This window comes from Paenibacillus sp. LjRoot56, from assembly GCF_964253335.1.
GTDB lineage: Bacteria > Bacillota > Bacilli > Paenibacillales > NBRC-103111 > Paenibacillus_E > Paenibacillus_E allorhizoplanae.
Window position 1 is genome coordinate 57,672 of the sequence record NZ_CAXURV020000006.1, and the last position, 115,343, is coordinate 173,014.

The 115,343-nt window shown below is 43.4% G+C and carries 86 protein-coding genes and 5 pseudogenes (2 of these 91 cut by a window edge); 13 read left to right on the plus strand and 78 right to left on the minus strand.

What is annotated here, in order from left to right:
- From ACSQ8O_RS33700 to ACSQ8O_RS33810, 23 genes are all read right to left on the minus strand, one after another.
- On the minus strand, window positions 1–195 hold the 5' end (the start) of the coding sequence (locus ACSQ8O_RS33700; protein WP_436245255.1) for a sulfatase-like hydrolase/transferase. The gene continues 684 nt to the left of window position 1, outside the view; the window shows 195 of its 879 coding nt (coding positions 1–195); the start codon lies at window positions 193–195; the stop codon falls past the left edge of the window.
- A complete protein-coding gene (locus tag ACSQ8O_RS33705) occupies window positions 170–556 on the minus strand; it encodes a hypothetical protein (protein ID WP_436245256.1) in 387 nt (128 codons plus the stop codon). The genes ACSQ8O_RS33700 and ACSQ8O_RS33705 overlap by 26 nt, the downstream gene beginning before the upstream one ends.
- 55 nt (window positions 557–611) lie before the next feature.
- The gene (locus tag ACSQ8O_RS33710; protein WP_436245257.1) at window positions 612–998 is read right to left on the minus strand and encodes a sulfatase-like hydrolase/transferase; all 387 of its coding nucleotides are present in this window, start codon (window positions 996–998) and stop codon (window positions 612–614) included.
- 79 nt (window positions 999–1,077) lie between these two features.
- The gene (locus ACSQ8O_RS33715; RefSeq protein ID WP_436245258.1) at window positions 1,078–2,595 is read right to left on the minus strand and encodes an extracellular solute-binding protein; all 1,518 of its coding nucleotides are present in this window, start codon (window positions 2,593–2,595) and stop codon (window positions 1,078–1,080) included.
- Between the two features lie 193 nt (window positions 2,596–2,788).
- Window positions 2,789–3,763 (minus strand): formylglycine-generating enzyme family protein, encoded by a 975-nt coding sequence (locus ACSQ8O_RS33720; protein ID WP_436245259.1) that lies wholly within the window; start codon window positions 3,761–3,763, stop codon window positions 2,789–2,791.
- Window positions 3,764–4,040: 277 nt separating this feature from the next.
- Complete coding sequence (locus tag ACSQ8O_RS33725) at window positions 4,041–5,480, minus strand: sulfatase-like hydrolase/transferase (protein WP_436245260.1); 1,440 nt, start codon at window positions 5,478–5,480, stop codon at window positions 4,041–4,043.
- A gap of 19 nt (window positions 5,481–5,499) precedes the next feature.
- The gene (locus tag ACSQ8O_RS33730) at window positions 5,500–6,369 is read right to left on the minus strand and encodes a carbohydrate ABC transporter permease (RefSeq protein WP_436245261.1); all 870 of its coding nucleotides are present in this window, start codon (window positions 6,367–6,369) and stop codon (window positions 5,500–5,502) included.
- A gap of 1 nt (window position 6,370) precedes the next feature.
- Window positions 6,371–7,327: an ABC transporter permease gene (locus ACSQ8O_RS33735; RefSeq protein WP_436245262.1), complete on the minus strand. Its 957-nt coding sequence runs from the start codon at window positions 7,325–7,327 to the stop codon at window positions 6,371–6,373.
- 202 nt (window positions 7,328–7,529) lie between these two features.
- Complete coding sequence (locus ACSQ8O_RS33740) at window positions 7,530–9,365, minus strand: cache domain-containing sensor histidine kinase (protein ID WP_436245263.1); 1,836 nt, start codon at window positions 9,363–9,365, stop codon at window positions 7,530–7,532.
- Window positions 9,366–9,547: 182 nt separating this feature from the next.
- Window positions 9,548–11,038, minus strand: coding sequence for a sulfatase family protein (locus ACSQ8O_RS33745; protein WP_436245422.1), 1,491 nt, complete (start codon window positions 11,036–11,038; stop codon window positions 9,548–9,550).
- The gene (locus tag ACSQ8O_RS33750) at window positions 11,038–12,558 is read right to left on the minus strand and encodes an extracellular solute-binding protein (RefSeq protein ID WP_436245264.1); all 1,521 of its coding nucleotides are present in this window, start codon (window positions 12,556–12,558) and stop codon (window positions 11,038–11,040) included. Before ACSQ8O_RS33750 ends, ACSQ8O_RS33745 begins: the two co-directional genes overlap by 1 nt.
- A gap of 5 nt (window positions 12,559–12,563) precedes the next feature.
- Entirely contained in the window at window positions 12,564–13,583 is a 1,020-nt protein-coding gene (locus ACSQ8O_RS33755) for a response regulator transcription factor (protein WP_436245265.1), read from the minus strand.
- A 398-nt stretch (window positions 13,584–13,981) separates the two neighbouring features.
- Window positions 13,982–14,704, minus strand: coding sequence for an alpha/beta hydrolase (locus tag ACSQ8O_RS33760; RefSeq protein ID WP_436245266.1), 723 nt, complete (start codon window positions 14,702–14,704; stop codon window positions 13,982–13,984).
- 27 nt (window positions 14,705–14,731) lie between these two features.
- Window positions 14,732–14,923, minus strand: coding sequence for a hypothetical protein (locus ACSQ8O_RS33765; protein ID WP_436245267.1), 192 nt, complete (start codon window positions 14,921–14,923; stop codon window positions 14,732–14,734).
- A 150-nt stretch (window positions 14,924–15,073) separates the two neighbouring features.
- Complete coding sequence (locus ACSQ8O_RS33770; protein WP_436245268.1) at window positions 15,074–17,338, minus strand: glycoside hydrolase family 3 C-terminal domain-containing protein; 2,265 nt, start codon at window positions 17,336–17,338, stop codon at window positions 15,074–15,076.
- Between the two features lie 59 nt (window positions 17,339–17,397).
- Complete coding sequence (locus tag ACSQ8O_RS33775; protein ID WP_436245269.1) at window positions 17,398–18,942, minus strand: sulfatase family protein; 1,545 nt, start codon at window positions 18,940–18,942, stop codon at window positions 17,398–17,400.
- Window positions 18,943–18,975: 33 nt separating this feature from the next.
- Window positions 18,976–20,448, minus strand: a complete 1,473-nt coding sequence (locus tag ACSQ8O_RS33780; protein ID WP_436245270.1) for a sulfatase — start codon at window positions 20,446–20,448, stop codon at window positions 18,976–18,978.
- Between the two features lie 190 nt (window positions 20,449–20,638).
- Window positions 20,639–22,009: an aldehyde dehydrogenase gene (locus tag ACSQ8O_RS33785; RefSeq protein ID WP_436245271.1), complete on the minus strand. Its 1,371-nt coding sequence runs from the start codon at window positions 22,007–22,009 to the stop codon at window positions 20,639–20,641.
- 50 nt (window positions 22,010–22,059) lie between these two features.
- Window positions 22,060–23,259 (minus strand): iron-containing alcohol dehydrogenase, encoded by a 1,200-nt coding sequence (locus ACSQ8O_RS33790; RefSeq protein ID WP_436245423.1) that lies wholly within the window; start codon window positions 23,257–23,259, stop codon window positions 22,060–22,062.
- Between the two features lie 141 nt (window positions 23,260–23,400).
- Window positions 23,401–23,538 (minus strand): hypothetical protein, encoded by a 138-nt coding sequence (locus tag ACSQ8O_RS33795; RefSeq protein WP_436245272.1) that lies wholly within the window; start codon window positions 23,536–23,538, stop codon window positions 23,401–23,403.
- 184 nt (window positions 23,539–23,722) lie between these two features.
- A complete protein-coding gene (locus ACSQ8O_RS33800; protein ID WP_436245273.1) occupies window positions 23,723–24,904 on the minus strand; it encodes an iron-containing alcohol dehydrogenase in 1,182 nt (393 codons plus the stop codon).
- Window positions 24,905–24,958: 54 nt separating this feature from the next.
- Entirely contained in the window at window positions 24,959–26,389 is a 1,431-nt protein-coding gene (locus tag ACSQ8O_RS33805; protein WP_436245274.1) for an aldehyde dehydrogenase family protein, read from the minus strand.
- A 113-nt stretch (window positions 26,390–26,502) separates the two neighbouring features.
- Window positions 26,503–27,510, minus strand: a complete 1,008-nt coding sequence (locus ACSQ8O_RS33810; RefSeq protein WP_436245275.1) for a LacI family DNA-binding transcriptional regulator — start codon at window positions 27,508–27,510, stop codon at window positions 26,503–26,505.
- A gap of 166 nt (window positions 27,511–27,676) precedes the next feature.
- Here ACSQ8O_RS33810 and ACSQ8O_RS33815 point away from each other — a divergent pair, with 166 nt between their 5' ends.
- Window positions 27,677–28,000, plus strand: coding sequence for an NIPSNAP family protein (locus ACSQ8O_RS33815; protein WP_436235136.1), 324 nt, complete (start codon window positions 27,677–27,679; stop codon window positions 27,998–28,000).
- A gap of 528 nt (window positions 28,001–28,528) precedes the next feature.
- Here ACSQ8O_RS33815 and ACSQ8O_RS33820 read toward each other — a convergent pair.
- From ACSQ8O_RS33820 to ACSQ8O_RS33885, 14 genes and pseudogenes are all read right to left on the minus strand, one after another.
- Window positions 28,529–28,822 (minus strand): annotated as a pseudogene (locus ACSQ8O_RS33820) (ATP-binding cassette domain-containing protein); the annotation flags it as partial.
- A 452-nt stretch (window positions 28,823–29,274) separates the two neighbouring features.
- Window positions 29,275–29,947 (minus strand): annotated as a pseudogene (locus tag ACSQ8O_RS33825) (ABC transporter ATP-binding protein).
- 63 nt (window positions 29,948–30,010) lie between these two features.
- Window positions 30,011–30,151: pseudogene (locus ACSQ8O_RS33830) on the minus strand (sigma factor-like helix-turn-helix DNA-binding protein); the annotation flags it as partial.
- 881 nt (window positions 30,152–31,032) lie between these two features.
- Entirely contained in the window at window positions 31,033–31,722 is a 690-nt protein-coding gene (locus ACSQ8O_RS33835; RefSeq protein WP_436245276.1) for a DUF1361 domain-containing protein, read from the minus strand.
- 433 nt (window positions 31,723–32,155) lie between these two features.
- The gene (locus ACSQ8O_RS33840) at window positions 32,156–32,755 is read right to left on the minus strand and encodes an SMI1/KNR4 family protein (protein WP_436245277.1); all 600 of its coding nucleotides are present in this window, start codon (window positions 32,753–32,755) and stop codon (window positions 32,156–32,158) included.
- A 490-nt stretch (window positions 32,756–33,245) separates the two neighbouring features.
- On the minus strand, window positions 33,246–34,532 hold the full coding sequence (locus tag ACSQ8O_RS33845) for an IS110 family transposase (RefSeq protein WP_436245278.1): 1,287 nt from the start codon (window positions 34,530–34,532) through the stop codon (window positions 33,246–33,248).
- Between the two features lie 88 nt (window positions 34,533–34,620).
- On the minus strand, window positions 34,621–35,025 hold the full coding sequence (locus ACSQ8O_RS33850; RefSeq protein ID WP_436245279.1) for an SMI1/KNR4 family protein: 405 nt from the start codon (window positions 35,023–35,025) through the stop codon (window positions 34,621–34,623).
- Between the two features lie 246 nt (window positions 35,026–35,271).
- The gene (locus ACSQ8O_RS33855) at window positions 35,272–37,182 is read right to left on the minus strand and encodes an endonuclease MutS2 (RefSeq protein ID WP_436245280.1); all 1,911 of its coding nucleotides are present in this window, start codon (window positions 37,180–37,182) and stop codon (window positions 35,272–35,274) included.
- A gap of 877 nt (window positions 37,183–38,059) precedes the next feature.
- Window positions 38,060–38,482 (minus strand): metallothiol transferase FosB, encoded by a 423-nt coding sequence (gene fosB, locus ACSQ8O_RS33860; RefSeq protein ID WP_436245281.1) that lies wholly within the window; start codon window positions 38,480–38,482, stop codon window positions 38,060–38,062.
- Window positions 38,483–38,620: 138 nt separating this feature from the next.
- Entirely contained in the window at window positions 38,621–39,370 is a 750-nt protein-coding gene (locus ACSQ8O_RS33865; protein WP_436245282.1) for a tetratricopeptide repeat protein, read from the minus strand.
- Window positions 39,371–39,551: 181 nt separating this feature from the next.
- Window positions 39,552–40,064 (minus strand): hypothetical protein, encoded by a 513-nt coding sequence (locus ACSQ8O_RS33870; RefSeq protein ID WP_436245283.1) that lies wholly within the window; start codon window positions 40,062–40,064, stop codon window positions 39,552–39,554.
- 1,589 nt (window positions 40,065–41,653) lie between these two features.
- Window positions 41,654–49,993: a GH36-type glycosyl hydrolase domain-containing protein gene (locus tag ACSQ8O_RS33875; protein WP_436245284.1), complete on the minus strand. Its 8,340-nt coding sequence runs from the start codon at window positions 49,991–49,993 to the stop codon at window positions 41,654–41,656.
- A gap of 156 nt (window positions 49,994–50,149) precedes the next feature.
- A complete protein-coding gene (locus tag ACSQ8O_RS33880; protein ID WP_436245285.1) occupies window positions 50,150–50,560 on the minus strand; it encodes a hypothetical protein in 411 nt (136 codons plus the stop codon).
- Between the two features lie 120 nt (window positions 50,561–50,680).
- Complete coding sequence (locus ACSQ8O_RS33885; RefSeq protein WP_436245286.1) at window positions 50,681–51,016, minus strand: hypothetical protein; 336 nt, start codon at window positions 51,014–51,016, stop codon at window positions 50,681–50,683.
- 118 nt (window positions 51,017–51,134) lie between these two features.
- Here ACSQ8O_RS33885 and ACSQ8O_RS33890 point away from each other — a divergent pair, with 118 nt between their 5' ends.
- On the plus strand, window positions 51,135–51,905 hold the full coding sequence (locus ACSQ8O_RS33890) for a class I SAM-dependent methyltransferase (protein WP_436245287.1): 771 nt from the start codon (window positions 51,135–51,137) through the stop codon (window positions 51,903–51,905).
- 575 nt (window positions 51,906–52,480) lie between these two features.
- On the opposite strand, the gene ACSQ8O_RS33895 is transcribed toward ACSQ8O_RS33890, so the two are convergent.
- The 3 genes from ACSQ8O_RS33895 to ACSQ8O_RS33905 form a co-directional block, all read right to left on the minus strand.
- On the minus strand, window positions 52,481–53,482 hold the full coding sequence (locus ACSQ8O_RS33895) for a type I glyceraldehyde-3-phosphate dehydrogenase (RefSeq protein WP_436245288.1): 1,002 nt from the start codon (window positions 53,480–53,482) through the stop codon (window positions 52,481–52,483).
- A 38-nt stretch (window positions 53,483–53,520) separates the two neighbouring features.
- On the minus strand, window positions 53,521–54,084 hold the full coding sequence (locus ACSQ8O_RS33900) for an NADPH-dependent FMN reductase (protein WP_436245289.1): 564 nt from the start codon (window positions 54,082–54,084) through the stop codon (window positions 53,521–53,523).
- Window positions 54,085–54,246: 162 nt separating this feature from the next.
- On the minus strand, window positions 54,247–54,471 hold the full coding sequence (locus ACSQ8O_RS33905; protein WP_436245290.1) for a DUF896 domain-containing protein: 225 nt from the start codon (window positions 54,469–54,471) through the stop codon (window positions 54,247–54,249).
- Window positions 54,472–54,933: 462 nt separating this feature from the next.
- Here ACSQ8O_RS33905 and ACSQ8O_RS33910 point away from each other — a divergent pair, with 462 nt between their 5' ends.
- Window positions 54,934–55,206 carry a hypothetical protein gene (locus ACSQ8O_RS33910; protein ID WP_436245291.1) on the plus strand — a complete coding sequence of 91 codons (273 nt, stop codon included), beginning with the start codon at window positions 54,934–54,936 and terminating at the stop codon, window positions 55,204–55,206.
- A 501-nt stretch (window positions 55,207–55,707) separates the two neighbouring features.
- Here the strand turns inward: ACSQ8O_RS33910 and ACSQ8O_RS33915 are convergent.
- Window positions 55,708–56,802, minus strand: coding sequence for an L-dopachrome tautomerase-related protein (locus ACSQ8O_RS33915; protein ID WP_436245424.1), 1,095 nt, complete (start codon window positions 56,800–56,802; stop codon window positions 55,708–55,710).
- A gap of 225 nt (window positions 56,803–57,027) precedes the next feature.
- On the opposite strand from ACSQ8O_RS33915, the gene ACSQ8O_RS33920 reads away from it, so the two are divergent.
- Both ACSQ8O_RS33920 and ACSQ8O_RS33925 read left to right on the plus strand, forming a co-directional pair.
- Window positions 57,028–57,204 carry a hypothetical protein gene (locus tag ACSQ8O_RS33920; protein ID WP_436245292.1) on the plus strand — a complete coding sequence of 59 codons (177 nt, stop codon included), beginning with the start codon at window positions 57,028–57,030 and terminating at the stop codon, window positions 57,202–57,204.
- A gap of 364 nt (window positions 57,205–57,568) precedes the next feature.
- On the plus strand, window positions 57,569–57,754 hold the full coding sequence (locus ACSQ8O_RS33925) for a hypothetical protein (RefSeq protein ID WP_436245293.1): 186 nt from the start codon (window positions 57,569–57,571) through the stop codon (window positions 57,752–57,754).
- 54 nt (window positions 57,755–57,808) lie between these two features.
- Here ACSQ8O_RS33925 and ACSQ8O_RS33930 read toward each other — a convergent pair whose 3' ends face one another.
- From ACSQ8O_RS33930 to ACSQ8O_RS33965, 8 genes are all read right to left on the minus strand, one after another.
- Entirely contained in the window at window positions 57,809–58,288 is a 480-nt protein-coding gene (locus ACSQ8O_RS33930) for a hypothetical protein (protein ID WP_436245294.1), read from the minus strand.
- 121 nt (window positions 58,289–58,409) lie between these two features.
- On the minus strand, window positions 58,410–58,853 hold the full coding sequence (locus ACSQ8O_RS33935) for a helix-hairpin-helix domain-containing protein (RefSeq protein WP_436245295.1): 444 nt from the start codon (window positions 58,851–58,853) through the stop codon (window positions 58,410–58,412).
- 632 nt (window positions 58,854–59,485) lie between these two features.
- On the minus strand, window positions 59,486–60,154 hold the full coding sequence (locus tag ACSQ8O_RS33940) for a Type 1 glutamine amidotransferase-like domain-containing protein (RefSeq protein ID WP_436245296.1): 669 nt from the start codon (window positions 60,152–60,154) through the stop codon (window positions 59,486–59,488).
- Between the two features lie 340 nt (window positions 60,155–60,494).
- On the minus strand, window positions 60,495–61,616 hold the full coding sequence (locus tag ACSQ8O_RS33945; protein WP_436245297.1) for a Ger(x)C family spore germination protein: 1,122 nt from the start codon (window positions 61,614–61,616) through the stop codon (window positions 60,495–60,497).
- A complete protein-coding gene (locus ACSQ8O_RS33950) occupies window positions 61,613–63,091 on the minus strand; it encodes a spore germination protein (RefSeq protein ID WP_436245298.1) in 1,479 nt (492 codons plus the stop codon). Before ACSQ8O_RS33950 ends, ACSQ8O_RS33945 begins: the two co-directional genes overlap by 4 nt.
- A gap of 20 nt (window positions 63,092–63,111) precedes the next feature.
- Window positions 63,112–64,194: an endospore germination permease gene (locus ACSQ8O_RS33955; RefSeq protein ID WP_436245299.1), complete on the minus strand. Its 1,083-nt coding sequence runs from the start codon at window positions 64,192–64,194 to the stop codon at window positions 63,112–63,114.
- Between the two features lie 897 nt (window positions 64,195–65,091).
- The gene (locus ACSQ8O_RS33960; RefSeq protein WP_436245300.1) at window positions 65,092–65,337 is read right to left on the minus strand and encodes a hypothetical protein; all 246 of its coding nucleotides are present in this window, start codon (window positions 65,335–65,337) and stop codon (window positions 65,092–65,094) included.
- A gap of 173 nt (window positions 65,338–65,510) precedes the next feature.
- The gene (locus ACSQ8O_RS33965; protein WP_436245301.1) at window positions 65,511–65,723 is read right to left on the minus strand and encodes a hypothetical protein; all 213 of its coding nucleotides are present in this window, start codon (window positions 65,721–65,723) and stop codon (window positions 65,511–65,513) included.
- A 644-nt stretch (window positions 65,724–66,367) separates the two neighbouring features.
- On the opposite strand from ACSQ8O_RS33965, the pseudogene ACSQ8O_RS33970 reads away from it, so the two are divergent.
- The 4 genes and pseudogenes from ACSQ8O_RS33970 to ACSQ8O_RS33985 form a co-directional block, all read left to right on the plus strand.
- Window positions 66,368–66,730 (plus strand): annotated as a pseudogene (locus ACSQ8O_RS33970) (IS110 family transposase); the annotation flags it as partial.
- 842 nt (window positions 66,731–67,572) lie between these two features.
- A complete protein-coding gene (locus tag ACSQ8O_RS33975) occupies window positions 67,573–67,857 on the plus strand; it encodes a WGxxGxxG family protein (protein WP_436245302.1) in 285 nt (94 codons plus the stop codon).
- 83 nt (window positions 67,858–67,940) lie between these two features.
- Window positions 67,941–68,364, plus strand: a pseudogene (locus ACSQ8O_RS33980) (manganese catalase family protein).
- 355 nt (window positions 68,365–68,719) lie between these two features.
- The gene (locus ACSQ8O_RS33985) at window positions 68,720–69,238 is read left to right on the plus strand and encodes a DUF3231 family protein (protein ID WP_315953462.1); all 519 of its coding nucleotides are present in this window, start codon (window positions 68,720–68,722) and stop codon (window positions 69,236–69,238) included.
- Window positions 69,239–70,062: 824 nt separating this feature from the next.
- Here ACSQ8O_RS33985 and ACSQ8O_RS33990 read toward each other — a convergent pair.
- The 16 genes from ACSQ8O_RS33990 to ACSQ8O_RS34065 form a co-directional block, all read right to left on the minus strand.
- A complete protein-coding gene (locus ACSQ8O_RS33990) occupies window positions 70,063–70,470 on the minus strand; it encodes a GNAT family N-acetyltransferase (RefSeq protein ID WP_436245303.1) in 408 nt (135 codons plus the stop codon).
- A gap of 178 nt (window positions 70,471–70,648) precedes the next feature.
- A complete protein-coding gene (locus ACSQ8O_RS33995) occupies window positions 70,649–70,789 on the minus strand; it encodes a hypothetical protein (protein ID WP_436245304.1) in 141 nt (46 codons plus the stop codon).
- Between the two features lie 157 nt (window positions 70,790–70,946).
- A complete protein-coding gene (locus ACSQ8O_RS34000) occupies window positions 70,947–71,426 on the minus strand; it encodes an MgtC/SapB family protein (protein ID WP_436245305.1) in 480 nt (159 codons plus the stop codon).
- A 33-nt stretch (window positions 71,427–71,459) separates the two neighbouring features.
- Entirely contained in the window at window positions 71,460–72,410 is a 951-nt protein-coding gene (locus ACSQ8O_RS34005) for a metallophosphoesterase family protein (RefSeq protein ID WP_436245306.1), read from the minus strand.
- A gap of 115 nt (window positions 72,411–72,525) precedes the next feature.
- Window positions 72,526–73,320 (minus strand): inositol monophosphatase family protein, encoded by a 795-nt coding sequence (locus ACSQ8O_RS34010; protein WP_436245307.1) that lies wholly within the window; start codon window positions 73,318–73,320, stop codon window positions 72,526–72,528.
- Window positions 73,265–74,128: an HAD family hydrolase gene (locus tag ACSQ8O_RS34015; protein ID WP_436245308.1), complete on the minus strand. Its 864-nt coding sequence runs from the start codon at window positions 74,126–74,128 to the stop codon at window positions 73,265–73,267. The genes ACSQ8O_RS34010 and ACSQ8O_RS34015 overlap by 56 nt, the downstream gene beginning before the upstream one ends.
- Before the next feature lie 33 nt (window positions 74,129–74,161).
- A complete protein-coding gene (locus ACSQ8O_RS34020; protein ID WP_436245309.1) occupies window positions 74,162–74,935 on the minus strand; it encodes an MgtC/SapB family protein in 774 nt (257 codons plus the stop codon).
- 64 nt (window positions 74,936–74,999) lie between these two features.
- Complete coding sequence (locus ACSQ8O_RS34025; protein ID WP_436245310.1) at window positions 75,000–76,097, minus strand: ABC transporter ATP-binding protein; 1,098 nt, start codon at window positions 76,095–76,097, stop codon at window positions 75,000–75,002.
- Window positions 76,098–76,103: 6 nt separating this feature from the next.
- Window positions 76,104–77,942: an ABC transporter permease gene (locus ACSQ8O_RS34030; protein ID WP_436245311.1), complete on the minus strand. Its 1,839-nt coding sequence runs from the start codon at window positions 77,940–77,942 to the stop codon at window positions 76,104–76,106.
- Window positions 77,943–77,986: 44 nt separating this feature from the next.
- The gene (locus ACSQ8O_RS34035) at window positions 77,987–78,871 is read right to left on the minus strand and encodes a sugar phosphate isomerase/epimerase family protein (protein ID WP_436245312.1); all 885 of its coding nucleotides are present in this window, start codon (window positions 78,869–78,871) and stop codon (window positions 77,987–77,989) included.
- A gap of 24 nt (window positions 78,872–78,895) precedes the next feature.
- A complete protein-coding gene (locus ACSQ8O_RS34040) occupies window positions 78,896–80,092 on the minus strand; it encodes an ABC transporter substrate-binding protein (RefSeq protein WP_436245313.1) in 1,197 nt (398 codons plus the stop codon).
- Between the two features lie 131 nt (window positions 80,093–80,223).
- The gene (locus ACSQ8O_RS34045) at window positions 80,224–81,432 is read right to left on the minus strand and encodes an ABC transporter substrate-binding protein (protein ID WP_436245314.1); all 1,209 of its coding nucleotides are present in this window, start codon (window positions 81,430–81,432) and stop codon (window positions 80,224–80,226) included.
- Window positions 81,420–82,277 (minus strand): phosphatase domain-containing putative toxin, encoded by an 858-nt coding sequence (locus ACSQ8O_RS34050; RefSeq protein ID WP_436245315.1) that lies wholly within the window; start codon window positions 82,275–82,277, stop codon window positions 81,420–81,422. Before ACSQ8O_RS34050 ends, ACSQ8O_RS34045 begins: the two co-directional genes overlap by 13 nt.
- Window positions 82,278–82,416: 139 nt before the next feature.
- Complete coding sequence (locus ACSQ8O_RS34055) at window positions 82,417–83,427, minus strand: LacI family DNA-binding transcriptional regulator (protein WP_436245316.1); 1,011 nt, start codon at window positions 83,425–83,427, stop codon at window positions 82,417–82,419.
- A 94-nt stretch (window positions 83,428–83,521) separates the two neighbouring features.
- Window positions 83,522–85,732: a methyl-accepting chemotaxis protein gene (locus tag ACSQ8O_RS34060; RefSeq protein WP_436245317.1), complete on the minus strand. Its 2,211-nt coding sequence runs from the start codon at window positions 85,730–85,732 to the stop codon at window positions 83,522–83,524.
- The gene (locus tag ACSQ8O_RS34065) at window positions 85,677–86,567 is read right to left on the minus strand and encodes a phosphatase domain-containing putative toxin (RefSeq protein WP_436245318.1); all 891 of its coding nucleotides are present in this window, start codon (window positions 86,565–86,567) and stop codon (window positions 85,677–85,679) included. Before ACSQ8O_RS34065 ends, ACSQ8O_RS34060 begins: the two co-directional genes overlap by 56 nt.
- A gap of 446 nt (window positions 86,568–87,013) precedes the next feature.
- Between ACSQ8O_RS34065 and ACSQ8O_RS34070 the strand changes: the two genes are divergently transcribed.
- The gene (locus ACSQ8O_RS34070) at window positions 87,014–88,870 is read left to right on the plus strand and encodes a metallophosphoesterase family protein (RefSeq protein WP_436245319.1); all 1,857 of its coding nucleotides are present in this window, start codon (window positions 87,014–87,016) and stop codon (window positions 88,868–88,870) included.
- A gap of 4 nt (window positions 88,871–88,874) precedes the next feature.
- On the plus strand, window positions 88,875–90,236 hold the full coding sequence (locus ACSQ8O_RS34075) for an MATE family efflux transporter (protein WP_436245320.1): 1,362 nt from the start codon (window positions 88,875–88,877) through the stop codon (window positions 90,234–90,236).
- 90 nt (window positions 90,237–90,326) lie between these two features.
- Here the strand turns inward: ACSQ8O_RS34075 and ACSQ8O_RS34080 are convergent, their stop codons facing one another.
- On the minus strand, window positions 90,327–91,337 hold the full coding sequence (locus ACSQ8O_RS34080) for a LacI family DNA-binding transcriptional regulator (RefSeq protein ID WP_436245321.1): 1,011 nt from the start codon (window positions 91,335–91,337) through the stop codon (window positions 90,327–90,329).
- 94 nt (window positions 91,338–91,431) lie between these two features.
- Window positions 91,432–92,298 (minus strand): class II fructose-1,6-bisphosphate aldolase, encoded by an 867-nt coding sequence (gene fba / locus ACSQ8O_RS34085; protein WP_436245322.1) that lies wholly within the window; start codon window positions 92,296–92,298, stop codon window positions 91,432–91,434.
- A 578-nt stretch (window positions 92,299–92,876) separates the two neighbouring features.
- On the opposite strand from fba, the gene ACSQ8O_RS34090 reads away from it, so the two are divergent.
- Both ACSQ8O_RS34090 and nagA read left to right on the plus strand, forming a co-directional pair.
- A complete protein-coding gene (locus ACSQ8O_RS34090; RefSeq protein ID WP_436245323.1) occupies window positions 92,877–93,677 on the plus strand; it encodes a DeoR/GlpR family DNA-binding transcription regulator in 801 nt (266 codons plus the stop codon).
- Window positions 93,667–94,812, plus strand: coding sequence for an N-acetylglucosamine-6-phosphate deacetylase (gene nagA / locus ACSQ8O_RS34095; RefSeq protein WP_436245324.1), 1,146 nt, complete (start codon window positions 93,667–93,669; stop codon window positions 94,810–94,812). The genes ACSQ8O_RS34090 and nagA overlap by 11 nt, the downstream gene beginning before the upstream one ends.
- 561 nt (window positions 94,813–95,373) lie before the next feature.
- On the opposite strand, the gene ACSQ8O_RS34100 is transcribed toward nagA, so the two are convergent.
- The 11 genes from ACSQ8O_RS34100 to ACSQ8O_RS34150 all read right to left on the minus strand — a co-directional run.
- Window positions 95,374–95,637, minus strand: a complete 264-nt coding sequence (locus tag ACSQ8O_RS34100) for a hypothetical protein (protein WP_436245325.1) — start codon at window positions 95,635–95,637, stop codon at window positions 95,374–95,376.
- A 247-nt stretch (window positions 95,638–95,884) separates the two neighbouring features.
- On the minus strand, window positions 95,885–97,027 hold the full coding sequence (locus ACSQ8O_RS34105; protein ID WP_436245326.1) for a zinc-dependent alcohol dehydrogenase: 1,143 nt from the start codon (window positions 97,025–97,027) through the stop codon (window positions 95,885–95,887).
- Window positions 97,028–97,607: 580 nt separating this feature from the next.
- The gene (locus tag ACSQ8O_RS34110) at window positions 97,608–98,387 is read right to left on the minus strand and encodes a stalk domain-containing protein (protein WP_436245327.1); all 780 of its coding nucleotides are present in this window, start codon (window positions 98,385–98,387) and stop codon (window positions 97,608–97,610) included.
- A 187-nt stretch (window positions 98,388–98,574) separates the two neighbouring features.
- Complete coding sequence (locus ACSQ8O_RS34115; RefSeq protein WP_436245328.1) at window positions 98,575–102,270, minus strand: OmpL47-type beta-barrel domain-containing protein; 3,696 nt, start codon at window positions 102,268–102,270, stop codon at window positions 98,575–98,577.
- A 323-nt stretch (window positions 102,271–102,593) separates the two neighbouring features.
- Window positions 102,594–107,195, minus strand: a complete 4,602-nt coding sequence (locus tag ACSQ8O_RS34120) for a pectinesterase family protein (RefSeq protein ID WP_436245329.1) — start codon at window positions 107,193–107,195, stop codon at window positions 102,594–102,596.
- 674 nt (window positions 107,196–107,869) lie between these two features.
- Window positions 107,870–108,658: a DUF2785 domain-containing protein gene (locus tag ACSQ8O_RS34125; protein ID WP_436245330.1), complete on the minus strand. Its 789-nt coding sequence runs from the start codon at window positions 108,656–108,658 to the stop codon at window positions 107,870–107,872.
- 563 nt (window positions 108,659–109,221) lie between these two features.
- Entirely contained in the window at window positions 109,222–109,521 is a 300-nt protein-coding gene (locus ACSQ8O_RS34130; RefSeq protein WP_436245331.1) for a hypothetical protein, read from the minus strand.
- A 240-nt stretch (window positions 109,522–109,761) separates the two neighbouring features.
- Window positions 109,762–110,304, minus strand: coding sequence for a hypothetical protein (locus tag ACSQ8O_RS34135; RefSeq protein ID WP_436245332.1), 543 nt, complete (start codon window positions 110,302–110,304; stop codon window positions 109,762–109,764).
- 790 nt (window positions 110,305–111,094) lie between these two features.
- Window positions 111,095–112,243 carry a response regulator gene (locus ACSQ8O_RS34140; protein WP_436245333.1) on the minus strand — a complete coding sequence of 383 codons (1,149 nt, stop codon included), beginning with the start codon at window positions 112,241–112,243 and terminating at the stop codon, window positions 111,095–111,097.
- 16 nt (window positions 112,244–112,259) lie between these two features.
- Window positions 112,260–114,041 carry a histidine kinase N-terminal 7TM domain-containing protein gene (locus ACSQ8O_RS34145; protein WP_436245334.1) on the minus strand — a complete coding sequence of 594 codons (1,782 nt, stop codon included), beginning with the start codon at window positions 114,039–114,041 and terminating at the stop codon, window positions 112,260–112,262.
- Window positions 114,042–114,152: 111 nt separating this feature from the next.
- Window positions 114,153–115,343, minus strand: partial view of a peptidase domain-containing ABC transporter gene (locus tag ACSQ8O_RS34150; protein ID WP_436245335.1) — the 3' end only. Its footprint extends 1,851 nt past the window's final position; only the last 1,191 of its 3,042 coding nucleotides appear in the window; its start codon lies beyond the right edge, outside the window — the gene reads right to left on this strand; the stop codon is at window positions 114,153–114,155.

The window sequence follows — 115,343 nt, forward strand, 5'->3', positions numbered from 1 at the left end:
AATGATGGATGAACGACTGGGGGAGCATACACCTGCCGTTGCAAATCCGTTAGAGTACAAAGTTCCCGCTGCCGCCAGTTTGTCGATGTTTGGGGTGCGAGCCAGCGGATCCCCATAGCAGCCGAATCGGGGACTCGTATCCTCTAAAGAAATCCATAGAATATTAGGCCTATTGGTAGATGTAGTTGTCGTCATTGCTATTGCTCCCTTCCTTCCAGCTTCTATTTCCATGACATTCTCTCGCCACTTGGATGCCCGCTAAGACATAACTCGGCTCTTGCGGAATCTCGCCGGGATGTCTCGGAAAATGAGGCTGGGCTTCGTTATTGTAAGTTTTATTGTGATAATCTATGTTCAGCTCATGAACACAGTGCGAACCGACCATTTCCTTATGTCTGTCCAGCTCTTCATCTGTCAACCAATCAGCCAGCGGATCCGATGCAAAGGGGTTCCCAAATTCCTGTGGCGCACTGTAAGGCGTATGAGGATCCCAATAATTAACATAAAGGAACCAATTATCCTTGCTCGCGTTGCGCTGAACCCAATCCCATGCCACTGGCGTGACATGCTCGGCCGACCAATTTTCATATTTTACCTTATTTAGGTTTTCATTAAATCCGGCATAGAAGTGGAAGGTCGAATGTCTTTGTGCGAACGGAGTGATCAATACCGTGTTTAAATCGGCAGCTAAACCTAAGTAGGAAGATAGGAAGAGAGCCACCTCGTGTCAACTTGCCCACCAGCTCGCGTTCGGTCCCTTCCAGCTTCATGTCACCGGCGGTACCGCCATGCCTGACAAGACCGTTGACGAATTCGAATTTGCCGCTCACCAGCGCTGTCCGGGAAGGTGCGCAAGGGGCATCGGAGGTGTAATAATTCGTAAATCGAACGCCCTCTGCCGCAATGCGATCAATATTTGGTGAAGTATTTCGCTGATAACCATAACATCCCAAGTGATCCGAGCTCGTCGAATACAAATCCAAAAACAATATCCTCATACTTTGTCAGCTCCATACAAAAATCCCCCGAGAGAACCACATGCATTGCATGTGATTCCTCAGGGATATTACCACAGCCTTATTCCGTATAAGACTTGTTTATTTCTTCAATGATTTTATTGCCTCCGCCTGCCAGCCAATCTGCGGATGCTTTCTCAATGGCGGATACCGGCTCGCGGCCCATGATGATTTTCGAGACCGTTTCCATGAACTTAATGTTCAGGTTGGCGCCGACCTTCGCCCCCGTTTCAGATTCCAATCCCGCTCCATTATTTTTCCACGAGTGTTTTTCGTTTTGTGTGAACATGTCTCTGATCATCTTATGATAAGACGGGTCCTCCCATTTGTACATCTGAATACCCGGGTCGAATGGGCGGAATACCCAGTTGTTCAACAGGTTTTGACGGTCTTTGTCCGCTGCTTCTAACTTTTCAAACTTACCGTCGGACACCTTCTTGTAATGAACTCCTTCGATGCCGTTCTTAATGAAATCCGAGCCTTCGGAGGAAAGGAAGTAATCCAGAATCTTCAGAATCCGCTGCTGCTTTTTCGGATCGATCTTCGCATTGATGACATTTTTATCGAGCATTTCAAGGTTTAGGGTACCTGTCAAGCCTGTAGGACCTTTTGGAGGCTCAATGGCTGTAACAACCGCGGTAGGGGCCAATTTTTTAACTGCGTTCAAGTGATTTCTCCAATCATTCGGATTCAAATAGGCAAAGCCTACCTTGTTCGCTTCGAACTTTTCTACCGTTGATCTAATTTTATTAACGGCGAAATCTTTATCCAGAACGCCTTCATTATAGGCTTTATTCATAAATGTTAGGAAGTTTTTCCATTCTTCCACTTGTGTTTGATATGGAACTAATTTACCGTTTACATCTTTCCATTGGTTGTATAATCCGAAGCCTGCCATAATGAAGTTAGCATCGACAATCGTATTGTTCGTTTGATCGTAATAGAACGAAAATCCGGTTGTGTCCTGCTGTCCATTGCCGTCCGGATCTTTCTTTGCAAACGCTTTAGCTACCTCGTAAAACTCGTCGATGGTTTTAGGAGCAGACAGGTTCAATTTTTTCAGCCAGTCCTCACGTACGCTTAACGTATCTCTATTTTCTGTTAGATAGTAAGGAAGGCCGAGCAGCTTACCTTTCGGGTTAAGCGAGTACAGCGGAGCTTTAGGAATTTGGGACAAGTTTGGATATTGGCTCAGCACAGGCTGGATATCCAGAAACAGCCCCTGCTTTTTCCACTTATTAAACTCCGGGTTAAGCACCAAGAACACATCAGGGAAATCGTTCGAAGCCGCAAGTACATTCAGTTTCTCTTTATAGTTAGAAGCAGGCACCCATTGCATCTTAAGATCGACATTAAACTTTTTGTTCAATTCCTTGATCATCGAGTTGTCATCCGGCCACCCCCCCCCTTGGAAGGAACGCGCCATCCAGGTTATGCTCAGCTTTTCGCTCATGTCGTCAGCCACTGCAGTTTTACCTTCGTTTTTTTGCGGTGAGGCGCTTCCAGCATCCTGATTAGAACAGCCTACTAAACTTATCGAGATTGCAAGCGCACACAAAACCAATAACTTTTTCTTCATATGTTTTCCCCTTTCGTTCTTTCAGCGGTTATGTGGTACATCGTTATCATAGAGCAACGGAGTCATTTTGGCGTTACACGATTCTCTGATTTATTAACTAGTATCGCTACAATCGGATATACAAAGACGTTTCTGATCATTGTTTAATGCCAAAAGAAGAAGACCTGATCTCCTAGGTCTTTCTCGGCATTCCTTACTTCGATTCGATATAATCGGCTGCACAACGGAAGCCCATATTACCCGAAGAGCTATCCGGCGTATTGGCCGTTCTGGCGGCCACACGATACCGGTTGCAGTACGACCTATGGCACAGGTACGAACCGCCGCGCATCATTCTCGCCTGTCCGGTCGATGGCCCCTTAGGGTTGACCGGCTTCTCCGTTAAGTGGAAATCCTTGCTGAACCAATCCTCGCACCATTCCCATACATTTCCAGACGTTTGGTATAATCCGTAGCCGTTCGGTGGAAAAGCATGCACCGGCGAGGTTCCGATGTAGCCGTCGCTGGCGTTATTTTTTTCCGGAAATTTCCCCTGCCAAATATTGCACATATGCTTGCCGTCCGGTTTGAGAACGTCTCCCCAAGGATATCTCTTTTGTACGAGTCCACCGCGTGCGGCATACTCCCATTCCGCCTCCGTCAGAAGACGCTTGCCTGACCACTTGCAGTAGGCCATCGCATCGTTCCATGACACATGCACCACTGGATGGTTCAGACGATCCTCAATAGTCGAATCCGGCCCCTCCGGATGTCGCCAATAAGCGCCTTCAACCGACCACCACCATGGTGTTTTCTGCACCAATTGTGTGACCTTTTGAGCTGTTTCCTTCGAAACTAGAAGATGGAAAACAAAGGACCAGCCGAACTGCTCAGCTTCTGTTTTATAGCCCGTAGCGTCAACAAATAGTTTGTACTCCGCATTCGTGACCGTGTACGGGGAAATATAAAATGGACTAACGGTTACGTTGCGAACCGGCCCCTCGCCATCCGAAGGAAAGCCCTCCACATCATCCGTACCCATCAGAAAAGTGCCCCCATCCAGCAAAATCATCCCTTCTCTAGTGTCAGCTGTACACCTCGACGATGTGGAAAAAGAAGCTTCAAGTTGGAAGGTTGTCCCTGAAGAAGCTGGTCTTGAGGCCCCGCAGCACGACGGTTTATTTTCCATGAAAAACATCCCCCTAATGTAAGCTAACTGTAAATTGCGACGCCCGATAGGCCTGAAATGATAATAACGTAAAAAGGATGCATGCGAAACCGAACATGGGCCAGCAAGGAAGCACTAAAAAAGAGCATAGCCCAGAGCATCTCCATGATCAGGTCGCCGATATTAATGGGATCATGGCATAGCCGCCGCCGAACGTCACCGGATCGACTTTGAAAAATGACCAATAGATTTGTCCCAGCAGCGTCCAGGAAATGGATTTCATCTTAGCACCTCTATTCTATTCAATGACATGCAGCCTAGTAGCCGATTCCGGCACCGGCCATCTCTCGTGCTCCTTTACATCCGTGGCCAGTCCCCACTCCGCCAATAATCGATGATGCTCTACTCTTACTTGATGCTTCTCAATGATGGAGGGAATATCCCACGATACATCGAGCTCCGCTTGGAACTGCTTAGCGATGTCTGCTCTTTCGTGAATCACATTGTGCATCTCCAACGGATCGGAACTCAGATCGAATAATTGATTGTGCTCCTCATGAAACGCATAGGCGACATACTTCCAGCTTCCCTCCCGCAGCATGCGCCCAGGAACGTTGCAACCTTCCAGCATGGCTACATATTCACAGACGATGATGCGCTCCTCATCTTCCTCTCCCCCGCTCAGCAGCGGCTTCAAGCTGATACCATCCTGCCTTGGCGGCGTTTTCGCTCCGGCATACGCACAAAGCGTTGGTCCCAGATCCATGATGCTAACTGGCTGAGAAATGGTACGTCCTTGAGCGACTCCCTCTCCTTCAACAATCATAGGTATCTTCGCCGATCCCTCGTAAAAGGTGTTCTTCCCGATCAGTCCGTGCTCCCCGGCTTGCTCTCCGTGATCGGAGATGTAGACGAACATGCCAGGTCTGCCGCTGCGCTGCAGGTACTGGTTCCAAGCTCCTCGCACTTCCCCAACCTGACTGTCAATCGTTTCGATCATTCCCAGATAGGCCGCGCGAAGCCTCTTGACATTTCCCTCCGTCAGCTGATGCTGTTGACGAAGCTTTCGCAGGAAGGGATGACCGTCATCGTGCAAGAACGACTCCGGAATGTCCACCTGCTCTTTGTAGTACGTGTAGCGTTCCGGCGGTGCAACAAAAGTATGGTGCGGGCCGTATGTCCCGACGACGATGCATTGCGGCTTACCATGGTCCTGCTGTAAATAGTCCAATGCCGCCTTGATGACCGCTTTATCGTATTCGAGCACAGGCGATGTCCCGCCGCCGATAATTTTCAAGCTTTGATTCGCCATCGTACCGACATATGGACCGAGGTCTGACCTTGCCGGGCCATAGCGACCCCAGAACAACGGTGTTAGCTCCCCCATAATTCTGCGCGTAAACCCGTGCCGCTGATCCTCACCGAGAAAATGCATGCGCCCACACAGCACGGTCTCATAGCCTTGCGCAGCGATGCCGTGCAGAAAGGTTGTTTGATCGCTGCCAAGCGCTCCTTCATTCGTGTAAATGCCCGTTTTCTCCGGCAGCTGTCCGGTTAGCATTGACATTCTCGAAGGAACACAAATCGGGCATGAAGTATATGCCGTGCTCATCACAGTACCTTCTTTAGCCAATTGATCCAAGTGCGGCGTGCGTACCAGCATGTGCCCTTCATAGCCAACATACTGCGCGTGATGCTGATCGCTTAAAAATACTAACATGTCTGGTTTACTGTTCATGGAAATCCCCCCTCATTGTTTAGCCCTTTACCGACCCCATCAACATGCCTTGATTGAAATACTTCTGCATAAATGGATATACAGCCAGCAACGGAGCTGCCGTAATCAGGATTGCCGCCATCTTAACGGCCGGGGTGTAAGCAAAGCCCCCTGCACCGTCTTCCATACTGGAATCGGACTCAAGCAGCATTTGTCGCAAAAACACCTGAAGGGGCATATCCGACGAGTTGTTAAGAAAAAGAATCGCGTGAAAGTAAGTATTCCAGTTTTGAACCGCGTAAAACAGCGTAAAGGTAGCGACAGCAGGCATCGACAACGGAATCACGATTTGCCAGAACAAGCGGAATTCGGAGCAACCGTCGATACGAGCCGATTCCTCCAACTCAGAAGGAATATTTTGAAAGAAGCTGCGCATGACAATCAGGTTGAAGGGCGCAATGGCCGTTGTCAGGTAAATTGCCCAATAACTGTTGAGAAGCCCAAGCTCCTTTACAACAAGGTACGTCGGAATCATACCGCCGGCGAAAATCATCGAGAACAGGATCATGAAATTCATGATTCGGCGGCCCTTCAGCCAGTTTTTCGATAAGCCGTAAGCCATCAAGCTTGTAAGCAAGATGTTGATGGAAGTGCCGGTTACCGTAATGGTGACGGCATTTCCGAAGGCCCTCATAAAGTTTTCGTTGTTGAATAAATAACCGTAGGCTTCTATGGTCCACTCATGCGGTATGATGAAAAATCCACGGGACACAAATTCATGCTCTGTTGCAAAGGAGCTGGCAACCACATAGACGAATGGAACTAGAATAGCAAATAGCGAAATAATAAGCAGGCTATAAATTAATCCGGTAAAAACGGGGTCCTTCCCACGTGAATCAAATGTATTCATTTTAGTAAACCCCCTCTTCTCCAGCTTTTTTGGAGAGCTTGTTAGCTAGCAAAATCAAGACTAAGCCTACGACTGATTTGAAAAGCCCCACAGCCGTTGTATAGCTGAATGCGCCTTGCAGAACGCCGGAGCGGTATACATAGGTATCGAACACATCGGAAACCGACAGGTTAAGCGAATTTTGCATCAAGTAAATATGCTCGAAGCCGATGTCCATGATATGACCCAATCTTAGAATAAACAGGATGATAATCGTCCCTTTTAATGTAGGAAGGGTAATATGCCAAAGCTGTTTCCAGCGATTAGCACCGTCGACAACGGCTGCCTCATACAACGTAGGATCGATGGAGGCAAGCGCGGCGAGGAAAATCACCACATTCCATCCAGCTTCCTTCCAAATGCTCTGCAAAATGTACACGATTCGGAAATAATTCGGGTCTGTCATAATCTCGAGCCGTTCAAAACCAGCGCCAGCTAATCCTTTGTTGATAGCTCCTTCTTGTGTCGCGAACAAAATCACGGTAATCCCCACGACGACAACCCATGACAGAAAGTGCGGCATGTAGATAGCCGTTTGCACAAATTTCTTAAACCATTTCATCCTCACCTCATTCAAGAATACGGCTATAAGCACGGGAGCCGGGAAAAACAGGAACAAATTTAATGCACTTAAGATAAGGGTGTTCTTTAACAACTTCCAAAAATCCGGCTCTCCGAACAGCCGTTCAAAGTGGGCGACGCCTACCCACTCACTTTTCAAGAAACCGCCGAACGGATTGTACTCCTGAAAAGCAATAACGATTCCTCCCATCGGCAAATAGCGGAAAATGAGGAAAAATAACAATCCCGGCAAAATCATTAGATATAACGGAAGACCTCTCTTCCATTCCTTTAACTGTGACTTTCTGAGCGCTGTCTTCTTAGGCTTCACAAGCTTTACTGTGGAATCCCCCTGCATGTTGTTTCCCTCCTGCATGAAGCATGTTATTTGATATAGCAACATCATAATGGTTTCGCTTTCATTCGTCGTTACACGATCCTCTGATTTCTAAACCACGAGACGATAAACCGGACAAGAAAAAGGCCGCCCTCCGGGTAAATCCGGTGGAGCAGCCATAGAAATCAGCTCTGCAGTTGCGGGAATGTTGTTCGTCCTGAATCTAGCTCAAATCACTGATCTCTTCACCTTGGCTGGCAGCATTATAAGTGAGAGGAATGCGAATAGAAATAACGGTGCCGCGGTTGGGAAAGGATGACAAGCTCAGACCGTAGCCTTCCCCGTATTTTAAATATAAGCGGGTGTGTACGTTGCGGATGCCAAGCGATTCCGTCTGTATGAACTCCTGATTGTTCACATGCTCCGATATTTTCTCCAGCACATGGGCAAGCTCGGCCATTTTCTCCTCCGAAATGCCTTGCCCATTATCAGCAATTTCAATCACTAAGTCATCCTTATCGTCATACGCGCTGACCAAAATTGCAGCATCCCCTGCCCTCGGTTCAACTGCATATTTCACGGCATTTTCGACGAGCGGCTGTGCGGTGAGCTTCACAATCCGGCAATCATGGAATTTCGGATGTACGGTGATTTGGCTGAAAAACTTTTTCGGAAAGCGAATATGGGTAATCTCAAGGTACTTTTCCAAGATCGTGAGCTCTTCCTTCAAGGTCACTTCATGATCCGAAATTTTGGCCGTATAGCGGTAAACGTCCGCCAGATTGGCGGCCATATTTACGACGAGGTCATCCCCGTGGAGATACCCAATACTCTTGATGACATCCAGCGAATTATACAGCAGATGCGGATTGATCTGATTTTGAAGAGCCTGAATATACGCCTCCTTCTGGCGCAGACGCGTATGCACATCCTGCAGCTTTAGGTCGGAAATCGTATTCAACTGTTCGTCCAGCTGCTCGACCATTTTATTAAAGCTGTAATTGAGCTTCTGGAATTCATTCTTCCCCTCTAGGAATTCAGCCCTTGTCTTATAGTCGCCTTGATACACCCGGTTCATATTCTGCTTAAGATGAAGTACCGGTTTAACGAATAGATTGGAGACGAGCGGTACCAGAAATATGACCATAACCGCAATGAGCGCGAACGCAAGGAAGGTGGAATTGCGCGCCGAATAAAGACCGCTGGCCATCTCATCAAACGGCATGATAGCCATTACACGCCAATCTAACACTGTGGAGTTGCTTGTTGAGACGAGCACCTTTTCCCCGTTGTAAACTTGTGTGCTCACCCCGCCTTCGGACGGTTTGGCGATTTGACGCAAGGGTGTATCGGCAATCTTGCGGCCGAGCCATTCCTTTACAGGATGATAAACGATCGTATCGTCATGCGACACTAGCATAAACTGTCCCGACTCGCCTAATTTCGACTGCTCGAAGGTAGCTTCAATTTCTTTAAGCCCTATATCCATGACGATAAAACCGAGCGGAGCCAGACTGAATTTGCTGTAGACCGGATTCATCAGTGAAATGACAGACATGCCGGTTTGCTGCGGGTACGTAATGGTATGGGTCGGAATAAGGACGCGCTGCTCGGAAAAAGGGACGGAATACCAAGGCTCAACACTAAAATCTACCATAGATGACTGGAAGCTGCGCATAGCAAGTACCCTCTTATCCGTCGACATGAGGAAAATCCCAGCCACTTCATTGTAATTCAACGCTACATGACGCCGTAGCATGGCTTCAATTTCATCGGTCTCAAAAATAGTGATGGGCCGGCTCCCTTCAAACCAGCTCTGAATGAGCTCCTCCTTCACTAGTGTCTTTGTTGTCTTGGACAGCTGCTCAATATAAAATTCGATATGATGATTCAGACGTTTCGTCGCTTCGTCCGTGACCGTATGGAAATCCTTCTTCACTGTGTTGCTATAGTTGATGTGGGAGATGATCCCCAATAGAATCATTGACAACAAACTGATCGTCAAAAATAAGACGACCATGCTCACCTTGATTGGAAAGCGAATCCAAAATTGTCTCATAGGAACCATACCTTTACTATTTATCATTTAGCTTGCGCATATCCATACATGTTCTTTCCATGGCGAGCTTAATCCTCTTTAAAGGATTAATAAAAATTAGCCAATTTTCTGAAAAGTTATCCTAAAAAAATAAAGGATGTTATCCGTTAAGATAACATCCTTTCTGGCTAAGAAGAGTTAGATTAGCCCTCCCCCCATTTGTTTACGGTATCTTGAATCGTAGGCCTCGATAATGCGCCGGTCGCTTCCCACCACGTATCCACGGCTTGGCGGAGCGAACGACGTGCCTCCTCCGCTTCCGGCTTCCCTGCCACGTTAACTAGCTCGTCCGGATCCAGCTGAAGGTTGTACATCTCCTCCGTATCCTCTTCGTAGTAGTACACGTACTTCCACTCCGGCGTTTGCGCGCCGCGGAAAGGATGATATCCCCAATAAGCCATATAATGCTCGAAGAAAACGAGCTGCTCAGACGGGGGCTGAGCCAGCGCAAGATGTGGCATCAGCGAGCCACCTTCGCATTCAGCAGGTACCTCAATGCCGACAGCATCCAGCAGCGTGCCGGTAACGGCGCTACTTGACACGAGATCTGGGATGACCTTGCGAGCAGGGTTAGCCCAGGGAACATGCAGAATAACAGGTACGTTATAAAGCTCCTTATACGGGAGAACACCCTTCAGCCTTAGCTTATGCGCTCCCTGCATATCGCCATGATCCGATGTGAACAGAATGGCGGTGCTATCGAGCAGCCCCTTCGCTTCCAGCTTTTCCATGATGCGGCCAAGGTTCTCATCCATGAGCTTTAGCATCGAGCGATAATGCTGAGCGTCACGCCGCACCAACTCCTCCGTCAGATTGGATTCGCCTGTCCGAGAGCGCTTCAGCTGAAAGGCGGGCTTGGATGACAGGTCATCAAGATAATAGCTGCCCGGAACGGGCATAGCCTCCTGTGGGAACTGCTCCACATACGATTCAATCCGCTCGAAAGGCCCGTCAACCGGCACGTTAGGATGCGGCATAAACCAGTTCAATGCCATAAAAAACTGCTTGCTGCCATCATAATCCTCCAAATAATTCAGCGCCTTCGTGGTCGTCAACGCATCCTTGTGACTGTGATACCGCGGATTCGGGTTCGCCGCTCCCAGCTCAAAGCCGTCCTCTCGATAATCTGTAATCTGGAATTTGTGATCCGCCGGAGACAACCCCAAATGCCATTTCCCTAGGTAAACGGTCTCATACCCGGCCTGATTAAAACCTATGGCTATGCCCCATTCCTTAGGATCCAGCACATGACCGATATTATTGACGCCAACCTGATGCGGGTATTTTCCCGTCATCCACGTGGCTCGTGACGGCGAGCACTGTGCAGAGGTAGAAATCACACCCGTGAAACGTACACTGCGTTCGACCAGCATATCCAGATTTGGGGTATAGTAGCTGGGGTTGACGCAGCCCATAGCATCTAGATTTTGTTGATCCGTCGTGATCATAATGACATTTTTCATAATCGGTTCCTCTTCTCTTCGAAAGTAGACTAAACAGAAGCTGCTGCTTACTCTTACTTCATGATATTGAATCCGCTTCCATATGTCGTTACACAATCCTCTGATTTGCGATACTGGCGTAATCGAAAAAGGCTGCCCCGCCAGCCCACGCCGGTTGAACAGCCTTTCCATCACTCTTTATACGCTTGGTTAATTTCCTTGATAATTTGCTCGCCGCCGTTCGCCAGCCACTCTGCTGATGCGGACTCAATTGAATTAATGGGGGCGTCCCCCATAATGATCTTCGTCACGGCTTGAGCAAACTTCATATTCAACTTGACTCCGCTACGGGTCCATGTCTCCGACTCCAGGCCCGCCGCCGGATTGCTCCACTTATGCTTTTCATTCATGGCAAACATTTCTCGAATCGCTTGGTGCAGCGCGGGATCCTCCCATTTATACATTTGAATGTTCGAGTTAAACGGACGAAAAATCCAATTGTTAATCAAATTTTGCCGATCCTTCTCCGCGGCCGGCAGCCGCTCGTACTTATCCTCGGTTATTTTTTTGTAATGAACGCCTTCGATGCCGTGCTTGATAAAGTCAGCTCCCTCCGGGGAAAGGAAATAATCCAGCATCATGAGGATGCGACGCTGCTTTTTCGGATCGATCCTGGCATGGATCACATTCTTATCCAGCATTTCGAGATTAGAGGTACCGGTTAAGCCGGTTGGTCCCTTCGGAGGCTCCATTGGACTGTAGGCTGCGCTCGGCACTAGCTTAGTTAGGATGCTCTTGGTTTTTAGCGACTGATTGGGATTTAACATAACAAAGCCGACTTTATTCGACTCGAATTTTTCTGTAGGAGAGCCAACTTTATTCACAGCAAAATCCTGATCCAATACACCCTCTTCATAAGCTCTATTCAGGAAGGCTAATGTCTGCTTCCATTCGTTCACCTGCAATTGATATGGAATTAATTTCCCACCAGCTTCCTTCCACTGGTTTCCTAATCCAAGGCCGGCCAAAATAAATTCAATATCACGAAATTCGGCATTGTGATCCACATAAAATGTAAAACCACTCGTGTCCGGTTTGCCGTTTCCGTCCGGGTCCTTGGCAGCAAACGCCTTAGCGACCTCATAAAATTCATCCAACGATTTGGGGACAGCAAGGTCAAGCTTTTTCAACCAATCCTCACGAACAGTCAAGGTATCCCTGGCTTGAGTAAAATAGAAAGGAAAGCCGAATACTTTCCCTCTCGTGTTGAGTGCTTTCAGATCGGAATCCGGTATGCCTGCCAGATTCGGATATTGATCCAAGAAAGGCTGAACATCGAGAAATAAGCCCTGCTTCTTCCATCGGTTAAAATCCGGATACAGCACAAGAAAGATGTCGGGGAAGTCGTTGGAGGCTGAAAGCACGGCCATTTTTTCTTTATAAATATCTGCAGGCACCCACTCAATCCTCAGATCCACATTAAATTTTTGGTTCAGCGCCTGGATCATCGGATGGTCGTCCGGCCAGCCTCCCCCTTCGAAGGAACGCGCCATCCACGTGATGGTCAGCTTTTCGCTCAGTTCGTTTGCCGGAGCGTTATTTTCTGCGACCTTAACTGGTGCCTTCGATGTTTCGGAATACGTTTGAGAGCACCCAGAGACAAGGGTTGTCAGCAGCAGGAAAGCGCACCATGTCAGCCATTTCTTCTTCATCGGTGTCATATCCCCATGCCTTTTCTATACTCATTCGGCGCTATGCCTGTTATATTTTTGAATACCCGGTTAAAATAAGGCATCGACGAAAAGCCGACCATATCCGCGACCTGGTATATCTTCAGATCCGGCTCCAACAGTAGCCGCTTCGCCTTCTCGATGCGGAATTTGTTCATATAGTTTACGAACGAATCCCCGGTGTGCTGCTTGAATAAAACGCTGAAATGGGACACGCTAAGGTCGACGTAATCCGCGATATGCAAAAGACTGATCTCCTGCATGTAGCTCTTCTCGGCGTAGTCACATGCCTTCTTAATCACTAACCGGAAGGAGCGCTTATGGTACTGCTGCCCTTCGAATTGGCACCATGTCTCGGTTAGCTGCTGAATATGCTTTTTCTGCCCTTCTTCCGTATGCTCCTCATACACGGCCGATTTCTGATATTTAGGATACGTATACTCAAGCAGATCATTCAGCTTCCCGGCCAAAATGCGAAGCAAACCGAGCTTGGAGCTGGCATGACTGCTTTTATTTCTCAAAATGGATTGCACCAGCTGCTCCTGCTCTGCCATCAACTGCTGAACATCCATCGTTGGAATATGCTCCATAAACGTATTAATGCTCATCAGTTGATCATGGACAGGATGAATCCGCTCCAGCCGCTGCAGGGATCTCTCCAGCGCTTCCTGGAGCACTTCTTCCCGGACCGGCTTCAGCAAATATTCGGATACGCCGTAGCGAATGCCCTGCTGAGCATATGAGAAGTTATCGTAACCGCTAATAATAATGCTCACAATGGGAAATTTGATTTCATCGATTTGCTTGATCAAAGACAGCCCGTCCATCTTGGGCATCATAATATCGGTAATAAGGACGGTCGGACACAGCTCTTGAATCAGGTTCCAAGCCTCCACTCCGTCTCCCGCTTCACCGCATACCTTAAAGCCGCCGCCGATCCGGTCCACCATCTCGACAATACCACTGCGGATCCAATGCTCATCCTCCGCTACGAGTACATGGTACATCCGGGTGCCCTCCTCTCATCTTTTTCTATGTAGTACAACTTCTTGCTGCGATGAGCATTTCCTTTCACACTAACCAACTAAAAATTATCCAATTCTCTGAAAGCTTATCCATATTTCCGGACAAAGGACCTCCCAAATTTCTCAGCATCTGTTTTAAAGCCCGTTGCGTCAGCAAACTGTTTATATTCTACGTGAAAATTAAAGAGGAAAGCAACCCTCTTCGAAGAACGTTGCTTTCCTCTATCCATAAATAAGTCATTATTATACGAGGACGGTAACGTCCGGATGATTAAGCCTGTCAATCCTATCCTGCAGGGTCAGAAGACTGACCAAACAGGATTTCAAATTCGCCCGGTTTCCACGTGCCAATCCTTCAAATCAATGTTGTAATAGCCATCCTATTGGGGAAGCATTACATATGCTTTTAGAAATTCCGTTACCTTTTTCTCATAACCCGCAGGGTTCAAATAAAATGACTTACCGTGTTTTGCACCCTCTACCACAAATAGTTCCTTCGGGCTTTCACATGCTTCATAAAGCTCATAGGCCATAGAGAGAGGTACGGTTAAGTCCCCCGTTCCATGGATGAAAAGTATCGGCGTTTTTGACTTTTTCACTTGTTCCAGCGCTGATGCCTCTCCAATAAAATACCCCGCTCTCAGCTTTGTCAATAGGCTTGTGCTTTGAACAATCGGGAATTTGGCAAGATGGTACATACGACCTAACGCATAGGTGAGTTCGGCTTCAGCCGAAGTATATGCACTGTCTGATATAATAGCCTTCACATTCGGAGGCAAGCTCTCTCCGCTTGTCATCAACACGGTAGCAGCTCCCATAGACCCACCATGCAGCACGATCTCCGCATCTGCCCCCACTTTCTGTAGAATCAATCCGATCCACCCCACGTAATCTTTACGCTCGTCCCATCCGTATCCGATATAATCGCCTGCACTCTGGCCATGTCCCCGCGCATCAGGCATTAGCACATTGAAGCCCATCTGGTCATGATAGAAGGCTGCATACGCATCCATATCGTGTGCTTTCCCTGAAAAACCGTGAGCAATAATGACCGTCTTTTTCGATGGCATAGCCGCTGGTAAATAATAACCGTGAAGCTCCAAGCCATCCTGGGATAGAAGGGTTAGGTCCTAAAAATTAGGCTCTTCCCTCCATTCAACAGGTTCACGAGTTAGAGCGAAATTCGCCGACGCTGGAGACTGTTTAAGGAAGTCTTTACTGGTTCGTTCGATGGCAACATGATAAAAGTAGAAGCTGGCCAAAATATCTACAATAAAAGCCACTACGAAAGTGATCCATAAAATTCTAAGTACATATTTCATATTTATAAATACTCCTTAGTCGTTCCTCCACATAAATTCATAAATCTAAGCTCCTTTTGGAAGCGTAGATTTATGAAAGGTCATTAATGTTTCCCTTTACTCCTTTGGGACAAAGGCACCTGCTCACTCGCATTCACTTTACAAAGTACTTTATGAATTAATCAGACGCAGTAATCCCTCCAGCATTTCATCGGTCATGGATCCGCCGCTGAAAGCTACTAATCCGCGAAGCGGTAATGATTTGACCATAGCTTCCATCATCACGGGAGTCTCATTATTAGCTGAAGCGACTGTACCAAACGGCGAGTTCTTTATCAGCTCTTGCACAATAGCTGCTCCCTTCGGATCTTCCATTAGGTCCCCTAAAGTTGAGTTTCGTGTGTACGTTCTCTTTATGTTAACGGTAGATTCAATACGAATGGTCTCACGTAGTGAAATTTCAACAGAGGACTGACCAATTAGGATTTCAAAATCGCCAGTTTCCACGTGCCAATCCTTTAAATCAATGTTGTAATACGCAAAAGCACGTTTATCAAGAACAAACGTAACCACCTTAGTCTCACCAGGCTGAAGCTCTATTTTAATGAAACCTTTCAATTCTTTTTGCGGTCTTACGACTGTACTCAACACATCGCGTACATACAGCTGTACGATTTCTTTTCCGGCCCGATGACCTGTATTTGTTACGCTAACGCTGATCTCAACTGTGCCCACGTCTACGATTTCCTTCTTATCTACAGTAAGATCGGAGTAGCTGAAGCTGGTATAACTAAGTCCATGACCGAATGGAAACAACGGTGTTCGATCGACTGCATCATAGTAACGATACCCGACAAATATTCCTTCCTTGTACGTTACACGATCCCCTTCGCCAGGAAAAAACAAGTAGGACGGATTATGCTCGAGCTTCTGCGGAAAGGTTTCAGCCAGTTTACCGCAAGGGTTGGCATCGCCGAAAAGGAGATCAGCGATAGCGCCGCCAAGCGCCTGTCCTCCGAGATAAGCCTCCAGCACTGACTTCGCACTATCAATCCAGGGCATTTCTATAGGAGCACCATTGCACAGCACAACCACGACTTTACTTTGAGCTGCAGCTATCGCTTCAATCATTCGGATTTGATTGGCTGGGATACTGAGATGCGTACGGTCAAAGCCTTCCGATTCATAGTGTTCCGGAAGTCCAGCCACGATAATAGCTACATCGGCTTGAAGGGCTGCATTCACAGCTTCGGAGAGCAGGCCTTCGTCCACTTCATCGCTGCCTAAATCATAGCCTTGTGCGAATACGACTTTGGCCGTGCTTCCAACGGATTTACATAACTCTTCGTGAATATCCTCCAGCTTGGTCGGATTAATGCGGGAGCTGCCGCTTCCTTGATATCGAGGTGTTTTGGCGAGTGCTCCGATGAGCGCGATATTGTCCGACTTGGTAAGCGGCAGGAGACCATCCTTATTCTTCAGAAGTACCATACTTTCCCTAGCCACCTCGCGTGCTAGTTGGTGATGGGCATCCTGATCGTAAGTTGCCCCTTCTCTTCGCTGGTCCACAGCCTTGAAGATGACGGTCAGAAATCGTTCAACAGCACGGTTCAGCACTTCTTCAGACAACTTGCCGCTTCGAACAGCTTCGACGATTTTAAGATCGCTAGTACCGTTGGTCGATGGCATCTCCAGCTCCAATCCCGCCGTCAGACCATCTACACGATCATTCACCGCTCCCCAGTCGGATACAACGAAGCCATCATGACCCCATTCCTCTTTCAAAATGTCCGTGAGCAGTTTAGTGTTCTCGGAACAAAATTCACCGTTCACCTGGTTATAGGCACTCATAACAGTCCAAGGTTTCCCTTGCTTGACTGCGCCTTCGAAGCTGGCTAAATAAATTTCGCGAAGTGTCCGCTCATCGACAGCTACATTGGTGCTCATGCGACGGTACTCCTGATTGTTTACGGCAAAATGCTTCAGCGATGTACCAATACCCTGGCTTTGCACGCCAATAATTTGATTCGCCGCCATTTCAGAGGATAAGTACGGATCTTCGGAGAAATATTCGAAATTCCTCCCGCAAAGCGGTGACCGTTTAATATTCACTCCCGGTCCAAGCAGAACTGCCACTTCCTCCGCTTGACATTCTTTCCCTAGAGCGATACCAACTTTGTGCATCAGCTCCCGATCCCACGAGCTAGCCATTCCAGCAGCGGAAGGAAAGCAAGTTGCCGGTACGCTGTCCATTAATCCAAGGTGATCCGAAGCGCCATTCTGTTTGCGTAAGCCGTGAGGACCGTCGGTAATCATGACGGATGGAATACCAAGGCGCTCGATCCCTTTTGTACGCCAAAAGTCAAGTCCGGAACATAAGCCAGCTTTTTCCTCCAAAGTCATCTGATCAATCAGCTCAGTTATATTTCGTTGCATATTCTCTTCTCCTCTTCCCATTGTTAATATCCCCACCGCATTGAATTTATCGTTGCATCTTATCCCTTCATTCTTTTCATCAGCTGCATTTGAAGCATCATGGTTGCAGGATGGATCTTTTCGGGGAACTCACGAGGATGTCTGCGTATTAATTCTTCTACATGATGCCCTCTACCCGTTTCCTCTAAGCGTTTAATGTATCCCTTTAAATAACCTTTAGCATGGAAAGGTCCGCCCTCTTTCATCACGGTCCACAAGGGATCTCTATCGTCGCCGGATCGGCTCATCATCTCGTCATGCCACTGCGTCAAATAGTAGACAGCTTCCATACATACATCTTTGTTGGCAGCCGCTACATTATGCTGCTCTTTCGGATCCTCGGAAAGGTTATACAGCATTTCCTGATCAAACATATGAAACCCGTCATGGTAGGTTCGAATATACATCCATTCACGGAACCTTACACTTCGCTGAGCAACGTGAGCACATTGCGATACGACAACATACTCACGTCCGCAGCTCGCGCCTTCTTTTAGAACAGATGCATAGCTCACGCCATCCCAGAACGGCATAATCGGACCGCCTATCATTTCTGCCATAGTGGGAAGTAAATCTAGATGCAAGTGAAGATCTTCATTAACGATTCCCTGCTTCATACCTGGCCAGCGAATGATCATCGGTAGACGGCACGTTCCTTGATCCGCAGTGGCGTGCTCGCCATAGATCCCGAGCTGCCCCATATTTTCCCCATGATCCGCCGATATCATAATGATCAGGTCATCCATTACGCCCTGCTGCTCTAGTGATGCAAACAAACGTCCAAGATGCTCATCCATATAACGGATTCCGCAATCATAGCCATCAATCATCGTTCTTAAACCGTTCATGTCTTGGATATCGCCAGGGTGACGTGGGAAGTTTGCACTTGTTTGGTTGTCGTATGTTTTATTCATGTAATCAATATTTAGCTCATTTACCGTGTGCGAACCGACCATTTGCTTATGCCTTTCTAAAACTTCTTCAGTCAGCCACTCCGGCAGTGGGTCATTCTCAAAAGGATTTCCATATGTCATTGGAGCACGGTAAGGCGTATGAGGATCCCAATAATTGATATATAAGAACCAATCATCCTTCTTCGCATTTCGATCAATCCAGTCCAGCGCAACCGGCGTTACATGCTCAGCAGATTCATTGCCAAATTTGCCTGTATTGAGAATTTCGTTGAATCCCGCATAAAACCCAAAGGTGGAATGACGCTGGGGAAACGGGCTAATAAGAACGGTATTCAGGTCGCCCATCAAATTCAAATAAGAGGGGAAGGAACCACCTGTTGCAAGCCTGCCGAACAACTGGCGCTTTTCCCCTTCCAGCTTCATGTCCCCTGCAGTTCCACCATGACCGACCAAGCCGTTTCGAATGCCAAATTGCCCGGTCATCAACGCTGTCCGAGATGGAGCGCAAGGCGCATCTGAAGTGTAATAATTCGTAAATCGAACACCTTCTGCTGCGATTTTATCAATGTTAGGTGACGTATTCCGTTTATATCCATAACATCCTAAGTGGTCAGGGCTAGTAGAATCCAAGTCCAAAAATAAAATTCGCATGATTCATCCTCCAGAATTATGATTAATAGCTAATTACTTCAGTCCCAATCGTACATATTGATCTTCCGGTGCTTTTTCAAACTCCATTGCTTGAATTAACAGCTCCGTGTATTGCTTGATCAGCGCCTCATCCTCGATGGGTGATAATTGCTGGTGATCGATCTCGATATCATACAGCAACGAAAGCTGCGCATGCTGCGCCATCTTAAAGGGTACCCCAGCTTGGCTGAAAGGAATCCGATATACCGGAAAAGTGGTGTAGGGCAAGTATCTTCCAACCTCTATGCGGTCTGGCATTTGGGAGCCGATAAAAGTGCCGAAAGTGGTCGGCATTGCGGTATACGCATAACATGGATGATTATCTTCTTGGATCGGCGCACGCAAGTAGGTGTATTTACCATCCGTCATATTCACAGTCATACCGAACGTGCCGTAAAGCGCATAATCGCGTATTTTATTTTTTGTTCCCTTGATAAGATCCAGTAAAGATCTCCCTCTTACCGTCGATGGGATGTCGATTCCAAAATAGTCAAGTAGGGTCGGCATCAAATCAATATTTTGCGTAATCGCAGATATCCTTTTTTGATCCGGAACAACACCCGGGAGATGAACCATTAATGGAAGGTGAGCAATTTCATTATAGACGTGCATGACATTTTTTCCTGTCCAATCGTGCTCGCCTAATAGGAATCCATGGTCTGTTGTCATGATGAGAAGCGTGTCGTCCCATAGATGATGCTTATCCATCACATTTAACAATTTGCCCATCCAATGATCGATCATTGTCAGATTAGCCGCATAGCGTTTTTGCATATGCTCCATGGCATCAGGTGGTTCTCCAACCTTGGCATACTTAGGCCAGTCAAACCTCGGTCCCGTATAATTATCTTCATATAAATCCAAATAATGTTGAGGGCAATCGAACGGCTCATGCGGATCAAACGCTTCCACCATCAGAAAGTATGAATCCGCATCCTCATTGTCCTCCAGCCATTGACAAGCTGCTTTCATCGTCCTTGGTCCTGGATAGTCCTCTTCGCTTTGGAAGGCCGTACGATTTTTCTCATATTGAGGTTCGACTCTTCCATAAAAAGACTTCGGAAAATCGGCGGGCTTGTTTACCCGGGAAACCCAAGGATCGCTTTCCTGCCCCCGATGTAAATCCCAGCTATGAAAGGCTTGGCAATAATTTTCTCCGCCCGTTTTAAAGTAATGGTAATGATCCGTTACGATATGGGAGAATACATTTTTGCTTTTCAACACTTGCGGGAGTGTAACATCAAACGGCTCTATTCCGCCCCATCCACGCTCCAAGAAGCCAAGACGACCTGTCATCATATCCCTTCGTGCCGGCATGCACGGTAATGATCCGGACCAATGATTGTCAAAAATCACGCATTTCTCAGCTAATCTTGATAGATGCGGAGTCTGGACCCATGTGGAAGGGTTGTAGCTCTCCAGCATTTGCCGATTTAGGGTGTCCATCAAAATGACAATAGCTTTCATAATCAGTTGGCCCCTTTTCTCTTGTCATAAATAACAATACAATGAACCTCATTTTTTTTCCTTACACAATCTTTTTATTTATAGTCTTATTTTTTATGAAGTGCGATAAGGTATCCGGATGCCGATCACACTGCCGCACACAGAGAGGAAATGGACAGAACAGAAACGCTTTTGTAAATCTTTTATCTCATTATTTCAAGAAAACCTTGATTTTTTTGAGCCCATCTTTCACATTGGGGTATCTGACCGGGATGTCAAATAAAGTCGTTTGCTTTAAGACGCTTTTTTGATGTGAAAAAGTGTCAAAGCTTCCTTTCCCGTGATAAGAACCGATTCCACTACTTCCAACACCGCCGAAAGGCAAATAGGGGGAGACCATATGGTAAACAGTATCATTGATACAGCCACCTCCAAAAGATATGCTGTTTAACACTTCTTGTTGGACGTTGTCATTTTCTGAGAAGAGATAGAGCGCAAGCGGATTTGGATGATTATGAATCCCCTCCGAAACATCCGATAGATGGCTGTATTCCAGTACAGGAAGAATGGGACCAAAAATCTCATCCTGCATCACTGGATCATCCCACGTTATGTTCGTGAGAACTGTCGGTTCAATAGTTAATCCTTCTTCGTTCGCTGCTCCACCAATTATAATTTCACCATTATTTAGAAAAGATTGGAGGCGATTGAAGTGTATCTTGCTAACAATACGAGTATAATTTGGATTATTTAGCGGTCGCTCTCCATACAAGTCTTTGATCGCTTCCCTAAAGTGATTTATAAATTTATTTCTTATATTTTGATGAAGATACAGGTAATCGGGTGCTACGCAGGTTTGTCCGGCGTTCATAAATTTACCCCAAGCAATTCGTTTTGCAGCTAGCTTAATATTTGCGTCTTCATGAACGATACAAGGACTTTTCCCGCCCAATTCTAATGTTACAGGAGTTAAATTTTTCGAAGCGGACTTCATAATGATTTTCCCAATTGGGACACTTCCAGTAAAGAAAATGTAATCAAATTTTTCATCAAGAAGTGCTTGGCTCGTTTCAACTCCGCCTTGAACTACCGAAATATATTCCTCCGGGAATATTTTTATAATAAGTTTCCCTAATACTTCTGAGGTTTTAGGGGTCAATTCTGAAGGTTTTAAGATCGCGCAATTACCCGCAGCTATCGCACCAACTAAAGGAGCAATAGCCAATTGAAATGGATAATTCCATGGAGAAATGATTAGCGCCACACCGTAGGGTTCAGCATATATGGAACTAGTGGAGCCAAGATGGGAGATCGGTGTTTTAATTTTTTTCGGCTTCACCCATGAACGTAAGTTGCTGAGTGTGAAACGTATTTCTTTAAGCTCCATCCCAATTTCCGTGGAATAAGCTTCAAACTCGGATTTGTTTAAATCTGCTTTTAGTGCTTCCATCAACTCTTTCTCATGGCTAAGAATCGCATTTCTTAACTTTTGAAGAGCTTCTAAACGAAAAGCTACATCCTTAGTTATACCCGTAAGGAAAAACAATCTTTGTTTGTTAACAAGTGAATGGTAATTATCCACATTTTCACACTCCCTTATCTAAACCAATTTTATAATCCAAACTCATCAGACTATTCCTTAATAAGCCGATATAGACGAAACATGTCTTCTTTAAACAGAATCTTTGGTACAGGATAAAGAGGGTTTGCTTCCTCTAATGCCCGCTCTACCATAAGAGGAATATCGCTGTCCACTATGCCACTTACCTTTTGGGGAATGTTCATCCTTTCGTTGAGCTTCTTAATTGCATCAATAAATTTCCATGCCTTTTGTTCATTGGTTTCAGATGGTTTACCTATCCCCACCAAATCGGCAAGTTCTGCCAGAGGTTTATGTGCGGACCTTCCATAATATTCTAGAACATACGGCAAGATAATCGCATTCGCAAGTCCGTGAGGAACAGAGTAAAATCCACCAAGAGTATGTGCAATAGCATGCACATAGCCAACGTAGGCCCGGGTGAAAGCAATCCCTGCCAAATATGAAGCCTTTTGCATATTCCTGCGTGCGATAACATTTGTCCCGTTTGAATAAGCCTCATAGAGATTTCCAAAAATTAACTTTACTGCTTCTTTACTACACCGTTCGGTCTCCTCTGTGTTACTTCTGCCAATGTACGCCTCAACAGCATGTGTCATAGCATCCATTCCAGTTGTTGATGTAATATGCGGCGGCAGTTTAACCGTAAGTAAAGGGTCAAGTACAGCAAAATGTGGAATGAGAACGGTATCATTAATTGCATACTTTTCATGCGTCTTGTTATTTGATATAACCGCAGCAAGCGTGGTTTCGCTTCCTGTACCAGATGTTGTTGGAATAGCAAAAAGTGGGGGAATCTCTTTCTTAACCTTTAATCCACCCTTCATCATAAGGATGCTTTTTTCAGGTCTTGCTATACGTGCCCCCATACCTTTTGCGCAATCCATTGGTGAACCACCGCCAAAAGCAATAATACCCTTGCAATTGTTTTCTTTGTACATTTTCAATGCTTCCTCAATATTATCAATTGTTGGATTTGGAACAGTATTGTCATACACAACAAAGTATATCCCCTCAGCCCCTAAGCCTTTGAGTAATCCATCCATCAGTCCAAGCGAAACAATTCCCTTGTCCGTTACAATCAGAACACGATCAATATCCTTACTCTTAATGATTTCCGGTAGTTTACTCAAGCTATTTTCTCCCTCAAATAACTCTGGTTTTCGCCAAGGCAGAAAATGAGAAACCACTCTAATAACACCTTGATGCATCCTGTAGTATAATTTATACACAACATAGCCTCGCTTCTTATTAAAAATATGATTTATTAAAAAGAACTTAAAGTAATTTATGAAATATTTCCTTGTCGGCGCACGTCCCTGTGTTCTCGACTGTAACATGGACGTTCACCATATCCGTGTTGCTAAGTTCCATCACATTAAGCTTCTAAGCATACGTATCGGATAGAACCCAGAGGCAGAACTCCCATTAGGTTCTGTACTTCCTTTTGAGCAGCCAACCGCACTAACCATAACAACCCTTGCAAGCAATAATGGCATCCACTTCTTCATGTCATTGTCCCCCTTTTCTCTTGTCATAAATAACAATACAGTGAACCTCATTTTTTTTCCTTACACAATCTGTTTATTTATAGTCTTATTTTTTTATGAAGTGCGATAAGGTATCCGTACGCCGATCACACTGCCGCACCCAGAGAAGGAATGGACGGATACGCCATATCCTTGTCAGACACCTCTATTCATTTTTTCCCCAGGCATTCATGTAAATACATCTAATATCGTTCAAAGTATACGGCATAGGACTTCGATCTAATAACCGGGTTTGTTTGATTGCATCCTTTGCCAGAAGCTCGATATCTTCCCTTCGAATGCCGTAATCCTGAAGTGAAAGCGACAGCCCTACATCCCGGACCATTTCTTGAAAGCAGGTAACCGTTGCAAGCGCTACTTTTCTTTTCGTTAAGCCGTCGGTTGGAACACCCAGCGCTTCCGCCATCATTTGCATTTTGTCCAGACATGCCGGCCATATGAAGTCGAACACATAAGGTAGTAAAACAGCGTTGGATTCACCATGAGAAATTTTGAAATGTCCACCCAAAGGGTACGCTAGAGCATGAACTCCGGAAACTCCCGCATTGTAAAAGCTAAGTCCTGCAAGCAAACTCCCATATGAGATTTCTGACCTGGCAGCTTTATTAGCACCATGCCATACGGCTGTACGAATACTTGAACTTATCTTTTTGATTGCCTCCAAAGAAAGCAAATCTGTTAAAGGGGAGGCATTTACGGAAATGAGGGCTTCAACTGCATGCGTCAATGCGTCAATTCCAGTTGAAGCCGTAATTTTAGGAGGGAGTGAATAAGTCAGTTCAGGATCTACGATAGCTGTATCTGCCAATAAATAAGGGTGTGTCAAAACATCTTTCGTCGCTTCCAAAGAGAATACGGCGATATCGGTAACTTCCGCTCCTGTCCCGGATGTAGTCGGAATTAATATTTTTGGAATACCTTTATCCGTTAGCCTCATGGTTCCCGTCAAGTTCAAATAGTTTGCAATGGTTCCATCGTGTCTGCAAAGAACAGCCGCAGCTTTGGCAATATCCAAACAACTCCCTCCTCCTATCCCTATTACGAGTTCTGCTTGGCTGTCCCTCAGAGCTGCAACAGCCTGATCGGCTGTATGTAGAGGCGGCTCCGGTTGTATTTCACTGTAAATTGTATAATCCAAATTGATGTCGTTTAGTATTCGGGTTAATGAATCTAAAATTCCTGTTTTGAGTAATCCTGGATCGGCAAACACCATCACTCTCGACGCATTGAAGGCTTTAATCTCATCAGGAAGGCGCGACAAGCTTCCCACACCCATTATTATTTTTACAGGAGATATAAATGTTCTTATTTCATGATTCAAAAGCATTCGCCCCCTAAATGATTACGTATTCATTTTTCACAGTAAAATTCCTCTGTCGAACTATATTTGATAACGAAGACTGATCAATTTCAATTCGGTCATTTCTTCGACCGCATATTTGACGCCCTCAAGGCCATAACCAGAATCTTTCAACCCGCCGTAAGGCATATGATCGAAACGGATACTTGGAATATCGTTGACCAAAACTTGACCGACCTCCAAGTCTGTGCCCATTTGCATCGCTTGTATCAGGTCATTCGTAAATACACCGGCATTTAACCCATATCGGCTGCGGTTCATCAAAGAAACTGCTTCACGACTGTCAGTAACGCTATGAGCGATGACCACCGGACCAAATACCTCTTGGCACGATACTTTCATTCTCGGTGAAACGCTGGTCAATAGGGTTGGGAGCATGATCCCGTCTTTAACGTAGCCACCCGTGAGTACCTCGACACCTTCAGCTTTCGCTTCTTCCACCCATGAAATAATGCGACTTTGCGATCTTGCATTAATTAAGGAGCTTACAACCGTCTGTTCATCTAATGGATCACCGACTGGAATGCAATTAATTTCCTCGCTAAGCATTTGAATAAACTCGGGATAAAGTTCCTGATGAACATATATTCGCTGTGTACTAATGCATACTTGACCGCTGTAACCAAAAGCTCCGAGTGCTGCTTGCTTCGCAATCGATAACAGATGATCACGCACGGACTTATCAATGTACATGGCGGAGTTGCTTCCAAGTTCTAACGTTATTTTTTTCAACCCAGCCATACTTTTTATTGCAATCCCGACTTCGGGGCTTCCTGTAAATGATATTTTTCGGATTCTGTCATCACTAAGCAGCACCTTGCCAAGAACAGGACCTTCGCCTGACACGATGCTTATCGCACCTCGTGGCGCACCCGATTCCGTGAGCAGTTCCGCTAGATAAAAAGCGGAAAGCGGAGTTTGCTCTGCCGGCTTAACGACAATGCTATTTCCGGCGGCAAGGGCTGGCCCGACTTTATGAACCAAGAGATTCAGAGGGAAGTTAAAAGGTGTAATGGCACCTACAACACCGATCGGTTGACGTATCGTAAACGCATAGCGCCCTTCACCACCAACAGCAGCATCCATGGGTACGTTCTCACCGCAGACTCGCTTTGCTTCTTCTGCCGAAAAAAGAAGTGTTTGAATCGCCCGATCTATTTCCGATCTTGCAGCGCTTATTGGTTTTGCTGCTTCCTCACTTAGGATGCGCGCAGCTTCCTCTTTTTGCTGCCTATACAACTCCGCGGAACGATATAAAATTTCTGCCCTTCGATGTGAAGGAAGGCTCCTCATGCGATAGAAACCTTCTTGAGCGGAGGCAATTGCGCCGGTCATCTCCACTGGCGATGATAACGCTACGTCCGCTAACTTCGCTCCGGAATATGGATTGAACAGCTCATAATATCGTTTTGCCTCAACATAATGTCCGTCTATAAAAATTCCCTTGTTCATCTCTCCCCATCAACCTTCCTTTTTATCTATGCAATTTTTTGAATTTTTCCAGTTATATCCCCGATCGTATAGCTGGTTAGTTTTGAATACGTATTCATTTAAGATCAAAAAAATTATGTCAAGCTCGATGTAGTTCTTCTTTTAATTAGTACAGGCTCTAATGTATATTGTTTAGGTGTTTGACGGGACTCCTCCTGTTCAATCATTTCAATGAGCCGTTCAATCGCAAGTTCACCCATGCTTATTTGGGATTGGCCACCGACTGTCGTCAATTGTATGGCGTTATGAGCAGAAATTTTTATATTATCAATTCCGCAAAGGCTCATCTGGTCCGGTACCCGGATTCCAAGCTGTAGCAGATGATCCAGACATTCGAGCGCAATTGCATCCGTTGCCGCAATAATCGCTGTAGGTCTTTCCATATCCTGAAGATTGACTAAATCATCTAAAGCCTCTTTGATATCAACCTCTCTCGCATCGGTAATCTTGACCCACTCATTCAAAACCTCTAGAGAATTACGGCTCATTGCTTCCAAATAACCCTCTTGCCGGCCAAAAAAAGTAGATGCGTACTGTGACCCACCTATGTAAGCGATCCTCTGATGGTCCAGCGAAACAAGGTGATCGACAGCAATGCCTGAAGCTTTCCCATTATTCAACTCAATGAAATTACCGCCCTCTCGATGCTTTCGATTGAATGTGACAACCGGAATGCCCAGATCTTCAAGCTCTGAATAGATCGGGTCATCGATGAGAATGGAGGACATGACAATCCCATCCACACGATGGCTTAAAACCGAATGATACAAGCTGGCGTCATCGCCAATATGGTGAAAATAAACAGACACGTTGTAACCTTTCTCGGCAGCAATGTTTACGATCTTGGTAGTCGTCTCCACATAGAAAGGGTTATTTAAGTGCTCAGAGATCAAAGCAATTGTATTGGTTTTATTCTTAACAAGGCTTCGAGCAACAAGGTTCGGACGAAATTGAAGTTCTTTCATTGCTCTTTCCACTTTTTCCACTGTTGCAGATTTCACTAAACTAGACCCATTTAGTACTCTGGAAACCGTGGATTGTGATACACCTGCTAATTTTGCAACATCATGAGAAGAAATCACTATATCACCTACTTTAATTTTGAATACGTATTCATATGTTCATCATAATTTGAACCAGTTTTCTTGTCAATGAAGTTTTTTTATTGCTCTAACGGGGAAATTCATGCTACTGTGAGATTGGAGAACAAAATCAGATTCGTTACAGGGACGTAACGGAAGCGAGGGAATGGATATGCTATATGAGCTGCGCATTTATACGATGCATGAGGGGAAAATGGACGCAATTCAACAGCGTTTCGACCAGCACACTCTCGTAATTTTCGAGCGGTTGGGGATGAAAGTGAACGATTTCTGGATCGATCAGACTGGCCTTTCGAAGCTGTATTACGTAATGGAATATAGAAATAAGGAAGAACGGCAACGGCAGTGGGATACATTTCGGCAAGACCCGGAGTGGATCAAGGTGAAACGCAAGTCAGAGGAAAATGGGCCGATTGTGGAGAAAATCGAAGAGATTCTCATGAATCGGGCAGCATTTTTTAAGCGTTAGCCTGGATTTGGTAGTTTCTCCTCAAAGCTGGTATATACAGGAAAGGAGCCTCGCTAGACTAGTTACGGGGATCCTTTTCGTTTGCGAATAGATGCCACCGACCTTTTGGCAACCTCCTGGTGTTTACAATTACATTCCTTCATAGTCAATTTGCACTTCTACTTTGTCATCTTTAGCACAATAAAGGATAATTATCTGACGACGACTAGAGAAAATCTTTGACGATTTTTATGCCAGTTCTCTAATCTCTTGTGTTCCTCTGGTCTCCGTGTTAATTTCACCTTTGGAGAAATTCCTATACAGAATATCTTTATGAAACAGATTAACAACCCCCCGACATCAAATGAAATGTAGGCCTCAACATAATTATAAATTATTTCTTTGGTCTCTTCATTAATCATAGTCACACTCCTCCCCGAAACCCTTTATTTCTCAAGGAGTCCCTGTCTTATTAATCACCAATTAATCATCATTATATAACCGCCCATCCCGAAACCTCACAATCTGCTTCGCCTGCTGCGCAATCTATAAGTCATGCGTAATCAAAATGATCGTCCGACCTTGTGCATTTAATCTCTTTAAAATGTTTAAAATCTCCACACCTGTTTTTGAATCTAACGCTCCCGTAGGCTCATCCGCCAAAATAATCGATGGATCTCCCGCCAACGTCCGTGCAATAGCAATACGTTGCTGCTGCCCTCCTGATAACTCCGCAGGAAAGTGGTTCCTCCGATCCAGCAAATCTACTGCTTCCAACGCTTTCAAAACAAGCGGCTCCCGCTGCTTTTTAGTCAACCCTCGATAAATCAACGGTAACTCCAGGATGTCTCTTGGCTCACGATACCTAAAACAATCATAGGAATGGCGCCGATCAGGGAACCTCCACAAAGAAAGCCATTTATATTTCTTCCGCTATGCGTCCCATATCTGGTCCGCAAACTCATTAGCCACGTTCTTATTTAACTCATTAATTTATTGTTTATAGAATTAACTTTGTATTTCTTCATAAAACTTAGCTCTTTTCCATTAGGGTCTAGTCGTAAATTTTGTTGTATCCTAAGTGGGCGCCAAATATCCCTCTCGTTTTTTGTTAGGGGGACTTGTTCACTCGGTTTCCTTTCTATCACTATATTTTATCTACCAATATACATTAAAAATAAGCCCGCGCAATTTGCACGGGTTTTACAGTGTAAGAACGAATTATTATGTTTAAATGAGTCTCTAACCAAACAATTGATCAAGAAGTACTTGCCCAATATCTTTTCATTCCGATCTCAATGCACCAACCGCCCATCCCGAAACCTTACAACCCGCTTCGCCTGCTCCGAAACCTGCCGGTCAAGCGTAATCACAATAATCGTCCGTCCCTGCTCGTTCAACCGCCTGAAAATATCCATGATCTCCACACCTGTCTTTGAGTCCAGCGCCCCTGTTGGCTCATCCGCCAAAATGATCGGCGGATCGCCAGCCAATGTACGAGCAATCGCAACGCGTTGTTGCTGTCCCCCAGACAGCTCCGAAGGAAAGTGTTTCCTGCGATCCAGCAAATCGACCGCTTCCAGCGCTTGCAAAACTAAGGGCTCCCGCTGTTTTCTCGATAATCCCCGATAAATTAAAGGTAACTCCACATTCTCATAAGCGTTTAACCTCGGCAGCAGGTTAAAGCTCTGGAAAACGAACCCTATTTTCCGATTCCGTATCTCGGCCAGCTATGAATCCTTCATGGCGTGAATCTGTTTCCCATCAAGGGTGTAGACCCCTTCATCCGAAATGTCCAAGCAGCCGATGATATTCACTCAGCGTGGACTTTCCAGAGCCCGAAGGCCCCTTAATGGCGACAAACTCGCCTTGCACGATGTCTAACGTAATGTCATCCAACGCACGAATCGTTTCCCCACCCGTATAGTAAAACTTACTTACATGCTCAATTTTGATTAAGGCTGTCATTGTCTTCGCCACCATTATTTGATGCCAAATGAATGAAGTCTGCGATTCCTCAACGTGTCGACCTTACCGCTTCACCTTATAATATTCATGATATAGCTTCATGAGTGCCCTTTTTTCAATCCTCGATACGTAACTCCTTGAGATGCCCAGCTCTTTTGCGATCTCTCGCTGCGTCCGCTCTTCTCCACCAAGCTCCAAGCCAAACCAAAAAACCTTATTCTCGGAATAAGGTTTTTTGGTTACAGAGAAAATTGCTTTGAAAGTTCAATTTTGTAGGAATTAATATGATCGGCAGTACCCGCATTTTAATTTTTAGCTTTAAATGATAAACTGAGGTATGAGGTGATTTGTTTGAATATTTATATAAAATTGGCACTTATATTAGCTATATTATCATTAATTTCTTTTATTATATCTACACCATTAGGTGTGTTACTCTCGTTACTTGGAATCATCATAAGTATTATTAAAATTTCGCAGCGCTATTCGAGATTATCTTTAAGTTTGAATGTGTTACTTTTAATTATTCATATTTTATCTATTCTTTATGTTATTACTAATTTTAAATCAATTGATTAAGATATGTATTGTAAAGTGCGGGGGAGTTTCAAAAAAAAGGTAAGCGCACGCTTACGAAGAGAAACACAATATGATCTTTGTATATATGTCGTTTTCAGGAAAGAAGGAATTATAAAGAATTTATGTTCACCAATAAAACAAAATTCAAGTCAAATACTGATGGGAGATTGGTAATATCCCATCGGTTTTTTGTTATATTTTTGTTATCTTACAACGTAAGGCGAGGGAAAAAGATATACAATACAAAAGCGACTCCCAATCCAGGGAATTTATCTGTTGTTCCTTTTAATACTGGAAATACCACCTATTATAAGGAGTAGCTCCATTGCTAAGGGATATTTCTTAACCTTAACAGCATTTAAATTTAACTCCAGCCGCCAGTTTACACTTTATTTTCCCAAGACTTAAAATAAGTAAGTAGCCTCGTCCCAGTTATACTAACAAGTAGTTCACCGAGGGAACCTAATGTTTTAATAGAATTGATGACAAACCAAAGAATTGTGGTGTTATGTGCGGGTTTTGTTTCCCTGACTTGATTCACTCACACAGTTAATTAATATATAAATTGTTATATACACGGTTCCAATAAATAAGCCAAATAATAGACAAAAGAAAACCGAATTACTTGTTAAACTTCCTTTTATGATTCCAGTTACTTTACTCCAATCAGTTATTGCTTCCCAGCTATTTAATCGATATTCTCTTCCTAATAAAATTCCATACCCACCTGCAACTGAGGCTATTATAACAAAACACCAAGATATAATCTTATTATATAAACTCATGAAAATATATTGCATTTGATATGTTGAGATTGCACCCAGTATCAAGCTAGTCCAAGAAAATAAATTTATTACTAAGAAATCAATCCAGTATGTAAAGCCGATATTTCCTTTATTTACATACAAATCCTTCATTACTGTTAAATGAATGAGATCAGTTATAACGTACGGGGAATTCGGAAAGAAAAGTAACCATAGCATACCGAATAAAACTAGAAGAATAGACTTCACTTTACTACGCTTGTAAATAAGATACATCAAATTAGATAGAACAAGTGGAATCCAAGCCAAAATTAAATTCCAGTTCAAGAAGTCAAAATAGGATTTATTTTTACAAGTAATATAAACAACAACGTTTACTAAAGACAGAGTTATTAGAAAAATATATAGGTTTTTATGGTTTAGATCCTTCAATGAAAACCTCCAACAATTAATGATTTTAACACCTTCTCATACAAACGAAACCAAATACTGTAATCAATATACCTAGTGGTGTAGTTATACGTTTAGCTGAAAATCCTCTTTTTCCAATAATGAAAGAAGCTATTCCGACACTCAAATCAAAGATAAATGCTTTATATAGGGATCTGATACCATCATATAAGATATTCTTCTGAAAAAATAGATAGCAAACAGATGGAAACAAAAATAACGAACAACTTATTTTTTTACACCATTTTAATATTTTCTCACAAAATTATTCTGGCCGGTTAGCTGAGAAGACTGCCGATGATAATCTTCGGCAGTCTTCTCTTGTTATGTCATTGAACAAACGTTCACCGTTAGCATAATTCAACAAGACTACATACACTAATTCAATGCTAAAACACTTGCTACATTAGCGTGATTATTGTTTTTTACTTTTGAACTTTTCAACCAGTTTTAGAAATTCAGGTGTCGTCTTTACACTAACAATACCAAGATCCTTGGGTAGATTTTCATCCTCTACTATTTGAAAACTTAAGATAAATTCCGAGAATGTGTTTGCTACTAAGTAAACATTATTCCATAATTCTTCTTCTGAGGGGTCAAAGTGTTCTTGGTCATGATCCCAAAAGTAAATTTTTCCGCTTACATTCTCAGTTACCCCAATGCAAAGTTGATCCCCACCAGAAATATCCGCAAAAGGTATCATACTTTCAGGCATTCGCCCAAGATAGCTTTCGATATTACTGATTAAATCGTTATTGCCATTTTGCAAGTTATAAAAATAACCCATTCTCCCTCGTTCATTGTGCTTTGGAATATTGGTTATTAGTGAGTAGCTTATTTGATGGTTGTAGTTCATTTCCCCATATGTCAAAAGGAATTTTTTATAATCTTGAGGCAAGCGAAACCCATATTTCTGCTCAAATGAAACAACTAAATTATCAGAGTGAATACCACCTTCACTTGTGATTCCTACCTCTAATAATTTTTGTTTTACATTTTCAAAACTACTCTGCATCTTTATTCACTCCACCCATATAGAGACACATTTACTGGAAATATCTTACCACAAATTACTTACACTTAACTACGTTATCCTCCCTCTATGGAGAAACGCTTTGCTCTTAAATACTCTCGTTTTCTCAGTTTTTGACCATCAATACATTTTAGCAGATAACTTTTCAATGGTATGAAGTTGTAGAGGAAGAAATTTATGGATATACCGAAGGGCAAAAGGCTCTCTACCTAAGCCACCCAATTTAAAAAATGGATGGAATGGTAATGTATGGTTGCACCATTGGATCTCCACATGAGCTCATGGCGGTCAACCCTCCCACATCTCGCAGAGTCTACGCTCCCACATTCCTTCATTCAACCTGTCCATGAGGTGGAGGTCAGATATGCTGCCCGACAGGATCTTCGTCCGTAAGGATAGTGCCTTTCCGACTCATCCGTGCTTCTTGTTATCTTTTCTTTGCTTAGATCATTATCACTGCTGAGTTCGCTATTTAAGCCGCTTGCGGTAACTCTGTAAATCGAGGGATATCCTGCATCATCTTTTCTTCACTGAATTCGTGTCCTTTTGTTAATATGCCGAAAAAGACTCGTATCAGCTTATTACACAAAGCAATAAGAGATTGCATCTTCTTGAGCGGATTCACCTGTCGTTTGGTGTAGTACTCATGCAAATTTCGAAAGGCTGCGTTTTTTGCCACTAATGGCATCATCACCCGAAAGAGCAAAGCGCGAAGACGTTTTCGACCTCGCTTCGTTATCTTCGTCTGTCCAATGTGTGTACCTGATGAATTTGTTTTTAAGTTCAATCCAGCGAGCTTCGTGATTTGTTTGGGATGACGGTACTGACCAACGTCTCCCACCTCAGCTAAAAAACCTGCAATGGTGTCCCTACCAATCCCTTTTATCGCCAACAATAGTTGCACATGTGGGATCTGCATGCGCAGTTCATCCAACTTTGCCCCCAGTTCTTCGAGCTTATTTTGAAACCATTCGTACTGGGTCAGCAGTAACTTTAAGTCCATTTTAGCTAACTCCGAACCTTCTCGTATGCCGACAGAACGGCTCGCAGCTGCCTTCAAACTATTGATTCTACCTAGACCAAGTCCGCGCTTTGCCGCTTCTCTCAAGTGCTGTAGTAAGGTTGTATCTGGCACGTGAACAAGTTCATGCGGCAGTAGATGAAGGTTTAGCATTTGGATGGCAGATTTGCATTCCCAATCTTTGAAGACCGTTAGAAACTCTGGGAAGTACCGATCTAACCAATTATGGACGAGTGCTTGCACAACGCAAAGATCAGTTGTTAGGTGTTCGCGAATTTTCATCGCTTCCCGCAGTTCGGCATAAATACCCTGGGGAAGACTCGGTACAGCGTATCTCCCGTCTTTAACCAGCTGTGCGATCACTTTCGCATCCTTAATGTCATTCTTCGTTGGGGAATTGTCGTCTAGTTCTTTGCTTTTTTTAACGTGCAGTGGATTCACTACACCGTATTTCACTTGTTTTTCTTTAAGAAAATGAGCAAGATTCAGCCAGTAGTGGCCCGTGGGTTCCATGCCGACGATAACGTCTTTAAGCCCTTGTTCCATTGAAATCTCCTGGAACCAGCTCATGAATAACTCAAAGCCTTCTCTATTGTTTTCAAACGTAATTGGCTTCCCGAACTCGACCCCGCGGAAGTCTTGGGCTCTCGCCACATGTCTAAATTTTGCGATGTCGACTCCGATAATTAAGGTAGAAAAAGTGATTTGATTAATTCGTTCATTTTGAGTAGAATGCATGTTGTAGTCTCCTTGGTTTTGTTTTTGGATCTGACGCTGGCCAGCATCTGGGATCCATTAACATCATACCAAGGAGTCTTTTTATTTCTCAAACCTCGTATTTCTTCATAATAGGAATGCTGCCCGTTAACGTAATGAGCTGCCAGCATTTTGTTATTTCGTCTAGGTCTATACCTATAAAGGGAACTTCAACAATTGTTGTTTCCTCATACCTTGTATCGAAAGCATACGCAGTACCTCCACCATCGGAACCGAATATCACTAACCCATCTGCAAATTCTCTGATGGCATATCCTTCATTTAATTCTTCTAACTCGTCAATTGCCCACAGGTGTATATACATGTTTCCTACGGTACCTACCGCACCATTATATTGAACAATAAATTCTTTGTAATCCCTCGGAAATTTTGCACCAAGCTTGCTTTCCGTTTCCATAACTAAATTCATGTTTGTAGGGGGATTCATCTCTAGTCCATTAATAAGATAGTTCAATATATATCCCCCTTTCTAACCAATTTAAAGTCTACCACTTACCTTATATTACCATATAATTGATAGTTATTATTACGGAATTCCTTTTTCAAACCTCCTTCAATTTTTGAAAATGCAAAAACGCTCCTCGTCATATTGAGACGAGAAGCGTTTGCTTCCGGTGCCACCTAACTGGTCGGTACGGCTAACTTAGGATCATCATTTGCATGATAGTCTTGATGGAAACGCCTCAAAGCTACGATCCTCTCACTCCCGTTGCTTCCGTATTTCCTTCTGCACTTGCCGCAACGCCTTCTTCGAGCCACGCTCCATGTCGTGCTGAAACTTGCGGTCTTTATAGCTGGTGAACAGCGTATTCAGATCATATCCCGTAGGATACAACTCGCTGGCTCGTAGTTCTAAGGATACCCGCTTGGCATGCACCTCTACGAGCTGCCCTTCAAATAAAACCGTCATATGGTTGAAGCTATCTCGGCCTTTGTACACGATCGCGGGTTCATCATGCTCTAATAACCGCACACGATCACCCATCCCGTACTCCTCAAGTACAACTTCCGTTTCATCCGTATGTGCCACTACCGGCTTCTTCATCACTTTACTTTCATGAAGGAGATCCAACCGATAGTTCTTACTCTTCATATACAGCTTCGCCCGCCCCAATACCTCATCTTTCAACTCCATCCTCTTCGAGATCCAAAGCGCATTGCTCTCGCCCGATTGCCCAATCAGTAGCTTATATTGCGGCTCTAAGGTCTCGTTGTCGAATGCCATGGCTGCGTTCATGAAATCCGGATGCCGTTCCGAAAATTCCTTAATCTCTCCATAGTGCGTGGTCGCAACCGTCATACAACCCATTTGGTAAAATTCTTCCAGAATCGCAATGGCCAGTGCCGCACCCTCATTGGGTTCCGTTCCGCTACCAATCTCATCAAACAACAACAACGTATTCCGATTCGCTTGGCGCATGATCTCGGCTATATTTTTCATATGGGACGAAAAGGTACTAAGCGCATTCTCCAGGCTCTGATTATCCCCGATATCAACGAACATACGATCAAACACAGCCACTACGGTAGACGCATCCGCCGCGATGTGAAATCCTGACATCACCGCCAGCGCGATCAAACCGACCGTCTTCAGGACAACCGTTTTGCCCCCCGCATTCGGACCCGTAATGACCAAACTGCGATATCTATCGCCAATTTCAAAATCCAGCGGAACCGCACCTCCGGACAATAACGGATGCCTGCATCGGACCAACTTAATCGTCCCGTGGTCGTTCACTTTAGGTGCGATTCCATCTATGCTTTTGCTAAATTTTCCTTTGGCGAAAATCATATCGTACAGACTAATCAAATCAATATTGACCGTTATCGGCTGGGTTTGATTTGCGACTAAATCCGATAGAGCCGACAGAATCTGAAGCTCCTCCATCCCCTCCTCCATCTTGAGACCCGAAAGCTCTGCGTTATACTTGGCAACAGTTAACGGCTCCATAAACACCGTCGATCCCTTGGAAGATATTTCGACAATCGTTCCAGCCACTTGATGCTTATAGGCAGCTTTAATCGGGATGGTGAAGCGGTCATTTTTTTTGCTGACAAAAAACTCCTGAATAACCTCCTTGTTCGCGCTGTTCTTCAGAAACTTTTGCAGCTGCTCCTCAATCTTTGCCTCGGCAATATCAATATGCTTGCGGATTCGTCTGAGCTCTTTACTCGCCCCGGAGTCCACCCGATTCCCTTTAATAGCTTGGTGAATTGCATCTTCAATGTTCTGGAAATCCCACATGGAGTTGGCATAAGCACTTAGCTTAGGAGCGTAGAATTCCTTCTCGGTCATGAACTTCTTGACTTTCCGGCAACCTCGGAGAAAGTCAGCAATGGCAATCAGTTCGGTGGGATCCAGCACCATCCCTTTTTCCAGCTTCTCCATCATGAATTTAATATTCGAAATCCCCAGCAGCGGCACATGTCCCTCGGTATCCAGAATCGCGCGGGCTTCCGTTGTTTCAAGGAGACGTTGCTTCACTATTTTGAGGTTTGAACTTGGTTCGAGCTGATGGATCAGTTGCTTGCCCAGACTGCTTACACAATAGCTTTGGACGAGTGTCTTCAATTCGTTATATTGTAATTTGTCCTTTGTACTTGGATTCATCTTTGCATTCTCCTCACGATTGGGTGATCATGATGAAGATCCCTGCACCATAAGATTTCAACGTTTATGCCCAAATAAGCGCAAAAAAAGCTGCGGGAAACCCACAGCTCATTACACTCAATTTACATGACGTTACATATAGATAAAAGCCATCAGCTGACAAGGGATTTGTGTCCAAAGCCGCAGTGTACTTCCTCTGTTCGAGTCATGGTTCATGATGTATTCGCAGGGTTCTTCATAGGTAACTTAAATAAAACTATCATATAGGATTTTAAGAAACGGTATCCCGCTTCACCTATAGAATAGAATGTTATCTTCTTAAGTTATGCCTGTTGAAAACCTGCTACACTCATAAAACACCTCGTAGGGAATGTGTCTTGCATTGAAATCGTATGATGTAAGTAGGATATATGATTTGATGTGGGAAGTCAAGGGTTTAATGACCGCTAGTCAATTCTTAAATAATCATTTGGCTGGTGGAATACTTTCCGAAGTATTTGAACTATCCTGCCCGAAGCGCCAAAGACCACCACGCTCTACTGCGCGTTCGTATTATGAGGTTAACCAGTTTTTACTGGTTGACCTCTTTTGAATTTTAGAGGTTTAGTAACGGTAGCCGGGGGCGAACGTCACTGCCCGTGGGACCGTTATCCCGTCAGCTAAACTGTTCACCCCCTACTTGTAGAAACATGTTGAGGCTGGTTGAGACAATGATCTCGAATAACAAGCGAAGCTATGACACTGCAAGAAGGAGACATTGGGCTAAAACGAACAATACTACTTAATGAACTCCAATCCATCATTCAGCCTCACTTATATTCATAATAGGTATTATATCTCCATCATCAAGATACTTCCAAAATCCAAGGGAGTCTGATTACTCATAAAAAATCATGTGCGATTTATCGTCTTTGTAAAATGAAAGTCTATCCTGTAAAGTACCAGTATGGAATTCAAATTTATGCCCATCAGGGTCAGTAAAATAAACTGACTTTCTATCCTTCTCATCACGTGTACGACCTGGGAGAATATTTACACCTAAATCTTCAAGCTTTTTTACCGCAGTATCAAAATCTTCGCTTTCTACAGAAAAAGCTATATGTGTATATGAATAGTGAATTTCATTCCGTGGAATGTCGTCCTCCACATTTAATGCCAGCCATAAACCGTTCAAATCAAAATAAGCCAACTTTCTGCCCTTGACTATTAACCGTGCATCAAATATAGCCTTGTAAAACGCAATTGATTTATCTAAATCATTAACAGAAAAGAGCAAATGATTAATGCTTCCGATTTTCAACTATGTTCCCCCCTCCTTACTTCATATTCGTTGGAGTTATTTTAACATTCCGTTACTTCAATGAAAATCAGGGAGCATCTGCCGTGGCAATCTGCCCCCTGATTATTCCACTAACTTTACCCGTTAGCTCAAATGTAACTAATTTTTCTCATTTTCCTCTGCAATCAACTTTCGGTACATTATAAAACATTCTTCAGCTTCTTGAATATCTCCCATCTTTGTTAGTACAACGCCTTTGTTGTAGTAATAATCTAAATCACTCGGATTTATCTCAATAGCTTTATTAAAATGTTCTAATGCTTCCTTATACAAGAATTGATAATACAAAAGGTTCCCCAAATTGTAATGAGCTTCGTCATTATCGGGGGTTATCTCAATACATTTTTTATAGCTTTCAATTGCTGCATTGTCTGATTTTAGTTCCTCCAATACAATTCCTTTATTGAAATGAGCAGATGAATGGTTTGGTTCTCTTTCTATCGCTTCATCATACGCTGATAATGCTTCTCTGTACTTCTCTAACTTCTTAAGCTCATTAGCTTTGTTATAGTACGCAGAGCTAAAAAGAGGGTCAAATTTTATGACCTGTTCATATAATGTGATTGCTTCAATTGACTTTCCCTGATATGACAAAGAATTCGCCTTATTGTAAATACAATCAGCGTTATTAGGTTCTAATTCTAACGAATTGTCAAAAAAGGTGATGGCTTCATTATGACGTTCTAATTCAGCTAGTGCATTTGCTATGTTGAAAAATAGCGTTGCATTGTTTGGATGAAAATGTAATGCTTTTTGAAAATAAGTAATTGCCTCTTCAAAATTTGACTGTTGAGCTAATTTTATGCCTTCTCGGTTTAGTTGGTATGCTTGTTGTTTTTGAATATCCATCTATAACCCTCTCCGTTTAAAAACCACTTTACATAATATATCACCAAATTTTCTCTATATTACTCGTTTAACTATGCTGCCAGTTAGCTGAGAGGGCTGCATTCAATGCTGTCGGCAGCCTTCTCCTGATGTCTATTGAGCTATAGTTACTCGTTAGTTTAACGACGTACTGAACTGAACATCAGTCTTCCAAATTGTACTCATCAAGGTCTTTTGCGTCTTTAAAAAAATCCATAAAGCTTTTAACTAAGGATTGGTCTTTACTTATCATGAGAGTAAGTCCAGAATCCCAACAGACAATTTCTACTTCAGCTTTTGGATGTTGAACTGTGGCTCCTGGTTTCCAAAACCCTGGGTTACCATCAGCAAACGGAATAACGCTCAAATTATTAATATCAATCTTCTCCGACTTTCTAAATCCTGAGATTACACCCCAAATAAATTGGATTTTATTCTTGCCAATTAAATTTGTTAATTGCTCACCTGAAATCCAGTATTTATTATCTCTATCCCAAGTCCCTTTATTTACTTGATATTCTCCGAAGTAGTTCAAAAAATCATCTGGTATCCAGTTTAGTTCTAAATCTGTTAATAACCAATTATAATCGTGTTGTCGATTTTGAAGAGCCTCGAATATAGGGCCTAGGTATGTATAGTATTGAATCTGTTTAGAGTCTTTTAATATTGCATTCAAAAACGTTCACCCCTCATTGAATGTAGGATATTTAAATAATTCGCTAGGTGATTAAACTCTCCTGCCCAATCGTATTATGAGGTCACCAGATCTTTCTGGTAGACCTCATTTTTGTGGTGTCTTAATATAGCGGTAGCCGGGGGTCGAACGTCACTGCCCGTGGGACTTGGATTCCGAGAGCTATTCAGTTCATCCCCCTACTTGTTCAACCATGGTTAGGGTGGTTGGGACATGAATCCCGTATCACATGCGATAGTGTGGAAGACAAGAAGGTTAGGGGTTACCGGTGAAAATATTTCAGGAGTGATGTCATGAATCCAGTCATTGGTGTGGATGTTTCAAAGGGAGAGAGCCATGCACAAGCTTTTTTAGACCGTGGAGTACCTCATGGGAAGATCTTTAGGCTATTAGCTGGAATAGTTTAGCGAAGAAAGCCAAAAGGAACTCATGTTTATTTGAATTGAAGTTTCTCGTTAGAACTTACCAAAGAACGTTTGAATGATTCTGTCGGGAATGAGATCAAGTTCTTGTCAAAATCGGGAATGGGATCAAGTTCTTGTCATTGCCTTGTGACAAGAACTTGATCCCATAAAACAAAAAAGCCGCGATTTACGCGGCCGATAATGAGATAATGTTCTTGTCACCCGACATTTTTCTTATAAGTTCTTTTCTTATGACACAATAATTTATAACCCCTAATGATATAAGATCGTTTATTGACACGTTAATTCCGATTTCTTCTTGAACTTCCCTGACACCATCTTCTATCGTTTCATGGGCTAAAATATGTCCGGCTGCTGTAATATCAAACAGGGAAGGATAATCCTTTTTCGTATCACTACGAAAGCAAATAAATATAATCTTGACCTGCCTCTTTATATTATTATCATCAAAAATATTGAATAATTCATTTTCGATTTTCTTATTCCCCCAAATTTATTTCCAGATAGCATCGAAAATGATCTGTCATATATACAAGCGAGAAATACAACCAATTCATACTTCTAGTGCATCTGCATCACCATTATATTCCATATAATTACTTCATTATCCTCCCGTTACTTTAACGGACAACGGCAGCCGATCGAATACCGGCTGCCGTTGTGTTGTGCATGAACTATAGTTCCTCGTAGCATAGCGACCAAAACAAATATGCGTGTTTATAAACGCTTAATTAGTAAGGACACCTTTTTGGTGTTGTGATAGTAATCATTAACAGCATCTTTTTGACTAAACTGAACTTCATCATCATTTATAGCAACCAAACATGTATCACAAAACAAACGATAAAAATTGAGATAGATTGAATCTCTTTCCTTTGGTAGTGGTGAACAGTCCCATCTCAGCAATTTGAAGTGCATTTAAATCATTAATCTCTTGTATAGTTGTTTCACCCATATCCTCAGCTCACCCTTCTCTTCTCAGCTTTTCTCTTAGCTATAGACACACAACACACACCCTGTTAGTTTAATTAGTGAAAGTAGCCGACTGCATTCTCAATGCCGGCGGCCTCATTGTAATTTTGGTACTGCTAATTATTTACTTCAATAGCCCCCAATCAACATATCACGTTGATTGGGACCCATTATTTAATATAGTGACAGTAAGATTTGGTGGATTTCACTATCGTCATGTAATAGGATGAAAGGACCGTCCTCGGTAGTGAACTCTTTCATATCGGCTGCCTTTCCATCAATCGATAACGTTGTTTGTCCACTGGACTTTTGTAATAAATTTGTGACAGTAATGTGGTACTCAGATTTTCCGAAACGGTAGATTACGGCAAACCCCGGCCATTCTCTTGGCATACTTGGGCAGATGAACAACCGTTCTCCTCTACGTCGCAGACCGAGAATCCATTCAATGCCGGCTTGGTACATCCAACCTGACGCACCTGTATACCAAGTCCATCCAGCACGACCTTTATGAGGCTCCTCTGTATACACGTCAGCAGACATGACATAAGGCTCACCCACATATTTTCGAACTTCAGATGACGTTTTCGTATGCATGATAGGGTTCAACATGTGGAATAGTTCAAAAGCTTTGTCTCCTTCACCAAGCCCACACCAAGCAATGATGCTCCAGATTACACCGTGTGTGTATTGACCTCCGTTCTCACGGATCCCCGGAGGATAACCCTGAATGTAACCTGGACTTGGATCCGTTTGATCAAACGGTGGATACAGAATATGCGCTACCGACAAGCTGCGATCTACAAGCTCACGATCAAAAGAACGCATAGCCTGCAACGCTTTGTCTGCCTGCGACAAACCTGAAATGACGGACCATGATTGTGCGATTGCATCAATTCGACACTCCGCATTATGGATGGAACCAAGCCATTCTCCAGAATCGGTGAATGCTCGTCGGAACCATTGGCCGTCCCACCCTTTTTCGTTAAGTGAATCTGCCAGTTTGTCCTGTATCCGCCTGTAATTTTCTGCCCGCTCGTGCTCACTGCGTTGTTCACATAAATTAGCCATTCCATGCAAAACAAGTCCCAAGAACCAGCCGAGCCACACGCTTTCGCCTCGTCCTTCAGCGCCAACACGACTCATCCCGTCGTTCCAGTCTCCTATTCCGATCAGCGGCAGCCCATGCTCACCAAACCGTAAACCTCGGTCGAGTGCACGAAAGCAGTGATCTAAGATCGTACCGCTTTGCTCGGACAACACGGTCGGCTCATAGCGTTCATGTTCCTTTTCACTTAATGGCTCGCTTCGAAGATACGGAACGGTTTCGTTCAATATGCTCTCATCTTCGGTATGTTCCATGTACCTGACCACAGCATATGGTAGCCACAACAAATCATCAGAAAAGCGAGTACGGATACCGCGGTGCGTTTCCTCATGCCACCAATGTTGAACATCGCCTTCTTCATACTGGTGGCTGGCATGAAGTAAAATTTGCGCCCGTGTGAGGTCAGGACGACTATGGAGCAACGCTAGTGAATCCTGCAGTTGATCCCGGAAACCGTAAGCCCCACCCGCTTGATAAAATGCAGAACGCGCCCACATCCTGCATGAAAGTGTCTGGTATAGCAACCAGTTATTCAACATGATATCCATCTCAGGACAAGGTGTAGAGACCCTAATCGTGCCCATTGCATCATCCCAAAACTTTATCACATCCTCGTATGCCTGATCGCAAACAAGAGTTTGACGATACTTCTGTGTAAGCTCCGCCGCGGTTTCACGAGAATCCTCACAGCCTAGTAGGATGTAGACAATTTGTTCAGAATTAGGCTTAATTACGAATTTGGTTTGAATAGCTCCACAGCCCTCGTATGTTGGCCCTGTTGTGCCTGACAAGTGAAGTCGGTTCATGACAGCAGGATGATCAATACTGCCGTTCCGGCCAATAAACTCCAAGCGATCCGATGTCCATGTCATGTCCATATTTGTACTAGCAGCTTCCTGATGGTTTCCCTTCTCCCACTCTGCCGATGCTTCCATTTGCGGATGAATCGTTAAAAACGCGGTTGCGTCGCGGAAATTCTCTTGATACGTATTTCGTGCCATCAGTACTTCATTCTCTGAATCCCATTCCGAGACGATGAAAGAAGCATTCCCTTCACGGTGCACACCAAGTACCCATTCAGCATAATAAGTGACCGATATTTTCCGCTGTTCGGACGTTGTGTTTTGCAATCGCAATTTGATCACTTTAACGGGATCGTCCAGTGGAACGAAAACGGTCATTTCTTGCAGAAGACCATGACTTTCATGATGATAACGCGTATACCCACGACCATATATGACCTTATAGCTGGACGTTAGCTGCTCGCGGGCTGGTGTCAACGACCAATATTCCATGCTTTCCTCGTCTCGTAAGTAGCATACTTCCCCTTGTTGGTCGATGGAGGGATCGTTTGACCATGGCGTCAATTTACATTCGCGGCTGTTGCGCCACCATGTATACCCTGTGTACAGTTCCGATGTTATACATCCGAATTTCGGGTTAGCCATGACGTTAATCCATGGTGAAGGCAGGTAATTACCGTTTTTAAGAACGATATGGTACTCGCGGCCATCTGCCGTAAAACCTCCCCAACCGTTGAAGAAGAGAAGATCATTCGTTTCAACAGCCTTTGCAGGAGCAAAGCGGTTTGGTGGTGCCGTTATCAGAATCGTCTCATCCGAAGTGTAGCTCGGAACAGATGCTTTTAATTGCGCCTTTAGACTTGGACCGTCAGCTCGCAGCACAATACGGGATACTGCATACAACAATGACTTGTCGCCATCTGCTAATTGAGTGACGGGCAATACATGAACGCCCCCTTGCCCTGATCCTTGTCCGCTAATGATTTGTTCGACCATGCGCCGAAGGGCTTCCTGCAAATCCTGCTGATATCCCTCGACAGATTCATTCAAAATCACAAGATCGATGAACAGCCTGTTATGACGCAAGTACTCAAATCCAATGATTAGCTTGTTAATAAATGATAGATTTACTGCATCTGAAACCCGTATTATGACTATGGGCAAGTCACCTGATATCCCGTAAGCCCACAATCCCTGCTGTCCCTTTTGGTTAACAGCAATACTACTCTCTCGCTCTGGGCGTAATGGTGCCGCGTACAACGTACAACCCGCAAGCAATTGAAAAACAGCTAGATCCGCAATAGATATATGTAAATGCTGAACTTCAATTTGACTCCTCGTCCAAGCAAGCTGAAAAGATCGTTCGATTTGTTGTTTCTGAGACAACTGCTGCACAATATCTATTGCTTGTTCCTTCGACTCTGTTACGCCAGTTAGAGCTGTCAATTCAACTTGTTCACCAGCCTGTAGCGTTAATCGCCGTCGCATGATAAATGCAGGATCAGCCACCGACCCAACCGTGCTGCCAAGTCGGGTTGCGATTCCATTAGGTCTTGATAACGTATATCCCCTACCAATAAACCGTGCACGATCGGTTTCAAATTCTACCGGCCCAAGTGGCCTGCCGCCAGTCGTTAACGTGTGGAACGCCCACACGGATTTTTCTCCACCATCTCGAGGACGTTTACGTGCAAGCAGGCACTCTGCATCAGCTTCAAATTGTGTTTCAATAAATAGCTTAGTAAAAGCTGGATGCGCTTTATCCGCATTATGAGGCGCTAATGCGATTTCGAGAAACGTCGTCACCTCAAGAGTCCGAGCTTCACTCCCCTTATTGACAATCGTTAAACGACGAACTTCTGCGTTCGAATCAGGCGATACACAGATTTCAAGTGTCGTGTGCACATCCCCATCTTCACATAAGAACGTAGATCGATCTTGTGCGAACTGCGCCAGTTGCTTATTTGACGGCAAGCGACATGGTTGATAAGTCGGAGACCACACTTTATCCGATATGACATCCCGAATATACATATAACTTCCCCAGTTGTCCGTCACTGGGTCTTCCCGCCAGCGGGTTACATCCATGCCTTCAAACCGTATGAACCCGCTGCCGCTATTAGAGATCATCGTGGTAAGTGTCCCGTTCGAATGTATATTTAATTCCGGTACTGCCGTATTGGCAGAGTCATATTCCCGCAGAGGAGCTATATGAGCCGGTTTCGGTTTTTCGATTCGTGACTGACCGGATAATTCACGATTTATTATCGTATTCCGTGGTGGAATCCGCTCTTGTAACAAGAGTTCCGCAGCCTGCACCCGTTTATCGCGATGAAAATGATCATACATTTTACTCGGCAGCAATACATTGGCAAGCGTCAGTAAACTCATTCCTTGGTGATGTGCCATAAAACTTCGAATGATCTTGTAAGTATCACCTTCAGGCATACGTCCAGGGGTAAAATCAATGGCCTCATAATAGCCATATTGTCCGCGCGCGCCTAGTTCCTCCATTCGTTGCAAATCGTTCAAGCCTTTACTCAGGGCAAAAGGAAGTGCCATGACTGTCGCATACGGCGCCAGAACCAAATCTTGCTCAAGACCGCGTTTGAAACCTAGGCCTGGGACACCGAAAGCCCGGTATTGGTAATTCATTTGATAATCAAACGCGTAATAACCGGATTCCGAGATACCGAAAGGGACACCCCGTTCATGCGCATATTCGATTTGTCGGTTCACGACACCTCGATACGTACTTTCCCAGATCGTGTTCCGATAAGTGCGCATAATCAGCCCTGGCATCAAGTATTCAAACATTGTACCGGACCATGAAACCAGAGAAGTCTGATTCCCTTGCCTTTTAACCGTTCGGCCGAGCGCATTCCAATGGGATACAGATATTTGCCCTAGTGCTATCGCAACAAAGCTTGTCTGTCTGGCCTCGGAAGCTAAGAGGTCATAGAGAATGTTATCCCGCTGGTTCGAAGACGCATGGTAACCCAGTACGAAAAGTTTGGCCTTATAATCATAAAGCGGTCTGAAGTCGGTCTCCATGATCAATGCCTCGAGACGATTGATCAGCTTGTTGCCGATCTCTAGCCAATCACTATAGGCTTTTTGGGGTGATGAGTTCCTATCTTGCTTCACTTCGTTAAACACATGAGGATCTTCTTGTCCAATGTATGTCATTTCTTCAGGATTTGTTTGATCGAGCTCAACGGAAAACTCAACTTGTAAGCCCGAATTACCAGAAATAATTGACGGAAATGGATTTTTGCTTCGTGTGAAATCAATCTTTAGCCAATGAGCTAATCCTTGCTTAACTGTCATCAAACTAGCCACGAAATTTCCCGAATCTACTGTTGAAACATAGGCCGGCGGCAGTACATCAAGGGAAATGGTATCGTACCAGTTATATAGATGCCCGTTCCATTTGTCTAACTTTTCGACGGTGCCCACAGTCCGTTCTAAACGCTCCACAAGCTCGGGAGTATCAATAAATCCGAAATCCCGAGCAGCTAAGGCAGCTGTCAACAAGAAACCAATATTGGTTGGAGACGTGCGATGCGCAACCCCATTTGGAGGATCCATTTGCACATTATCCGGAGGCAGAAAGTGATCCATCGGCCCCGCATAATCCTCATAAAATGCCCAAATTTGTTTAGCCAGCACACGCATTTGGTCCTCTTCCACTGGGGTGAACTGCAACTCGTTATGTGCTATTGGCTGGTCCAGCCAGCGTACAGCGAAAGGAGCTAAAGCCCAAATCAAACAGAGCGTGAAACCCATCCAGCTTAGTGCAGTCTTCTGCTGCAGCGCTACAACTATCACAAAGAGAATAATTAATCCATATCCGCCACGTGATCCTAGAAGTAACGCCTGCGGTTTCCCTTTATTATTTCGTTCAATTTGAGAAGAACTTGTCCATTCAAGCATACGACGTTTGCTAATCAACAGTCTGTATAGAGTCTTACAGATCGCATCGAGAAGAACTGCACTTTGAAATGGTAAGGTAATCATATTCATTAGCACGTGTAAAACCGTAGACAACACCCTCCGTGGATGCCAAATGACGGTCTTCATGTGAACAAGATGTCGGATAATCGGTAATAGCATGGTTGCAAGAATGAAAGAAAACCAACCTACCGAGGATCCAGGCAGTACACTTAAACCAAGTGCCAAGAGTACGAGATAAGCAATTGGAAGTAAGCTACGGCGCAAGTTATCAATCACTTGCCAACGTGTAATAGTGGACAGATCTACGGGTCTTAATGTTCCGCGACGGTCGCAAACACGAGGGAAAAGCCAACAGAGCATCTGCCAATCTCCTCGGACCCACCTGTGCAAGCGCTGTTGATAGGCTAGAAACTTTGACGGGTGGTTATCGATCAGTTCAACATCCGATAACAGAGCTGCCCGCAGAAAGCCTCCTTCAAGCAAATCGTGGCTAAGTACTGTATTTTCAGGAATACGTTCACATAACAGCTCTGCAAATATATCCACATCAAAAATACCTTTCCCCGTAAAAATCCCCTGCTCCATTGCATCCTGGTAAGGATCTGAAGCGGCAAAGGCATACGGGTCCAACCCTGGCTCCGAACAAATGTAAGCAAGTCTTGATTGCATGGCCGACTCATAACTTGTTCCAATCCGAGGCTGCAGTACTCCGTATCCTTCAATGACCCTAGTTCGCGCTTGATTTAAGCGTGGTCTGTTGTAAGGAAGATGCAGCGTACCAATCATCCTCTGTGCGCTTCCCATCGGAAGCTGTGTATCCGAGTCCAAGGTTATTATGTAGCGAATTGACGGTAGATCTTTCGTATCACCTATCAGAGAGTCGAAACTCGTCACCTTACTCCCTTTCAGCAACTCGACGAATTCCACTAATTTCCCGCGTTTTCGTTCCCATCCCATGAATACTTCCTCAGCAGGGTTCCACTTTCTGCGGCGCTGGAAATAATGAAAGGTTGCTCCTTCTGGGATTGCGTACATCCGGTTGAGTGTCGCAATTTTTTCTTTGGTAAAAGTAACAAGCGCTTCGTCTTTGTGAAGTGTTTCCTCCGCTGCATCAGTAAAATCACCCAAAAGAGCGTAATGTATGTTTGGATCGCGGTTGGCTAAATAATGAATTTCCAGACGATCAACAAGCTCCTCTACTTCCTCTGTCGACGACCATATGGCAGGAATGACGACCATCGTAGTTGCAGTGGAAGGTACGCCGTTCGAAAAATCATAACGCAGCAAAGGCCGAGGGCGTATCATTCGCTCAATGCCAAAGTGGAGCCAAGTAATGACCCATTCGCTTACAGGAAGGGAAAGCATAAGTAAAACAACTACCCACCCTACCGGTGTAAAGCCTTGAGTTCCGCCAATCCAAGTACCAAAGGCAATAAGTGCAAGCATGAACAGTCCGATTAACAGAGATAAATAGGTACCAGTTGATCTTTTTGCAATACCTGTTCCACGTACTGGTCTAGTCTTGCTGCATAATCGCAAGGCATGCTCTAACTTCTTGATTCCAGCTGGTTCAAATAAAAAATAAGCAACAAACGTCGATCGTGGTAAGTCATTCTCCTGCCCTTTTTTTTCACTCCACCGTTCATGCTCTTCCTTCGAAAGAGCTACTGCATGTCTTGCGATCAAATTTTCGGGTATGCGCATACGGTGTGCTAATCTTTCAACTCGATTAAGGATTTCGTTCCTGCTATAAGAATCAAGAAGCGAATAGTCACCCGTACTATCTTGACGAAACGTTTGATCTAACAAGCTAATGCGTTCAAATAAGCTATTCCAATCCATACGCTCATTTTTTCGCAAGCTGCTGATTAAATTACCTGCCTTAACCTGAAAGGAGGATTGAAGCTGATGCTCGTACGATACAATGCGGTCCAGATCAATAGAACTATTCTCTAATTTGCAAACTAACCATTCCCGCACTGTCGCTGAATCCTCTGCCCACTCCCGCAAGTGACTAATCAAATGGACGATCCATGGACCTGATAGTGGTACTTGTTGCTTTACTTCTTCTAAGACTGCGTTAATCGTCTCTGGATTTAACTTGGTAGTTTCTATTCTTGAAAGTAACTGTTCAACTTCTACGCAAACCTCCCGACGTTCCCGGACAAGTGCCATCGTTTCAGATAGCCTCCCTATCAAAGACATCCTTAGTATGAGTGAGATGGAACAGGTTTCAGCAAGTTTCAACGCCGATACTTCTTGATATGCGTTCATATAGGATACAAGGGTTTCCTCATCCAATATACCGTCAACTTGCTCCAAATAATCCTCACAGAGACTCTGGATTCGTAACATACCCTTCTTTTGAAAAGAAGGTAAGTAATCAAAAGAGCGGTTGGTAAAATTAGCTTTTACTTCTATTGCTTGTTCCTCAATAAATTCAGCATTATCAAGCAGCCATTCTTCCGCTGGTAAGGCACAACTTGCGGGACTGTTTTGCAACGATATAACAAAATCCCTTAAACTCTCTATGTTTTTCTCAAATTGATTCCATATGTATTTGGGATGGATTCGCACTAACGTTGGCGTATGCTGTAAGGCAAGTTCTCGCGCTCTTTGACAAATTTTATCCGTATTATTTACCATTGGCCCCTCCGGAGATCAGTTTATACAATTTCTTGTCTTACTGTCGTCCGGTATAAAGAGAATTCCGGGACAATGAAATTATCCCCAGTTTTGTATAATATCATTAGTAAAATTTATGTTTGCATGATTGTAAACCTTTTTAAGTCATTTCAATTGCTAATTAACGCACCCTATCGGTACTGATGATAGCCAGCTGACTGCACTGTGAATATTATCGAATTCACGATAAAGCAATTCAGTTGAATCTTTCTTTTCAATAGATTGTCCTACGTCGATATTAGGAACTGTTTTCTCTGGAAAGACGATAGCTATAATTTCTATGCCAGCGTCTAATAATCTAGGAAACCATTCGTCAGACAACCATTGTATCTCCTTTGCTATAAACAGACTATGGCTTTCATCGAATAATGCTTTTTTCGCCTTTTTTATCGCTGCAAGTTCAACTAATTTATTAAGGGGGAGGCGAAAATCTTCCTCATGAGCTAAATAACTCCAGCGAATCACTACAGATTCAATCACATCATCCCAAAAAATATGAGCTTTATCAGAAAAGTAATAATGTAACATGATTAATCTCTCCTCTCACCTGCTGATCGAATAACAGTTACTATCGCGATAGTAGTATTAGCTTTTCAGAATCAATTTATTATTTTAACTGGTGCTTGCTGAAGTACGTTATTCATATTATTAAAACACTCCTTCATGATTTTTACGAAAATAAAGAAGCCGCACGTATATGCAAGCCTCATCTTTAATACTTAGGGTTATCAAACGTCCAGTTGCAGACGCGAGCTCCGCAATAGCTAGAAGCTGGATTGTTTCGATCTCCTGTTCAGCACGCCATGCCACAGGCTCCAATCCGCAAAGACGGATAGTGGCATCCGCAAGTCCCTTCATACGGTGCATCAGAATGGCCTTAAAATTGTCCACGGCAATCATTTCTACGCCCTCGAGTTGCTGTTCCGAATCGAATAGCCAACGTCCTTTCGCATGAAGATCGCAGCCATAAAGGGACTGATCCAACCGTTAGTAAGACCAGAGTCTCCGTCTTTACAATTATAATTAAGCATGATATGTTACCATTATAGGTTCGTTTGTTGAAACATAGTTTCATACAATGAAACATTGGAGGAGTGATGGAATGGATACAAAGGATCATGTTAAAGCCCAATTTGGAGCTAACGCTTCTAAATATGTCGTTAGCCCACGTCATGCATCCGGCCAAGATTTGAAAACATTAGTCGAGTGGGCTCAACCGGAGAATGCCGCGCAGGCGCTCGATATCGCAACCGGAGGCGGACATTGCGCCTTGGCGTTGGCCTCCTTTGTCGGTGAAGTGACCACGCTGGACATTACTACCGAGATGTTGCAAGAAGCGGAAGCTTTCCTTACCAAGAAGGGCTGCCCGAATATCAGGTACGTTGTTGGGGACGCGGAGAATCTTCCTTTTGCCAAAGAACAATTCGATATGGTCAGCTGCCGCATTGCTGCCCATCACTTCCCTGACCCCGACCGATTCGTAGAGGAAGCATGGCGCGTATTGAAGTACGGCGGAAGCTTTATTCTAATGGACAACATCTCTCCAGAAGCGGATCGGATCGACACCCTCTATAATGATATTGAACAACGGCGAGACCCCAGCCACTTCCGCGCTTGGAAAAAAACGGAGTGGATTCGTCGCATCGAGCTGAACGGCTTCCGGGTGGAACAGCTGATGCAGACAGGAAAGCCGTTCGAATTCGCTACTTGGTGTGCTAGAATGAATGTCCCCGAGCAGGTCCAGCAAGAATTGGAGACGGATATGCTGAACTGGCCAGAAGCGGATCGGAAGCAGCTTAAGGTCCACAGCGAGAACGGCAAACTGCTCAGTTTCGAGGGAAGCTACATGATGTTGAAAGCGCGGAAGGCATAGCTTGGGGCTGCGTAGCAGCAAACATATGTACTTGGCACGACGGTCAATAATCGCAGTCGATCACCATGCCACATGTGCCTTCCGATTCCAACGATTATCCTCATAATTGGGTATTAACCGCATTTAATGATCCACACTATTGTTGAGCAGAAATGGTCATGGAAACTCAGGAAATCAAATTGATAATGGGAGAAGTCCATCCATTTTTTGCTCGTAATTGCTTCTATGTGAATTATTCATTTTATTTCTCTCCTTAACGTTTATCGAATTACTAGCCCTTACAAAACCTCGTCATTCAAAATTAAATTACATAACTCCCACTGTCCCTGTTATGACATATTATCAATCATTTTGTGATTTCTTTAACGATATACCCATTCAGATATTCACATTAATAATGAATATAAATCGTTTTATTAGGGCCTATTTAGTTCATCTTCTCTGATTAGAATAGCCCCTCCTATAGCGACAGCCGTATCCACGACCCTGAATGACGAGAAAAGATGCATCTTAGAAAGTATTGGCTGTCGCCCATACGTTCTAAGATGCATCCAATTCATTATCAATCGTCTAGCTTATGATTTTGCAATAATATAAGAGGCTACCTCAGCCAACCGTGAAGCATAACCCCATTCGTTGTCGTACCAAGTAGCGACAGACAATAGTTCACCTTGTACTTGGGTTAAAGGCAAGTCAATAATCGAAGAATGGGGATCAGCTACGATACGGGACGAGGCCCATTCCCCTTCCAAAACGTCAAGAACGCCCTTTAATTCGCCTTCTCTCGCAGCTTCTCGAAACATATCGTTAATCTCTTGAACGGTGCATCGTTTTTCCGTTATCAAATTAAGTTCTGCGATGCTCCCGGTACGGGTCGGAATCCGGTAGGCTTTGCCTGTGATTTGCAGGTCATTCCAAATGAATTTCAGAGCTTTGGCTGCACCTGAGGATGACGGAATGATGTTCTCGGCAGCTGCCCATGAATCCCGGCGGTCCTTCATCGGCTGATCCGTCAACGATTGCGTGTTCGTATACGAGTGTACCGTGGAGAATAATCCGTATCGAATGCCATAGTTTTCTCTGACCAATTTGACTACCGGTGCAAGCGCATTTGTCGTGCAACTCGCCATGCTAATGATTTTGTGCTTTTCCGGATCGAAGCTTTCTAAGTTAATCCCTTTAAGAAGTACTGCGTCGCAATCTTCTAAGGTTTTGCTCGGGCCGCTGACAAGCACCCTTTTTGCCCCTCGCTCCAAGTGTAGTTCAGCTACTGATCGCGTAACGGCTCGTCCGGTACAATCAATGACCAATTCAACGCCTAACTCACCCCAATTCGGCAATTCAGCACCCGAATTCAAATAACGAATCTCCCGGTCGCCGATTACAATTGCGCCTTCTTGAGCAGATACTTGCTCCTGCCAACGCTTGTAATTTGTATCCACTTCAAAAAGTGCTGCAAGTGTAGCTTCGTCTTTAATATCCGAGATGGAAAAGGGGACAAACAAATTTTGTTGCAACGCCGCCCGAAGGAGCTGTCTTCCGATACGTCCAAATCCAAAAAGCGCAATTTTACCCATAATAGCCTCCATAAATATTTGATTAGTTATTATCCTTACTACTCATTAAGCCGTTGTATCTGATTAATCCATTGCAAAAATGATTGAACATAACGCTGCAAATATTTGCGAGTCGTATCCTCCGTGAGCTTATGAGTATTTGAATCAATCTTGTCCGTGACTTGAGAAATATACATTTTTTGAGCCGGCAACACATAGGACTGGGTGGCATCCAACGTTTGCCTAATTTGCTGCTGCGAAAGAATCGTCCCTTTCGCGCCAGGGGTTGCGCCTATCACACCTGCAGGCTTATGAATTAAGACGGCTGTTTTGGTAGGTGTCGATGCCCAATCCAGTGCATTTTTCAGTACTCCCGGTATACCTGAGTTGTACTCCGGGCTAACTACGAGAATGCCATCCGTCTTTTGTATCGCCTCGCGATAATGCTTAACTGGATCTGGCCCTTCTCCATGATCCAAATCCGCGTTATAGAGGGGAAGATTAGCAATCGATATGTATTCATATTCCGCGGAATCTACAAGTTCAGGAATCGAATTCGCAATCATTTGATTAAAAGAGTTTTCCCTCAAACTTCCTACAATAATTCCTATTCTTATTGACATCAGCCAACCTCCAGAATTCATTCTCATATAATCATACAATACTTTCCATATTATATGTGGGATAACTTTAGTTTAGGTGCCATGGCTATTAACCTAGCTGGTTGCCAACAGGCAAAAATACCTTAATATTGATATTCTTAATTTTAAGATAAATGACAAAAGTTATTGATAATTAGCTGCTTTTTTATCAATAAGCTTTCTAGGCGTAACATCGTTACCTAATTCATCAATAACAGACACGTTCAGAAGTGTTGTAAACAGTTGCCCGCGTAAAATCTGTAAATACTGCGTCCGAAGCGCTGCTTGTTCCGCTTTCTCAGTATCAGATAGACCTGATCTGCGCTCTATTCTGCTCAGTTCATTAATACGGTTCAAAATTGGAATCATTCCCATTACCTCCTTGAGTCGCCTTGATAATATCTTAAAATTAATAATCTTAATTTTAAGATAAATGATTTTAAGATAACTGTCAATAGCTTGTTTTTAATTAATTTGAGTTCCCGTTTAGTGATCAAGAAACATATGCGCTTTGAAATAAAAAAACTATCTACGGGGATCTAAAAGCAACTATGTTTGTGTCGCCAGACATACAGCACAGCAACGAATAGTTGCTCCCAGTACTATTCTACGTACATACAGAGATCTCGAGGACCCCAGATGTGGATCGATATTAAAATTTCGATAAACCAATTTTGTATCCATACTGGTGGGATTTTCCTTATTTTTAGTAACATGGTATTAAAACTGTCCTTTTGAATCGTTCAAACACGCCCAAATAGTTAAAGTCAAGCATCCAATTATTACAATTCCACATAGGTTGATGTATAAAAATTTGGAGGAGATTGCCCAATGAGTTACAATCAACCACACCAACAACATCAAAGTCAACCACACCAACAACACCCTCACCAAATACATCACCATCACCATTTCCATCATGTGATTATTCATCCTCATCCTCATCCTCACCCTCATCCTCATCCCCATCACCATCACCCAATGCCATATCATGGAATGCATCATGGCCAATGGCATGGTCAGCAGGGCGGATGGCAAGGAATGCCTCATCACGGTCACCATCAAGGCGGTAATTGGCAAGGAAGACGCGAAGATAACCAATAAGATTGAACGGAGTCGTACGAATTTGTCGTACGGCTATTTTTTACTTTGTTATACTTGTCCAATCAAAGATGATTAGTTATTACCCACCCGTGTTCTTTCTGCAAATTATTTACCACAACGTGGTAAATATTCTAGTCACTTACTTATAATACGTGGGTAGAAGTCCTATAAATTGTTAAAATATCGATTATGAAAATAAAAAAAAGCGTAGATCCACAAGTGATCTACTGCCTTCCAATCATAACCGAACTATCATTCTCCCGTTAGTTTTACTTTAGAAAAGACAGCCGTACCATTGAACTGCACCCCAATTGTTAGACACCATCTAACCATTGGGGTGCAGTTCATCTTATGCCAGCTGCCTTCATTTGTTAATTGAACTATCGTTATCCGATAGCTGAACAGACTGCCGAGCGATAGACTCCAAATTCTTAATAACCATAAAGTCATAAAATACATTTTCTATGCAAATTGAGTCAACCTTGTAAAGCGAAGTATTTACTAAAAGGTAGGAGCAGGTGGTTCGTCTATTTTCATACGGAGTAAACTATAAGGCTTCTGCCGCAGGTCATTTCCATAATGAAATCTTGCCTGCCGATGTAATTGGTTCACGATGAAATATAAGTATTGATCTGGACCAATAGAAAAAGTATCCGGCCATAAAATTCTCGGATCATGTGCGATGGTTTCCATTATTCCATTCGGCAATATCTTTCGAATACTATTGTTTTCATAGTCTCCAGCGTAAACGTTTCCTTTTGCATCGGTGATCATTCCATCTGAAGCACCTTTTTCTCCCCAATATTTCACGTGATACTGTAAATTCATATCTGGTATCGTTCGGTCTCTTAGGGCTTCCGTTGAAATCGAGTACAGATGACGACTGGAGAGAGGACAAAAATACAACATCTTGCCGTCCGGGGAAATCGCTATACCATCGGATGCCAATCTAAAGGGTGAAGTAGATCCGTCTTGGTTTCGATTCATCAGGATTTTACCTTCAACTTTCGGTAAGAGATAGAGATCGGGCGAAGTTGAATTTGCCCCATTTAACCGTCTCCAGGCATAACCGGTTTCTAAATCAACGACAATAATGGCTCCTGGTCCTCGGGAAGACGAATCCGTTATATAAGCATAACCTGCTTTACCAACACGAAAGTCAACTCGGACATCATTCAGATACGTGGTTGGCAGGACAACATCTTCCGTAAATGTATATACCCTTTTTATAGTATTTGAATTTAAATCAACAGCGACTAACTTCGCCCCCCCTTTGATGGGTTCTGAGAAATTAGGAGCTCCTGTATCCAATACCCAAAGCGTACCATTTCCATCAGCAACGACACTTTGGACACTAATGAGGGACGTTGTGATATTCGATGGGCTTACCACATTAGCGTCTAAACTAGGATAAGGCTGTAATGTATCGTGTACGATTTCAGCCACCGTAAATTTAACGTCGTCTCCCCATTTCGGAAAGCAAATGAAAATACGCCCGGTTTCAGAAACAGCAACGCCTGTAGGCATGGCTCCGTAAAATAAAAAAACCGCCTCAAACTTACCGAAATACTTTTCACTCGGTAACATCACTTGTATAAATTCCTCCTCAACAGGTTCCAACTGCTATCACCTATTTATATGACTGAATGTGGCTCAATTGCCTGGATAATAAAATAATTTTACGGGAACCCCGCAAGTTCATATCTATGACGGACAACGAGTAAACGGTGTTGTATTTTTTGACTAAGTATCACCGCCCACGAAAGTATGAATAAAAAGAAGTACACTTGCATAGGCTCCTTCCTTGTACAAGCTATGGCCATGGACATCGAACGAAATTTATTGCTGCTAGTCTGGTTTGTGTGTATAACCACCATCTATTTTCACCTGTTATTCACTACTGTACTGACGATAGTTGAGGTGCTGCTCGTACAATATACCGATCTGATTCGGTATGTCGGTTCAGGCGCGTTTTTTTATTTTAGCCGAAGACTTTAGAGAATAAAATGTTCCTCGTGTCAAGAATCCAACAATACAATAAGGGCAGACACGCTCCGCACTTATTTTGGCTTAGTCACAAACACACTTGAACAAGTTCCTCCGTTAGTTTTGCTTCTGATTATCATCGCCACGCACTCTGTGGATCTCTGCTCTCACGTCTACTCTTCTTTATAGGTATTTTTATGTTGCCTATCTTTGCAGATAACGTCTGATTTGTGATTTTAAAAATACTCAATCCCCGCGGTATTTCTGTAGGAGATTTTGAAGAAAAGGGCTCCGACCCATTCCGTTAGAAAGACCGACCTCCACCCCATTAGATAGATGTGACGAAGGAATGAGAGGGCTATTGACCCGCCCCGACATGGGAGTGAAAATCGCTACGGGCAACGTGGAGAATACGTGCAGCATTTGGAATGAATTGGGTAATTCAACTACACCTCTGTTCCCGCACGCCTATTTAACGAAACGCCATAATACATATCACTATCTTTTCTTTCATCATCGATATTTAGTGGATGAAATCCTGCGAATAGACGAGCTTGCGTGAGTAAATTAAATCATTCTGAGGGAGTTTCATGAATCGCTTCACACGAGGGGGCTTTTACAAATCCTTTGAATTCTGGTATACATAAACAACGTATTTTTCTCCCAGTTGTACAAGAAGCAATTCAGATTGCATTTGACCTTGAATCGTAAATATCTTTGTCCCAACTTGGAGTTTAGTTGCCATGTAATCTTCAAAAATATTTCCATCTTTGTACTCTTTTCTTACCTCTCCTAACTCATGATTTATTTTCAAATCCATTTGTTTGTATTGCTCCTGCTCTTCGACACGTTTATAAAAACGCGCACCATAGACACATAGAATGTCTGCGTCTTTGTTCTGTTTAAATATCTTCTCTGATGTGGAGGTTCTCTCCATTTGACTAATCTTATTTGCCCCTTCAATTTTTGGGTCTTTAATGCAACCAATTATTATTAATAGCAAAATGCATGTGACGATAACAACAGGTCCCGCCACGATAAATATTATTTTTTTCACTGATTCGCCCCCTACATTATTATCTGACGTACTTGCCATGTATTTGTTTCGTTCATATTTTGCCCCTTACTATAATAAACAAAAGAGGAGCTGCCGCGAAGACAAGCCCCTTAACTATCGTTATCCGTTAGCTTAAAAGTTTGATGTGATAAAATAATTTTTAATCTGACCTATTGGCATATCCATGAGCACTCCTGTAATTTTTCCTTTCCTCAGTAAAATCCCACCATTGCTTGTCGCAGCCCTGATTATTGGTATAAAATACAATAAATCTAAATTGATCCTCTACACATGGATCTATTCTCTCCATATATAATTCTTCTAATTTTTCAAATAATCTTGCACCATCTTTTTCCTTTAACTCATCCAATTCATAGTAACCCAACTTAATTAAATCTTTTGCAAATGCTGGTCCAATTGAAGGCACACTTTGAAATTCGGATAATGCCTTTAATTCTTTGGCTCTTAATTCTGATACATTCAAAATTATACATAGCTCATTCAATGATATTTTATGAATATCACTTAAAAGTATTTTATTTTTTCTTAGATCTTGCCGTTCTTGAATGGTTAATTCTAACTTTGGAGTTTTATTTAATCTCATTTTTTTGAGGCCTCTCTGTAAACTCTTTATACCGAAGAATCGTACTTTTACCCAAGCTAATCATATTGGAATCTCCCTCTTTCTTGGAATAATAATCCATTTCTACAATACCGAATATACGTTCGTTTGTGAAGGTGTAATATTTAACTACGCTACCTGTTATGTGAGAAAAGGCAACCAATCCACCTGGTTGGCTGCTTTTCCATTTTGTTATTGAACCCTCGTTAGCCGTTAGCTTAATGAACATCCATTTAGTTGACGTTTCGTAAGAGCTAAGATCACTTTATTTCATTAAATATCCATAACAGGAAGTTCTGTTTTTAAGGCTTTATCTATTTCTAAAATCTGCTCACTAATTGTTTCTCCGATAAAGAAACCTAAATTTCCGAAATTCGAGATTAATCTCTCTACGTATTGCTTACTCAGAAAAATCACCCTCAATTTTGTTTGATCAATCTAATTAGAAAAGTTAGCGATAAATTACTCAAAGTCAGGTTTTTAACATTCTAATTCTAGGTGAATGTTGCGTTAACCTACCCGTTACTTTAACGGAAAACGGCAACCGGTTAGTGCCGGCTGCCGCTGTGTCAATGTTCAACTAAAGTTCACCGTTAACTCCACAAAGGAGTATATCAGGGCGAAAAATGTTTCCAGTTCCCTTCGGAAACAACTTCGACTGCTCCGTCAATTACTTTGATGGCGGTCTGATCATCAATCGCATACGTCGGTCCTTGCATCCCTACGGCCCATCTCACTGCAGCAGCCATGGTGTTTCCAGGCAGCATCTCGTGGTCCAGATGCGGAAATATTGCAAAATCAACCAGACTCAGCGTTTCATCACCACCGGTGGGTGGAGTCCAGCCAACGAAGAATTCCCCAATGTTAGGTGCCATCACCATACTCCCGGCGCTCATTCCCACATAAACTGCCTGCAGCGATGGCAAGAGGTCTGCGAGTCCGGACTGCCGCATCCAGTGGCACAGGTAGAGGGCGTCCCCGCCCGCCACAAGCAGGACGTCCGTCTCCCGGACCAGCGGCACCCAGCCGTCTTTATTGATGCTTGGCAGCGCTGTGAGCTCCAGCACGCCGACGGACTTCCAACCCAAATCGACCATGGGATTCTCCGAATACCCGCTGATGAACTGCCAGGCTTTGACGCCGGGGCCGACCCAGGGGTGTCCGTACATCGCGGTGGGGATGCACAGGGCATTAGAGTCGGCGATCGGCTTGCCCAGCATGTCAACTAGCGCATTGTGAATGCTTTTGTTATTAATGCCTGCGGATGTGAGCAATAATTTCATAAATTCACTCCTTGTCGTTGTGTGGTTTATCGTTTATTCCTTTAGACTTTTCAAAGTAAGTTGGCTTCCCCCATTGCCTACGTGTTCGATAAAATGATTTAAGTATCCTGCCAGTTAGCGCGGAAACGGCAGCCAATCGGCTGCCGCGGGTATTTTTATTCAGCTATCGTTCATCGTTAGGTTAATCATTAAATTGCCGCAGCGACAGAGTTTCCAAGCGCTAAACTAATCTCGCTGCCTCCGCTCTCGGCAGAAAGCGGCTGCCAGATTGAAATAGAGACTGCCAGAGAGTTTATTTGGACACATCAGGCAATACAAGTACCACGTGCGATTTACCATATTATCCCGCTTTATAAGTTCCCGAATGCTCTAGGAACAAATGGATATTCACCTTCAATGCAGGTTTGACTTCTGGTGAACGGTAAAATTCACGCCATTGGCGAAGATCATATTTATACATTTCCTTCCCCAAATTCAGCAAGTCGGTGTTGGATTTTCGACCCAGTTGAAAGGTTTCCATGATTTCATTGCGTATCGTTTTGTCCACAGCCGCCCTCAGCTCTTCTTTGGAGTACTGACCATTCCCCATTTCCATACTGGCTTTTATTTTTAAGTCCAGAATATATTGAAGCTGTCCTTTCGTATAAGTCCACTTTACGCTCCGATGACTACTTCTCACCATAAACGTCGCTTGAAATTGCTGTCCATTTACCAGCAGCAGGACCTCATCTGAAGGTTTGTTCATCCAACGAATTCCTTCGACATCGGAAAGCAGAAAATTCTTTATATACTTTTTTTGATAAAAAGCATAGAGTCCATCGATATAGGCTACGGGCATCGGTTTTTCTTTTGTCTCCCAATTGTTATGTAACGATAGAGAGGGAATAAACGCCGTTTCCCCGGGCTCTCTATAGGCCTTAAGGAATTGTCTCACAGAAACTGGCCGAGTCCGTGCTACTTTGGCGGCAGCGGGTTTAGGATTGTGGATGACGGTCAGCTCAGGCGAGAGCCCAAGTAGAGCATCTGAACCAAACAATGGCGTGATGGGCTCTTCGGTCCCAAATAACCAGACAGTATAACGAAGCTCCCGATAACGGTATAACGCTTCTAGGATGTCCTCTACATCTTGCTCAAGTGCGCGGCTGGTTAAGACAAGAGCTGTCACCTGTCCTAAATATAACTGCTGCTGGGATGTCATTTGATTTAAATTTTGAAAAGCGACAAACGGGTTACTACCGGATGCTGTACCTATCCATGTGCTCTCTCCAGCATTTTTTCCCGTCCCACGCTTGGCAACGTTACTGAAATTAATAAGTTGGGAAGATACGAGATATTGTCCATCTTTATAATCAACGCCAATTGCAGCTACGAACACGGTATCTTGAAGCTCTCTTCGATCCCAACAACCGGTGAGGAGCAGGCTGCAGCTTAGAATCAATACAACGATACGTCCGAAGTTCAAGAAGCGTCATCTCCTTGACGGGTGGCATCTTTTGGTTGCAGAAAACCTGGTCTCTTTTTCATTTGAGATAGTGGTTTCCTCACTAAAGCAGGTATCAATTCCTTCCAAAGCGGTGGAGACATTGGAGTCAAGTAAGGAATGCCGAAGGATTCCAAGCCGGACATATAAAAGACAATGCAGATTACGGAAAGGATGAACCCAAATATGCCAAAAAAGCAGGACATGAGAAGGACATAAAATCTAAAAATGGTCGCAGTCCCATTTAAATTTTGGTTGATCAGCATAAAAGATGCAACGGTAGATATCGATACGACCACGATCATGATTGGCGAGGTAAGACCGGCTTTTACAGACATGTCACCAATGATCAGCCCGCCGACAACGGCAACCGTCTGACCGACCGATTTGGGCAAACGAACGCCTGCTTCCCGAAACACTTCAAAAATACTAACCACTAGAAACGCTTCGAGTGTGGACGGCATAGGAAGACCAGCCCTGTTTACTTTTGCTGAAGCCACCAGGGAGAAAGGGAGCTGGTCGATATTGAAGGCGGATAATGCGACCCAGAAGCCCGGCAATAGTGTACCTATAATAAATCCAAGTATTCTAAGGAGTCTTTCAAGGGTAACAAATTGAAAAGGTAAATAGAGATCCTCCGGTGTTTTGAGAATCTCGGTAAACGTGACTGGAGCAATAATGGCGTTAGGGGAGCCATCAGCTAAAAAAACAAACCGACCGACCATTAAGCTTTCAGTCACATAATCCGGACGCCCGATATAATCGATTAACGGAAATAAAGAAATCGGACTATCAGCAAGCATGACCTCCAATTGGCTGCTATTATGCAGCACATCCACATCAATTTTACAAAGACGTTCTTTGGCTTCTTCGATCAAATCAGAATTTGCAATATCATTTACATACAATAATGCCACCTTGGTTTGACTTCTTCTGCCGACAGTGAAATATTCAACACACAATGTGGCTGATTTAATTCTGCGTCGAACCAAGGCGACGTTGGTTGTCAAGTCTTCGGTAAAACCGTCACGCGGCCCTTTTACTGAGACCTCTGATGCGGATTCCTCAGGATTGCGTTTCGGAGCATTGGCGATTTCCAGAGAATAAAAGGTTTTTGATTTTTCTAAATATATAATTAAGGTTCCAGTAAAAACATCAGCTGTCAGCGTATCAATGTTGTCATTCCCATTCAGCTTTTTCAATCGTAAAGGACCGAAGCACTCGAGAGATTGTTCGTCCGGATGAAGCTCTATCATGCCCTCCAAATGAAGCAGGACATAATTATTGATTTGCTTGGAATCGGCTATGCCGATGCAGTAGATTAAAATCACGCTATGCGTTGAATGACGAAAATTCATTAATACGTTATCGATTTGAACATCTTGGCTGTTTTTGAACAGCCGCCTGATGGAGTGCTCCTCTAAAGAACCGATGGTGATCTTGTCTGACTGCAGCATAGTTGTACCACCTTTTTAAACTACTTTGTTACCTTCTTTTGCCTCCATAGAGCGATAAGAACGAGCAGGATCACGACGATCAGCAAATGGAATAGTAATACCGCTGGAAAATACCAATGCCGTAAAAAAAACAAAAAATCATAATCGCTGATATGTAGTAGGCTAGCCAGGATGAATCCTGCACCAATCAATGAAGCAGCTAATGCTCGAGTACGCCGCTTATTCAAATTCGCAAGATCGAGAATTAGACAGATGCCAAGTGAAATTCGAACGGATGCACCGGTGACCCACTGATAAATGGACAAATAATCCATATGCTCAATAAAATGTCCAATACGTAGAAGTCGCCATTCTTCAAAAGAAGGATATCGTTGTTTGGCAGCCTCCACAGGACCAAACTCACTGATCGAGCCTAAAGTCGGACCAAAAGCCAGGAAGACTAACAGCAGAGCAAGTAATATATAATAAAATAATGATTTTTTTGAAGCTTGCTGATTTAGAAATATGATGAGGACCAACTCCGACAATCCGCCTCCTACATAAATCAGCCCTTTCAGAATAGGACTCCAACCGTTTTCAAGTACTGGAAAGACACTGGAGTAATCCTTATTCGGAATGTTCGCAAAGGAAATGTAGAAACCGAGCAAAGATACGGTCGGCAAAAAAATGCCGCATGCAATCATAATCATGCGTACACCAAAAACGCTGACAATCGCGGATAAACCACATAAGAATAAGGCAATAACAAGCACGGGGGTATGTGGTAAATAGGAGACATGCGTCCACATGACCGTATCTTTAACCGCGACGAAGACGAAAAAAATAAAATATACGATCCATGAACTCCGAAATAAAAGGGACGGTATAAAGCCATAGTTGATCTTGATCCAGTCTTGAATGTTTCTTCCACTCGTCTTTTTACAGATGTAGTAAACCGGAATCATGAATACACAGATGGGGACAGTCAATATTACGATGCTGATCCAAGCGTCCCTGTGTACTGTTTCCAATAATAAAGGGACCATTTGAACGTGATTCATTAAACCGACAGACATCATTAAAGTCATCATGACGAGCGCAAAGGGCAAATTCTTTTGAATCATGCATGAATCCCCCTCTGAGATGAAATGAGCTTGATTTATATATGGTGTACATATTTCAGGAAAAATATCCCTTATCACTATGTAATCAATAACAAGGAATGCAATGGATGGTGTCCCAAAGGTTACCTTATCTACGTTAACGCAATAATTCTTTATTTTATAAATCCAAATGTAGTTTACGGTAATTGTTTTTCATGTATGTAAGGGTACGAATACCAGTTACCATTACTTCGCGACCAATTATTAAAATTGCTATCCAAGAAGGAATCATGTTCTATTGAACCATGCTTGTTGGCAATCGGATCAAGTTCTTGTCATCGCCAAATTACAAGAACTTGATCCGATAGCTAAAAAAGCCCGCGGTTTACGCGGACCTCATTCGGACAATGTTCTTGACAACCGACAGTTGTTTTTAATTTGTGTCACAATCCATGTGTTTTATTTTTATTGTTTTTTTCGGAATCAAGTTTCAAACACTCTTTCCTCCGAATTACCCACATAAAAACAAAAATTACTGTTGCCTTTGGGATATTTTTTGTTACCTTATCTCAATGTTTTCATGTGCTAAATCTAATTTATTACCGAAAGTAAAGTGTAGGCATTACTACCGTACCACCCATGAATTTTTTCATATTTGTCTGTAAAATATGCTACTCTTTTCGCACTCAAATAATCTCCAATGATTTTCCCATCCAATGAAGTTACCATGTGGCAAATAATATATGACCTGTCCAATGTCATTTCCCCTTCTTAAGCAGACTAATATTCTAGGGGCTTCTTGATTAAATGGCATGCCCCATTTCAAATTAAGGCAGCATTTTACGATATTTTCATTATTCTGCTGGTTTTAGTGATCCGTAAAAATAAGAAGCTGTCGCTCCACCGTCAATTAGGAAATCAGACCGGTAATGAAAGCGCCAAATCGTTATTTGTTTTCACTCCAGTATTAATCATTTCTCCAAGAACGCCAGATATTTTACTTTTCCTTCTAGTCAATTCATTATTTACCCAAATATCATGTCCCTCTAAGTAATTGTCTAATGATTTTTGGAACGGTCTTAAAAATCGAAGCATTGCAAGTGTAGCGTACTTATTGTCCGATGTTTCTTTTTCAGACCAATATTCTGCGTTCTCAATGCCCATTTTTTTTCTCGATCAATTCTTCCCTATTCCCTATTTGTTATAAATTCCGTATTCTAAATTGAATCCCTTTTAAAGTAATCTGCCCGATAGCGTAACGAAAATTGGAGCAGCTGCTGCCGGCAAACTGCTCTATTATGTTTGAACTAGCGTTCTGCGTTAGTTCAAATATAATATTATTGATTTTGGATAGACATTTTTATTTGTTTCATATGATAACCATCCGTATCATGCGTTATAACTTTTATTAAGTTACTGTTGGGTTCAATCACCCATACAGTATCTTTATCAATTTGTACTGTAGAAATCTGCTGTGTCGTTGGTTGACCAGGTATACCTTGAACTGTCACAACGTTATTGCTAATAGGAACAACTATTTTATAAACCAACGACTATGTCCCTCTATTTCTGCCAGCCTTTCACTGTAATCAATCCCATTAATGTAATAATACAGATGAAAGTCTAGATCCGACATATTATTATAATAATTCCAGAAAACTCTATATCTATATTATTCCACATAATCTATGATCAAGAGAAGCAATTTCAAAAGGGAGGGAATCGAATGTATTATTGTCTTAAGTGTAACATAACACACGAAAAACATTCTGTACCCGGTACTATCTTCTCAAGAGGATTTACTACAAAAGAAGACATGGTAATAAATGTTGGTTATTGTAAAGTTTCCATGTCATCTAAAATTAACTTCGATACCCTAGAAGAAAAGTTAGCATATCTACAAAGACACGCTTGTTGAACTGAATACCTACTACATATGGAATTTGTAGAATTCTCTAAGAATTGGTGGGATATTTAAACAATGTCCAGACGGTCTAATTCGACTGAGCCGCTTATATAAATTCAAACAAATCTCCCTTTACTTGAGTAAAGTGCCCATTATTTTGCTATCGTTCGCCGTTAGATTCTTGTAGATGGTTAATTTTCAGCTTTGTAAAAAAAAGAGCGCCTCTGTACGATGGGGTTACGCGCGAGGTCATTGCCTCAAAAATCCCATCCAGGAGGACGCTCTACTATGAAGTTTAAATCACAAGATAAGCAAAATCAACTCATTGAAAACATTACCTTTAATCATATTGTTGTTGGTATAGACATTGCTCAGGAGGCACATGTTGCCAGAGCGGTTAACTTTCGAGGTGTCGCTCTCGGTAATCTTTTAGTGTTTAGTAATGACGAAGCCATTGAAGCCGTACTTGTCAATCCTCACCTAGTTTAAAAGAATAAAGAAAACCGCGACAATACTCGCTCTAAAAGCGACAAAAAAGATGCTTTAGTTATTGCCGACATGGTAAAAAACGGCTACTTCTCTCCTGTCCGCTTCCATTTTTCCGACCACGAGGAGCTGCGAGTGCTCATGGCTAACCGAGAAACGGTCGTTAACGGACCTATGTAAACTAAGTCCTGACGATGTAATTAAGGGTTGGCAGAAATCAATGAAGCGTCATTCTGGTGTACGCAGAGCTCATCTACTCATCGATATTGCACGGAGTATCGGGATACATTACGCAAAAAGGCTCTGGCCTGTTCCGTTAGAAAGACCGACCTCCTCCCCTTAAATAGATGTGACGAAGGAATGAAGGGCTTTGACCCACCCGACGTGGGAGTGAACATCGCTAAGGGCACCCTGGAGAATACGTGCAGTATTTGGAATGAATGTGTGATTCAACTCCACCTCTGTTCCCTCATGCCTTTTTAACGAAACATCCTAATTTATCTCGCTATCTTTCATTCATCATCTAAAATCTTAAGGATAAAATCCTGCGAATAGACGAGCTTGCGTGAGGAAATTAAATCATACCGAGGGAGCGTAATGACCTCACCTGTCATTTATGCTACGGTCTCCGCAAGTTCACCCTATTTCAATTTATCATCCTCTTGACTCTATAAGTGGTTACATTTCCATAAACTGGGCAATTTAAAAATCGATCTAAAAAGGTGGGTTGGCGGCATTTTACTTTCACCAAATCCGTTACATCCCGAATGTCGTATTTACGATACCATTTGGAATATTAGCACTATAATTATGCTTGACTCTTTTTTAGGTTCGTCATGACTTTAGCCCACCTATCTTAAGTAATTGGAACATCAATATTATATGTTTGTCGGAACAATCTACACCTTCCATTTAGTGGACTACTTGGTAATCTCTCATTCGTATAATTGATTTACATAAAGGAGAAAACAAACGTGTAAACAAATTGTATGAAGGAGAGAAGCCAAATGAAAAAGAAGGTCTTTATGTTTTTTTTAAGTATCTGTTTTATGTTTCTGTTGTGTACAGGAGTATCGAGGGCCGCGGATAATACAGGTATGACTGGATCGGTAAATAACGGATATGGCTCAGTTAACGGTACGACGACTACTAATAGTTACGGGACAAATTCAACACCTACTTATAGAACTAATGCTGCTACTGATGACAATGATACCAATTGGGGCTGGCTTGGCCTTCTAGGGTTAGTCGGTTTAGCTGGTTTGAAAAAGCGGAATCGTGAACATACCTAACCGACAAAACTTTAATATTTAATAACCGCCAATTCTATGGCGGTTATTTTCAAAAATTTTAATCATAGGAAATGAGTGAATTTATGTATTACTATAAAGAAGAACTGATTAATCGAATTGTTCCAGACCAACCAGACCAGCAGCAGCTAAAGTTTTACAAGAAGCTCTAGGCGGACAGTTTGGTGAGATGAGAACTATAACTCAATATTCTTTTCAAAGCTCTAATTACCGAGGCAAAGCTACACAATACCGTGACTTAATCCGTGGCGTATTTTTAGAAGAAATTGCCCATATGGTACTAGTTCAAAATAATGGCTCATGGGTGTATTCACATGGTAATTTAATTAGTGATATGATACGCGCATTGGTGAGGTCTTCCAAGGTGCATCACCAAGTAGAAATAAAGGCCAGCTATTAATTATCACGCCACCATTGGGATTCCCAGTGCTTAACTTGCCTGACATGCCAAATGAGCATAGCCCAGGATTGCAAGATATGAATTTTTAAAGCTTTCATATTATAGGCTTACTCCTGTATCAGCAGGAGTAAGCCTATAAATATTGATAGACTTTTTCTAGTTGTTGTCATTATTGAATACTTCATCTAGTGTTGGTGATGAGGTTAGCCATTTTCTATTCTGCTATACTAATCAGATCGTTAATATAAGCGCTGTATTGGATGGCGATGATCCATACACCAGGCTGGACACATCCTTGCTATTTCGAGATAAGGATAGGGCACTTATTGCAAGTGTTGAAATTTTAACGGTTGAGGGTAAATCGACGGAACACATGAATTTTAAAGGAACAAATGGATAATGATAATCAAGTCATTAAATTAAAAAAAAAGGAGCTACACTCATATGGGAATTTTAAGCGGTAATCCAAAAGATGAACCTCTACACTACGGCGAAATCTTTAGTGTATGGACAGCATCCACAGTGGCTAAAGGAGCTGTATCCTGTTATCAAGCTTATTTAAATCACTCAGGTGACAAAGATCTTAAAAAGGTACTCGACGGTCTTATTGATCAAGCAAATCTTGAAATTAAAGAATTAGATAAAGTGCTGATTGATAACGGAATTGCCACAATTCCAATGTTGCCAGAACGACCACCAGTAAAGCTCGAAGACATCCCCGTCGGGGCAAGATTCGCTGATCCCGAAATTGCAGCCAAAATTGCAGCTGACGTTTCATTGGGATTAGTTGCCTGCAGTCAAGCTATGGGCCAATCAATTAGAGTGGATATAGGTGCTTTATTTGCAAAATACCACATAACTAAAACAGCAATAGGCCTTAAAATACTGGAGATGAGCAAAGAAAAAGGTTGGCTTGTTCCTCCTCCACTACAAATAAAAAGACCTGAGACCGTTAATGCTTAGTTTGATCTAAATCTATTGAGATGGTAATATAATTTGTGAAATTAGGCATAGATAAGTAGAAACAGCTTCCTCGAAAGATGAGGAAGCTGTTTCACTTTTGAGCCTTATTTTTTTAGAGATACATTTATACATAGTCTTTAATTCGTCATTCCAATCGAGGTTAGCCATGTTTCCGTCAAAACGGAAAGGCAACTAAACAATATCCGACTTGGGTGTATCCACAGGATTAAAATGGTCTATAGTAGGACATATTCACTTAGGGTTGAATAACCGGTCAAACCTCTCCACCGCTTACTCAGCGGTCATTAATGTTATTAATGAGCCCTAGTTCCTCGTTAGTTTAATCATAGTGGATTAGAATTCCCCAGTACATTGCTTCCTTTACGCTCTGATGGCATATGAAATAGCACCATCGACTGATGTTGCATAGAGTTTATTGCACTTTAAAAACTTTATATATGCCTTTTGACAATAAAGTAATTAAAGAAATGATTTTCCCAATAATAAATCCTAATAATTTAAAGAAACAGTCAATGATGATTTCAATTACTAGCCATCCGATGAATCGACCAAGTATACCAACTAGGGTTTCCAGCTAACCTTCACCAACTTTCAGTTTTTCACAACGAAGGATACATATCAATTATCCCATTGTTAACATTGTGCTTGCAATGGGATTTACTGGTTCAAGTTGGCTTCCTACACTCTCTCATGAGCAGTCTTGTGATAATCACTGTCCTACCTTTAGCGCAGGATCGCCAGCCGATCGTATTAGCCGGCTGCAAGCTATCGATTCCCTTTTGCATAATATATCACTGCTTAAGCTAAAGAGTTTTTGTAAATAGAATTTCTATCGGTTCATTCTCAAGTAATAAGCATCCCGAATCCTTATATCCTAATTTTCTATAAAAGTGTTGAGCCTCTTCATTCGCCAAAGTGGAAGTCATCACTAATTTGAATCCTTTTTTTTTCATCTCTTCTTCCCAAAAGAGAACTGCCTTTTTTCCAGCTCCATTATTTCGAAATGGGCCGTCGATCCAAATCATATTCATGAACGGTGTATTATCCCAAAAATAACTGTGACGCATCCATCCAATAATGTCATGATCGTCATTCTTTAAGATGAATATTTCATTCTGTCTTATCTTTGGTATAATTAAGTTTTCTAGAATGTGATGATCTCGCTCTTTTATGTATTCATAATCCGAATCAGATGCGAAAACTATTTTCATAAACTACTCCCTCAGGCTAAAATTAAATTCGCAGAAATAAGCTCACTAATTTATTCAATCTAATTCACAAATGTTCACTTCAATAATACCACATAGTGGAACTCCCCTACCCAAATGGGATTTCACGATTGTATTGCTCACTTTAAAGTGATTTTCATCAAAAAGTGTTCTTTTGAAATCAGTGGTGTCTATATGCTCTTATTCCTGCGGAAGCAACCTTAATTAAAGTCTTACTATTTCTGCGAAGAAAATCCTTCATACAAAATTCAGCTATTACGCTTCGAGTAAAATTATCGGTACATACAAACATAATATTCATTAAACCAACTCCATTCCAATGACCATTTTATGGAATTATAGCAAACGAAACAGGAAAATTACTATCAATATTTTTCGAATGATTACTCAAGTAAACTCCCGTTACATAAAAAACCACCCAAGCGGGTGGCTATCTAATCACTTAAACCAAATCTATCTTATTGGCCTGATCCCTCAAACCTTCTTAACATAATCTGTACACTCAGTACCATAATTGCAGCTGTGATACCACAGAAGTAAAAACCTGCACCCATGCATAAACCTATAGCTGCAACGATCCAGATCGAGGCTGCCGTACTAAGTCCAAATACCGTTTTGCCATTTTGCATAATCATACCTGCTCCAAGAAACCCTACACCGCTTACAACTTGAGCTGCAAGACGAGAGGGATCAGCGAGTAAATTAGGCTCCACATTAGGATCTAAAGGACGGTTGGACATATCGACATGCTGGTCGCTGAAGCCGAATATGGATAGCATCATGAATAGAGCAGAACCTATACAAACCAATATATGCGTACGGAATCCAGCATCGCGATTTCGCCAGCCTCTCTCCAACCCAATAGCCCCTCCAAAAACAACAGACAGCAGCAATCTTATGGTAATACCGCCTATATGAATATGCCACAACTGGAACAAGCTAACACCTCCGTTACGATCACCCCTAAGCCCTTACTCCTTGAATTCCTGTAATAAAACGTGGATGCCGTCTGGTGTGTGTTCAGGTTGCTTGTCGAGCATGACTCCACCTTCTAGCCGCTGCCATACATCGAAAGCGCGTTCTCCTTCATACAATCGTATAACCCTTGCTCCGCGTGCATAACCAATTGGCCCCTTAGCGCCTATGCCACTTAAACGCGCGTAACAAAGTCGAATACCGTGCAGCTCTCCGTAATAGTCATTCAAATGGCAATGCCCAACAAATGTCCCCATAACATCACCCATTTCCACCATGGAGGCAAATAAACCAGAGTTAACTTTCGGGGAGGACACTTTCTTAAACTTGTTCCCAAAGCACACATGATGTGTCCACACTTCGTCGTATTCCGGCAGCGGAATATGAAAAAAAGCTAGCGATGGCAGCGGTTCCTCTCCGTGTTTTACCCGAAATTGTTCGGATTCACTACGATACCATGCGATTTGACTCCAGTGTATCCAATCTGAACCTCCGAAATCCATGTTTGTTTTACTGCCTGAATCCAGAAGATATAGCACAGCTTCCACACTAACAGAGTGGGAACCGTAGATGGGAAGTGAGTAGTTGGAATAACCGCGCACATTCTCCGGTCCCATTTCATACAGACAATTAGGCAGGCGCTTTAACAATGCCGCAAATAGCAGAGGATCTGTCCCGCATTCATACTCATGATTTCCGAAAACGAATGCCCATGGAATGCCCGATTCACAAACCGACTCAAGCGCAATCTCAAAAGAACGCAACGGATCGCGACATTCTTTCTTATCAATGACATCACCCGTAATTATAACGAGGTCCGGTCTCTCTGCAATGAGTATCTGACGTACAAGATCCTGAGTGCAAGTATCGTCCGTGCCTCCATCTTTCCAATGCAAATCCGTCAATTGTACGATTGTAAACGTTCCATCTCTCCGGAAATTCAGCATAGTAGCCTACCGATTACAGCATTCATCCTGCGCCTGATTACAGCACTACGAATGAGTTAAGCGCTATCCTTTCCATACTTAGTATAGTGATTGCAGTTAACCTTATTTTCTTTTCTTATAAACATTGAAGTATAGGTTCGTGAAGATTTCCATTGCTTCCAACAACGTCTGTCGTAAGCAAACTATAGGCGTTCCCTTTCGTATCAGTCACCCTGCCCCCGGCTTCTTGAATGATAAGTACCCCAGCAGCAATATCCCAAGCGTTTAAGCCATTTTCCCAAAATGCGTGCAATCTTCCAGATGCAACGTAAGCTAAATGTCTAGCAGCAGAGCCAAGAGATCGAATTGTTCGACATTGCTCAAGCAATCGTCCAAGACCTTCATAAACCGCTCTGCGCGCTTCCATTTTCGAAGGGAATCCTGTAGCAATAACACTGCGCCCTAACTCATTCGAAGGGGATACGTGAATGGGTTGTCCGTTAAGAAACGCGCCCTTCCCCTTTTCCGCCCAGAACAATTCATCTGCACATGGATCATAAATGACACCTAGTTGAAGCTGTCCATAACAGACCAGTCCTATCGACACGGTAAAGCCTGGAATACCCTGCACATAATTGCTGGTTCCGTCAATCGGATCCACGATCCATAGATAAGGCTCCTCTGACGCTCCCTTCAGCAACTCGTCAAGTGGCTTCTCATTAAGGAATGATTCTTCTTCTCCTAGAAATTTATGCGATGGGAACTTCTCGAGAATACCGTTTCTGATTAATTGTTCAGAAGCTTTATCTACTTCTGTCACAACATCGAAGCTGGAGCTTTTGTCCTCCGTGATAAAACCGCTACCCATCTTTGACTTAATCATCTCGCCTGCTATTTTCGCCATCGCTTGCGCAATCTCCAAATGGTTCATCCAATGTCACTCCCTGCTCGATAAAATAATCTTTAATGATCGCTGCAATAGCATGTTGCTCATGATGAATGGTTATATCATCAGCAACTTTTTTTAAATCGGGATGCGCATTCTCGACGGCATAACCCCGATCAGCGCTTTGTATAAGAGAGATGTCGTTTAAATTATCACCAACGGCCATCGTATACGCATTTTCAATAGATAGAATGCGCAAAAGTGATTGCAAGGCATTTCCCTTTGAAACATCAGGCGGAAGTATCTCCAAATAATTCCACTCCGAATATACGATTTCATTAGGCATACCATGGTCTTGAACGAGCTGTTCTATAGCCTTCAGCATACTAAGATCGGAGGAAATGAGCAGCAGCTTAGTAATCTTATCCATGACGCTATTCTCAGTAAGCAATGAACACATCACTTTATCTTTCTCTTCATGCTTTTTCACGATGTCATTCCTATTAGGCGTATATACTCTGCCGTCTCGATAAACAAATAGTCCTACATCGTCGGTTAAACTGTTTATAATTTGCTGCCACAGCTCCTGCATTAAGGGAAGATGTTTATCGTAAAGCACTTCTTTCGTAATTGGATTATAAATCCTAGCTCCATTGTAAAGAATTACGGGTACGTCTAGGTTCAGCTCCTTAATAAATGGCGCAACAGCCGCTTCCATTCTTCCCGTGGCCAAGGTGAATATTCCTCCAAGCTCACGGAATATTCGAATTGCCGCTATATTTTGCTGACTAATTTGCTGATCCTTATTAAGCAACGTCCCATCGAGGTCTGAAACTAATACTGTTTGATTCACCAGTCTTTCGCCACCTATCCATCTTGTATCTGTTTATATAGATAATGAGCCGCTTCGGCTATTCATGATCTGTTTTTTCTGCATTTGAAAATTGGCAGCCTCCATCGATAAAACGAAATCCATCTCGGAAATGTTTTCGCAGGCTACTAAGAGCTTTTCTTGTTTATTGATTTTGAGGCTAAAACATATGTGCATCGTTGGGATGTCATTTTCTCCAACACTTTCTTCACCTTGTCGAATTTTCACATTGGCAATTTGAATCTCATGCTCACCCAAAGTAGAAGCAATTCGACCAAGCGCACCAGGGAAATCCATAATTTCCAGTTCAACCTCTTGTGGTCGTCTGTGGAGAAGCATGTGTTTCTCCCACTTATTCAGCACATAGAGGCTGATTAAAACTAGGCAAGTGGAAAGGATAGCCCCCATATAAAAACCGGAACCAACACACAAACCAATTCCGGCCACAACCCAAACGGAAGCAGCCGTGGTTAAGCCTTTCACTATATTTCCATTGCGCATAATTGCACCCGCTCCAAGGAAACCGATACCGCTAATCACTTGTGCGGCTAAGCGCGCCGGATCTACCCTGACGTTCGTCTCATTAACGAATTGTGAGAATCCGTAAATCGATAGCAGCATGATGGTAGCTGAACCTAGGCATACAAGAATATGGGTCCGAAATCCGGCAGCATGGTTGCTCCATTCTCTTTCGATTCCGATGGATCCACCAAGTACAACGGCCAATATCATTCGAAATACCAATTCTAGGTGCGTTATTTCCCAAACATTTCCATGAACGTCGCCCATTTAAATAATCTCCCGTCCAATTAGAATTGTGGCGATTTAGCCCCTAGGACGCTAAAGGATATGATCATCCCTCATTAACTAGCATGCCTGTTTCTTTATCGTATAGATTGACCTTGTCAAGCTGTAACGTTACCCACACCGTTTTGCCAACCGGATAGTCTAGTTCACCAATCACTTTCACGAGCAGTAAATTTTCAGGACTTGTCGTCAGTTGAATTAAGGTTTCCGAGCCGGCAGGCATAACGGAATAAACAATAAGAGGAATAGCCCCCTCCACTTTCTCTTCTGAAATCCGGATATCCTCAGGATAGATCGACAATACGACTGTGCTTGATTGTGGCTTTGCACACGGTATAACCAATCTCCCCAGCTCCGATTCGGTAATAGCCGCTCCCTCCTCATAGGTACAGGTAGCGTCAATGAAATTGATCTTTGGGTTTCCAATAAAATCGGCTACACGCAAATCTACCGGATGTCGATAAATGTTGCGAGGTGTATCCACCTGTACGAGGTTGCCTTCAAAGAAAACCGCTATTTTGGTAGACATGGTCAGCGCCTCAACCTGATCGTGCGTGACATAAACGATCGTCGTTTTCAGTTCCCGATGCAGCCTTTTGAGCTCCGCTCTCATCTCCAGCCTTAGCTTGGCATCGAGGTTGGATAGAGGTTCGTCAAGTAGTAATATCTTAGGTTCTGTAACGATTGCCCGGGCAATCGCTACCCGCTGCTGCTGACCTCCAGATAGCTCCGATGGATAACGATCCTTGTATTTACTAATTCGCATCTTCTCCAGAGCACTTTCGACCTTGGAACGAATCTCTGCCTTAGGCATCTTATTAATGGAAAGACCAAATGCCACATTATCAAATACCGTCATGTGAGGCCAGAGTGCATAGCTTTGGAACACCAGGTTCAGCCCGCGCTTGGAAGGCGGTGCGTAATAATTTTTTGCACCGTTCACCATTTCCTTGCCATTAATCGTCAGAATTCCTTCTTCTGGATTTTCCAAACCAGTGATAACACGGAGCGTTGTTGTCTTTCCACAACCGGACGGTCCAAGAAGCGTCATAAAGTCGCCGTCCTCAATGTAAAGATCCAGATCTTTCAAAATATGATTGTTGTCAAAGTACTTGTTAACTTTTGTAAGTTTAATACCGCTCATGTGAACCTAACCTCCTATGCCCTTCGAAAGATCTGCTTTTCCATACTTCGTTGCGATGAAATGAGTAATCATAATTAAAGCAATAATAATGATTACAATTGCGTTGGCGTACTGTTGGTAGCCCTTCTCCGCATACCGAAATGTAAGTGTCGTCAGTGTGCTTGTTTTGGGGGTAACGAGCAAGATAATCAAATCGAGCTCCTTCATTGCGCTAATAAACAGAAGCAGGAAAGCGCTAATTAAGCCCTTGCGGCTAAGCGGCATCATAATACTAAGAAATCTTCGAGGCCATGAAGCGCCATGAAGCTTGGCCGCCTCCTCCAGCTCGCCGCTGATCTGCAGCATCGTACTTGTTCCAGATCTCGTCGCAAACGGCAGTTCTTTGACGATCGTAATCAGAATGACAAGTGCGAGCGTCCCATACAGTGCAGGTAGCAAGAGCTTGGGCTGTGCGAACATGGATAGGTAGATTGCAGCAAAGGAAATGCCCGGAATCAGATAAGGCATAAACGAAAGCTGCTCAACCAGCTTGCCAGAAAGCGTTTTTCTGTTTTTCGAGATCACATAACCGAAAATCAGACCCATCACCGCTGCAGCCGAAGCAGCCACAAATGCGATGGTTAGTGAATTTTTCAATCCGAGCAAAATAGTTTCGCTCTTCAAGATGCCTACCTCGCCGGAAGCAATCGAGAAATCCGAATCGCCGAACCAGTAATGTGTAGTGAGATTGCTTAAACTGTAGTTGCCGTCTTGGAGCATGAAGGTCTGCCACAGTAGGAGCAGCATTGGGAATATTCCCGCACTAAACATGAACAGAAAGACCAGTATCACAGAAGGCGCCTTCCAAATACCAAGCGGATTCAAATTTTTGCGCGAATCTTTGCCTCCGATGGTAGCATAGCTTTTGCGTTTACCAATGGCTCGCTGGTTGATGTAAATGGTCAATGACGAAATGATGATCAGAATAAGACTAAGTACGTAGGCATCTGAAATCATTCTGTTTTTCATACTTCCGTATAACATCGTGGCGATCGTATAATATTTGACAGGGAGTCCAAGGAAGGCAGCTGCACCGAATGTCCCCATGCTTTTAGAAAAAGTCAGAATTAATGCGGATAAGATTGCCGGGAGCACAAGCGGGAACGTAATTTTCCTAAGAATTGTAAATCGGCTTGCCCCCAGGATATCCGCTGTTTCCTCCAAACTGCTGTTGATCGAGCTGAGTGAAACAGCAATCAGCAAATAAAAGAAGGTATAATAATGACCTACGAGCACGATCGAAATCGGTAAGAAGCCGTAGGAAACCCAATCTGGCGGATTAATTCCGAATACATATTGCAGCATGCCTTGCGTGCCGCCGACGCGATCGTTTTTAAATACGATAAGCCACGCAAACGATTTGATCCAGGATGGCAGCATGTAAGGAATAATAGCCAGAAAGGCAAACGTCTTTTTAAAAGGCAGATCAGTACGTGTTACCAACCATGCTAAACCGCCGCCAACTATCAGCGAAAAGAAAGAAACAAACAGGGCGATGTTGAAAGAGTTCAACAGCGGCTTATAAAAGATTGACGTGCTGATATCGCTGTACATCACATGCGCCCAATGATACAAGGTTAAATTGCCAGGAATCGCATCCCTATTGGCGCGGAGGTCCTCTGGATGCCACGTTAAAGTATGCGAAACGATTTCCCACATGGGAATAACAATGGTATATCCTAAGAAAATGATGGCAATTAGACTAATTAGGTGCAAGGGATTCGTAACCATGCTTTTCAATATATTCTTTGCCCTAGTCATCGTAAATTTGGAAACGGGCCGTTTCGTTAATTCAAGCTTGCTCACTGGCTATGCCCCCCTTTTCAAACCGGCATTCCTATAATGTTGGTTCATGATGTGGCCTCTTTCAATCTTTGAATGGAAGCCAGAACGTGCTCGCTGAGCGTTTGGTCCATATCAAATTTGTTCATCGTTAGCTCTAGATTATAAATACCTTGATAGCCTGCTCGTTTGAGAGCGGAAACATAAAGTTCCAAAGGCAAGCTTCTCGCCTGCGTCAGAGGATTATGCGTACCTGTTTGACCTAGTCCGTGAATATGTGTGTGATACACTTTCTTCAAAAAAGCATCGGGTGGAAGATCCAACAAATGTTCTTCAGGTGCTGACTTGAGGCCTCGTTCGTCCATGAGGTTCGAATAGTAATGTCCCATATCCCACGTAATGCCCACGCTAGGGCTATCCACCTCGTTCACAATTCGAAGTACACCGTCAATGGAATCTCCCGGATCCACCTTGATAGATTTTTTTCGATTGTTTTCTACAGCAATCTTCAAAGGCAGCTGCTCTGCATGGATCATTGCGACCCATTCATGCAGCAGTCGGACTGTCTGTTGGTGAAGTTCTTCCTCCGAGCCTGTTTTCGCATCAAACGCGTGAAGCGCCATCGTCAAATCGCTTTGGTATTTGTGAAAATGCTTTAAAATATAACGCATTGAAGGATAAATTTCGGAAAAGCGGGAGCCCGGAAGCTCCCCCGCCACATGACCGTGAATCGTAACTTGCAAACCGGCATCCCAAATCCGTTGAATCAAATCGCGGTATGCACGTTCTTCTGCTCCTCGCGGAAGGATTCGGATCTCAATAGATCTGACGCCTGCTGACTTTAAAGCGTGCAGAAGCTGCTCCTCATTTTCGTAGTGCGCAATCAAGTCATTCGTGCTGTCTTTACTCGGCTTGCCAAGAAATACTGGTGCTTGTATTGAAAATCCTAGCATGTTCCACACTCCAATCCGAAATTGTTACTGATTTTTAATCCAGAAATTCACAACATCCTGATAGATGGGATAAAATTTCTCGCTATCGTACTGCCAAACATTAATTTCATTTATTTTTTTCGTGTTTTTGGTAGGCAAATCTGAGCGAGTCATCCAAGACCCAATCTCATTAAATGGCACTGTTCCTTCGCCTTTACCGTCTGCTTCCCCTGCCATCCATCGCATAAGCAGCTTCGCTGCATTGGGATGTGGTGCTTTGTTCGCTACGAACAGCATTCCCTCATCGACAACAGAAAGCTTCGGTTTAAGATCCCAAACGATGTCTGCCTTCAAGTTGTTTTGCGCCATTTTACGAATGTCGCCAGAAACACCGATAAATACGGGAGCCGGTTTGTTCGGAGACGCCTTGCCTACTGCATCTTGACCGTCAGTGCTGCTTTTGACCAAAATCACATTTTTATAAAATTGCTGTAAAAATTCATAGCCCGCATTTTTCGTGCCATTCAGCACGATATCTTTGCCAAACTTTTCCTTATATGCTTTCGCCATATCATCGGAATTAGCTACAAAAGCGACAAACATATCCATCTGTGCGGGAGATTGCAAAGGGTCAACCATCAATACCCGATTTTTCCACTCTGGCGTGGTCAAATCCCACCAATTTGTAACCGGAGGTGTTTTATTCTGCTCTGTGTTATAAAACAAGGTACGGAATTCTAGGTAAGGCACGAATGCGATACTCTTGCTTCTCCAAGGCTCAAATATTTTCTCCGCAATATCGCTCGGCAAATATTTGAATACACGGCCCTTTTTGACGAGCTCCTCTTCAATTCCACCGCCGACTTCCTTCGTTAGGATAAGATCTGCGTTAAAGACACCGGCATCCTGCTCACGGATCATCTTATCCATAATGACGTTAGACTTGAGATCGAACGTTTCTACTTCGATCCCTGGATATTTCTTTTCAAACGTCTTCTCCACATCATTGATTCTGCCAGATGTCGAATATACAGTGACTTTGCCTTCCTTTTTTGCTTTTTCGTAGAGCTCGTCGGCAGTCTCCGTTTTGTAAAGACCGACACTCTCAGCCCACTCGGATTTCTTAGACTCTACTTTTGCTGCCGTCGATTTGTTCTGCTCGGTTGAAGTTGAATTGCTGCATGCTGCAAGTACCATGGTGAAGGTTAGTAATAATGCGGAAAAATTCCTCACTTTATTCATAAAACACCTCTTCCTGGATTTTTTACTGAACTACTGCATCTTCAACCAAAATTCTCTGAACTTGTAATGTGAATGCGTTTTCATTCCGGAATTCAGTGCACTCGTCTTCAGTTCGTGTGCGATGCTGTGTATTACTGCTGCTTCAACCAAAAGTCCCTAATCTTCGGCCCATTCTCATAAAAGTTAATAGGGTCATACTTCCAGACGTTCAGTTTTGAAAGCGGCAGTTCCTCGACCGGTATAGCATCAGAGCGTGTTGGCCAGGATCCAGAAATATTGAACGGTTTCAACCCTGCGTCTTTTCCATCCGCGCCGCCCGCCATCCAGCGGATCAAAAGCTTCGCTGCATTCGGATGTTTGGACTGATCGCCAACATAGAGCAGCGCCTGCTCAGCCTGAGACACCTTTGGCTTTACATCGTATGAAACGCCCAGCTTCAAGCCTTGCCCCTGCGCTTCCCTGAGCTTCGTGGATACGGCAAGACCTATCGGCGGCTTAGACTGTCCTACCTTACCAACCGCTTTGACAATATCACCGCCTGAATTCGTAAGAACCAGATCATTCTTAGAGAGCCTCCGGATAAATTCATAGCCTGCATTAGGTGACCCGTTCAGTTCAATCTCTTTGCCAAACTTCTCTTTGTAGGCTTGTTTCATGTCATCCGCATTCTGCACCATAGCCAGAAACAGATCCATCGTATCTGCCGATTTCATAGGATCACTCAACATGACACGGCCCTTCCATTCTGGTAGGGTTAGATCCCACCAGTTCGTAACTGGCGGCGTTTTATACACATCGCTATTATAGAAAATGCCTCTGATCTCTATGTACGGAACCAATCCTTCGACTTGGCTTTTATATGGCTCCGACATTTTGCTAACGATATCGCTAGGCATATATTTGTGCACAATGCCTTTTTTCAACAGCTCGGTAGTAAACGTACCGCCCGTATCCTTGGTAAAAATAACGTCCGCGTTGTTAACTCCTGCCCCATGCTCGCGAATTAGTTTCTCCAACATATCAACCGCGCTGATGTTATAGGCCTCAACCTTGACACCTGGATATTTGCTCTCGAACGAATCCTTGACATCGCTGATCCGGCTGGACATGGAATAAATAACAACCGTGCCTTCTTCCTTTGCTTTCGCGTATAATTCTTCGGAAGTTTCCGTCTTGTTAAGCCCTACTTTCTCAGCCCATGCCGTTGTCGATGCGCTAGGTGCCAAGGTACCGCCTGTTTCGTTCGATCCACAAGCGCTTAAAGCGAGCATGATTGAGCATACACTGATCACAAGAGCCGATCTGCCAGCAGCACGTTGTATTCGTATCATTCTTTGCATGCGAGGTCCTCATTTCCTATTTCTGCAATCCATTCTGACCAAGAACGTTGATAGTCATCTCCGATGTTGTCCTTGCAATAATCGTAAAATTGTTTAATATACTTCAATCGTTCCACAGCTTGCTCATACTTGTATGTATCTTCTGGATCCATTCTCTTAAAATCCCTGCCGCCAATAAGCCGTTGACGCTCTGTCAAATCCTCGAAGGCTACATTTCCTGCATTGCGCATCATATCATACATGGAGAAAAACGTGCTTGCTCGACCCACACCGCCACGACAGTGGAAATGCACCCATACACCATTAGGAAGCTCATTAACCCAATCAATGAAACGATCCACCTCGTGATCCAAAGGCCGATGATGATCCGTAACGAAAAAACGTTTATACATGAAGTCTTCTGCTGCAGCAAGTTCTTCCTCGCTCAGAATCTCTTTCGCTCCATTTACGGGTGCGCCGATATCAATCGACTTTCCCTTCAACGTATCGAAAGTGATCGAAGCTTGCCGACTTAGTCCGTTTAGAAGCCCGTTTTCTTTTATTAGCACCTCATCATTGCTTAACCCTTTGTTTGCCCCGTTATGCAAGCCATGCCAATTCACGGCCATCCCGTTCACAAAACCGTGATTTTCCTGGCGCAGATCCACTAACACAATTTGATGTTCGCCGATTGCGCCTTTCATCGCCCGCAACTCCTGCCTGGCATATTGTCCACTCGCTGAGGCACGAAGTTCTCTGAAGCCACTCAGATTAGGCAGCGATTCCATGCCGGCTTCTAAATCATCAACGCACATCCGAAACCGTTTAGGAAGCCTTAGGCTATCGCCTATACTTTCAACTATCAACCGTATGTTATGTTCCTCTACATGAGTGCTTTCCACCGGGTCCACTTCCCCTCTCTTTGATTTCTATCTCGAATTGCGCAGGAAAGTAAGCGTTCACATTTCATCTAATAAGAGAAATCCTGAAGGCTTCCTCTCGTATTTAATTGTCTATTGCGGAAGTGCAGGTTTCTCTAATGATAAGTTTGGTGTGTAACAAAATCGATTGCGCTGTCAACTTGTTCTCCGTCAACATCTGTAGAAGCACTTCAGCCGCCTTACGGCCCATTTCCTTGCGTGGCTGAGCAACAGTTGTTAGTTTGATCCAGTGAAGATCTGAGACTTCCAAATTATCGAAGCCAATTACACTCATACGCTCTGGCACGGATAGTTTATTCTCTGCTAACCATTCCAGGGCACCAATGCCAAGCAAGTCGTTTGCAGCAAATACAGCTGTCATCGAAGGATATTCTCCCATCAGCTTGCTCATGGCTCTAGACCCGCATTCTATTGTTCGTCCGTCCCAAACGATACCATTTGGGTGTGGCTCTAATCCGTGTTTCTTCATACTGTCCACATAACCCCGATATCGTTCCTGACCGGTAAACGAATACTTCGGCATACCCATAAACCCGATTCGAGAATGTCCCAGTGAAAAGAAATAATCCATCGCATGACAAGCACCCTCATAATGATCAACATCAACAAATGGCATATCCAAATCTTGAGGCGGTCTTCGGCGTAGGAACACCACAGGAATTTCTAAGCGGCGCAGCATATCTAAAGCTTCATCATCCAAAAAATCCGGTGTTACGATAATGCCATCCATCTTCCGTTCCATGACACTGGTTAGAAATCGCTTCTCTTTTTCTGATCTTCGTGACGTATTTACGTAAACAACTTGATAGCCATTGTCCGAAAGAACTTCTTCAACATCGTGCGCCATTGCAGAAAAGAAGGGGTCTGTAATATCGGGAATCATTAATCCTATGGTATTAGATTTGCGGCTAATCAAGCTTCTAGCTACAGCATTAGGTGTGTAATTGATTCGCTTCATCGCTTCCAAAACTTCATTTTTCGTATCCTGCTTGATATCAGGATGATTATTCAATGCTCTGGATACAGTAGATACAGATACACCTAAATGTTTGGCTACATCTTTAATTGTTGGCATAGTAGTAGATCTCCTTTGGTAACGATTCCGGTAACGTTACCAAAATTGTAAGTCATGGCCTATCATCATGTCAACCGAAACATTGATCAGCTGATTAGATGGTAAACTTCCTCATACTTTTCTGTAGGTGCTTTGATAAATTTTCGAGATCTTTCGCAGATTCCAGATGCTCCCCTACAGTAACGAGCTGCACGGAAGACGCTTCAGACACTTGTTCCGCGCTAGCGGAAGCCTCTTGCGCGATCAAAAGCATCTCTTGAAGTGAGCCTGCTACTTCATCTGTATGGCTTGTGAACTGCTCGCAAGTAGCGGAAATACTCTGTATCAACCCTGAAAGATGCTCAACGCTTTGCAGCACGCCTTTGAATTGGTTGCCCGTCTGATCCACGAGTCGAATTCCTTTATCAACCTCCACCACGCCATCCTTCATGCGAATAACGGTTGAGGCTGCTGTTTGTTGAATGTCTCGAACCACGCCTGTAATCCGTCCCGCAGCTGCCCTAGACTGCTCTGAGAGCTTTCGCACCTGGGCCGCAACCACAGCAAAACCTCTACCATGCTCGCCAGCACGAGCTGCCTCAATAGCAGCATTCAACGCAAGTAGATTGGTTTGGGTTGAAATATCCCGAATATCACTCACGGACTTGCCTATCTCTGCCGAGCTGGCTTCAAAATGATGTATTAAATCTTCCATCCGACTGACAGAATCCTTGATCAGCCCCATTTGCTGAACCGCTTCATAAATCGACGCAAGGCCTGTCTCCGCTTCATGAGATGTTTTCATCGCTTCCTCTGAAGCGAAGGAAGTGCTCTTGGTCACATGTTGAATGCCTAAGGCCATTTCTGTCATTTGCTCAGCTGACTGCTTTGCATATCCTAGCTGTGTACGTGCGCCTCCAGCTATCCTTGTGTACGACATAGAGATGTCCTTGCTCGTTTGAGCGGAGATGGATGAGCCAAGCATCAATTGATAAGCAGATGCGGACATTTCCTCAGACGCTTTGAGATTAGCTGCGATCATCGTCGTGAAGGAATCAGCCATGCCATTAAAGGATTCGCACACCGTACGAAGCTCATCCCTTGATTCTAACGGAACTCGGACAGTCAAATCCCCGGAAGCCATCTTTGATGAACATGCAGCTAATTGTCGCACTGTCCGGCGAATAGACATATACAGGGATAAGAACAAATACAGGTTAAGTGCGATAAACCCTAACGCAATGCCTAACAGAGAATTTCGCTGCCAGCGATAAGTCGTTAATTTGTCTTGTACGCTTCGGTCCAACTGTTTCAGTACCGCTCGATACAACCCCGCTCCGGTCTGCAAGGCCATCTCGCCCACTTGCGCAAAGTCGTCTGCTCCTTCAAAAGCAGCGGATTTATCCTTTGAAAGCTGCAGCCGCTGTACACTATTTACTAATTGATAATTGCTTTGCTGAAACGCGGCATGTGTCTGTTCCAGCGTTCTTTTCCCACTCTTGTCAGGGAGAGCCTCCCAGTTCGATTTAATCAGCAGCAGCTGCTTGAACGTCGCTTCTTCCGTCAATATTTTCATATTAACATCAGAAAGCGCTCTAGTCGCAATTGCGCTCTGCCCTACAGAGGACAGCAAATTCGTCTTCTCGATTTGTACAAGCAATTGATTCGCAGAATTCAACAAAAGACGAACTTGCGGGTGCGCTTCTACATTTAACTGAGATACGTCAGCAACTTGTCTCGAGAAATCCTCGATATCGCGGATCAATTTCTTATGCGCATCGATACCTTGACTATAACCAGCTTTATCCATTTGAAGCTTGGTGTAATACCAATCCTCCTGAAGGATTTTCCAAAGATCTTTCGTCTTATACAACTCTCCATGTATATCGTTCCAATTTTTTAGTGCTTCCAGCTTCTTTTCAACGGCTGACTTTTGCTCATCCATTTTCGACTTCATTGCGGTCATGCCGTTCAAATATCGAACTGAGTAACTGCGATGCGTCTCAATTTCAAGCTGAAGATTTGCCAAAAGCGTTATCGGTTCAATACCACCCGCTTCATTGGAAGTAAACCGGATATTATCCGTTACATCTGAAATGAATAAATAAGCAGATACAATAACTGGAACCATGAAGATCATGCCAACCAGCATAAATTTTTGTAAAAAGCTCAATCTGTTCAAGAATCGCATAGCGGGCTTGAACATCTGAGATCCTCGTGAAATCTGTTCATCCACTTCAAGGTTAAGCTTAGTTAAAGTGCTCATCTGCTCAGGATGCCGATTCAGCGATGGCTTGCCAATCTGACCAACTCGTTGAATAACCATCCCGATAGTTATGAATGCAATAATCGTAGAACATATGAATAAAAGCGAGTCGTTCCATAGCCGGACCATATTTGAGTACATCATTCGGATCCGCATCCGTCATATCTTTACCGCCAATTTGAATATGTCTGCATATAATGTCATCCTTGCGAACCTTTCCAACATTGCACAGCATATCGTACATGAGCAGGAATGAGGTCGTTCTGCCTACGCCTCCACGGCAGTGAAAATGCAGCCACACATCGGGCGAGAGCGCTTTCACGAATGTAATAAATTGATCAACAACAATATCGAGCGGACGATGATGATCTGAAACGAAAAATCGCCGATAACTCAAACCTTCTCCCATCACCAGTTCTTCTTCGGTCAACACTGTCTTGGAACCAGTCACAGGACCTTCTAATTGAACGGATTTCCCTTCCAATAGGTCAAAAGTAATCTCCGGCGTTGCTGCTAGATTGTCTAGTAGCCAACGCTCTTCCACTCGTACATCTTCATCATTCAAGCCCTTATTTGTGTTATTATTTATGCCGTACCAACTAACCGCCATCCCGTTTACGAAACCGTGGCTTTCCTGACGCAGATCAATAATCATAAGAGGTTTATGACCAATAGTTTCGTTCATGCATCGAAGTCCCTTTTGGGAAAACATTCCGCTCCCCGATGCCTTCAGTTCTGCTAATCCCGTCAGATCAGGTAGATCGACTTCCCCGGCTTGAACCGGTGTTGTTGTCATACGAAACCGTTTAGGCAGCGTATCAATGTTATTCACATCAATCAGAAGTCGGGCCTTGGTTTTCCCTTCATCGTTCAACTGCTCTTCATTGGTGCTCATGTGCTACATCCCCCTCCTCAAGTAAACATGCATTCATGCGAGCTCGCAGTTTATTTATGTATGACTCTTAAATTCGATAACTGCCGAGCTAAATAAGCGGTTCATTTTGCAATCAATTAGGTTAGCGCTTACCTTGTCGTAATAATTTCCTGACAGGTCAGTTCAGGAGATAATCGTAATGAATTGCATATTTAGTTCGAAATGACCATCAAATTAGATAACCACTCCCTTTTAAGGGTAATTCCGAAATTTTGGTAACGTTTCCGGTAACGTTACCAATATATTATCTTATTCCTCCTTTTACTGTCAACCATTAGTTTTTCACTCCGAACACGCTCTTTTCCGGGAAAATTGATTGTATTCAGGAAACCGGTTAACCTAGTATTGACGCACTCATCAAATGCTGATAATCTTCATATTAAAATTTGAATTGGGGAGGCATGCTGATGAGAATCATAGTAATTGGCGATTTTCACTTAGATCCGAATAATTATGAGTTGACCCGCAAAGCAATGGAAGACGTTAACAGCACCGATCCCGATCTAGTTATACCACTCGGAGATTTCGGCAGCCGAGAACGTATCGGCAGTATTGAAGGACTCCTTGAAGTGAAACCTTTTTTCGATATGCTTACCGCTTCAATACGACCCATCTTAGGAAACCATGATTTGCAGCGGGAATCGGGGAATTCTTACCAACTCAAAGGCACCATGGAATCTGAATTCCTGCGGATGTTTCATTTGGATAAGCCATATGGGGTCGTGGAGTTTGATGATTTCAGGTTGTTTTTTGCTTCTACGGAACCTCAGCCGGTAGACTCCTGTTACAGCTTGCAAGAATGCTTTGCGACGGATGATCAATTCAAGATGCTTGTTACTGAACTGGATAGGAGACGTGGTGTCCCCGTCATCTTCTTTACACATGCTCCTCCAATCGGCTGCGGACTGCGCACCGTCCCTCGTGTTCATGTTAAATCAACAAATGCTTACTTGGACCAAAATCACGAGCCGTATCGTTGGAGGCAGCTTTATGAACAATATCCAGAAATCGTCATGTGGTTCTCCGCTCATTATCACCTTGGTCACAGCTACACTGATTCCCATACCTTTCGAAATGGCACTCACTTCTTCCTCACAGGCGTTCATGGCACCTGTACGCGCGATGAATCAAGAATTTCCCGCATTATTGATATATCCAGCAATAGAATAGAGGTTCTTACCCTGGATCACGTGCAGCGTTCCATCACGAACGAAGGCGCTTTCTCGCACGACGACTCGCTAAGTTCAATGATTCATTCAAACAAATGGCAGCCTCTTCCTCTATTGTCAGTACCTATTCCGGATTCCAGAACAATTCTTGAACGAAGCATGTTCTGTTCAGTTGGTGAGCAAGCAGCCCTACCATACGGCCTTCATCCCATAGAGCCCGACAAGTATTTCGTATCTACGCGCGATGGGTTCACATGGGAAGTAGAAGCAGGTGTAGAAGCTGTCATAGGGAGCTTACATATCGGAGAACCATTACAAGCGCTCGCCGTATCAGGCGATTATTTATGGCTGTCTTGGGATAATTATGTGGGTCTGTCCCATTTATCAAGTCCTTGGCGTTTTACGCGAAGCTTCGAGGCCGAATGGCCACAACAAAAGTGGTTGATCGAGGAGCCCGTGCAATGTATGGCTCCTCATCCAGACGGAGGCATTTGGATCGCATTCAGTTACACAATTCAGCGATTCTTTCCATTAAAAGATGGCGGTGACATTCCCAAACGAATTATATTGAAAGCCAAGCCTCATAAACTTATAGCTGACGGGGCATATTTGTGGATTTTATGCGAAGATGGGACACTTTGGAAATGGGACGGAGTTAGCACTAATGCTCATTTTGAACTCGAGGACCTTCTATATTTTGACATTTGGGGAGGAACCCAAGCAGCAGCCATTTTCTGTGAAAATAGGATCCATTTCCTGCAATGGAGTTTGGATGGTTTTGAAGTAGTTCATCGTTTTCCGTTTCAAGACACTGCAATTGCTGGGAAACCGGACTTATTCTCATATCAACTCCTATGCTTGGGAGATCAGAAGCTGGCAGCTCTGGTTCAGGGGAACGTTTTTTATTGGGACAGGCCTGGAAGCAATCCAATACGTCTCCCTCATATTCAAGGGAACGCTTCAGCTTTATCGAGAAGCTCCTTGATCCCAGCAGCAGAAGGCTTATCCTGCGGATTTGCCGTTCATGCGAAAGATGATACAGTTTGGGGACGTCAGCAATTAGAGCTTTGGGTTACTAGATCTCTCGACCATTGATACGATGAGAAACTCTGCTGCACTGATGACGTTGCTCTCTCTGGCGGTTCCGGCTATCATCGAGAATGCTCTCCAAAGCTTAGTCGGTTTCATCGACACCTTGTTTATTGCCAAGCTCGGACTCACTGAAGTTGCAGCTGTGGGCGTAGCTAACAATATGATACAAATTTATTTCGCCATTTTTTTAGCACTTTCCACCGCTACGACCATTTTCATTAGCCGCTATTCAGGAGCGGAGCAGCCAAACACAATTAAATTTCTGATTGTGCAAAGCTTGATTATGTCCTGTGCAGCGGGATTTATTCTCGGTGTCCTTTCCCTTATCTTTGCCGAACCATTACTATCGTTTATGGGCGCAGATAGCGAAGTGACCGCGAAGGGAATCCTTTATTTCAAAATCGTTGCCGCTCCTTCTTTTTTAATTTCCCTCATGTACTCATTAGGCGCTATCCTACGTGGACAAGGCGATACGAAAACGCCCATGCGAGTGGGACTTATGATGAATATTTTCCATATTGGTGTGGAATATGTGCTTGTTTTCGGCCTTTTTTTCGAGGGTTTCGGTATTATCGGCGCAGCCATGGCAACCGTCTTGGCGAGATGCTTCGGGGCGGTATTATTGATTCGTTCGCTGAATCAAAAATCATTATTACTCAACTCCTTTGCCATGTGGAAGCCGAAGCTAAAGATTCTTAAAGGTCTAATTCAAGTTGGCATCCCAACAGGGCTAGAACGCTTGTTCATGAGGTTCGGTCAGTTAATTTATTTCGGAATGATCATACATATGGGCACTGATATTTATGCTGCACACACCTTGGCTGGTAACCTGACAATATTCTCAACGATCATTGGAAGTGGATTATCAGTGGCGACTACGACTCTGATCGGGAAAAGCATTGGAGCTGGTGAACTAGGCATGGCCAAGACGTATGCCCGTGTCTGCACCATTGTGACAGCTGTTGTCATGACGATCTCTACATTCGCTATTTGCATAACCGCTCCATATACTGCTACAGCCTTTACCGCCAACGCGGCGATTCTTTCCTTCATCACTACAGCCCTTGTCATTGACACGCTCTCTCAACCTGCAACCGGCATAATCTTGTCGCTTACTGCGGTTTTGCAAGCTGGCGGAGATACAAAATATCCGATGTACGTAACCGCAATAGGTATATGGGCTATTCGGACAATCGGGGTTTATCTGCTCGGTGTGCGAATGGGATTAGGTCTCACTGGCGTTTGGATATCGATTGCCATTGACAACTATATTCGGGCGTTTATATTATATGCGAGATATCGCTCTTTCAAATGGATGAAAAAGCTGCCTAACTCCTTCGTTCATGAGAAGGGCAATCGTACAGTCTAAGAAAGTATGAATTCCGTTAGTCTCCCCTGACAAACATGCCAAAGAACCTTCAACTCCACGATATCACGCGGAAGAGAAGGCTCTTTTTTTTTATGAAGTACTTATCAACGCAGTAGAATCTCTTATCATTAACTCCGGCCGTAGTACCGTCCTTTGTTTCACTTGATTTGAGCTCTGCAGCTCTTCAACGATCATGTTTACTGCAAGTTTACCCATATGCTCCATTGGCTGTGCTAGAGTGGTTAACGGCGGGTCAGCAAGCTCCGACAATATCGTATTATCAAAACTGACAATTGAAAGTTCGTTGGGTACTTTTTTCCCAACTGCTTTCGCAGCTTGAAGTACACCTACTGCTAGCATGTCATTGCAAGCGAAGATTGCGCTTGGAGTTTCGTCAGATTGAAGCAATTCTAGCGCCTTTTTCTTGCCGTCCTCTACCTTATAATCGCAAGTCTTTAAGCAATTCTCATGAAAGGTGATTCCGTGGTCCTCCATTGTTTGGCGAAAGCCTCTGATACGCTCTCGGCTGCTTCTTACCTTTTCCTTTTCACCGATGATGCCGATTCGTCGATGACCTAAACCGATCAGATGGCTGGCTGCCAAGCATCCTCCGACGTAATCATCGACGACCACTGTATTCACGGCTACTAGCGGCATATCTCTAGCCAGAAGGACAACAGGAATACTCTTGGCTAGCAACTGCTCAACAATTTCCTTATTATCGATTCCGGTTGCTATAATGATGCCATCGACCTTTTTTTGCTGCAGTAACGAAATGTATCGTTCTACCTTCTCATCTTTGTTGTCCGTGCTGCACATGATTACGCTATAACCCAGCTGTTCTCCGTGATCCTCAATAGCTCTGGCGATTTCAGAGAAAAAGGGATTGGATATATCAGGTATAAGCAGACCTAATGTATACGTTTTTTTCCCTGTTAAAGCAGATGCGATCACACTTGGTTGATAATCAAGTCGTTCCATGATGGCATGAATGGCCTTACTCGTCTCAGCGCTAATTTTCCCTTTACCGTTCAACACTTTTGATACAGTTGCAATTGAAACGCCTGCTTCTTTTGCGATATCATATATCGTTGCTTTCATGCTTATATTCCTCATTCAATAGTTGATTAGTCGTATTTTCATTATGAAGATGTCCATGAGGAGTTGCAAGAGGAAAGCATTAAGATTTACGAATCTATTTTGCCTTTCCTGATGAACCAAATTGACGCATTTTGGCTTGCACACCTTGCTGTAAGGCATCCCGAGCAGGACTCAAATAACGTCTAGGGTCATAATCCTCCTTGTTGGCTTTCAAATGCTCTCTAACCTTAGCGGTGAAAACTAACTGATTGTCCGTGCTCACATTAATTTTGGCCGTACCGAGTATAATCGCTTTTTGGATAATGTCATCTGGTAATCCGCTTCCGCCGTGCAAGGCCAGTGGCAGCCCAGTAATCTTCCGAATTTCATTCATTCGCTCAAAAGCGATTCGCGGCTCCCCTCCATAAGGCCCATGAACCGAGCCAAGTGCCGGCGCTAATGCATCAATGTTCGTTTCACGAGCCATGCGAATACATTCTTCCGTGAGCGCATACATCGCTTTCGCTTCGTCCACGTTAATGTCATCCTCTCGTCCTACGGTTCTGCCAAGACCCGCTTCCACTGAAGCGCCTCTCGCATGAGCATATTCCACCACACGTTTAGTCTGCTCGATGTTATAGTCCAGTGAGTGATGAAACCCATCAATCATTACTGAAGTAAACCCAGAATCAATTGCTTTCCGGCATACTTCGAAAGTCGACCCGTGATCCAGATGGAGTGCGACAGGAACGGTAGTACCATAATGTTCAATAAGTTCTTTCACGATAGCGGCAATTGTCGATAACCCACCCATATATGGCAAGTAAGCTTCATTCAATCCAAGAATTACAGGGGCCTTCTCTGCTTCTGCGGCTTGAAGAATCGCCTGCGTAAATTCAAAGCTGTTCAAATTGAATTGCCCGACAGCATATAGACCTCTTACTGCTTTAAATAGCATCTGGTTCATAGAAACAAGAGCCATTTGTGACCCCTCCATTCAAAGTAAACCAGCTGGCGCCGGATATTATACTACTGCCAACGAGCAGTAATCATTTTCTTACGCGCATACACTCAACAGCTTCCTTACCATTCGCTTAGAGATCGGAGTACGTACATAAAATTAAAATTAAGTTAAGCGCTTAATTCACTAGAGAAACGAAAAGAATAACCTCCCAATAAGCATTAAACCATAAAACTCTAATATTATTACGTATTTCACACTATCTATAGGTGTGTCTAACAATCAAAGTATACTCCTTAGAAAAGAAGGTTTCAATACTTCGTTCGCAAAATAAGTTAAGCGCTATCCTATGCTCTAGAAAACGAATGTTTTCAATATTGGATAACACTGCCCCGTCGTGCAATAAACATATACATGCAGTAGTGTCACAACAGCTATAGAATTGAATGCTTTGCTCGAAGAGCTTTTAATATACGGAAATTACAAATTAAGCCTATCAATTGGCTAAATAAAATAGTGATATTACTAAAATACTTAAATATACTTAAAATTAACTTTAATTCACTTATATTTTATGATAGCCTTACTTACAAGAGGTGATGATATTGTATCAAGAAGAACGATTACTGAAAATACTCGACTATGTTAATGAACACCATGCGATGAGTGTTATGGATATCTGCTCTCTTCTAGATGTATCTAGGGATACAGCCCGAAGGGATATTGTTAAATTAGTACAAGAAGGGGTCGTTATTCGTACACATGGAGGCGTCGCTTTACCTCAATTAAAGAAGGAAATAGCCTCCTATCAGGAACGTTTAATTGACGAAACAGACAGTAAAAGTAAAATTGGGAAGATAGCAGCTAAACTAGTTCAAGATCGGGAAACAGTCATTTTAGACGTATCAACTACGGTACAGTCTGTAGCAGAACAAATTACAGCTAAAAATATTACAGCTGTCACACATTCCATAGACATTGTAGGGATTCTCTCAGGACGGGAAGATCTGCAAGTATATGTGCTAGGTGGCTATTTACATACCAAAAATCGGTTATTATATGGACCTTCCGTCATTGATAAACTAAGAGAATTAAGAGCTGATAAGGCATTTATCGGCGCTACATCTATACGAACTGATGGGCTTTACTTTCCTTACGAAGATGATGTTTCTGTAAAAAAAGAGATGGCCCGCAGATCGGATCAGGTAATCGTCGTGGCTGATTTCACGAAGTTTACAAGCAAATCGGTTTATCGTTTAGATTTTGACTTTGTGGATATTTTGATTACCGATCAAGAGGTACCTAACGAAATAAGAGAAGTACTCCATAATAAAAATATAGCGATTATTCAATGTGAAGAGAATGACAAATACGAGGAGGATAACAAAGATGAGTCTTAAAATTTTGCACAACGTAAACGTGATCCAACCAGACGACCTTGTTCTACCTGCCACACTTTGGATAAGAAACGGAATTATTGAAAAGATAGAAAGTGGTCTTTCTTCTCTTCCTGAGGGCGAATATGAACTTATGGATGGCCAAGGCCATTTATTGATACCTGGTATGATCGATGTGCATATCCACGGTGCTAACGGGTTCGATATGATGGATGGCAGTGTGGCGAGTATTCAGGAGGTTTCGCGTGCTTGTGCCGAATCGGGCTGCACCTCATTTCTGGTTACCTCCGTTAGCTCTACAATTGAAGAATTACTAGCCATGATTCGTAGTGTGAAACGTGTGATCGGGCGTGAAGTCGGGGCCAAAATTGCCGGGCTTCATCTAGAGGGTCCGTACCTGAATCCGAAGCGTAAAGGTATGCAAAATGAACGGTTTTTACGACATCCGAATCTTACTGAAATGAAAGAAATTTTTAACGAAGCAGATGGACTGATTAAGATGGTTACAATTGCCCCAGAATTACCTGGCGGGATGGAGCTCATCTCTTTTCTGAAAGAAAATGGCATCATAATCGCGGTTGCGCATTCGGATGCCACATACGAGGAAGCAAAGCAAGCTTTTGTAGCCGGAGCGAGTCACGTTACGCATTGTTTCAATGGCATGCGTCCGATTCATCATCGTGATCCCGGTTTGGTTGTAGCCGCTTTTGAAGAAGAACATGTCAGCCTTCAAGCGATTGTGGATGGTATTCATTTGCATCCTGCGATCATTAGAATGATGCATCGTCTGAAAGGACCAGATGGTATGGTACTTATCACAGATGCTTTGCAAGCCATGGGACTAGGTGATGGGAATTATGTGTTCGGTGGACATCATGTTACGGTTTCCAACGGTGTAGCTCGACTAGAGGATGGGACTTTAGCCTCCAGTACGGTTAAGATGAATGAGGCACTTCGTCTAACCGTAGAAACCGGCATTTCTTTAAAAGACGCGGTTCAAATGGCTTCAACCACACCTGCACGAATATTAAGCCTTGATACCCGAGGCAGAATCTCCACGGGCTTTGATGCTGATCTTGTCTTGTTAAATGAACAATTCCAAGTGCAATGGACAATGATTAAAGGTCATATCATCTAATGTTTGGGTACATTCTCTTTAAACAGGAATCATCGAAATCCTCGATTACCAATACGCACACTTCACATTAAATACAATTTTCCATGCATTGATTATTGGTGGATAAATAAGATTCCCCTGCAATTAACATAAGGAAAGGCAATCGAGCCAAAAATGACCGACTGCCTTCTCTGGTTTTGAACTTTAGTTCGCAGTTAGCTTTTCAATTCCACTCATTTCTTAAAAGAGAAAAACAGCGGTTATCGACGAAAACCCCATGAGAAGAATAACCTCTAAGTTCGCCGTCCTCATTAAAACCAAGTTTTTTCAATAAACTTATGAATGGAATAGCTTCTACATTTCAGGCTTTGATTCTTCCTAATCGCGGACACCCAAAAACTGAACCAGCAACATAAAATAAGATATCATTCACATTTAATGCTCCAGTATTTGTAATCTACTGAACCAATTCTTACGTTAGTTGGATAAACCACCAGATTCCCCTTCACTATTATGCTTCACAGCAACTTTAGGAAATGTTACTTTCTAATATTGTTGTTCTTTGGGGAATTTCATGTGTTGTCATTCACGAAGGTTTAAAAGGAGATATTCCGCTATGAGTTGATTAATCGCCACTTTATGACTATTCAACCAATCGTTACGGGTAATAAATTGATTTATGATATCGTTGAAACTCTGTTGAACATCCATTCCTGAATTATGCTGACCAATATATATATGAAGCACCGCAATATGATAAAGCTGAGTCAATAACTGTAATTGACTTAGTTCGTGAGATGTACATTTTCTGTAGTGAGAGAAGCCTTTAATAATAGCCTGTGCCATTTTCCAAATTGATAATGGCTAGCTTCTCCGGTGCATGAAACTGTCCCCTTGTATTAACGCAGCAATGACTGCCGGATCAATCAACGGCAGCCTTATTCTGATGTTATTGAACTCTCGCTATCCGTTAGCGGAATGAACCATCCGCGCTACCTAACTATTGTAATGGTCCTTCGCGCTGTCTGTAACGGCAAGTTTTAGGGCCATCTTTTGCGGGATGGGCCTTATGCTCATTTTTAAAGCGTATGTGCTAAGGTTTCAAGACAATCTTTATTGCATGATCTTCTTTATTATTGAATATCTTATAGGCGTGTTCTGCGTCACTTAGTTGAAGCCTATGGCTGATCACATCAGTCGGATCAAACACGCTTTCCTTAATCTGACGATATAATTCGGGCATATAGTGAATAATAGGAGCTTGTCCCAATTTCACAGTAATATTACGGCTAAACAGATCACCAAAAGGAAATGCGTTATAATTTGTGCCATATACACCAGTTACTTGTATAGTGCCTCCTTTGCGCACAAGTTTAGTCGCCATCCTGAATGCTCCTAAACCTCCACCTTGCAGCTTAAGCAACGTTTCTACCTTTTCGACAAAAGTTTTCTCCGAATCCAGTCCTACGGCATCAATAACCACATCTGCACCACCACCCGTAAGCTCCGCTAGATGTTGTAGAAGCTCGTCCTGCTTTTTAAAATTGAAAACTTCTACACGATTTGTTTTCCGAGCATGCTCCAAACGATAATCAACATGGTCGATGGCTATAACGCGTTTTGCACCTTTCAGCCAGGCAAATTTCTGCACTAGCAAGCCTACGGGGCCACACCCTAGGACAATGACGGTGTCTCCGGCTTTCACGCCGGCATTGTCCACACTCCAATAGGCTGTAGGTACAATGTCAGATAGAAAGAGGAGCTTTTCATCTTCCATTTCAGCATCCTCAGGCACTTTAAAAGGAACGAAGTTCCCATATGGAACACGGAGAAGCTCAGCTTGTCCGCCTGCATACCCGCCAAAAGTTTCGGAATACCCCAAATAACCGCCTGTATCACCATGTAAAAAATCATTCGAATTGTCACATTGGCTTTCCAGTTGATGTGTACAATACCAGCAATGACCGCAGGCAACATTAAAGGGAAGAATGACACGGTCTCCCTTTTTCACTTTAGTCACATCTTTACCAACCTCTTCTATAATCCCCATTGGTTCATGTCCAATTATGAAATCCTTAGGGGTGTTAGGAATTTCTCCGTTATAAAGATGAAGGTCCGAGCCACATATCGTCGTTGTTGTGATGCGGACAAGGATATCATCCGACTTCTGTATTGTTGCGTCAGGAACTTCTTTAACTTTCACATTTTTTAACCCTTGGTAGGTTACAGCTTTCATTTAATTACTCCCTTGTTTAATTTTTGCTCTTGCACCATTTTGTTATTGAAAGCAAGCATTTAATGGTAATCTGTGCGGATTACTCCATTTCTATACCAAGCACCGAATCCAAGAGTAATGAAATCAGTGAGCAGAAGTCCTTCAAAGTAATAGGGTTCTGTTCACTTTTTTCTAGCTTAGCATAAACCAAAAATGGAAAAATAATGTATAAACGAAGAACTTTAAGGTAACCGTTAATACCGAAAGCAACCATCCATTGAGAAAGTGATGTTATTATGAAGCCAATTGATTGGTTTACATTTCTGCATGTTCTTTTTAGTATGCTGTCCGTTAGTTCAACGCCCAGCAGGACATATGTATAAAATCGCGTATGAAGGTGCAAATGCAAAAGGAGCTGCCTTGGCAGCTCCTTTTCTTGACATTTCCTCTTGGTTTACGTAAGTATGGACTGAACGTAAGCAACGACTTGTTTATTTTTCCTTTGCCGTCAAATATTATTACCATTCCAACCGCTCCTGAGACAAGCCTAAATCTCATTAAAAACGCAATTATGCAATATGCTCTATTATCATAATTATTACTATTGAACACTCTTAGCGAAATGACCGTTCGTATAGTCATACTCATTAAAGAGCCCTACGCTGCCATAAGGAATGATAAGTTTATTCTTATCCAACTCCACCTTTTGTTGAATCATTTCGGATAGCTCGAGTTTTAATGGATTGATTTTCGATACGTCGGAAACCGACGTATATGAGAATACCCACACATGGCCGGTCACCAGTCCATCGCCTGCGGTAAGTACGATCTCTGGATTACCATCCCCATCGAAATCATGAAGCATTGCGTGGATACTAAAACCATCGTTTAAATCGCCATAAGGTTTAAATATGTCGGTACTGCTGCCTTTATCCAATTCCAATGGCCAGCCAAACTTATCTTCATTAAAGATTACATTCATTTTTGTACCATTTGGATGATCACGCCCAATAACAACGGTTGCGCTTCGGTCTTTAAAATGTACTGTTAAGTTTGCGTCTTCCTCCCCGTCTTTCCAAGTCACCGAGGCGTCACCATTATCAGCTGGTACAAATCCAGGATCGTTGATGCTTGCAGTATTTGATGCCTGATCCCATCCAACTTTTTTTCCTAATAGATCGGCCACATCACGTAAAGGGATGTAGGTTGTACCGTTATATAGAATATTGTCACTTGCTACTTTTTTACCATTCACCGTTAGATTGACGTTGTTGAATAAAACTTCAATTGTACTTTTGTAGCCAGCAGCTAGAGCCGAGCCGCCAACTAAGAGTGAGATTAAAACAAATCCGATTCCCATTCCTTTGAGTTCTTTACGCACGTGACTTCCTCCATGTGTCTATTTGATTATTCAACTATTGTTCACCGTTAGCTGAATCCCTAAAGTTATTAAGTCACAATGCAAATAGTAACATTACTATTTCTTTTCTTTTACGAAAGTTCCAAAGTCAAGAAATAATACTTCTGTTTGTGATCATTTATTCGTATTCAATCAATTGAACTACCTCTTAATTTTTGTCGGATTGATCATGCGGCACTGTGACGGTTGCTGTTGTTAGCGTTTTGTTGCCCGCTTTGTCAGTTGCCGTGTACATGATGGTATAGATCCGCGACTTCTCCGCACGCAAGCTAAAAGAAGTGGCGGCTGTACCGAAATTGACCTGAATATCGCTTGGATCGCTATTCGGTTGATTGCTCGTTATGGACGTTAATACCACGGATTCAACGCCCGATGTAGCATCACTAGTATCCAGCGTGGCATTAATCGGAACCATTATATGATTTGCCGGCCAAATCGAGGTTTTATCGAGTTGGACGGAAATCACTGGTGCTGTCTTGTCGACTTTGAATTCGACGGTTTTGGTTTGTTCTACATTGCCTGCCTGATCCTTGCTGCGATATCCGAGCTTATAAGTTCCGTCACCGAAGACTGGAATGGAGCCAGTGTAAATGATCCATTCACCTTCATTCACTTGGTATTCCGTTGTTACTGATCCTCCGTAAATGTCGCTTACGAATAAGCTCACGGTCACATCTGTTGTGTACCAGCTGTCCTTTCCGTTAGGCGCAACCGGACTTAGGGTAGCGGTTGTTACAGGAGCTATTTTATGAATGTTACTTACCGTAATGCTGGTTACATTTGATACATTTCCTACTGCATCAGTTCCTCTTGCATACACGGTATCATTGTCGGAGACAACTACTGGGGCGGTGTAAGCTGTCCACGCGCCGCTTGCTCCCACTTTATATTCCATCAACGAAGCGTCTCCCGGATAGCTGATGATTACGTTGACAGCTTGGTTAGTCAGCGTATTTGTATATACAACCAAGGTTGCATCGATAGGTGCTATGTGATCGATATTGCTGACTGAGTAGTTCGTCTCATTCGACACATTGCCTGCAGCATCTGTTGCTCTAGCATAAACCGTGCTATTTTCGGAGACAACCACTGGAGAGCCATATGCCGTCCATGTCCCGATATCTCCTACTTTGTACTCCTTCACCGTCACATCGGATGGATAGCTGATCGTTACGGTAACGTCCTGATTGGTTGGCGCTGTAACGTCAGCTGACAAGGTTGCGTCAGCCGGAGCCGATTTATCGATGTTGCTTACCGTAATACTGGTTACATTAGATACATTTCCTACTGCATCTGTTCCTCTTGCATACACGGTGTCATTGTCGGAAACATCCACCGGTTCAGTGTACGCTGTCCATACGCCGCTTGCTCCCACTTTATATTCCATCGACGAAGCGTCTCCCGGGTAGCTGATCGTTACGGTAACGTCCAAATTGGTTAGCGATGTAACGTCTGCTGACAATGTTGCGTCAGCCGGAGGCGTTTTGTCGATGTTGCTTACCATATAGCTGCTAATGTTCGATGTATTCCCAACTGTATCCGTTCCTCTGGCAAAGATCGTATTGTTCGATGCCATAACAATCGGTGCTGTGTATGGTGTCCATGCGCCTTCAGTGCCCACTTTAAATTCTTTCACAGCTGCGTCATTTGGGAACTGAATAATCACGTTCACATCGGTATTGGTCGGAGTTGTCACATCAGCTGTAAACATTGCATCCCCTGGAGGTGTCGTATCGCTCTCCATACTTGCGAGTTTCATGTAATAAAGATTTGTAACATCATCCTTAGTAATGGTATGTGCGCCAGGCGCAAGTGATACACTGACAATACCATTTGTCATTGCATAGCTTGTTCCATCTATCTTGATTTTAAGTCCGTTTGCTGGATTAAACACTAATGTTAATGTTGAAGCTTGTGTTGTGGTAAACCCAATATTGGTTGTACTCTCCATTTTTAAACATTGAGTTAGTGTTAAACCATCATATGCCACTGTTCCCTTACTTGTTGAAAGGTTCCCTACAATCGTGAAGAAGCTGCTTGTTTTTCCATTTGTAGTAAAGTTGTGAACAATTGCCGATGTAGGCGGTGTTGTCGGTGGTGTTGTCGGCGGTGTTGTTGGTGGTGTTGTTGGTGGTGTTGGTGGTGTTTCTGTTGAATTACCACCTACAGATACAAGTTGAGTTGTGTAACTTAGTATTTTAGACATCAGTGCTGAATTAAGGCTATACGATGTGTCATCAACTGAATCAACAAAATCCCATGTAAAGTCTCCATGATTTAGGCGTCCAGCTTCTGCCGTAACAACTTGTTCAACAATGCTTACGGAATCAATGTCAGCTACATTTACTCCTGTATCGATAGTCGTATCAAAGTTATTATAAGCTGTTCCACCTACTAATGTTTTGTATGAACTAGGAACTGTTTCATTTCTTGACGAAGCTAAGTACGCATCAAATGATGTTGCATTAGCTGGAGCTGTTCCTGCATTGGAATTTGCATAGATAAGACTATTAGGATTATCAATAATATTATTGTAGGCTTTAATCATACCTCCTGCTTCACCGGAGAATGTGCCATTAGCAACACCATTTTTAATATCCGTGCCTTGTAAAGAAATCATTATTGGATTATGAGCATTTCTCCAATAATTTGATTCTACAAAGGCATTACTTGCAGTTGTAGCGCCAGTACCATATTTTGCGACGCCATCAAAGAAGTTATTATAGATATGAATTGATCCTGTTCTTATACGTGGATGACGAGAGTCTGAATGATCAAACCAGTTATGGTGGAATGTTGCAAAGAATTCAGATGTATCATCAAAACCGACTAGAGCAGCTTTTCCGGAATCCCAATAGTGATTGTAAGAGATTGTAAGATAAGTTGATCCTTTTTTAAGGTCAGTTGAACCATCACCTTTTGCTTGGTCAGCATCTCCGCCTGCTTTTCCATACATAATATCATTATTATGCACCCAAACATTAGCATTACCTGTATCAAGTGAAACGCCATCGTCAGGGAATAACATAATACCAAAGTTTCTTACTTCTACATTACCGACTGCTCTAAGTAGGAATCCCCAGCCATAAGCATAGGCGTCTTGTCCGATTCCTTCTAATGTAATATTCATTTCCGCATAATTTGCGTTCCCTTTTACTTGAAGAAATCCACTGCTGTTAAGTTGTCCACTCATGTCAGCATCTGTCACTTTTCCAATAAATCTAATTGCAAGTGGTGTTTTATCATAGCCTTTTTGTCTTAGTGCCAGAATTGCACCTAAACCAACACCTGTTTGTTTAGTACCTGAGCTACTGGTTATCACATCAAGAGCTACTGTTTGCGCAGTCGCAGATGTTACATAAATAACTTGAGCGCCATTCTTAAGTGTTCCATCATTATTATAAGCTCCTGAACCTGTGCCAAATGGTGAGTTTCCTGCAAAGGCAAATCCAGATCTGTCATGTGGCGCTACTGATATCGTATTTGAAACATTACTTTCTTTGGAACCATCTGACAGTACTGCTTCGACTTTCATTACATAATTCCCAGCTGCAAGCCCTATAGCATCAGCTCTCCAATTTGAAGGGTATTGTCGGATTAATTGCGTATCAATTTGTACATATTGAGAATCTGCTGCACTTGCAGGCTTAACAAATACATTATATCCCGTCGCATTACTTACAGGTGCCCATTCTACATAGGCCGTCTCATTCCAGCCTCCATTGTTGGTGATCGAAAGACCGGTAGCGTGTACTGCCGTATTGAACATTCCGCTTGCTATTACAGATAGCAATATAGCAAACAATAAAACGTAACTCGTTACCTTTTCAATACTTTTTTTCAATGTAATTCCTCCCGCGTTTAAGTGGTTGTGACGACTTTGGAATCGCTTTCAAGTTCTTACAAACTTGCTTTGTCCCCCCTCGCATCATCAATGCTCAAACAAGGCTCAATTAATTCGAATATCCTCATCAGCTTATCAGTTATGTTTGAGGTTCCGAAACAATCATTTGAACATTTCGCCCGTATTTCTGAGCTAATGATTATCGGTCGGAGATATGATACTCCTCGACAAATCTTCTAAAAATTTAAAAAATGCACCCCTTATAAGTCATCGGATTAACCAGAGGGTTTTCCAATGTCTATTTTAAGGAGTGCACTTCAAGTTTAGCTTCCCTTTTTTGGGTAGCCTGGATTATTGTCCCTGTTATCATGATCCGTTTTAATCGTGACACTAGGACCGGAAAGACTCAAGTTACCACTTGCATCAACCGCTTTGACCATAAGCTTGTAATTCGTATCTTTTTGCAAATTAGCGACATTGTACGTTGTAACGTTGCCCAAGACTGCGATTTCCTTAGCCGAAGTATCGCTCACCAGATAAACCCTATATCCGGTCACGCCGATGTTATCTACTGCTGCATGCCAGTTTAAGGTCAAGCCCGTTTTCGTTACATTCGTTGCGGTCAAATTGCCGGAGTTCCACAGCGGTGCAAATGTGTCGCCCGTTTGTGTGTTTTCTGCACCCGCTTGATGAATAACGAGAGCTGGAACATATGCCGTTTGATCCGCAAAAGTATACAGTCTTGGCGTCCAATTAACAGGCAGCAAAGTACCGTTGTTCTTGGCGACTTCAACATTTTCGCCATTCAAAACGGAGCCTTTGTCAGTGAATGCAGTGCCGCTGGATACTTGAATCAGGGATGAAGGGGATAAAGCCGTATCATTCGCAAAATAATTATTTTCAGCATAGACCTGAGATTGGTATCCTACTCCGATTGCATAGAGGAATGGGTTATTCGGATGGTTCACTGTTCCTTCGTAATAGTTGTTGTACACATGAACCTGACCGTAACGCACACGTGGTGCACGCTGACCTACATTCCGATAAAAGTTGTGATGGAAAGTAATTCTTTCTTTGCCAGCATCGCTGCTAAAGCTATCGCTTCCACCTACAAGCGTCGTCTTGTCATGATCATGGAAGTAGTTGTAGGATACGGTAATCAAATCGGATGCATTCGTCATATCCACAGCACCGTCGTGTTGTTGATACTTGCGTCCAAAATAGGTGTGATTCGGATCATCCATGCCGCCTATGTCACTAAATGTGTTATGGTCAATCCAAACATGAGTAGAACTTTTTACCGAGATGCTGTCATAAGCAGAGTTCCAATTGCCCAAATCGCCATCCGTCGGATCCCACTGCGGGAAATAATCAAATGTATTCCGGAATTCGATGTTCCGGATAATGACATTATCCACATTCTCTACGTTCAGATTGCCGCCGAGAATCTTCGCATTGGTGCCAGGCAAACCGACGATCGTCGTATTTGAACCGACATTAACTTTGATTTGTTTACTCTGATTGCTTGCCGATCTTACACGCGCCTCTTCCAAAGCGCCGCCAGGCAATGTTTTACCCCAAACGGCCGGGTCGTATGTCTGGAGATAAGCGTTAAAGTCATAAAGCGGATCTTTGTAGAATTCCATACCTATCGGGTTGTTGTTTTGATCCACATTCATATCTATCGTGCCGTTTATGTAGATCATCTTCGGCATGGTGCCGCCTGGCAATGCTTTCACTAGTTCACTGCGCTTGCTCACGATGAAAATTTGTTCCGGATTAGCCGTCGATCCGCCGGTTGTTCCTGTGGTATGGGCTCCCCATCCGTCATTAGGCATCAATACCTGTCTGCCAATATCTTTCTCCTCGCTATCGACCACATTTACAATCAATGGCACGGCAATGTCTCCGAAGTTAAAGCCCAGTGTCGTTGATCCCACGGGTAGTCGGGAAAGGTAATCTTTCTTGAGTGTATATACACTGCCGGTAACGGTGTAGTCCAACGATTCAAGAACTCCTGTGCCATTCGTGATATTCGTCAACGCAAATCCGTTGCTCCTAACGCTTACGTTAATATCCGCCTGATTTGCTGGGTTCTTATCAAAGTTGGAGGATGTAACCTCTACTGCTGGCGCATAGTTTACTTTCGGCATGATAACCGGAATGGATGGATCCCAGCCACCTAAAATTTGCAAAATCGTCAAACTTGCTTCCTGTCCCGTGAGCTGGGTGGAAATTTGACGTGCGGTTGCATTCGCTCCGTATCCATAGCTGTTATATTCCGAAAAATAGCTAGTGATACAGGAACCCGCACATGAAGCCGCCCAACCCTCTGGAAGGAATTTCTTCGAATCGATGAAAGTGTTGATAAATGTAACTCTTGCGTAATCCTTCCAAGCGCGGCCCAAATCGTAGATCCCTTGTGCAGAAGGACCATCGACCACTTGAGAATTAATAAAAAGATATCCCTTGTCCGTCGTATTTTTCTGCGCTCCTGCCGTAATATGTCCTCCTGCACTCGCGCCGGTCGGGACATTGCTCACAAGCACTAATTTCACATTGTCCATAACGACAGCGGGAGCTTCACCGAAGATGAAATCGACGTCTCCTTCAATAATGCTATTGTGGAAATAATGGCGTCCCTGACTTTTGGTATTTAAGCCGTTGTACAGCGTATCCTGAAACCCTTTCAATCTTACAGATTCCAATACGGCCATATCACTTTTGAGTGACAGAGCTACCGCTTGTGCCACTTCATTGCGCGGTCCGGCGCTGTTCTCGATTGTCAAATTGGAAGCGTTAAAGAAGTCTGCCGTTACATCCACCGTCTGACTTAGGAATGTGTTTCCTGTGTGACCGGGCTTGCCCTGTGTAGCCACAGTCCCTGCGTAATCGCCAAACATAATGGTTGTTTTATCCATGCCCGCGCCGACAAGACTTACATAAGGTCGATCAATCTTAACCTTTTCGGTATACGTACCTGAAGCGATATGAATGATCGTTCTTGTGGTGTTATTTGTCGGAACCTGATTAATAGCGCTTTGAATCGTATTGAACACTTTTACTCCATCAGCCGTTACATTCTTATCAACCGTCAACACAGCCGCCGGAAGAACAACAAGTTCATCCGTATCAGGGCTTTCGCCGTTCGAATTTACAGCAGACACAACATAATAATAAGTGATCCCGTTTGTCACGCTCAAATCGCCAAATATCGCATCGTAAGTTGAAGAGATGACCGTATATGGCCCGTCAGCAGAAATAGCTCTCTTTACATTGTAAGAAGAAGCGCCAATTACCGCATTCCAGGAAAGGCTTACGCTGCCTTCGTTTGCGACTGCTTGGAAGCTTGTCGGTTTAGCTGGTGCACCATTAACCGGAGCATATGGCTTCGCTTTTAATTGATTTGAAATCATGCTTTCTTGCCCATCATTCACAGCATCAACTACATAAAAATAAGTCTTGCCGTTATCCGCAGTGGTATCTAAGTAACCGGTTCCGATAACATTAGTTAGCGCTATGTAAGGTCCACCGTTTACCAAACTTCTTTTTACGCTGTATGACGATGCTTTCGTTACTGAAGTCCAGTTTAGCTGGACTTGGTTATTTCCAGGCTCGATGCTCAATAGCGTCGGTGCACCTAACGGTGCTGCAGGGGATACCTTTCCGAGCAGTTTGGGTTGACCCAGACCGCCGACATTCCCAGCTGAAAGTCTGTAATAATACGCCGTATCCGACCGCAAGTTCGTATCCAGATAGGAAGTGCTTGTAAGCTTGGGTTTCCCGTTCGTCAATAATGGGACAAAAGGTCCTTCCGGTGTTGTGCTTCTCTCAAGCGTGTAGAAGGCCGCTTTATTAACAGGATTCCAGGCGATTGTAAGCTGCCCGTTTCTGACAATGCCGTTAAGACCTGTAATTTCGTCTGAAGGGGGCTCCACGTTATTAGGATAGCCAGACGCATAATACGAATACTCACTTTCACCGGACGAGTTCACCGATGTCACCTTGTAATAGTAGTATTTATCGTTAGTCAGACCGGCAGTATCCGTGTAGCTGTTTGAGGGCACACCTTCTGCAAGCTTGTCATAGATGCCATCACGGGATTCACTGCGATACACATTATAAGTATCTGTACCGCTTGTTGCATCCCAGCTAAGCTCAACCCTGCGGTTTGCGCCTTCGGTTGTCAAGTTCTGTGGTGTCACCGCTTCCTGTTGAGAAACGATGATGTTGTCCACATACGCATTCCCTGTCGACGTACCCGCCATTCTAAAATTAATAGACGCAATATCTGTAACCGGGCTGGCGAATTTGAAATTACCTGAGAAAATGCCATTAATATAAAGATCTGCCGTATTGGCTTTTACATCGGCAACGTACTTCACCGTATACCAGGTTTTCGCCTGGAATTTTTGTGTGCCGCCTGTTAGAGGATCCGGAAAGGCGTAATCGGCCTTTAAGGAAAGCGCTATTTTCTTATTACTGTCTAGCAATTCCAAAACGTATGAGTCGCTTACCATAGCGCCTTCCATAAAATCGAGCTGCGCAGTCATCCCTTTGCCGCTCTCTGCGGTTACTGGCGTGAAAGCTTTATTGAAGCCGCCTCTGCCAGCGCCGTCACTGATCCATAATACATTGGTTGTGTTTCCGACTAAAGTAGTCGATGTTTGGCCATAGCTATTTCTAAGATTACTACTATTAATTACCGTAGAATTGTTCGTAGCTGTAAAAGAAGTAATCACACCGCTGCCAAAAGGCGGGGTATACCCTACAGGCAATACTCCTAACGTACTTCCTTCAAAATTATCATTGACAAGAGATGTAACCGGCGCTGCCGCCGCCTGGATCTCAGACGCACCGATAAGCGGCACGTAGGAAGAAAGAAACAGCAGACACAACATAATTCTAAGCGCTTTCATCATCATGTAGTCTCTCAACCTCCTATACTTTTTTTGAAAATATACTCAGATTATACTAGTGGCACGCTTATATCCGCTATAATCATTTGTTCACATCTTGAATGATTCAGGCTAAACTTGGTATATTGCAGGTTCATTTCAGACGATGATTTGTTCCCTCACCGCCGGTTTCTCTATTGATCCAATAATGAAATCTGCCCTTCCCTCGGGGCTGTTTCTTTTTTTATGTCGGCATTCGGACAATGTTATTGTCATCAATACCCGGAGAATTATTGTAGTCCTATAGAGAACACTGCCCGTTAGCGGGGAAAAGGCAACCAATCCACCTGGGCTGGTTGCCTTTACATGTTGTTATTGAACTCTCGTGTCCCGTTTGTTCAACGTCTATAAGTATAGAGTGAAATATTTAATCTTTAGATTTTAAATAAACAATCAAACTAATGAATGCTAATACAATACATGGTAAATAAAAATACTCCGAACTATCTTTAGTTAACCCCCACCAAATTCGATCTCCACTAGTTATTTGAGCAGTGAGACCAATAAAGTAAATTGCCAAAAGTATACTGGAGACCATTACAAAAACACTGAATTTACGCATTTATCTCCCTCACTCATTTCCATTTATTGTTCTCTAAATATAGACGCTGTCGATTATCAATTGTTGCTTCGGAAAAAATTTATTCAATGTACGGATTAAATCTCCTCTCAACCCTTATCAGATCATTTTCCGCACCCAACAATCCTTTTTCAGATAACCGTATCATAAGACATCGTGTAAAATGCTTGAAATTAATTCGACTATGTCTTCTAGTTAATTCATTCACTGTAGGTAATTTTACATCCATAAGCCACTCACATATTACCGAGAGAGGTACTTTCCCCAACTCCACCATTGCAGTTACAGTAGTAGCAATACGCTCATCCTCTTCTGAACTAAACACCTCTGGAGCACTTTCAAGTATTGAGTTTAGTCCACTCCACACCAACTTGCACCCTTCTAACCCTACATACCTGTTGCGGACACATTCATCAAGGGCATCAGAAATATGGGCTGCTGCATGTGCCCAACCTTTTCCTTCTACATAGCCACGATAATCCTTTTCACTCTTACAATAGGTGATTAGCTTGTTCATTATTTTACGAATTTTATTTTCGGTTAAGAATTGATCCCTATTATCACGGATTAGCAACAATGCAATTAATAATGAGGAAAAGGAACGCAAAAAGATACTATCTGTACCTACTTCCCCAATCCTATTAAATAACATATTATGAGAAATAGCATTATCGAGCAATTTCACTAATTGTTCCTCTGGAAGTAACTTTTTTTCCAATAACCAATTATTTAGTATCCTATACGCTAACTTATCACGTAACTCTGGATCTGTAGAAGAAAGTAAATCAACAACTTGCTGAACCATTGAATATTCATCTATTCCTTGTGGTAGAGAAAAATTATTTCCCACGATTATTCTTAATTCTTCTTTTGAGCACTTTCTCAACTCCAATTTCCCATTCATTCTTCCAAACATAAATCTATATAACTACCATGTAGAGAAACCCTACTAGTATAGTACCTTATTTTTACAAAAATCTCTTTAAATGTTTTGAACATTACTCCCCGTTATTAGAAAAGGCTACCGATCCACCGGCAGCCTTGTCTTGGTCGTCTATTTATCTATCGTTCCTCTTTAGATCAATAACTGCTATGATTTCTTCTTTCGGACAAATTTGAAAATCAATAAAACATTTAAAATAACGACTGCCACTGATATCAGTTGGGTAATTGCTGTACTCAATTCAAAATGCAATACTATCCCTCGTTTCAAATTAATGATAATTAATTTTACCATAAATAGGAAATAGATTGGCCGATTTTCTTGTACTACTTAAAACTATACGTTACTTTAATAAACAAAGAGGAACTGCCACGAGTCAAGCCCCTCAACTCTCGTTGTTCGTTAGCGTAACAGGGCTACGAAATCGTTCGACAGTCCTTTGTTGCTTTCGCTCAATAGATTTCCTGTAGTTAATCCATCCAGCCCATACATATAATACCTAAAAACACAAACCCGATACCGAGTATGATATAAATAACTTTAACTAACCACCAAGGTAATGCTCTTAATAACGCACCAATTGAATTAACAACAAAAAAAAATATCCATACAAAAAATGAATCTGCAACACCTTCAATATCACGTAATTTTAATTCTTCGGCAATTGTATCTTGTTTACGTTTTTCACTTTTAACAACTATTATGCCTAATGTGAGAAATACGAAAGCGATAAACCAGCAAATAATGGCACCAATCAGCCGTAAGGTCAAACCTCCACCTCCGAGTTAGTAGTAATATTCCGTTCATATATTTTTTCCATATTTCAGAAATTGAAACTCTACTGCCCGTTAGGTGAGCGAAAGGCTGCCGATCGTGCCGGCAGCCTCCCATTGCTGTGTATTGAACAAACGTTCTCCGTTAGCTCAAAAGTCACTTATTTCCTTTAATGGTAATATTCAAGTACTGCGTTAGCTTAACACGCCATTGTTCCTTAAAGCTTACCGCTCAGTTTAATCGTTTTTTCGACCTATTGCCTCCACCATATTTCTAAAGACCCCATCCCAGTCACGGTTTACATTTTCAATTGTATAAGTTGGAAATGGCAGCATATCAAGTAGCTTCAATTCGATCCGCTTGCGGTTTTCCATAAACCCAATATTTTGTTCCGTCGCAAAGTGAGGTTTCGAACGGATGGAAGAAATCCAAACCTGCTGCTCCCGCACACTTGGCTGAGTTAAATAAAGCACTACAGGATGCAAAGCTGCAATCTGAGCGGCGATTCCCTGAATATGCTGCTCGATATGGTGATCAACAGCTTGATAATGACTTAACAAGTCATGAATTTGATGCTGAAAAAAAACTGCTTCGAGTACATATACCTCCTCTGAAGTGCTGGCAAGATCAGAGAAACGTGCCCAATGCTGCTGAATTGAATATGTAAACTCTGACAGCGCGGCTACAGGCGAGTCTGTCCAGCAAAGCTCACGGGACTTTAGCTCTGCATGAAGTATATCCAACTCTTTGAATTCATTGACTTCACGATAAGGAATCAAAGGATAAAATGCCTTTCTGTGCCAGGTAGTAATGCAATCGTTCTGCTAACGTCGATTTGCCCGTTCCGCACAACCCTTCCACCAAAATCAGTTTGCAATTGTTTTGCATGCGATTGCTCCCAATTCTTATATACATCCGTAACTTCACTATTGTTTGCCGTTAGCGAAATCATTGAACCTGATTAGCTAATTTTATTAGTTCGGATACATTTAGTTTGTAATTACCCAGGTTCTCTTTGTTGCCATTAATGTAGTAGACAAAGCGAGCTAAAAATTTATCCTCGCGCTCCCACCAAAGTGATTGACTGGTTAATGAATCTTCGTAATAGACTGCTTTTCCATTATCAAGTTTATATTCTTGTAATAAACGACACATTCACCGAAAACCAAACAGAGGGTTTGAAATAAGTTTTCCGTCACCATAAATTGGTTCCTGTCTGGATCTTCAAAATAGAAAGCGATCCTCCCATTTACCAATTGGATGTCGCTGATTTTCACCCGTATCTTGGCCAAATCGAGGTAACTCCTGCATATCGCACTAAGGTCTCTCTGTTTGAAGGCTTCGACGAGCCTATCCAAATCCATTTGTGAGGCGTACGATTTCGGAACTTCCCTCTCAAAAGGATCTTTACTAGCTACCTCAATTTGACGAGCAAGCTTTTGTGATCTCAATCGAGCACGCCAAAGAGTCACCTGGACGGTCCCTTCCGCTTGTGATAAGAACTCGGCGGTTTCTTTCGAAGTAAAATCAAATACATCGCTTACGCGTTTTTTTATTTGACAAAATTATTTATTTTCTACCGGAAAATAGGCTTACCAGCAACTCGTACTGCTGAATCAGCTCCTCGGAAGGACGAATGCCAAGCTCTAGGCTGAGAAGCCGAGCATAACCGGTATACAGTGCGGTCAAACCTTTTCTGTCCCCGGTCTGCTCGCATATCGTCATAAGAAGACATATGACAGATTCGTCAAACGGATTGCGTTCTTTCAGCTTGAGCAGCAGCTTGGAGGCAGCGGTCATATCGCGCAAAGAAATATGTGCTGTGGCAAGCTTTATTGAAAAAGAAGCGTACAACCTTGCATAGCGCTCCATTTCGTCAGTAGCCCACAAATAGGATTTGTCTCCAAACAGATCTCCGGTATACAGCCGTTCAATCTGCACTGCTCTATCCACATTTCCAACGTCAATGGATTGCAGCGTTTTCACTTGTTTTTCGAATTCCACATAATCGATAAAGGGATCCTTCAATTCGAGCGCGTAGCCATCGTTCTCCGATCGTACAATCCCACGCATGCCGAGAGGTTCCAAAGAATTGCGCAATTGATACACAGTCGTATTCAGATAATTCTCCGCACCCTTTTGGTCCATGCCTCCATAAATATCAGCAATGAGTCTCGAACGAGGAATACGTCTGCCACGATAAAGAACCAGGTAAGCAAACAGCTCCGTGCACTTTCTAGAGATCCACTTTACGCGGCCTGCTTCATTTCTGACAGCGAAGTCTCCGAGCGCCGTTATGACGACCTGCCCCACATCCTGGGAAGCCAGATCTTGCAGTGGCTGTGATCGTAAAAGCTGCCAGTTCGAGAGCGCGCGATTTACCGTCCGCTGCAACCGCTCCTTGGAAACCGGCTTGACCAAGTAATCCAAGACAGACAGTTCGTAAGCTTCCAGGGCGAAATCCTTATGAGACGTGACGAAGACGACTTGCATGGTAGAACCAGACTCTGACATCTTGGCGGCGAACTCCATCCCATTCTCGCCCTTCATCGAGATGTCTACAAAAGCCAGGCCGATATCGTCGTTCCCGCTTAAGAAGGAGACTGCTGACAGCGCATCTGTAAAAGCACCCGCAACATGAACCCCAGGTATCTTATCCAGCATTTTGTGCAGAATCAAATGCATCGCTGGCTCATCGTCCACTAAAATCACTTTCATGCTTCTTCACCACCTTTCAATTGTTAGAATGCTTCCTACCACCAACCTGTCCGGGCAAGGTGAAGGAGAAGGTCGTCCCAACTCCGGGTGCGCTGTTAAACCAAAGGCTGCCGCCATGAATGCTAACAAATTGACTGGCAAGTACCAGTCCGAATCTCATATTTCCAGGATCGTCTCCGGTGACCGGCATTTTGAAGAACTGTTCATTCAGACTCAGTAATTCCGCGGTCTTCTCATCAATTCCCTCTCCATTGTCGCATATGGACACGATGATCCGATCGCCTTCCAGTACGGCTCCGATCTCAATCACCCCGCCGAATCCCGTAAATTTGATGGCATTCGAGAGTAAATTTCGCAGAATGAGATCCAGCATCTCTTTATCCGCGCTAACCGCAAGCTTCTCGTCGATTCGTTCCGTCATCCGAATCTGCTTCATGCTTGCCTTCGCTCCGGCAAGCGATAGAGACTGTCGAACGACTTGCTGCAAATTCCAGTCTAACGGTCGAAATACGACTCTCCCTTTCTGGCTGCGATACCAGTCGAGCAAATTCTCAACAAGATTGAACGTGCCTTGCACTTGTCCTTGGAGCTCTCGGAACACTTCGACATGCTGGGCTTCGGTGGCAGCAAGCTCTTCACCGAGTAGTTCGGTTAAGCTGACGAGGATTGCGATCGGATCGCGAATGTCATGAGCAACGACGGTGAACATCTTGTCCTTGAACGTGTTCAACTCTGATAGCTGTCTGGCATTCTCACGCAATCGAGTCTCGTTGTCCTTCAATTCCGTAATATCATTGAACATCAATATTTTTCCGATCGGAGTGCCCGAATCGTAGATGAACGCTAAATTGCAGTGATAATGCTTACTGTAGTTTGCATGGAATCTTTGAAATGAGAAGCGTTCGTCTCCGGTGCTTGCAGTGCGAATGTGCTCAACCAGTTCCGGACTAGAAGGCAGAACCTCACCCACGTAAGCGGGGTAATGCTTAGTCAAACCGAGTTCGGGAAGCACCTCTTCAGCTGCGCTGTTGTAACTGACGATTTGATCCTCGTAATCGAGCAGGACGACCCCATCCCGGATCGTGTCGAACACTTGAGTCAGCGCAAGCGGGGTAAACTTAAGCAGATTAAACCGCAAAATCCCCCACACATAGACGACGCCCGACACGGCGAATCCAAACGGTGTCAAATCGACGACGACTCCGAACCACAATAACATATTGAACATCAGGGGCACGGCAGCACCCATACTCAGTACGATGACCTGCTTGCGCACGATCCGAGAAGACCGCCAGTACATGGGGATAAACAGAAAAAAACCGCACACTATAACGAAATAATTATAGAGGGTGTGTACTTCATACCCAAGGCCTTTGTCCGTCTTATACAAAGGAATCGAAACTCCCTCATTCAAGTTATAGCTCTTGTAGATCAGGTGATGCCAATCGTTAGTCAAATGGAGAAAAAAAATAGTCGCTGGGATAACGAATAAGACCAGTACAAGGCGTTTCCGATATCGGGCCGCTATCCCCGTAAATTGAATGACCTGAAAGAACCATAGCGTAGAGATGAAAGGAATACCCAAATATTCAATTTGAAGCGCCAGCTTCACTTCGAACAGATTTCGGCTAAGCAATTCGACCGCATAGCCTGTTGCGTAGCAAGCCGCTCCCACCATGATTAGAATCATCGTTTTAGCGATGGGTAGATGGCGTTTCTGGTAAGAAAGGAATGCGACGTACACCATTAGCGCCGCTGCGAGAAAAAGCAGTAATGACATCCATTGTATTTTATCCACAGCTGTCTCCTATATCCACTCTCAGACAATGTCTGATGAATAGCGTAACGCGAAATTAAGCTATTATCAAGCTCATTTCGATTATGAATCTTCGGTTTATTGATCGTATTTTCAACTTAACTGCTGACTAACTAAGTAATAATAAAGACCCTGAGCCTGGGTAAGCTCGGCATGGGAGCCAGACTCCACGATCGCTCCGTGATCCATAACGAGAATGAGATCTGCTTTTTGCACCGTGCTCAATCTATGAGCGATGATTAGAGCGGTGCGTCCTTTCATCATCGAATCCATATTTTGCTGAATAATCCGTTCCGACTCCGAATCAAGCGCACTTGTAGCCTCATCAAATATAAGAATGCTCGGCTCGCCCAGCAGCGCCCTTGCAATGGCGATCCGTTGTAGCTGCCCCCCGGATAAGCTTAATCCGCCCTCGCCAATCATCGTCTTGAAACCGAGCGGCAAAGCGGTAACAAATTCGTAAGCTCCTGCCAACTTGGCGGCTGCTTCGACTTCTTCTAGTGTAGCGGACGGAAAACGAATCGCGATGTTGTCTTGAATCGTCGCGCGGAACACTCGACTTTCCTGCTGGACGATACCGATTTTACGGCGCAAGGAAGCGGCATGAATTTGCCTGAGGTCGTGTCCATCAAGACGGATCGTCCCGCTTGTCGGCGTAAATAGCTTCGTCAGCAAATTGGCAAACGTTGATTTGCCCGACCCGCTTCTTCCAACGATCGCAACAGTTTGCCCGGGTAGTATGCGGATACTAATTTGCTGCAAAATATTGGGCCCGTCCTTTTCATAACGAAACGTCACATTGTCGAACTGAATGTGCCCCTTCAGCGCTGCCAGCCTTCGCATATTTTGCGATTCACGCTCTTCCGGATGGCCCTGAAAGACATCGTCGATCCGTTCCATCGATACTCGCACTTCCATTATTTCGTTCAGCATCTCCAACATGCTAGTTATTGACTGTGTAACTGTAAAGTAGACCGACAAGAAGGCAACAAATTGCCCGACCGTCAATTGACCGTGCATAACGAAAACCGCTCCACCGTACAGCACCAGGGCGTTGCCGATCGTTTTTATGCTGTTCGTAATCGTTTCAGATGCTACATGTAATTGAATGGCCTTCATCCGCTGCTTCAAAGCAAGCTGCAGGTTATCCATCAGCTTCCATCTTATGGCCGATTCGGCGGCAAGGGCTTTGACGGTCGAGATCAATTTAATAGCTTCGACTATCGTCGTTTGGGATTCCGCCTCCGCTTCGAATTGCTTGCGGCTGTTTTTGCGCATGAGCGG

Coding starts and splice junctions, on each gene's coding strand:
- ACSQ8O_RS33710 (WP_436245257.1), bottom strand. CDS start 998: ATGAGGATATTGTTTTTGGATTTGTATTCGACGAGCTCGGATCACTTG.
- ACSQ8O_RS33715 (WP_436245258.1), bottom strand. CDS start 2,595: ATGAAGAAAAAGTTATTGGTTTTGTGTGCGCTTGCAATCTCGATAAGT.
- ACSQ8O_RS33720 (WP_436245259.1), bottom strand. CDS start 3,763: ATGGAAAATAAACCGTCGTGCTGCGGGGCCTCAAGACCAGCTTCTTCA.
- ACSQ8O_RS33725 (WP_436245260.1), bottom strand. CDS start 5,480: ATGAACAGTAAACCAGACATGTTAGTATTTTTAAGCGATCAGCATCAC.
- ACSQ8O_RS33730 (WP_436245261.1), bottom strand. CDS start 6,369: ATGAATACATTTGATTCACGTGGGAAGGACCCCGTTTTTACCGGATTA.
- ACSQ8O_RS33735 (WP_436245262.1), bottom strand. CDS start 7,327: ATGCAGGGGGATTCCACAGTAAAGCTTGTGAAGCCTAAGAAGACAGCG.
- ACSQ8O_RS33740 (WP_436245263.1), bottom strand. CDS start 9,365: ATGAGACAATTTTGGATTCGCTTTCCAATCAAGGTGAGCATGGTCGTC.
- ACSQ8O_RS33745 (WP_436245422.1), bottom strand. CDS start 11,038: ATGGAAAGGCTGTTCAACCGGCGTGGGCTGGCGGGGCAGCCTTTTTCG.
- ACSQ8O_RS33750 (WP_436245264.1), bottom strand. CDS start 12,558: ATGAAGAAGAAATGGCTGACATGGTGCGCTTTCCTGCTGCTGACAACC.
- ACSQ8O_RS33755 (WP_436245265.1), bottom strand. CDS start 13,583: ATGTACCATGTACTCGTAGCGGAGGATGAGCATTGGATCCGCAGTGGT.
- ACSQ8O_RS33765 (WP_436245267.1), bottom strand. CDS start 14,923: ATGAAATATGTACTTAGAATTTTATGGATCACTTTCGTAGTGGCTTTT.
- ACSQ8O_RS33770 (WP_436245268.1), bottom strand. CDS start 17,338: ATGCAACGAAATATAACTGAGCTGATTGATCAGATGACTTTGGAGGAA.
- ACSQ8O_RS33775 (WP_436245269.1), bottom strand. CDS start 18,942: ATGCGAATTTTATTTTTGGACTTGGATTCTACTAGCCCTGACCACTTA.
- ACSQ8O_RS33780 (WP_436245270.1), bottom strand. CDS start 20,448: ATGAAAGCTATTGTCATTTTGATGGACACCCTAAATCGGCAAATGCTG.
- ACSQ8O_RS33795 (WP_436245272.1), bottom strand. CDS start 23,538: ATGAAGAAGTGGATGCCATTATTGCTTGCAAGGGTTGTTATGGTTAGT.
- ACSQ8O_RS33800 (WP_436245273.1), bottom strand. CDS start 24,904: ATGCTTTTGAATCATGAAATAAGAACATTTATATCTCCTGTAAAAATA.
- ACSQ8O_RS33805 (WP_436245274.1), bottom strand. CDS start 26,389: ATGAACAAGGGAATTTTTATAGACGGACATTATGTTGAGGCAAAACGA.
- ACSQ8O_RS33815 (WP_436235136.1), top strand. CDS start 27,677: ATGGATATGCTATATGAGCTGCGCATTTATACGATGCATGAGGGGAAA.
- ACSQ8O_RS33840 (WP_436245277.1), bottom strand. CDS start 32,755: ATGCAGAGTAGTTTTGAAAATGTAAAACAAAAATTATTAGAGGTAGGA.
- ACSQ8O_RS33845 (WP_436245278.1), bottom strand. CDS start 34,532: ATGCATTCTACTCAAAATGAACGAATTAATCAAATCACTTTTTCTACC.
- ACSQ8O_RS33855 (WP_436245280.1), bottom strand. CDS start 37,182: ATGAATCCAAGTACAAAGGACAAATTACAATATAACGAATTGAAGACA.
- ACSQ8O_RS33865 (WP_436245282.1), bottom strand. CDS start 39,370: ATGGATATTCAAAAACAACAAGCATACCAACTAAACCGAGAAGGCATA.
- ACSQ8O_RS33875 (WP_436245284.1), bottom strand. CDS start 49,993: ATGGTAAATAATACGGATAAAATTTGTCAAAGAGCGCGAGAACTTGCC.
- ACSQ8O_RS33880 (WP_436245285.1), bottom strand. CDS start 50,560: ATGTTACATTATTACTTTTCTGATAAAGCTCATATTTTTTGGGATGAT.
- ACSQ8O_RS33890 (WP_436245287.1), top strand. CDS start 51,135: ATGGATACAAAGGATCATGTTAAAGCCCAATTTGGAGCTAACGCTTCT.
- ACSQ8O_RS33895 (WP_436245288.1), bottom strand. CDS start 53,482: ATGGGTAAAATTGCGCTTTTTGGATTTGGACGTATCGGAAGACAGCTC.
- ACSQ8O_RS33900 (WP_436245289.1), bottom strand. CDS start 54,084: ATGTCAATAAGAATAGGAATTATTGTAGGAAGTTTGAGGGAAAACTCT.
- ACSQ8O_RS33905 (WP_436245290.1), bottom strand. CDS start 54,471: ATGATTCCAATTTTGAACCGTATTAATGAACTGAGCAGAATAGAGCGC.
- ACSQ8O_RS33910 (WP_436245291.1), top strand. CDS start 54,934: ATGAGTTACAATCAACCACACCAACAACATCAAAGTCAACCACACCAA.
- ACSQ8O_RS33920 (WP_436245292.1), top strand. CDS start 57,028: ATGGACATCGAACGAAATTTATTGCTGCTAGTCTGGTTTGTGTGTATA.
- ACSQ8O_RS33925 (WP_436245293.1), top strand. CDS start 57,569: ATGGGAGTGAAAATCGCTACGGGCAACGTGGAGAATACGTGCAGCATT.
- ACSQ8O_RS33930 (WP_436245294.1), bottom strand. CDS start 58,288: ATGGCAAGTACGTCAGATAATAATGTAGGGGGCGAATCAGTGAAAAAA.
- ACSQ8O_RS33935 (WP_436245295.1), bottom strand. CDS start 58,853: ATGAGATTAAATAAAACTCCAAAGTTAGAATTAACCATTCAAGAACGG.
- ACSQ8O_RS33940 (WP_436245296.1), bottom strand. CDS start 60,154: ATGAAATTATTGCTCACATCCGCAGGCATTAATAACAAAAGCATTCAC.
- ACSQ8O_RS33950 (WP_436245298.1), bottom strand. CDS start 63,091: ATGCTGCAGTCAGACAAGATCACCATCGGTTCTTTAGAGGAGCACTCC.
- ACSQ8O_RS33955 (WP_436245299.1), bottom strand. CDS start 64,194: ATGATTCAAAAGAATTTGCCCTTTGCGCTCGTCATGATGACTTTAATG.
- ACSQ8O_RS33960 (WP_436245300.1), bottom strand. CDS start 65,337: ATGGGCATTGAGAACGCAGAATATTGGTCTGAAAAAGAAACATCGGAC.
- ACSQ8O_RS33975 (WP_436245302.1), top strand. CDS start 67,573: ATGAAAAAGAAGGTCTTTATGTTTTTTTTAAGTATCTGTTTTATGTTT.
- ACSQ8O_RS33985 (WP_315953462.1), top strand. CDS start 68,720: ATGGGAATTTTAAGCGGTAATCCAAAAGATGAACCTCTACACTACGGC.
- ACSQ8O_RS33990 (WP_436245303.1), bottom strand. CDS start 70,470: ATGAAAATAGTTTTCGCATCTGATTCGGATTATGAATACATAAAAGAG.
- ACSQ8O_RS33995 (WP_436245304.1), bottom strand. CDS start 70,789: ATGAATATTATGTTTGTATGTACCGATAATTTTACTCGAAGCGTAATA.
- ACSQ8O_RS34005 (WP_436245306.1), bottom strand. CDS start 72,410: ATGCTGAATTTCCGGAGAGATGGAACGTTTACAATCGTACAATTGACG.
- ACSQ8O_RS34010 (WP_436245307.1), bottom strand. CDS start 73,320: ATGAACCATTTGGAGATTGCGCAAGCGATGGCGAAAATAGCAGGCGAG.
- ACSQ8O_RS34020 (WP_436245309.1), bottom strand. CDS start 74,935: ATGGGCGACGTTCATGGAAATGTTTGGGAAATAACGCACCTAGAATTG.
- ACSQ8O_RS34025 (WP_436245310.1), bottom strand. CDS start 76,097: ATGAGCGGTATTAAACTTACAAAAGTTAACAAGTACTTTGACAACAAT.
- ACSQ8O_RS34035 (WP_436245312.1), bottom strand. CDS start 78,871: ATGCTAGGATTTTCAATACAAGCACCAGTATTTCTTGGCAAGCCGAGT.
- ACSQ8O_RS34040 (WP_436245313.1), bottom strand. CDS start 80,092: ATGAATAAAGTGAGGAATTTTTCCGCATTATTACTAACCTTCACCATG.
- ACSQ8O_RS34045 (WP_436245314.1), bottom strand. CDS start 81,432: ATGCAAAGAATGATACGAATACAACGTGCTGCTGGCAGATCGGCTCTT.
- ACSQ8O_RS34055 (WP_436245316.1), bottom strand. CDS start 83,427: ATGCCAACAATTAAAGATGTAGCCAAACATTTAGGTGTATCTGTATCT.
- ACSQ8O_RS34060 (WP_436245317.1), bottom strand. CDS start 85,732: ATGGTTATTCAACGAGTTGGTCAGATTGGCAAGCCATCGCTGAATCGG.
- ACSQ8O_RS34065 (WP_436245318.1), bottom strand. CDS start 86,567: ATGAGCACCAATGAAGAGCAGTTGAACGATGAAGGGAAAACCAAGGCC.
- ACSQ8O_RS34070 (WP_436245319.1), top strand. CDS start 87,014: ATGAGAATCATAGTAATTGGCGATTTTCACTTAGATCCGAATAATTAT.
- ACSQ8O_RS34075 (WP_436245320.1), top strand. CDS start 88,875: ATGAGAAACTCTGCTGCACTGATGACGTTGCTCTCTCTGGCGGTTCCG.
- ACSQ8O_RS34080 (WP_436245321.1), bottom strand. CDS start 91,337: ATGAAAGCAACGATATATGATATCGCAAAAGAAGCAGGCGTTTCAATT.
- fba (WP_436245322.1), bottom strand. CDS start 92,298: ATGGCTCTTGTTTCTATGAACCAGATGCTATTTAAAGCAGTAAGAGGT.
- ACSQ8O_RS34090 (WP_436245323.1), top strand. CDS start 92,877: ATGATATTGTATCAAGAAGAACGATTACTGAAAATACTCGACTATGTT.
- nagA (WP_436245324.1), top strand. CDS start 93,667: ATGAGTCTTAAAATTTTGCACAACGTAAACGTGATCCAACCAGACGAC.
- ACSQ8O_RS34100 (WP_436245325.1), bottom strand. CDS start 95,637: ATGGCACAGGCTATTATTAAAGGCTTCTCTCACTACAGAAAATGTACA.
- ACSQ8O_RS34105 (WP_436245326.1), bottom strand. CDS start 97,027: ATGAAAGCTGTAACCTACCAAGGGTTAAAAAATGTGAAAGTTAAAGAA.
- ACSQ8O_RS34120 (WP_436245329.1), bottom strand. CDS start 107,195: ATGATGATGAAAGCGCTTAGAATTATGTTGTGTCTGCTGTTTCTTTCT.
- ACSQ8O_RS34140 (WP_436245333.1), bottom strand. CDS start 112,243: ATGAAAGTGATTTTAGTGGACGATGAGCCAGCGATGCATTTGATTCTG.